The following is a 115,343-nucleotide window of genomic DNA, read 5'->3' on the forward strand; positions in this document are numbered from 1 at the left end:
CGATCAATACCAGCGGTTTGGCTTTTGTGGCGAGGGAGCTTGCTCCCTCACCACGGGGTCAGTGCGATACTTGACTCAGTTGTTGGCGTACCGCCAGTTCCACGCCGCGGATTTCGGCCAGGCCCTTGAGGCGGCCGATCAGTGAGTAGCCGGGATTGCTTTTGCGCTGTTGATCGTCCAGCAGTTGATGCCCGTGGTCGGGACGCAGCGGCAAGCGCGGGCCGCCTTCGCGCTCACGCCGGCACTCTTCAGCCACCAGGGCAGCGATGACCCCGACCATGTCGACATCACCGTCCAGGTGATGGGCTTCATGGAAGCTGCGTGGGTCGGTTTCCCGGCGGGTTGAGCGCAGGTGGGTGAAGTAGATGAACGGCGCAAAGTGCTTGGCCATCGCCACCAGGTCGTTGTCTTCACGCACGCCATAGGAGCCGGTGCAGAACGTCAGGCCATTGGCCGGGCTTGGAGCCGCGTCCAGCAGCCACTGGGCGTCTTCGGCAGTGGAGAGGATGCGTGGCAAGCCGAGCAACGCCCGGGGCGGGTCGTCCGGGTGGATCGCCATGCGCACACCCACCTCCTCTGCCACCGGGATCACCGCGCGCAAGAAATACCCCAGGTGTTCACGCAACCTGGCCTCGTCGATGTCGGCGTAGGTACGCAGCAAGTCACGCAGGTTGTCCAGACTGTAATGCTCCTCGGCACCGGGCAAGCCAGCAATCAGGGTATTGACCAAGGTTTCACGCCGGGCCGGCGTCAGTTGTTCGAAATAGGCCTTGGCCTGCTGGATGTCCTCGGCGCTGTATTCGCTCTGCGCGCCTGGGCGCTGAAGGATGAACAGGTCGAAGGCGGCAAACGCGGTTTGATCGAAACGCAAGGCCCAGCCGCCATCCGCCAGCTCAAAAGACAAATCGGTTCGGGTCCAGTCCAGCACCGGCATGAAGTTGTAGCAGACGATATCGATGCCGCAGCTCGCCAGGTTGCGCACGCTTTGCTGGTAGTTGGCGATGTACTCGTCACGCCGCCCGCAGCCGCGCTTGATGTCTTCGTGCACCGGAATGCTTTCCACCACTGACCAGCTCAGGCCGGCCGCTTCGATCATCTGCTTGCGCGCCGCAATGGCGTCTACCGGCCATACCTGGCCATTGGGAATCTCGTGCAGCGCGGTGACGATGCCGGTCGCACCGGTCTGGCGAATGTCCGCCAGGGAAATCGAATCTTTGGGGCCAAACCAACGCCATGTCTGTTCCATGTTCTTCTCCTTTTTATCAGTTGGATGCGGTAAGGGTATGCAACAGGCTATCCACGCCATCGCGCGTCAGGGCGCCGTAGGCGCGGTGCACCGCGTCGCGAAATACTGCGCGAGCCGAGAGCTGCGGTGGGAAGACTTCGTACAGGTCGAGAACGGCGTCTACCCGCGATGCGCCCTCGAATCGTCCCGCAAGATCGGCAAGGGTTGCGCTCAGTGGGTCGTCGACCACATGCGCCGGACGACCAGGCAACGGCTGCGTGCAGTAGTGGATCCATGCCGCGATCCCCAGCGCCGTACAGTCGATGCCGCGCCCCTGGTCGAGCAATTGCTGCGCGCCAAGCAACCAGCGTTGCGGCAGCTTCTGCGAGCCGTCCATGGCGATCTGACGCAAGCGATGTTGCAAGCTGTCGTTGGCAAAGCGCACCCGCAGGTCGTGGGCATACACCGAAAGATCGATACCGGCCGGCATGTCCAGGGTGGGTGCGGCTTCCTCGGCCATGTAACGCTCGATGAGGCGCGCCAGCTTCACGTCGCGGACAGCCTCGAAGACCGACTCATGGCCGGCCAGCAACCCCACGTAGGCCAGCAATGAATGGCTGCCATTGAGCATGCGCAGCTTCATGGTTTCAAAGGGGCGTACATCGTCGACCATCTGCACGCCCTCCACTTCCCAGTCCGGGCGGCCGAGGGGAAAGTGATCCTCGATCACCCACTGGCTGAAACGTTCACAGACCACTGCCGCACGGTCGTGGCAGTCCAGTTGTTGCTCCAGTCGACGGAAGGACTCGTCGTCCATGGCCGGCACGATGCGATCGACCATGCAACTGGGAAACGCCACCTGTTGCTCGACCCAATGCGCCAACGCCTCATCCTGCAACGCCGCCAAGGCACTGACCGCCTGGCGGGTGCGCTGGCCGTTGTCAGGCATGTTGTCGCAGCACAACACGGTGAAGGCCGGGATGCCTGCCGCGCGACGGCGACGCAAGGCCTCAAGGACAATGCCGGGGGCCGAGCGCGGCGTTTGTGGATGCGCGATGTCATGGGCAATCGTCGGATCTTCGCGGCGCAACTGCCCGGAGGAAGGGCTCAGGCAGTAGCCTTTTTCGGTGACGGTGAGCGTGACGATGCGCGTTTGCGGCGCGGCCATGCGCTGCAGCAACTGCTCCAGCTCATCACCACCCTCGCCCACATACAAGGCCTGGCGCAGCACCCCGATTTCACGCAGCGTCACTTGCTCGCGGTCGCGGTACTCGGCCACATGGTAGCGGCCGTCCTGCTCGCGCAATTGCTCGACCAAGGTGCGGTTGGAGCGCAGGTTGGCACTGCATAATCCCCAGTCACTTTCGCCATGGCGATTGAGGTGGCGTTGCAGGTAGACCGCCTGGTGCGCGCGATGAAACGCGCCCAGGCCCAGGTGCACGATACCGATCTGCGTCGCAGTGCCGGTGCAAGGTACACGTTTCACAACAGGCATCGACTCACTCCTTCTGTTCAGGAACGGCCCAGGGCCGAAACGGGCTGCGGGCTCTGTGCCGCCGCGTTGCCGGTATCCGCCACCGACAGCGGTTTAACGTAGCGCGCCACACACACGGCACCGATCACAGTCAGCAGCCCCGCCAGCAGGAATGCACTGGTGAACGAACCGGTGAACTGCACCAGGAACCCCGTCAGGGTCGGGCCGACAATGCCCGAGGTGTTCGCCAGGAAGTGCATGAAACCGCTGACGCCGCCCACCCGCGCCGCCGGAACGGTGTCCTGGATGATCGCCCAGTAGATGGCGCCAGTGAGGTACAGGAAGAACACCGCCAAGGCGACGAGGATGACCGCCGGATACAGGGTCTTGACCATCCCGGCACAGGCGATGCAAACGGCGCAGGCCAGCAGGCAGGTCACCAGCACCACTTTGCGGGAGAACATCATCTTTCCGGTTTTCTTGAACACGAAGTCGGAGATGAAACCGCCCAAGGCCAGGCCGAGGAAACCCAGCACCCAGGGAATGACCGTGGCGATGCTCATGTCCTTGACGTTCAAGCCGTGGGCCATGGTCAGGTAGCTGGGGAACCAGGTCAGGAAGAAGAACAAGGTGTAGTTATAGGAAAAAAACGCCAAGGAGGTGAACAGCACCGTCGGCTGCTTGAGGTAGAACCGCAAAGGGAACACCGGTTGTGCCGCCAGCTCGCTCTGCCCCTCGGCTCGGAGAATATCTTCGGCGCCCTCGCCTTCGGGCCGTTCCTTGACGAACTTGAACCACACCGCCGCCCAGATCAGGCCGATCAGCATGATGATAATGAACGAGATTTTCCAACCGTAGGTGACGGCGATAAAGCCCACCACCGGACCGGAAATCGCCCCGCCCAGCGGCGTGCCGGACATCGACGTACCAAGCGCCCGCGCCCTGTGCTTGGGGGCGTACCAGTTGTTCACCATTTTACTGGTGGTCACGCTCAGCGGTCCTTCGCCCATGCCGAACAGGATCCGGATGAGCACCAGCGAGGCGAAGCCCACCGTCAACACGGTGAGGCCGCTGAACAGCGACCACAGGACCATGGCCAGCAGCAACGTGGTCTTGGCGCCGTAACGGTCAGCGGCCCAGCCACCGATGAAGTTGAAGGCCGCATAGCCGACGAAAAAACTGCTGAAGATCATGCCCATCTCACCCGTACTCAGACCGTAGTCCTTCTGGATGAAAGGTGCCGCCACAGACAATGCTGATCGGTCGAGGTAATTGATGACCCCGGCCAGGAACAGCATGATGATGATTAAGCTACGTCCTTGACCAAACATGGTGGAACCTCCCGCTTGTTGTGTTTATTCGGTGAGGGTGCCCATGACAGGCACGATGAAGCCGGTGGTGCCGACAGCTCAGGGATGGGCGTTCGTCAGTTCCACCAGCACTTTTCGGGTTTGCTCGGGATGTTTTTCGATCAGGTCGATGGCGCCGGGCATTTCGTCGAAGCTGACGCGATGGCTGATCAGGTCCTGGACCCGCAACTTGCCACTGGCGATCAGTTCGATCACCCGCGGGAACTTGCGGTTATTGAGCCGCGAGCCCACCAACGTGAGTTCCTTCTTGATCATTTCCAACTGCACCAGATCACTGGGCGTGGCATTGAAGCCCAGCAACCCGATGCGTCCGGCCGGCGAAGCCAGGCGCACCATCTGCGGCATGAGTGCTGGAATGCAGGCGGCATCGACAATCAACGGCACGCCTTCACCCTGAGTCAATTCACGCATCGTGGTCTCGACGTCGACTTGCTGGCCGTTGAGGGTTCGGCTGGCGCCCAGGGCACGCGCCGTCTCCAGGCGGCTGTCGATGACATCGGTCACGGTGATGTCGGTCAATCCCAGCGCCCGGGCCATCTGCACCAGGGTCAGGCCGATCACCCCGGCGCCATAGATCAGCACGCTGTCGCCCGGATGGGGCTGCATCCGATCGAGCACGTTCAGGGCAATGGAATACGGCTCGACCAGGGCGCCGTGGCTGAGGGACATCGAATCGGGCAAGCGGTGGGCATTCTCGGCCGGTACGCAGACCTGCTCGCTGAAGCCACCGTCGCGGTGCACGCCGATCACTTGCAGCCGGGTGCAGACATTCGGTCGGCCAATCCGACAGGGGTAACAGGTGCCGCAACTGATCACCGGATCGACGCACACCCGGTCACCCACTTGCAGGTGTTCGACGCCCTCGCCGACTTGCCGGACTACGCCGGAAAACTCATGGCCGGTGACACGGGGGAAACGCACGAATGCGTTCTGCCCATGAATGATGTGCATGTCCGAGCCACAGATGCCGGCGTAAGCCACATCGACCTGGACCTCGCCATGGGCGAGCTGGGGCCGGTCGACCTGGGCCAGCCCGAACTCGAAGGGTGCTCTTACCTGGAACGCTTTCATCGGGTCACTCCTGACGGGACATTCGCCCCGTTTGCTCAAAGGGTTAAAACCGTTTCACCAATGCCACAACGTGCCATCTTCAAGACGGTTGACCGGCAGGCTGGCGCGCTTGTACGGGTATTGCCGGGCAAGGTCTTCATCAATGTCGACGCCATGCCCCGGGGTTTCGCCCGGCGTGAAGTGGCCGTCCTCGAAGCGATAGGCATGAGGGAAGACTTCATCAATGCGGTCTTCGTGAGGCATGTGTTCCTGAATGCCGAAGTTGGGCACCCAGGTATCGAAATGCAGGGCCGCGCCCATGCACACCGGCGACAGGTCGGTGGCGCCGTGAAAACCCGTGCGCACCTGGAACAGCGCGGCAAAATCGGCAATACGGCGCACATGGGTAATGCCGCCGGCATGCACCAGCGTCGTGCGGATGTAGTCGATCAATTGTTCCTGGATCAACTCGCGGCAGTCATGGATGGAGTTGAACACCTCGCCAACGGCCAACGGCGTGGTGGTGTGCTGGCGGATCAGGCGAAAGCTCTGCTGGTTTTCGGCCGGCGTGCAGTCTTCAAGCCAGAACAGGTTGTACGGCTCCACGGCCTTGCCCAGGCGCCCCGCTTCGATCGGCGTGAGGCGGTGGTGCACGTCGTGGAGAATATGCAGGTCGTCGCCAAAGCGTTCGCGCACGGCGGCGAACAGCTTGGGGACGTAGTTGAGGTATTTGGCGGTGTCCCAGACGTGTTCGGCGGGCAGGTCGCTGTCGGCCGGTTCATAACGCTCACCGCTGCGCTTGGCGACGCCGTAGGTGGTGGCAATGCCGGGCACGCCGCATTGCACCCGCACGGCTTTGTAGCCCAGCTCGACGTGACGGGCGACTTCGTCCAGGCACCCTTCGATGTCCTTGCCGGTGGCGTGCCCATAGACCATCACCCGCTCGCGGCTCCTGCCACCGAGCAACTGGTACAACGGCATGTTCGCAGCCTTGGCCTTGATATCCCAGAGCGCCACGTCGACGGCGGCAATGGCGGTCATGGTCACCGGCCCCCGGCGCCAGTACGCACCGCGATACAGGTACTGCCAGATATCCTCGATGCGGTGGGCATCCCGGCCGATCAACGCAGGCAGTACGTGTTCCTCCAGATAAGCGACCACCGCCAGTTCGCGGCCATTCAACGTCGCATCGCCAATGCCATAGAGGCCTTCATCGGTGACGATTTTCAAGGTGACCAGGTTACGACCCGGGCAGGTCACGATGACGCGCGCTTCAACAATTTTCATAAAGTCAGACCTGTGCAACAGAAGGGAGTGAGGACGTGCCCATGTTCGGCATCGCCGCTTGGGGAATCAGCGCCCCCCGGTACTGGACGACCTGGGCAGCCAGGCGATGGCCCCAGCGGGCGGCTTGCTCTGGATCGCCGCCGCGCAGGCGGCAGGCCAGGTAGGCGGCGTTGAACGAATCACCGGCAGCGGTGGTGTCGATGACATGGGTAACGATTTGCGCGGGTACTTCGAAACGCCCTGTCGGGCACTGGATCAAGCAACTGGCGGCACCGCGCTTGAGGGCCACTTCGCGTATTCCCGCCTGGGCGTAGGCATTGAACAAGGCCTCCGCGTCGCGATAGCCGAACAGGGTCGCGTCATCTTCCCAAGTGACCAGGGCCAGGTCGGTCAGCTGCAACAGATCGCGGTAGGCCTGCCGCGCGGTTTCAGGATCGGGCCAGAGGTGGGGTCGGTAGTTGTTGTCGAAAACGATGCGCGTGCCGGCTCGGCGCGCCAAGTGCAAGGCCTGGATCAGGCGTTGGCGCCCTTCTGGCGTGAGGATCGCCAGGCTAATGCCGCTCAGGTAGACGTAGTCGTAATCGGCCAGTGCAGCGAGCATGGCCTCTGCCTCGGGGCCCTCGAACATGCGCCGCGCCGCCGCTTCCCCGCGCCAATAAAGGAAACGCCGCTCGCCGTGGGGATCGGTCTGGATGAAATACAGCCCCGGCAGCGCGTCTTCGATCACGCGGACATGGGCATCACCAATCCCTTCGCCCAGCCAGGACCGGCGCATGGCAAGGCTGAACGCGTCGCTGCCCACGGCCGTCATGTAGTCCACGGCCACTGCGCCAGGCAAATTCAATCGGGCCAGGTAGACCGCAGTGTTGAGCGTATCGCCACCGAAGGTCTGCATGATCGCGGCGCCCGGTTCACCGCGCATCTCGATCATGCATTCCCCCACCAACGCCACCTTCAGCGGGCGGCGGAAGCGGGTTTGCGGGCCATGGTTAAGCATTACATCCATAATCAGCGCGCCTTTCTTGTTTTTAAAACGGCGTTTCATTTTTATCTCAAGGCCCGAGTCTAGTCAGATTTGCCGCCTCGTCAAGTAAAAATGAAACAGCGTTTTGTTCTGCTTGCGTATATCCTTGGGTTTTACTTTCACGTTGGAGCCTTCATGGACAACAGCGTTATTCCCAACAACGATCTGGTGTCGGCGGTGGGCCGGACCATGGCCGTACTCGAGGCCCTGGCCGAGCATCCGGAAGAAAGCGGCGTCTCGGAAATCGCCACCAAACTGGACATGTCCAAGGCCACGGTTTATCGCTTTTTGCAGTCGCTCAAGGCCCGTGGGTATGTGGTACAGGACGCCGAGGATCGCTATCGCCTCAGCGTCCGGCTGTTCGAACTGGGCGCCCAGGCCCTGCCCCACCTGGACATCGTCCGGGAAGCGGAGCCGGGCATGCGGCGGATCAACGAGCTGACCGGCGAGACCGTCCACCTGGGGATTCTCGACGAAGGCAGCATCGTCTACGTGCACAAGATCGACTCCAAGTACAACCTGCGCATGTACTCGCGGATCGGCCGGCGGGCGCCGTTGTACTGCACCGGTATCGGCAAGGTGCTGATGGCCTGGCTTGAAGAAGAGGAGTTGCTGGCGCACTTGGCACAGGAAAGCTTCGAGCGTCGCACGGCCAATACCTTGACCAGTGCCCAAGCGTATCTGCAGGAACTGGAGACCGTTCGCCAGCAAGGCTATGCCGAGGACCATGAAGAGTTCGAGGACAACATGCGTTGTCTCGCGGCACCGATCCGCGACCGTTTTGGCCATGTGATCGGCGGGATGAGCGTTTCATTTCCGTGCTTTCGCTTCAGGGAAGAGTTGAAGCAGGACTACGTCAAGCAACTGATGCAAGCCACCCAACAGATCTCAAGTCAGTTGGGCTGGCATGCGCGCTAATCGCAAAAGCGGTGGCGAGGGAGCTTGCTCCCGCTCGGCTGCGAAGCAGTCGTGAACCGGTGGGTGCGGTGTGTCTGATGCTCCGCACTTGGCAGGTTTTGGGGCCGCTTCGCGACCCAGCGGGAGCAAGCTCCCTCGCCACAGGTCCATCGTTTTTCCTGAGTGAACCGGATGACCTGTGGGAGCGGGCTTGCTCCACACGTTTCAACTGACTGGCATCAGAACCAGGTTTCCATCTGGATGCCGTACTGCCAGACACCGCCGGCGTTGAAGTCAGTCTTGCCGAAGGAGTCCGTGGTGCTGTACCTGTCCAGGTCCGACGACCAGTTCATGACGCTGGCGAACAGGCGCAGCTCAGGACGCGTGAGCAGATCGCCCAGGTCGGGCTTGAAGGTCGGGGCGACCGTGAATTTCCAGAAGTTGCCGTCAACCGCATTGCGTTGCAGGTAGCCCTTGGGGTCCAGCTTCATGGTTTGCCAGCTCATCTCGTAGGCCATCTCGAAATTGCTGTTGATTTCATTGGCCAACCGCACGTTCAGGGTCATCCAACGGTAATCGTCGCCCTTGACGTAGCGGTCCTTGCTTTGCTCAGCCAGCAGGCTCGGGCCAATGCGCCAGTCGGACGCCAAGGGCGTTTCGCCGTACAGCGCCAGGCGCACAGCGCGGGCGTCGTCGATCAGTTCGCCATCCGAGCCAACGTTCTTGACCTCGGCCCCCAACCCCTGCCCATAGAGCAGCGCCGTCTTGAAGAAGCCTTCGCGGCCGAAAAAGTTTTTCTGGTGATTGGCGATCATGCTGTGCAAGCCGGAATCGGCCGGCGTCAGCCCCGCTTCGTTGGTGCGGGTAGCAAAGTCGTTTTTCTTCGAGCCGATGGCGTTGAACATCCACTGCCACTGCCCACCGTCGAAAAACTGGTTGGACGTCAGGATGTAACTTTCCACATCGGCATTGACGCCGCCCTCACTGAAATCGCCGTAGTTGCGACCGATCAATGAGTAGTTCGAGCGCCAGTTCTTGCTCATCTGTATATCGTAGATACCGCCACCGGTGCCGGCCAGATAGATAACGTCGGAGTCCAGCCAGTGGATGTCGAAATTGTCCCTGTCGAAGCGCTTGCCGGCCCACAGGGTGGAGTTTTCGAACATCGAGTTGCCCTTGAATGCCGCGAGGTGATCGAGTTCAGTAAACACCTGGCGCACGTTCAGGTTGCTTTCATCGGCGGTCCAGTCGTTGGAGCTCTCCACACCATCGGCGATGGAAACCGTGAACTTGGAGTGGGTGCCGTTCTGCGCGTACTGCTCTTTCGACAGGTCGATGCGCATGTAGGTGTCGTCTTCGTTGCCGAGTCGCCCGACCGCGCCACCCACAGAACCGGCCGGAGTGGTGTACGGACCGCCACGACCACCGCCCAATCCATCATTGATCAGCAGCCCGGAGCGGGCGTAGCCCTTGAAGCTGAAGCCGTCGGTAAGGTGTGCGCCACTGCCCTGTTTCTGCGTGCTTTGCTGGCTGGCTTCGAGTTTTGCCAGGCGAGCGTCGAGCGTGGGGACCGTAGCGGCGGATGCCACCGGTTGCACGGCGGGCGTGGCGAGTTTGAGTTGCTGCAACTCCCTGGCGAGTGCCTGGGTTTGCTGTTCGGCGGCGGCTGCGCGTTTTTCCGCTGCGCTGGCACGGGCCTCGAAAGCGGCCATTCGCTCTTCCAGAGTCGCGGCCTGAGACGTGGTCGCCGCGGCGCCGAGCACGCCTGCGAGTAGCCAGCTTGATGCTTTCTGCATGTGGATTTTCCCTGTTTTGTTTTTATTGTTCTGTTGCCGCGACCGGCCTTTTTCGCCCAGGTTCTGAATTGTCAAACCAAAGGAAAAAAAGGATGCCTCATCGCAAATACACTGCTACATTTGGCGATGTTAACGTTAACTTTTCTAAAAACAAAAATAAAGAGGGCTTTATGAAACAGCTCAAATCGATCCTTCCAGCGGCACTGCTCGGCCTGTGCGTCGGGTTTCCATCCCTCTCCACAGCCGCCAGCCTGACGATTTCCTGCGGTGCCGTGGGTGCTGAATTGCAACTGTGCAAGGAGGCCGTCGAGGCGTGGTCGAAGCAGACCGGCAACAGCGTCGAAGTGGTTTCCACGCCTAACTCGGCGACCGAGCGGTTGTCGTTCTACCAACAGATCCTCAGTGCGCAATCCAGCGACATCGACATCATCCAGATCGACATGGTGTGGCCGGGAATGCTGGCCAAGCACTTGATGGACCTGCGCGAGGTGCTTCCCGCCAACGCAACCCAGGGTTACTTCCAGGCCCAGGTGGACAACGCTACGGTGAACGGGCGCCTGGTGACCATGCCGTGGTTCACGGACTCGGGGTTGCTGTATTACCGCAAGGACCTGCTCGAGAAGTACAACAAGCCCGTGCCCCAGACCTGGGAAGAAATGACCACGACTGCCAGGGCTGTCCAGCAGGCCGAACGCGCTGCCGGGAACGCCAATGCCTGGGGTTATGTATTCCAAGGGCGCGCCTACGAAGGCCTGACGTGTAACGCACTGGAATGGATCAGCAGCCAGCCGCAAGGCGGGCTGGTCAATCAGCAAGGCGACATCGTGGTCAACAGCCAGGCCTCAAGGGCCGCATTGACCCTGGCCAAAAGCTGGGTGGGAGACATCTCCCCGCGTGGCGTACTCAATTACACCGAGGAAGAAGGACGCGGCGTCTTCCAGTCGGGCAATGCGTTGTTCATGCGTAACTGGCCTTATGTCTGGGCCCTGGTGCAAAGCCAGGACAGCGTCGTGAAGGACAAGGTCGGCGTCGCTCCCCTGCCCCGCGGCGGCGAGACGGGCACCCATGCGTCCACCCTCGGCGGCTGGGGCCTGGCGGTGTCGCGCTACAGCGCCAACCCCAAGCTCGCCGCAGAACTGGTGAGCTACCTGAGCAGCGCCCAACAACAGAAACACCGCGCCCTGGTGGGTGCCTACAACCCGGTGATCGAGTCGCTATACCAGGATCCCGAGTTGCTCGCGGCCATGCCGTACTACAGCCAACTGCGCAGCATCCTCAATGATGGGGTCATGCGCCCTGCTTCAATCACCGCCGACCGCTATCCACGGGTCTCCAATGCTTTCTTCGATCAAGTGCACGGCGTGCTGGCAGACGAACGGCCGGTCGATCAGGCGTTGGCCGAACTGGAAAGCGAACTCACGCGCATCAAACGCCGGAACTGGTAAGCCACAAGGAAGGAAATCACCATGTCTGTCTCCACTACACTCGCCCCCGGCGACGACGAGTACCTGCTCAATCGGGAAACGCCGGTACAACGCCGTCGCGTTCGCGCCGCCTGGCTGTTCCTGAGCCCGATGTTGCTATGCCTGGCCCTGGTGGCGGCCTGGCCGCTGCTGCGCACATTCTGGTTCAGCCTGACCGACGCCAGCCTGGCCGACACGGGCGATGCAACCTTTGTCGGCTTGAGCAATTATCTGTTTCACAGCAGCGCGGGCTGGTCCGGCATCCTGGTCGATCCGCAGTGGTGGAACGCGGTGCGCAACACCCTGCATTTCACCGTGGTGTCAGTGGGATTGGAAATCGTACTGGGGCTGATGGTGGCGTTGCTGCTGAACGTCAAGTTCACTGGACGCGCGCTGGTGCGGGCGTTGATCCTGATCCCCTGGGCAATCCCGACCATCGTCTCGGCGAAAATCTGGTCATGGATGCTCAACGACCAGTTCGGCATCATCAATCACCTGATGCTCGGCCTCGGCCTGATCGATGCGCCACTGGCCTGGACAGCCGACGCGGACCTGTCGATGTGGGCAGTGATCATCGTCGACGTCTGGAAGACCGTGCCTTTCGTCACGCTGCTGATGTTGGCGGCCTTGCAGATGTTGCCCAGCGACTGCTACGAAGCCGCCAGGGTCGATGGCATTCACCCGGTGAAAGTGTTCTGGTGGGTCACCCTGCCACTGCTGATGCCGGCATTGCTGGTGGCGGCGATCTTTCGCATCCTCGATTCCTTGCGGGTGTTCGACGTCATCTATGTGCTGACCTCGAACTCATCGAGCACCATGAGCATGTCGGTCTATGCCCGTCAGCACCTGGTGGAATTCCAGGACGTCGGTTACGGCAGCGCCGCTTCGACCTTGCTGTTTCTGGTCGTGGCGGTAATCGCCATGGCGTACCTGTACCTCGGACGCCGTCAGCTGGAGGTTCGTTCATGAGCCCGCGCCTGCTGAAAAAGGCCCTGCTGCGCGCCGGGTTCTGGTGCCTGATCGGGATCTTGCTGCTGTACGCGGTCTTCCCGTTCTACTACGCCATCGTGACGTCGCTGAAGCCGTCCAGCGCCTTGTTCCAGGTGAGCTACTGGATCGACAACCCCGACTTCTCCAACTATGCCGCCGTGCTGGGCCAGGCCTCGTTCCTGCGGGCCATCGGCAACTCGCTGGTGGTTGCGCTGTGCGTGGTCGCGCTGGCGTTGCTCCTCAGCCTGACCGCCGCCTATGCCCTGGGCCGGGTGAAGTTTCGCGGACGCGGCGTGGTGTTGATGATGGTCCTGGGCGTCTCGATGTTTCCACAAGTCGCGGTGCTGTCGGGATTGTTCGAAGTGATACGTGCCCTGGGCCTGTACAACACGTCCTGGGCGTTGATCCTGAGCTACACGATCTTCACTTTGCCCTTCACCGTCTGGGTGCTGACCACCTTTATGGGACAGCTGCCTCATGAGCTGGAAGAGGCCGCGATCATGGACGGTGCGTCACCCTGGGTCACGCTGACCCGCGTGCTGTTGCCGTTGCTCTGGCCGGCACTGGTCACCACGGGGCTTCTGGCCTTCATTGCCGCCTGGAACGAATTCCTGTTTGCCCTGACCTTCACCCTGACCGACTCGCAACGCACGGTCCCGGTCGCCATCGCGCTGATTTCCGGCGGCAGCCCTCATGAATTGCCTTGGGGCTTGTTGATGGCGGCGTCGGTGCTGGTCACGGTCCCATTGGTGATTCTGGTGCTGATCTTCCAGCGCCGCATCGTTTCCGGCCTCACTGCCGGTGCGTTAAAGGGTTGAGGCCCAACACAGACAAGAAAGGAACAGCATCGTGATCAAGTTGAAGCTGGACAACGTGAACAAGCAATTGGGCGGCGCACGCATTCTTCGCGACGTCAGCCTGGAAATCTCGGCGGGTGAATTCGTGGTTTTCGTCGGCCCTTCGGGCTGCGGAAAGTCAACCTTGCTGCGGCTGATCGCCGGGCTGGATTCGATCTGTGACGGCGACCTGCTGATCGACGGACGCCGGGTCAATGACCTGGAACCGCGCGAGCGTGGCGTCGGCATGGTGTTCCAGTCCTATGCGCTGTACCCGCACATGAGCGTCTACGACAACATCAGCTTTGGCCTCAAACTGGCCAAGACCGAAAAAACCAGCCTGCGCGAGCGAGTACTGAAAACCGCGCAAATCCTGCAGTTGGACAAACTGCTGCAGCGCAAGCCACGGGAACTGTCGGGTGGACAGCGCCAGCGGGTGGCCATGGGTCGGGCCATGGCGCGGGAACCGGACATCCTGTTGTTCGACGAGCCATTGTCCAACCTCGACGCCTCCCTGCGCGTGCAGATGCGCAACGAAATCGCTCGGCTGCATGGGCGACTGGGCTCGACCATGATCTACGTGACCCACGACCAGGTTGAAGCGATGACCCTGGCCGACCAGATTGTCGTGCTCAATGGCGGCCGCATCGAGCAGGTCGGCTCGCCACGCGAACTCTATGAGCACCCGGCCAGCCGCTTTGTCGCCGGTTTCCTCGGTTCGCCCAAGATGAACTTTCTGCCGGCGCGCCTGCACTCCCCAGGTGAAACCAGCCAGATCGACAGCCCTTTATTGGGCATGACGCCCCTTCCCTTCGACAGCGCCCACCTAGCGGCGGGCAGTCCGCTGACCCTGGGGATTCGCCCGGAACACATGTCGCTCAAAGCGGCGCAAGGCAGCGCCGGGGTCGGCGTGGTCGGGGTCGAATACCTGGGCAGCGAAACCTACGTGCACCTGGAGTCAGGCGAGGATGAACCGTTGATCTGTCGCTGCGAAGTCAACGCCGGATGGCGAGTGGGCGATCGGGTTGACCTGCAACTGGCGTTCGGCAGCGTGCATCTGTTCGACGCGGATGGCACGGCCTTGAGACGCCATCCTGCTGTTATTGAAGTCCTCCCGGAGGACGTCCCGCAGCGCTCGCCAAAAGCAGGCGCCCTATGACTGTATCTGTGAATGCCATGAACGCCCCCATGCCCTCCCCCCTTGAACATGCGCAGCAGGCGCTGAGTGAAGGTCAGTCTCGTCTCATCGGCGATTATCGACCGGACTATCATCTGGCGCCTGTCGCAGGTTGGATGAACGACCCTAACGGGGTGGTGTTTTTCCGTGGCGAGTATCACGTGTTCTACCAACACCACCCTTTCGATGCCAAATGGGGTCCGATGTATTGGGGGCACGCCAAGAGCACCGACCTGGTCCATTGGCAGCATCTGCCCCTCGCCCTGGCGCCAGGCGATGACTTCGACCGCCACGGCTGTTTTTCCGGTAGCGCGGTGGTGTGTGGCGACACCTTGGCGCTGATCTACACCGGACACACCTGGCTGGGAGAAGTGGGCGACGAACGCTTTATCCGCCAGGTCCAGTGCCTGGCCACCAGTGACGACGGCATCCGGTTCGTCAAGCATGGCGCCATCATCGAAAACGCGCCGCAAGAAGCGATCATGCACTTTCGCGACCCCAAGGTCTGGCGGGAGGATGGCTATTGGTACCTGATTGCCGGCGCGCGCCTGGGCGACAAGCCGCTGCTGCCGCTGTACCGCTCCACCGACCTGCACACCTGGGACTTCCTCGACTACGTGTCCAGTGGCAATGAGGGCGATGGCTACATGTGGGAATGTCCGGACCTGTTTCGCCTCAACGGCTGTGACGTGCTGCTTTACTCCCCCCAGGGGATGAAACCCGAAGGTTACGAACGCCTCAACAAGTACCAGACCGGTTATCGCATTGGCCGGCTCGACAGCGAATGGCACTTCACCGGCGGGCCGTTCATCGAACTGGATAACGGTCACGATTTCTATGCCGCGCAAACCTTGGAGACCGCCGATGGTCGGCGCCTGGTGTGGGCTTGGCTGGACATGTGGGAAAGCCCGATGCCGAGCCAGGCCCATCACTGGTGCGGCATGCTCGGTTTACCCCGCGAGCTTGAACTGCAGGGCGATCGCCTTGGCGTGTTTCCGGCACGGGAACTGACCGCGCTGCGCCAGGCGCCGCTGCCGAGCGTCGCGCCGTGGGGCGAATCGGGCAGCCGTTGGGTGCCACAAGTGAAGGGCGATAGGCTCGAAATCCATGTGCACCTGGATCTGCTCGACTGCACCGAAGGCCGCCTGGGCATCGCCTTGCGCTGCAGTGCCGATGAGCAGGAACAAACCCTGCTTTATTACGACGCGTCACTGCAACGCCTGGTACTCGATCGCAGCCGCTCGGGTGCGCAAGTGAACGGTCAGCGCAGCGTGTCGATCGAGCCTTCGCAAACACAACTGCACCTGCGGGTATTCCTCGATCGCTCGTCCATCGAGGTGTTCGAGGAAAACGGCCGCTTCAGCTTCAGCAGCCGCCTCTATCCGCGGCCCGACAGCCTCGGGGTGAAACTATTGGCGAACGGGACTGGCGGGCGCGTCGCCATTCCCAAGGCGTGGCCGCTGGACTCGGGTTGGCTGTGAGTACCGTCATTCGAGTCGCGAGAAGCCCAGGGCCTGTGTCATGATTCTGCGTCAACCTGACTGGCCGCACTTCGCATGACTTCCGTGAAAGACGTTGCACAACTGGCCGGCGTATCCCTGATGACGGTTTCGCGCGCGCTCAACACGCCGGAAAAACTGAGCCCCGAAACCCTTCAGCGGGTACGTCGCGCCATTGATGAACTGCAATTCGTACCGAGCCTGTCGGCGCGCAGGATGCGCGGCGACAACCTGCAGGCGCGCACCATCGGTGTGTTCGCACTGGACACCGCGACCACGCCGTTTGCCGTCGAGTTGCTGCTGTCCATCGAACAGACCGCGCAGCAGGCAGGCTGGAACGTCTTCATCCTTAACCTGTTGAGCAACCCGCCCACCGACCAGAACATCGACCTGATGCTGTCGCACCGCCCCGACGGGTTGATCTTCAGTGCCATGGGATTGCGCCAGGTGAGCATTCCCGAACGACTCAAGAGCAAACCGCTGGTGCTCGCCAATTGCCTGGCCGATGACAGCCACTTGGTCAGTTATGTGCCGGATGATGAAGCCGGGCAGCATCGAGCCATGCAGCATGCGTTGAGCCAAGGCTATCGGCGCCCGCTGTGTATCAATTTGCCGAGGAAGAGTCTTGCCTGGGGCCTGCGTCAACAAGGCCTGAAACGCGCCTGTCAGGCCGTCGGGCTGGCACCTGAAGCACTCCTGCAGTACGACCTGTCCGATCACGACGCCTATGATGAAACCGCCGCCATTCTCGACCGGCATATCGTTGACGGCCGTCCGCAATTCGACATCCTGGTCTGCGGCAACGACCGCATTGCCTTTTGCGCCTATCAGTTGTTGCTGGGGCGCGGCCTGAAAATTCCCGACGATGTCGCAGTGCTCGGCTATGACAACATGATCGGCATCGCCGAACTGTTCATGCCGCCACTGACCACGGTACAACTGCCGTACTACGAGATCGGGCGCCAGGCGGCCCGGCACCTGATCGAGAACCTCGAGGTGTCGGGCGCCCAGCCGGTGGATTGCCCCCTGGTGGTCAGGGCGTCGCTATAAGACCGCCGACAAACCCGTGGCGAGGGAGCTTGCTCCCGCTTGAGTGCAAAGCACTCACAAAAAGGGCCGCTTCGCAGCCCAGCGGGAGCAAGCTCCCTCGCCACGGGTGCACCGTTTTTCTTAAGTGAACAGCATTTTGATCACTAAGGCTGCTTCGCGGGCGACGACGGCAGCGCCGCGATGATCCGGGTGCGGCACACCTCGAGGATTTCATCGGCCAGCGCGGAATCGTCCGGGCAGGCCCGTGACAACACGATCGCACCGACGGCATGCGCCAACATGTCGAGCATTTTTGCCCTGATCGCTTCCTGCGGCGCGTCTTGCCCGGCCTCGTACCGGCTTTCGAGCGCGGCCAGCATGTCTTCGATGCCGTTGGCAAAGGTAGCCTTCAGCTCGGGCGATTGACGGGCAGCATCGCCACACAGTGCCGCCATGGTGCAACCGCTACCCCGGCCGTCACGGTGGTCCCTGGACACGTAAAGATCGACGAAACCAGCTACGTCGATGCCTGCATTGTCGGTCAGCGACTGCGCAAGGCTATTCGCCGCCGCTTCGGCCATCAGGTCGGCCTTGGAGCCGAAATGCTTGTAGAACCCGCCATGGGTGAAGCCGGCGGCCGCCATCAGGTCCGCCACACCCACACCGTCAAAGCCTCGCTCGCGAAACAAGACAGACGCCGTCTCGACGATGTGCTCCCGATTTGCCTGGGCCTGGGCCTTGGTCACCCTCATTTTTCACTCCCTCGTGCTGCTCGAATTCATGCCCACATCATACATAGATGTCGAGCATAATCAAATTCGTTGACATCTTAGATTTCGATCATCATCCTAATGAAAAGCGCGCTCACCTCGCCAGGCTGCACGCGCTCCCTTTATCCAAACCTACGGAAACAAGACGTCATGACCGACCAGATCCTGTTCACACCCTACACGTTGGGTGATCTCACGCTTTCCAACCGAGTGGTCCTGGCGCCGCTGACACGTAACCGTGCGGGGCAAGGTTTTGTGCCCAGCGAGTTCGCTGCCACTTACTACAGCCAGAGAGCGTCGGCAGGCCTGTTGATCTCCGAGGCGTCGCAGATCTCCCAGCAAGGCCAGGGCTATCAGGACACCCCCGGGATCTACACCCAGGCCCAGATCGACGGCTGGCGCACGGTCACCGATGCCGTGCATGCCAAAGGCGGGCGGATTTTCCTGCAACTGTGGCATGTCGGCCGCGTTTCCCACGTCGACCTGCAAGCGAATGGTGCAGCGCCAGTGGCCCCCTCTGCTCTGCGTCCGGCGACCAAGGTATTCGTCAACAATCGTTTCGAAGACGTTTCCGAACCGCGAGCGCTGGACATCAGCGAGTTGCCCGGGATCGTCAACGATTTTCGCCAGGCGGCGGCGAACGCCATCGCCGCGGGATTTGACGGCGTAGAGATCCACGGTGCGAACGGCTACCTGTTGGACCAGTTCATCAAGGACGGCGCCAACATGCGCACCGATGCCTACGGCGGCTCGATTGAAAATCGTGCTCGCCTGCTGCTGGAAGTGACGGCGGCAGTGGTGGACGAAGTCGGCGCCAGCCGCACCGGCCTGCGTATTTCGCCGGTCTCGCCGGCCAATGGTGTGTCCAGCAGCGCGCCACAAGCCCAGTTCGACTACCTGATCGACCAGCTCAACACCCTCGACATCGTTTACCTGCATGTGGTCGAAGGCGCGACCGGTGGGCCGCGCGACGTTGCGCCCTTCGACTTTGGTGCCTTGCGCCAGCGCTTCAAAAACACCTACATCGCCAACAACGGCTACGACCTGGACCTGGCGACCTCACGACTCATCGAAGACAAGGCTGACCTGATCGCCTTCGGCCGGCCGTTCATCGGCAATCCGGACCTGGTGGAGCGGCTCAGGACCGGCTCGCCTTTGTCGGCGTTCAATCCCGCTACCCTCTACGGTGGTGGTGCGACGGGCTACATCGACTATCCAACGCTCGCTGAATCCAGCGCGCAGTAACACTGGCCAGACCCGACTGCGCGCCTGAATAACAGCGCGCGACTCGCTCATCGATACCTTGAAGAAGAGAATCTCCATGGACACTCGCACAACTGTTCTCATCACTGGCGCCTCCACCGGTATTGGCGCTGTCTATGCTCAACGCTTTGCGCAACGTGGACACGATCTCGTCCTGGTGGCCCGCGACAGCGCGCGCCTGGAAGCGCTGGCCGCCAAGCTGCGCAGCGAACACAACGTTACCGTCGATATTCTCCAGGCCGACCTGACCCAGCTCGGCGACCTGACAACCGTCGAAGCCCGGCTGCGCGACGACGCCAACATCGGCATCCTGGTCAATAACGCCGGCGCCGCCCAATCCGGGACCTTCATTGAACAGTCGACCGACAGTGTCGCGCACCTCGTGTCGCTCAATACCACCGCGCTGGTCCGGCTGGCCAGCGCCATCGCCCCACGCCTGGTCGAAGCGGGTGACGGCGCGATCATCAACATCGGCTCCGTCGTCGGCCTGGCACCGGAGTTCGGTATGTCGGTCTACGGCGCGACCAAGGCGTTCGTGCTGTTTCTCTCCCAGGGACTCAGCCTGGAACTCTCCCCGAAAGGCGTCTACGTACAAGCCGTCCTGCCAGCGGCCACCCGCACTGAGATCTGGGAACGCGCGGGTATCGATATCAACACCTTGAATGAAATCATGGAAGTCGGTGATCTGGTCGATGCCGCGCTGGTCGGTTTTGATCGTCGCGAGCCGGTGACCATCCCGCCCTTGCATGAAGAAGCACGCTGGGATGCCTTGCAGGCCGCACGTCAAGGCCTGCTCGGGCAAATCCGGCAGTCCCATGTCGCCGAACGCTATCAAGACCCGGCGTGATCATCGTTTAGCAGGTGCCGGCGCGAAGGACAGCGCCGGTATTTCCGGATGCCGGGCCAAGTGATCACTGCACTGCATCCCTTATGAGAGCAAAGCACCATGAAAGCATTTTTAATCGACCGCTACGGCAAGCACAGTGGTCGTATCGGCGAGCTACCGGCCCCTGACGTGGGTGACCACGACGTTCTGGTCCGCGTGCAGGCTGCCAGCGTCAACTTGCTGGATTCAAAGATCAGCAAAGGCGAATTCAAGCTGATCCTGCCCTACTCCTTTCCCTTGGCATTGGGTCATGACTTGGCCGGGGTCGTGGTCCGCGTGGGATCCCGTGTCGAGCAATTCAAGCCGGGCGATGAAGTCTATGCCCGCGCCCCGGACGGGCACATCGGCACCTTCGCCGAGCAGATTTCAGTGAACGAAAATGCCCTGGCCGTGAAACCGGCAAACATCAGCTTGGAAGAAGCCGCCGCCCTGCCCTTGGTCGCCCTGACCGCCTGGCAGGTACTGGTTGAAACCGCCCGGCTGAAGAAAGGCCAAAAGGTCTTCATCCAGGCCGGTTCAGGTGGCGTCGGCACCGTCGCCATCCAGCTTGCCAAGCACCTCGGCGCCTTCGTTGCGACCAGCACCAGCACCCCCAATGTACCGTGGGTCAAGGCCCTGGGCGCAGACGTTGTCATCGATTACAAGCAGCAGGATTTCGCCAGCGTCCTGCAGGACTATGACATCGTGTTGAACAGCCTGGGCGCCGATGAGCTGGAGAAATCGCTGAAGATCCTGAAACCAGGCGGCCAACTCATTTCCATCTCCGGCCCCCCCACCCCACAGTTCGCCCAGGCCCAGGGACTTTCCTGGGTGCTGAGACTGATCATGGGCCTGTTGAGCAGCGGTATACGCCGCAAGGCCCACCGAAAGGGAGTGAGCTACGCCTTCGTGTACATGCGTGCCAATGGTCCTCAGCTGCGGGAGATCACCACCCTCGTCGAGTCCGGCAGCATCAAGCCGGTGCTTGACCGATCCTTCCCCTTCGACGCGACAGCCGATGCCCTGAGCTATGTCGAACAAGGACGATCGAAGGGTAAGGTCGTCATCAAGATCCACTCGGGAATGGCCGATGAGTGAAAGCGTATCGGCGCCGCAGAGTCTGGCGCACATTGATGCTTGAGCAATGAGGAGCGTCAGGCCGGTACCACCTGAAGAAAAAGCGCTGATTTGACCTGTGGGAATCGGTTGACTACCTTGAAACTCACCCATCTCGTTCGACAAGGAGTGTCGACATGCGCGCAACTGCTCGTGCGTTTTTTAACCTGCCCCTGGCATTCCATACGGTAGCTGCCCAGTCGCCGCATGATCCGCTGAAGCCCCGCATCAACCCCAACTACAACATCCTCAAGGACGCGCACCAGGAACTCGATGCGGCGGCTGGTTGCCATTCGCTCTCGCGTTGAGTCGCCCTCGCCCATAACACTGCCAATGCCCGCGACAGGCTCAATGAAAGCCGCCGGCCGGCATCACGAACCCTGCTGTTTTCTCTTTCCCGGCATGGAATGCCGCGCCGGCTACCGGCTCCAACACAAGGAAGTCACGTCATGAAGACACGTTTGAAAAGAATCACGCCTTTGCTCGTCCTCCCGTTGTTCTGGCAAACGACAGCGGCCAATGCCGAGTCGTGCGAAGAGACGCTGAAACGGGTGGAAGGTTTGTATAACAACACCGTCGACAGTTGCCGGCAGGACCCGGCCTCGGATTGTTCGGGGTTGCTGATCAGGGGCACCCACCGCGCCAACCCGGCGAAGGGCGAGAAATGGGATGTCTGGAACCCGAGCCCGAAAGCGAAAGAACTGGGTACCTTTGCCGCCTCCTGGATGCGGGTCGATGGCATCAGCTATGAAGATCCTGGCATGAGCACCCAGAACGGCTACATCATCACACCGATCGACCAGGTACGCGAACCGGAAACCCCGGTGCACATCTACTGCGCATTTCCGAACGATGCCTGGACCGACTTTCGCGATGACCGAGGCTGCGGCAACAACAAAAACACCGCCCAGACAGAGGCTGTCTGCCAGGCCATGGCGCCGCCTATCCTCAACGCCAATGCCTGGGTCGCGCATTTCACCCGGTTCAACAACGACAGGAAGCAAGACCAGTTGCAATGTGGATTCAATATGCGCAACCCCATGAGCAGCCGGGAACGGGTCGACGCGTTTCGAAACTTCATGGGTGCCCGGAAAGTCATCAATACCCGCGAATTTCAAACCCAGACCGAACTGCGCCTGGGGAACCCGAAAGACGATGCATTGCCGATCCTGGCGTTTTTCTACAGCGATCAACGGGGCTTGAACGATGCCCTGGCCAACCAACGGGACTACAAGGACAAGACCGGCAAGGATCGCAACATCATCAAGATCGACTTCCCCAGGACGCCGGGCAGCAAGGCCACGTTCTCCTGCACCCGAACCACGCCGCCCACGCAACAATTCTGTGAACGCTACATCGAATCCAGCACTTGGGTCCGCCGCCCTGATCCCAAGCTTGGGCCCGATACCTGGTCGCTCCAGGTCGTGCCCACGGCCTGCGGCCGTGCGATCAAGGATGACCAGACCGACAGGATGTTTGCCGAGCTGTACAACAAGCACAAAGACGACGGGCAATGGCGGCAGTACAGCGTCTATGGCGGATCCATCCGCCGGCAACTAGTGTGTCATCTGGCGGCCACCTTCGATGGCAAACCCGTCAGGAACAAGCCCGAGTGGAACCTTGAGCCGGCACGTCCTTACGTCGACCAGGCCAGGGCTGTCGCACAGTACTGCAATCCTTACTGAGGCTTAGGCGGCAAACGAGATCTGCCGATACCCCAGGTAGCGGCGGATCATCGTGCCAGGGCGTTGGCCAGGTCTCGCTTAGAGACTTTCGACCGTCACTATTTCAAAGGGCAACAAGTGCACCTGAGTGCCACCGCCCGACCCGCCCTGAAGATGTTCGACCATCGCCTCGATCATGGCCAGTTCAAGCAGCAATTGGGCGACTTGATGAGGAGATTCGTGCTCCAGGAACAGAATCTCCGGCTCGCCTTTCAAACAGCTTGAATCCGTCGCCGCGAGACGGATGGCCTTGGCCATTTCTTGATAGAACGTTGATACCTGCAGCAAGACGAACGCCAGGCGCCATTGATGGATGCCATCGTCGCCAATAATGACGAAATGGCCATCGGTGCTGCCATGGCCCTGCTGCAATCAGGCAAGGCCAAGGGCGAAATTCCGGTGGTGGGTTTGGACGGGTGAGCCGCGCGCCTCGACAGTCCCCCTTACACAATTTCACACACCCCCTACAAAGCTTCACCCCTGCCATTGACCCCGGTCCGTAGCATTGACGGGTTCATTATTGGGGAAGCACCATGTCCAAGAATCCTTTCATCACACTGGGCCTGCTGGTCGGCGCGCTGCTGCTCAGTGGCTGTGATAGCGCCTCGCCCCCAGACGCCTCCTCCCCGCTGGCAAGCGTGCGTATCGAAACCGTTCAGGCCCGGCCACTGTCGATCAGCAACGAGCTGAGTGGCCGGATCGCCGCGCCGCGGGTAGCCGAAGTGCGGGCGCGGGTGGCCGGGGTCGTCTTGCAACAGGTGTTTCGTGAAGGCCACGACGTCAAACAGGGCGAGCTACTGTTTCGCATCGATCCGGCGCCATTCAAGGCCGACCTGGACAGTGCCGAGGCGGCGTTGCGCAAGGCCGAGGCCAATGCGTTCCAGGCCCGTTTGCAGGCACAACGTTACGCCCAGTTGATCGATGACAAAGCGATCAGTGGCCAGGATTACGACAACGCCCGGGCCAGCGTGCGCCAGACCGCCGCCGATGTCGCTGCCAGCAAGGCCGCGGTGGAACGGGCGAAACTGAACCTGGGGTACGCCACGGTGACCGCGCCGATTTCCGGACGTATCGGTCGCGCCCTGGTGACGGAAGGTGCCTTGGTCGGGCAGAACGAAAGCACGCCGTTGGCGCTGATCCAGCAACTGGACCCGATCCACGCCGACCTCACGCAATCGACCCGCGAACTCAACGACCTGCGCCGCGCCTTTCGCGCAGGGCTCTTGCAAGCGGTCGGCCAGGACCAGGCCAAGGCCACGTTGATTCAGGACGATGGCAGCCCCTATCCGCTGCCCGGCAAATTGCTGTTCACCGACCTCAGCGTCGACCCGAGCACCGGCCAGATCACCCTGCGCAGCGAATTCCCCAACCCCGACCTGGACCTGCTGCCCGGCAGCTTCATTCGCGTGCGCCTGGAACAGGCGGTCAACAGCCAGGGCATCACAGTGCCGCAACGGGCCGTCCTGCGAGACAGCGCCGGGGTTGCCCAGGTACTGCTGCTGGACGCCGAACAGAAGGTCAGCCAGCAACCAGTGCAACTAGGCGCCGCGCAAAACGATCGCTGGGTCGTCACGCAAGGTTTGAAACCCGGCGACCGCATCGTCATCGAAGGCCTGCAACACGCCCGTCCCGGTGAGCAGGTCCAGGTCGATGACACCCCACTTCCCCTCGCCCAGGTTCCCGGGCCACAGGCAGGACACTAAGCCATGCCGCAGTTCTTCATCGACCGTCCGGTGTTCGCCTGGGTGGTCGCGCTGTTCATCCTGTTGGCCGGTATCCTGGCCATCCCGCAACTGCCGGTGGCGCAATACCCGGTCGTGGCCCCGCCCCAAATCGAGATCTACACCGTCTACCCGGGTGCCTCGGCGCAAACCGTGGACGAAAGCGTGGTCAGCCTGATCGAGGAAGAACTCAACGGCGCCGACAACCTGCTGTATTTCGAGTCCCAGAGCAGCCTGGGTAGCGCCACCATCACCGCGACCTTCCAACCCGGCACCAACCCGGAACTGGCCCAGGTCGATGTGCAGAACCGCCTCAAGGCCGTGGAGTCGCGCCTGCCGCAAGCGGTGACCCAGCAAGGCTTGCAAGTGGACAAAGTCTCCGCTGGTTTCCTGCTGCTGATCACCCTCACCTCCAGCGACGGCAAGCTCGACGACGTGGCTCTGAGCGACTACCTGGCGCGCAACGTGATGAACGAGATCAAGCGCCTGGACGGTGTCGGCAAGGCCCAGTTGTACGGGGCCGAACGGGCCATGCGGATCTGGATCGACCCGCAGAAACTGGTGGGCTTCAACCTGACTCCGGCCGACGTAAACGCAGCCATCGTGGCGCAGAACGCCCAGGTATCGGCCGGTAGCCTGGGCGATTTGCCGAGCCGCCACACCCAGGAAATCACCGCGACCATCGTCGTCAAAGGCCAGCTCAACACACCGCAAGAGTTCGCCGACATAGTGCTCAAGGCCAACCCCGATGGCTCGACGGTGCGCATCGCCGACGTGGCACGGGTAGAAATCGGCAGCCAGGAATACCAGTTTTCCACGCGCCTGAACGGCAAGCCGTCCACTGCCGTGGCCGTGCAACTGTCTCCGGGCGCCAACGCCTTGAACACCGCGACCCTGGTGCGCAACAAGATGGACGAGCTGTCGCGCTACTTCCCGGCCGGCGTGGAATACAAGATCCCCTACGACACGTCGCCGTTCGTCAAGGTCTCGATCACCAAGGTGATCTACACCCTCGGCGAGGCGATGTTGCTGGTGTTCGCGGTGATGTTCCTGTTCCTGCAGAACATCCGCTACACCCTGATCCCGACATTGGTGGTGCCGGTGGCGCTGATGGGCACCTTCGCGACGATGCTCGCGCTGGGGTTCTCGATCAACGTGCTGACGATGTTCGGCATGGTGCTGGCCATCGGCATCCTGGTGGACGATGCCATCGTGGTGGTGGAGAACGTCGAGCGGATCATGGCCCGGGAAGGCTTGTCGCCCAAGGAGGCCACACGCAAGGCCATGGGGCAGATCACCGGGGCGATCATCGGCATCACCCTGGTGCTGGTGGCGGTGTTCATTCCGATGGCGTTCATGCAGGGCTCGGTGGGGGTGATCTACCAGCAGTTCTCGCTGTCGATGGCGACATCGATCCTGTTCTCGGCCTTTCTCGCCCTGACCTTGACCCCGGCGCTTTGCGCGACCTTGCTCAAACCGATCGCCAAAGGTGATCACCACGCCAAGACTGGATTCTTCGGCATGTTCAACCGTGGTTTCGACCGATTCGGCGAGCGCTATCAAGGTTGGGTGGCCTATGCGGTAAAACGCAGCGGCCGTTATCTGCTGATCTACGGCGTGTTGCTGGTGGGCATGGGCGTGCTGTTCAGCCGCCTGCCCTCCTCGTTCCTGCCGGTGGAAGACCAGGGCTACACCATCACCGACATCCAGCTGCCACCGGGTGCCAGCAAGAATCGTACGGTGCAGGTGGTCGAGCAGATCGAAGCCCACAATGCCGGCGAACCGGGGGTCGGTGACAGCACGATCATTCTCGGTTTCAGCTTTTCCGGCAGCGGCCAGAATGCGGCCCTGGCCTTCACCACCCTCAAGGACTGGTCGCAACGCGGCGCCGAGGATTCGGCGGCGTCCATCGCCGACCGCGCCAACCTGGCCCTGGGTCAAATCAAGGACGCCATGGCGTTCTCGGTGCTACCGCCGCCGGTGGATGGCCTGGGCACCTCCAGCGGTTTCGAGTTCCGTTTGCAGGACCGAGGAGGCCTCGGCCATGCCACCTTGATGCAGGCCCGCAGCGAATTGCTCGCCGCCGCCGACAAAAGCCCGATGCTGATGAATGTGCGTGAAAGCGCCCTGGCGGAGGCGCCGCAGGTGCAATTGGAAGTCGACCGCAAGCAGGCCAATGCCCTGGGCATTTCCTTTGCCGACGTCGGCAGTGTGTTGTCCACGGCAGTGGGTTCGACCTACATCAACGACTTCCCCAACCAGGGGCGCATGCAGCGGGTGGTGGTCCAGGCCGAGGGCGACCAGCGCAGCCAGGTCGAAGACTTGCTGAAAATCCACGTGCGCAACAACAGCGGAAAAATGGTCCCGTTGTCGGCATTCGTCCAGGCCCGCTGGACCCAGGGGCCGGCGCAATTGACCCGCTATAACGGTTATCCGGCGGTGAGCATTTCCGGCGAACCGGCACCGGGCTACAGCACCGGACAAGCCATGGCCGAAATCGAACGGCTGGTGGCCCTGGGGCCGACAGGCCTGGGCCAGGAATGGACGGGGTTGTCCTTGCAGGAACGCCTGTCCGGCAGCCAGGCACCGATCCTGTTGGGCCTGTCGCTGCTGGTAGTGTTCCTGTGCCTGGCGGCGCTGTACGAGAGCTGGTCGATCCCGACCTCGGTGTTGCTGGTGGTGCCGCTGGGTGTGCTTGGCGCGGTACTGGCCGTGTCGTTGCGCGGCATGCCTAACGATGTGTTTTTCAAGATCGGGCTGATCACCATCATCGGCCTGTCGGCGAAAAACGCGATCCTGATCATCGAGTTCGCCAAGAGCCTGTACGACGAAGGTCACGACCTGATCGACGCCACGCTACAGGCCGCACGCCTGCGCCTGCGGCCGATCATCATGACCTCGCTGGCCTTCATCCTTGGGGTGGTCCCGCTGGCGATTGCCACGGGCGCCAGCTCGGCGAGCCAGCAGGCCATCGGTACCGGCGTGATCGGCGGGATGATCACCGCCACGCTGGCGGTGGTGTTTGTGCCGGTGTTTTTTGTGGTGGTGATGAAGCGTGTCAGGCGTGTTGAACCGAAGTGAGGCCAGGCCGGGCCACCGCTATCGCGAGCAAGCTTGCTCCCACATTGGGTCTACAGCGGACACCATATCCGCGTGCATCCGGAATCGTTCTGTGGGAGCGAGCCCAGCCCTCAGTCCGCCTGCACCGTGACCTGGCGCTGTTCGCCCAAGCCCTGGATTCCCAGGCGCATGGTCTGGCCCGGCCGCAGGAACACCGGGTTGGGCTTGATGCCCAAGCCGACGCCGGGCGGCGTGCCGGTGGAGATCACATCCCCGGGTTGCAGGCTCATGCACCGGCTCAGGTAGGCAATCAGTTGCGGCACGCTGAAGATCAGCGTACGGGTATTGCCATTCTGATAGCGGTGTCCGTCGACCTCCAGCCACAGGTCCAGCGTATGCGGGTCGGCGATTTCGTCCCGCGTCACCAGCCACGGCCCAAGGGGGCCGAAGGTGTCAAAGCCTTTGCCCTTGTCCCAGGTGCCGCCGCGCTCCAGTTGCCACTCGCGCTCGGACACATCGTTGATGACGCAGTAGCCGGCGACATGCTCCATGGCATTGGCTTCGTCGATGTAGCGTCCGCCTTTACCAATGACCACGCCCAACTCGACTTCCCAATCGGTCTTGAGCGAGCCGCGCGGGATCTGGATGTCGTCGTTCGGCCCGCAGATGGCACTGGTCCATTTATTGAAGATGATCGGCTCTTTCGGCACCTCCATGTTCGACTCGGCCGCATGGTCGGCGTAGTTCAGGCCGACGCAGATGAATTTGCCGACCTGCCCGACACAGGCACCGATGCGCGGCTGGCCGGCCACGCGCGGCAGGCTGCGCGGGTCGAGGGTGGCGAGCACTGCCAGGCTGTCCGGGCCAAGGGCCTGCCCGGCGATGTCCGGCACATGGGCCGAGAGGTCGCGGATCTGATTGTCGGCATCCAACAGCCCGGGTTTTTCCGAACCTTTTTCGCCGTAGCGCAATAGTTTCATGTCGTGCTCCTGCTCAAGTGAAGACCGGGGTTCAGATGCTCATGCCACCGTCGATGATGTGGATGGCACCCGTGGTGTAGGCGGACGCATCGCTGCCCAGGTACAACGCCAACTGCGCGATCTCTTCAGTGTGGCCGATGCGGCCCATGGGCTGGCGGTCGAGAAATTGCCGGTAGACCTGCGCCTCATCCACGCCCTGCTGCGCGGCCTGGTCAGCGATGCGCTGACGCAACGAGGGTGAGTCCACGGTGCCTGGGCAGATCGCGTTGCAGCGGATGCCCTGACTGACGAAGTCGATGGCGACGGCCTTGGTCAGGCCCACGACTGCGGCCTTGCTGGTGGCATAGGCGAATCGATTGGGCACGCCCTTGACGCTGGAGGCCACCGACGACATGTTGATGATCGAACCGCCGCCACGGGCCAGCATGCCCGGCAGGAACGCATGGATCATCCGGTACATGGCCGTGACATTGAGGTCCATCGAACGTGCCCAGGCCGCTTCATCGCATTGCAGTATGTTGCCGCTGTGCACGTAGCCTGCGCAGTTGAACAACACGTCGAGCCCACCGATGCGTTCACAGGCGGCGCTGATGGCCGCAGGCGACGTGACGTCCAAAGGCATGGCGGTGATCCCTTCGATCCCCGCCAGCGCCTGGATATCGATGTCAGTGGCGAACACCTCCGCACCGGCCCGGGCGAAAGCAACGGCGCTGGCCAAGCCAATGCCCTGCCCCGCTGCCGTGACCAGTACGCGCTTGTTTTGTAGGTTCATGCGGTCTCCAGTTGCGCTGCCGTGGTGGCGTGCTTGGGCGTCCTGCCGAGCATCGAGGCGGGAATGGCCAGGATCAGTCCACCACTGACCAAAAGACACAAGGCCAGTACATAGGTGCCGTTATTGATGTTGCCCGTGAGGGTTTCCGCCACCGCGGTGATCATCGAACCGGTGAAGCCCGACAGGTTGCCGATGGCGTTGATCATGCCAATGCCGGCTGCGGCGGCGACGCCCGACAGCACGGTGCCCGGCAGGGTCCAGAAAATCGGCATCAGGCTGAGGATCCCGGAAGCGGAAACACTGAGAAAGAGCACGGACAACACCAGGTTGTCGGCGAAGAACGCACTGAGGATCAGGCCGGCTCCGCCAATGAACGCCGGGATCGCCGCGTGCAGGCGCCGCTCACCGGTGCGGTTGGAGTGCCGGGCGTTGAGCAGCATCGCCACCACTGCCACCGAGTAAGGAATGGCGGTCAGCAAACCGATGTGCAAGCTGTTGGTGATACCGGTGCTCTTGATGATCGACGGCATCCAGAACGCCAGGCCATAGAAGCCGGTGTTGAAGGTCAGCAGGATCAACACCAGCAACCACACCCGAGGATTGAAGAACACTTCACTCAAGCGCGTGGCCTTGCCCTGGTTGTCGGTTTGCAGGTTGGCCTTGAGCAGGGCTTTTTCCGCGACAGACAGCCATTTGGCTTTGTCGATGTTGTCGGCCAGGCAGACGATCACCACGAACGCCATGATGATCGAAGGAATGCCTTCGATCAGCAACATCCATTGCCAGCCAGACAGGCCATGCACCCCTTGCATGCTGTTCATCAGCCAACCGGAAAGTATCCCGCCCAGGGTCAGACTGACCGGCAACGCCAGCAGGAACCCGGACATCACCCGGCTCTGCCGATGGGTCGGGAACCAGTAGTTGAGGTACAGGATCACGCCGGGGAAAAAGCCCGCTTCACAGATGCCCAACAAGAAGCGCAACACATAGAACATGCTGCTCGATTCGATGTGGAAGAAGCCTGCCAGCGGCACGGTGTAGGCCACGGCCATGGAGATCACCGCCCAGGACAGCATGATCCGGGCAATCCAGAACCGCGCGCCAAAGCGATGCAGCAACAGGTTGCTGGGGACTTCGAAGAGGAAATAGCCCCAGAAAAACATACTGGCGCCCAAGGCATACACCGTGTTGCTGAATTGCAGCTCGTTAAGCATGTCGAGCTTGGCGAACCCGATGTTCACCCGATCGAGGTACGCCGCCATGTAGCACAACAGCAACACGGGCAGGATCCGCCAGATCACCTTGCGGTAGGTCCGGTCTTCGAAATCCAATTCGCAGGCGGGCGCCTGCGCGGGCAACTGCTCGGAGATGGTTTGCATGAGGTAACCCCTGATTGTTTTTATTGGGTCACGTCGAATGAGCGAATCATCCGGCGATTGAACGAGGACTCTACTGTCGGAGATCGATTCTTTCCCAATGGCATTTTTGGATTAGTCGATAACGTATTGTTATCGAAACTTGGGTTTGGCAAGCGGGCTACTGCGTAGCCCAGCGGGAGCAAGCTCCCTCGCCACAGGGTTCAGTGCAGGCCGATCCACCGCTCAGGCGGGCGTTGTCCTTGAGAATCTCGGCGAACTCCAGCGCCGCGCCTACCAACGGCTCATCCTTGCGCGTGAGAATGCCGTAGTCCTGCGGCACCAGGTGCAGCGGGGTGTCGAGGGTCTTGAGCTGGCCGCTTTCGAGCAGCGGATCGACCATCGCATGGGGCAGCATGCCGATCATGGGCCCGCGTTGCAGCACTTGGAGGAAGGTCTGCATGGAAATGGTGTCGATGGTGTTGCGCGGCATTCCCACCCCGGCCTCGGCGAACGCCAGCTCCATGCGTGCGCGAATCGGCGTGCCGACCGGGTAGAGAATCCATGGCAAGTCCACCAACTGCTGCAAGGAGACCGGGCCCGCGCCGGCCAACGGATGGCGATAGTTGACCACGATGCAGAACGGCTCTGGGGCCAACGGCTGGAAGTCATAGCGCTGCTGCTGGCTTTGATCGGTAAAACGGGCCACCGCCAGGTCGAGCGTCTTCTCTTCAAGCATCTCCATCAGGTGGTTACTGGTCTGCTCCACCACTTCAATCGACAGCAACGGCCAGCGCTGCTTGATCTGCAAGATCGCCTCGGGCAAAGCCACCGCAGTGGCGGCAAAGATTCCGCCGACCTTGAGAAAGCCGTGACCACCCTCGCGCAAGCTGCTGATTTGCTCGACGAACGAGCGCGCATCATTCAAGGCAATCTGCGCATACCGCAGTACGTGTTCGCCCAAAGCCGTAGGCGGCATGCTCCGTGGCAGCCGTTCGAACAGGGCAAAGCCGAGCAGGCTTTCGATTTCCTTGAGCATCTTGCTGATGGCCGGCTGGCTGAGGTTCATCTGCTGCGCCGCCAGGTGCATGTTGCGGGTGCGCCCCAAGGTGTCGATCAGCAGCAAGTGGCGGAATTTGAGCCAGCCACAGAAGCTGGAGAAGGACAGATCTGACATGGCTATTCCTCAGGCCGGCGATAACCCAACGTTATCAAATACTGAATATATCTCATTGGAGTTTATCGAGCGGCCACCCTAGCGTGAAGGCTTTACGAACAGGAAGACTTGCCATGTCGCTACTGCTTACTCCCGAGAATACCCTGCCCGTCGATGGTGTGGCCGGAACCCTGATTGGTCGTGCCTGGGTGCCAGGCCGAATCGCCGGGCCTTCGCCCATTGCGTTGCGCAGCGACGGTGTATTCGATCTCTCGGATCGTTTTGCGACATTGAGTGATCTGCTGGAAACAGAATCGCCGCTGGCCGCCGTGCGACAGACGCCCGGCACCTTCATCGCCAGTGTCGAAGCCCTGCTGGCCAACACCGGCCCTGATGCCGACCCGAGCAAACCGTCGCTGTTGCCGCCCCTGGACTTGCAAGTGATCAAGGCCGCCGGCGTGACCTTCGCCGCCAGCATGATCGAGCGTGTGATCGAGGAACAGGCCGGCGGCGATGCCGCGAAGGCCGAAGCCGTACGCGCCACCGTCCGCAGCGTGATCGGCGACAACCTGCGCACGATCGTGCCGGGCTCCGAGCAAGCCATGCGCCTCAAAGCCTTGCTTATCGAACAGGGCATGTGGTCGCAGTACCTGGAGGTCGGCATCGGTCCGGATGCGGAGATCTTCACCAAGGCGCCGGTCCTGGCCGCCGTGGGCAGCGGCAGCCGCATCGGCATTCACCCCGGCTCGCAATGGAACAACCCGGAGCCCGAAGTGGTGCTGGCCGTGAACAGCCGGGGCCAGATCCTCGGCGCCAGCCTGGGCAACGACGTCAACCTGCGGGATTTCGAAGGCCGCAGCGCACTGTTGCTGAGCAAGGCCAAGGACAACAACGCCTCCTGCGCCATCGGGCCGTTCATTCGCCTGTTTGACGAACACTTCAGCCTGGATGATGTCAGGGAGTGCGTGGTCGATCTTCAGGTACACGGCGAGGATGGCTACCGCCTGCACGGCTCCAGCTCCATGAACCAGATCAGCCGCGACCCGCAGGACCTGGCAGGCCAGACACTCAACGCCAATCACCAATACCCGGATGGTTTTGTGCTGTTTCTCGGTACCCTGTTCGCCCCCACCGAAGACCGTGATCAAGCCGGCAGTGGTTTCACCCACAAACGCGGTGATGTGGTCAGCATCAGCAGTCCGTTGCTCGGAAGCCTGCATAACCAGGTGACCCACAGCTGCGACGCCGCCCCCTGGACCTTTGGTGTCAGCGCCTTGCTGCGTAACCTTGCCGCCCGAGGACTGCTGGACCGCTAAAACGCCGTGACCGATTCATCCAATTACAAGAGAGAAATGAATCATGAGTGACACGCCAAAACACCGCCTGCGCAGCGAACAATGGTTCAATGACCCGGCTCACGCGGACATGACCGCCCTGTATGTCGAACGCTACATGAACTACGGGATGACCCGCGAAGAACTGCAGTCGGGACGCCCGATCATCGGCATCGCCCAGACCGGCAGCGACCTGACGCCCTGCAACCGTCATCACTTGGAACTGGCCCAACGGGTCAAGGCCGGTATCCGTGATGCCGGCGGCATTCCCATGGAATTCCCGGTGCACCCGATCGCCGAACAGTCGCGTCGCCCCACCGCCGCACTGGACCGCAACCTGGCGTACCTGGGGCTGGTGGAGATTCTTCACGGTTACCCATTGGACGGCGTGGTGCTCACCACCGGCTGCGACAAGACCACCCCGGCCTGCCTGATGGCCGCGGCGACCACCGACCTGCCGGCCATTGTCCTGTCCGGCGGGCCAATGCTCGACGGCCACCACAAGGGCGAACTGATCGGCTCCGGCACCGTACTCTGGCATGCACGCAACCTGATGGCCGCCGGCGAGATCGACTACGAAGGCTTCATGGAAATGACCACTGCGGCATCGCCGTCGGTGGGTCACTGCAATACCATGGGCACCGCCTTGTCGATGAACGCCCTGGCCGAAGCCCTGGGCATGTCGCTGCCCGGTTGCGCGAGCATTCCGGCGCCCTATCGCGAGCGCGGGCAAATGGCTTATGCCACCGGCAAGCGCATCTGCGACCTGGTGCGGCAAGACATTCGTCCGTCACAGATCATGACCCGCCAGGCCTTCGAGAACGCCATCGCCGTCGCCTCGGCACTCGGCGCTTCGAGCAACTGCCCGCCGCACTTGATCGCCATCGCCCGGCACATGGGCGTCGAGCTGAGCCTGGAGGACTGGCAACGGATTGGCGAGGACGTGCCGCTGCTGGTCAATTGCATGCCGGCGGGCAAGTACCTGGGCGAGGGTTTCCATCGGGCCGGAGGCGTGCCCTCGGTCATGCATGAACTGCAAAAAGCCGGGCGCCTGCATGAAGACTGCGCCACGGTCAGCGGCAAGACCATCGGCGAAATCGTCAGCAACAGCCTGACCAGCAACACCGATGTGATCCATCCCTTCGACACCCCGCTCAAGCACCGGGCCGGCTTCATCGTGCTCAGCGGCAACTTCTTCGACAGCGCGATCATGAAGATGTCGGTGGTGGGCGAGGCGTTTCGCAAGACCTACCTGTCCGAGCCCGGCGCCGAGAATAGCTTTGAAGCCCGGGCCATCGTATTCGAAGGACCGGAGGACTATCACGCGCGGATCGACGACCCGGCGCTGGACATCGACGAGCGCTGCATCCTGGTGGTCCGTGGCGTTGGCACCGTGGGCTACCCCGGTAGCGCCGAAGTGGTGAACATGGCCCCGCCAGCGGCGCTGATCAAGCAAGGCATCGACTCCCTGCCCTGCCTCGGCGATGGACGTCAGAGCGGCACTTCGGCGAGCCCGTCGATCCTCAACATGTCCCCGGAAGCGGCCGTGGGCGGCGGCCTGGCGTTGCTGAAAACCAACGACCGGCTGAAAGTGGACCTGAACACACGCACCGTGAACCTGCTGATCGACGACGCCGAGATGGCCCAGCGCCGCCGCGAATGGACGCCGAATATCCCACCCTCGCAAACACCTTGGCAGGAACTGTACCGGCAACTGGTGGGACAGCTTTCCACTGGGGGCTGCCTGGAGCCGGCGACGTTGCATCTGCGCGTGATTGCCCGCAGTGGTGAACCGCGTCACTCGCACTGAGCCGAGCGGCCGATTGTTCACGCACGTTGAATGCTGATGACAATCCAGAGGGATTTATTCCATGGACCTGAAGGGGAAAGATGCGCTTGGGTTGTTGACCCTACCGAATCTTTCCTACACCACGGAGTCGATCCATGCCATTTGCCAACTACAAATTCCCCGAAGGAATCCTGGACCACGCCCGCAAAGAAGAGATCATCCATCGCACCACAGAGATGTTTGTCGAGTACTTCGGTGAGGGCGTTCGTCCGTTCACCATGGTCCTTGTCGAAGAGGTTGCAGACGGCGGATGGGGGCGTGCCGATGAAACGCTGACACTGGCGAAGATGGGCCTGCCCGCCAAAGGGCAATAGCGCCTAGGGAGTATTCGCAGAGGTATCGCCCCTTGCACAGTGCAGGGGTCGCTATCGAATTCATGCGTCAGCGCTTCAAGCAACCCTGCCAGGGATTCCCCCATGACCATTCAAGTCTTATCGTCGCTGCGCTGCGTGTTAGCCGCTGCGACTGAACGAGTCGCCCGCGTCGAAGCGCCCCTGTACACCTTGCTGCGGATCATCTTCGCCGGGGTCCTGCTGACCCACGGTTTGCCAAAGGTTCTGCGCATTCCCCACGGTTCGATGGCGGATCCAATGGCCGCCTCGATCAACCTCATCCAGAACGTGATGGGGCTGCCTTTCGCGGCACAGCTTGCCTTCCTGGTCATGCTGCTGGAGACGGTCGGCGCGCTCATGTTGGCGATAGGGCTCGGCACACGACTCGTCGCCCTGCTGATCGCCATTGAGATGGTTGCGATCAGCTATGCACTGGGGCCGACATGGCCCTGGATAGATCGAGGCATCGAGTTTCCAGTGCTGATGGGGTTTCTTGCCCTCTACATCGTCGCGCGCGGCGGCGGTGCCTACTCATTGGACTCGCGCCAACGGTAGCCCTCATAACCATGGACCCTCGCGTCAGTTTGCAGCGTCGTGCGCAGTCGCGGCCACTGCCTGGAGCCCACCAAGGGCATAGCTCATCATGTGCTCGATCAAACCCTGCGGCTCGAGACTCAACCCTTGCAGCACATGCTGCTTTAACGGCTGATGGGCTATAAGCAAGAAAAGACAGGGGGCAAAGACACTGATGGCGCTGCGCAACGTTGTCGGGTGATCCGCTGGCAAGTTCATGATTTGCCCAAGCAAGCCACGCAGAATGTGCGCCTTGGGAAACGACTGCTCCTTGAGTACCACCTCAAACTCGGGAGAAGGCGAAAGCACTTCGCGCGTGAGCACTTTCAGCGCCCAGCCATCCGGATGGTCGTACAGGCGCTCGACCAGCACGGTGATGAGGGCACGTAATTTGTCTTGCGCCGAGCCGGGCCGCTCGTTAAGCGAAACCAGAGTTTCCATCCGCACCAACCGAGCGTGGGCTTCGAGCAATACCGCGCGGTACAGGCCCTCTTTGTTGACGAAGTGATAATTCACCGCCGCACTGTTGGCTTGCGAACGTTCGCAAATCTGCTTGCTGGTGGTGTTGGCCAATCCCTGTTCGGCAAACAATTCACCCGCTTTTTCCAGAATCTGCAGCCGCGTTGCCTGCCCATCGAGCCGCGAAGCACGAGGCAGGGAAGGCTTGCCAATGGCATTGTCCATGAGCTCATCTCTTTATAGTTCTAATTCAAATTTGACTTTTTATTTCCGCCTACCTATTTTGGTCCCGTCATTGTCCCTTTACAACACCGCGCGAGGACTTCGCAGCCGATGCTCCGGGCTTTTCGCGCACTATCAAGGAAATACCGTCATGGAAGCGCGCGTAATGACACCTTTCACCTACTTCTCATTGCCAATGCAGAAGCAGTTCCTGGCCAATCAGCAGGCCATCCAAGGCAAACCCTACGCCGACTTTTTCCGCTCGAAGATCAGCGTGCCGCTCAGTGCCGTCGAAAAAATACAGCAAGGCCCCATGCCCTTGGCTGACGCCTTGACGCCCAGCGTTGAAGACCTTAACCGCATGCTCGCCGCTGATTTCATCAGCGAAGAGGCCGGATACGCCCTGCTGCCAGGGCCGATGGCCTATGTGCAAAGTCGCAAGTTTTTTCCCAACTGCACCGCGCAGATGCTCAAGTGGTGGTTCATGTGGCATCCACTGGAGGCTGAACGCTACACCCTGTGGTTTCCTTATGCCCACGTGGAAAACCCCTGCGTTCATCACGAGCGCCTCCTGGACGATACCCTGACCTTCGAGGAGCGCTTGTATGGCAATACCTTTTGCGCCTCCGAGTACGTCGGTGACCGCCTCATGCACCTGCACATTGATTTCAGGGACCCCTGCGAACTGGGCTTCTGTCCGGATCTTTACCGCGAATCCAAAATAGACGGCAGTGTCAGCGCCTTGATGAGCCTGGCCCACGAACCGCAAGTACCGGTGTCGCTGATGGCGCACTTGTTCAAGGAATGCCCGGAGGGTTTGTACCTGACGAGCCGTTACTGGGTCGGCAGCCACCCCGCCATGCAGCGTTTTCCAGGCGCCGAGCGCGCCGCCCAGCTACTGGAAGAAAACGGCCTGGGAGAAGTGGAGCTGGAAACCCTGGCTTATGAATTTGCGGTGCATGACTTGTGTGAGTTCAACCACCTGGCCAGCATCCTGCCGAGCCTTCATGCACGATTCAGCGGCGCGAAATAAGCCCAACCCCTCCCGATAATCAGGCTTCGGCGGCGTCTTGAACCGCCGCCGAAGTCGGGCGCAGTACCCCGTTCATCAGCAGCGTCGTGAACTCATTGATATCTGCCTCCACCTCCAACTGCTCGGTCAACAGCCGGTACCAGCAAAACCCAAAGATCATGTCCAAGAGCAATTCACGCGATGTATCCTTGGGCAACTCGCCCTGCTGAATAGCTTTTTCCACCAGCTTGCGAGGCAACTCCCTACGCCGCTCCATGAATTCGTCTTTCAGCTTGGGCAGCGTGCTGGGATCGAGCTGGGCCTCAGCAATGACGCATCGAAAAGCTTCCCCGCAAATCGTCTCTCGCCAGACCTTCCAGAGATTGAGCAGCAAGAAATTGAGGTTCTCCTTGAAAGTGCCTTTATCAGGCTCTTTGCGAATCTGCTCGCTTTCACTCTCGTAGACCTCGGCGATCAAGGCTGCCTTGTTACCCCACCACCGGTAGATTGTCGGTTTGCTCGCGCCAGCGCGGCGGGCCACCGCCTCGATGCTCAACCCCGAGTAACCGCACTCTTTAAGTGTTTCTATGGCAGAAATGATGATCGCTTTGTGCGTGTGAGGGCTCCTCAATGAGCCAATGGAGCTCCGAGATGGTTTACGGGCCATAAATCAAAATCTCCAATATGGCGCTTGACAAAAGAGACTCAGGGTATAGGATTCTCTCGAAAAGCAATGAAACGGATCGTTTCGTTTTGTATATTTATGTGATCTCAGCCTCGGCTTAGCAGGGGGTCTCTTGAGCGCTTATTACCTCTAAATAGGGAGATATGAGAAGGAACGTCATAAATTTTTAACGCCACCTTAACGATACGGTACGTTTCGTATCATACATAATGATTGCACGAAAACAAACCTATTGTTCATAGGTTGACCGGTAGGTTCTGCTGCTTGGACCTGCCGATTTATGGGGCATGGGACCGCCATTTATCACTTTGCGAGCACCAATAGATAGTTTCTAAATATTTCATGCGCCTGTCACGGCTTTCTGCCAGCAGGTGAAAGAACGGAATCTGGAGGAAGTACACATGAATAAAGTAGGAATTGTGAGCTATGGCGCGGGCATCCCGGTCTGCCGGCTCAAGGTGGACGACGTGATCCAGGTGTGGAAAAACACCGATTTGAGCTTGGTAAAGGGTCAATTGGGCGTCCTTGAAAGGGCTGTGCTGCAACCTGATGAAGACGTCATTACCTTGGGCGTCCTCGCCGCCCAACGCGCACTGGACAAAGCGCCGCCTTGTTCCCTTGAAGCGCTTTATCTTGGCACCTGCACCAATCCATATGACTCCCGGGCCTCGGCCGCGATCATCCTGGAAATGCTTGGCTGCGGCTATGACGCCTTTTGCGCAGACGTGCAGTTTGCCGGCAAATCCGGCACCAGCGCCCTTCAGATTGCATACGCCTTGGTAGCATCGGGCATGGTGGGCAACGCGTTGGCAGTGGGCGCCGATACGATCAACCGCAACACCGCCCCCGGTGATTTGACAGAGTCCTACGCCGGAGCGGGCGCCGCTGCCCTGCTGTTGGGTACCGAAAATGTGATCGCGCATTTTGACGCAAGTTTTTCTTGCGCGGCGGATGTCGCTGACAACATCAGGCCTCAAGGGGACCGCTATATCCGGTCGGGAATGGGATTGGGCTCGGACAAGAACAGCATCGGCCTGGAAGACCAGACTCGCCGTGCTGCCTCGGGATTGATGGCCAAGATCCATGCGCAGGCCGGTGATTTCGATTATGTCGTCTTCCAACAGAACCTGGTTTCAACCCCCTACTCTCTCGGCAAGCACCTGGGATTCACGACGGCGCAAATCGAACCTGGCATCTATGCCCAGAGTGTCGGCGATGCTGGGGCAGCAAGCCCTTTGCTGGGCTTGGTCAACGTCCTCGATCAAGCGCGTCCCGGTGAAAGAATCCTGGTGGTTTCCTATGGGTTTGGTGCGGGCAGCGACGCCATTGCCTTGACCGTCACCGATGCCATCGAAGCCTATCAAAAGACCAACGTTCCGCTGCGCACGCTGCTGGAGGATAAGTACTACGTGGATTACGGGACGTCGATCAAGTACGAGTTCAAATACTTGCGGCCCGACTACGCCCTGACGGCCTATCTCTGATTCCAATTCATCCAGCAAGGAGCACTTTTTATGAGCGCACGACGCGTTGCTATCGTTTCGGCTGCCTATACCCCTAAGCCCGGCAGTTCCAGAGTTCGCCAGACGTTCAAGGAGATGATCGTCGAGTCCGCCTACCAAGCGCTCAACGCCATCAAGATGCATCCCCGCGAACTCCAGGCTGTTGCCTATGGCTACCACGGTGAAGGCATTTCTGAATACGGAGGCCTGGGCCCGACCATTTCCGATGCCTTGGGTATCAGCCCTGCCCCCACGTTCATGAGTACTGCCAACTGCACGAGTAGTTCGGTGTCTTTCCAGATGGCTCACCAAATGGTCGCCTCAGGTGAATACGACATCGTCCTGTGTGGCGGTTTCGAAAAAATGACCGACCACATCAACTACGCCGAGTACATTGGCTCCAGCACCGAATGTGAATACGATTATTTTCTAGGCATCTCACACACAGACGCCTTCGCCCTGGCGACCGCCGAGTATTTTGAAAAGTTCGGTTATGCAGGACGTGAAGCGGATGTATTGGCAACCTTTGGGCGGCAGATGCGTATCTATGCCCATAACACCCCCACCGCCACCCGCTACGGCGTGCCGATTCCGTCCCTTGAAGCGCTCAAGAGTAGCGAAGCGTGTGGCTCGATGTTGGCCTGGGGCGAAGCCAGTGGTTGCGCCATCCTGGTTGCCGAACACCTTGCGCACCGTTACACGACCCAACCGGTATTTATCCGCGGCTGTGCCTACACCGGTGTATCGCACTATTTCGGCACGCGTTATCACAACCCGACGTTGCAATTTCCGGGGCTGCCAAAAGATGTAGGCATGGCAGTTTCCGCCAACTCGATGGCCTGCGCAGAAATCGCCTACAAAAAAGCCGGCATCACTGCAAAGGATATCGATGTGGCGCAAGTCTACGACTTGCTGGGCGCCGGGTTGATTCAAATGGAGTCCATGGGTGTATGTGGTCCAGGCCAGGCAGGCGACTTCGTATTGGAAGGCGGCATAGCTCTTGATGGACAACTTCCCCTGAACACTGACGGCGGCAACATCGGACGCGGCCACGCCTCCGGTTGCGATGGGATTTTGCACATTACTGAATTGTTCCGACAGCTTCGCGGCGAGTCCAACAACCAAGTCAAAGGCGCCCGTATTGGTGTCTCGCAAAACCTGGGCGGTTACGCCGCGCACAACAGTGTCATTGTGCTTTCCAACGATTAAGGAGCCGACCATGTCCCTTTACCCTGAACAGATTCACCGCATGACCACCGCCAGCATGTTGCGCGAATGGCGCGAGCATGGCGGCAAATACCGCCTCGAAGGCAGCCGTTGCCAGGATTGCGAAGAAATTTTCTTCCCTCGGCGCACCGTCTGCGGCGCATGCAATTCGTTGAATGTGGAACCGTATCGCTGCGCACGCACCGGCACGATCCAAGTCAGCGCCCATGCCGAGAATCCGATACTGGCGGCCATGGGCTATGGCGAAACCGTGCCCCGCTTCATGGCGATGGTGCGTCTGGATGATGGCTTGGTGATTGCCTCGGAAATCGTAGATGTCATCGATCCCCGGCAAGTTGTCAGCGGTGCGCCCGTGCGCATGGTTATTCGCAAACATGTCCGGGAAAGCAACTTGGCCTGGCAATATGCCTATAAGTTTGTATTGGTGAAATAACAAACAAGGCCTCCGCCACCTCGCTCTTTCGATAACAACAGTCAAGTTTTTTGGCTCCCCAGCCCGCTGCTTTGATTCTGTCTTTCAGAGTCCTGCTTTGCAGTCATTGCCTTAAATGTGCTTCTAACTTTATTGGCTTCTAGCCGAGGACTTGTCATGTCTACTCTTTGCAAACCCAGTCTGCTGTTTCCGCAATACAAGATCACCCAGCAACAAATGATCGAGCATCTAGAGCAGTTGCATGATGATCATCCACGAATGGCACTTGCCAAACGAATGATTCAAAACACACAGGTGAACGAACGGCACTTGGTCCTGCCTATCGATGAACTGGCGGTGCACACTGGCTTCACCCACCGCAGCATCGTTTATGAGCGCGAAGCCCGCCGCATGTCATCCATCGCGGCGCGCCAAGCCATTGAAAATGCCGGGCTGACCATCGACGACATTCGCATGGTCGCGGTGACATCGTGCACCGGTTTCATGATGCCCTCGCTCACGGCCCACTTGATCAATGACCTGGGCCTGCGAACGTCGACCGTACAACTGCCCATCGCTCAATTGGGCTGCGTGGCAGGCGCTGCGGCGATCAATCGCGCCAATGATTTTGCCAGCCTGGCGCCGGACAACCATGTCCTCATCGTCTCCCTGGAGTTCTCGTCGCTCTGCTATCAACCCCAGGACACCAAGTTGCACGCGTTCATATCGGCGGCGTTATTCGGCGATGCCGTATCGGCCTGCGTCATGCGCGCCGATGACAAGGCGCCTGGTTTCAAGATCGCCAAGACCGGGTCTTACTTCCTGCCTGATAGCGAGCACTACATCAAATATGACGTCAAGGACAGTGGCTTTCACTTTACCCTGGACAAGGCCGTCATGAACTCCATTAAAGATGTCGCACCAATGATGGAGGAATTGAACTACGAGACCTTCAATCAACATTGCGCTCAAAATGACTTTTTCATCTTCCATACCGGCGGACGGAAAATTCTTGATGAACTGGTCCTGCAACTGGACCTGGAACCCGGCCGGGTCGCGCAGTCTCGCGACAGTTTGAGCGAAGCCGGGAACATCGCCAGCGTGGTGGTCTTCGATGTGCTCAAGCGCCAGTTTGACAGCGGGCTTGTCGATGGCGCGACTGGCATGCTGGCGGCCTTCGGCCCCGGTTTCACCGCTGAAATGGCCGTGGGCAAGTGGGTCGCCTGACAGATCCGATAAAACACCGGCAGCCAGGGGCACACCTGCCCCTGGCTGCCGGAGTATGGATCGCAGGCGTTCACCTCGCTCAAGAGGGCTTCGAAAGCGCTAGGGAAAGAAGGAAAAGAACATGGAGATGAAGTATCTGGTCGCTCGACCTTGGGGCGGCTATGAAAGACGCATGATCACGCTTCTGTCACTGAGCTTCGGGCTGGTAGGACTGGACAGGTTCATTATCATGCCGCTGTTCCCGGTGATCATGCGTGACTTGGCCCTGGACTATCAGGACTTGAGCATGTTGTCGGCCATCCTGGCATTTGCATGGGGAGGCTCTGCCCTGTTCATGGGCGCCGCCATCAGGCTACTGGGCCCCAAGAAGTTGCTGGTGCTGTCGATCACCTTGCTATCGATTCTGGCCGGTGCGTCTGCATTGATCACCGGCCTGGTGGGCCTGGTGCTCTTGCGCGCCTTGATGGGCGTCTGCGAAGGGGCCTTCACTCCGGTCAGTATCATTGTCACCGATGAAGTCTCGCAGCCTTCCCGGCGCGGACTCAATCTAGGGATTCAACAGGCCTTGTTCCCCATCATCGGCCTGTGCCTCGGACCGCTGCTGGCGGGTGTATTGCTGGAAATGTGCGGATCCTGGCGCGCCGTATTCGCCATCATTTCGTTACCCGGCCTGTTAATGGCCTGGTACCTCTATAGAACCTACCAACCGACCCAGGCGCCCTGCACGGAGTCGATGGCACATACCTCCAAAAGCCAGTGGAGGACGGCCCTGTCCTGCGGGAATGTGCGGCTCAATATTGCCTTGATGCTCTGCATACTGACGTGCCAGTTCGTTCTGTGCGCCCTGCTCCCTAGCTACCTGACAGACATTCTGCACCTGAGCAATTTCTCCATGGCCATGATCATTTCTGCAATTGGCCTGGGTGGTTTTTTTGGCCAACTGGTCATTCCCGGCTTGTCCGACCAACTGGGTCGCAAGCCCGTGGTCTCCATCTGCTTCATGATCAGCGCCCTGTTGGTGGGTTTGTTGATCATCAGCCCACCGTTGCCCTGGCTACTGTTCCTTCAATTATTTTTCTTGTCCTTTATCAACTTCAGCCTGATCTGCATGACGGTCGGTCCACTGACCAGCGAATCAGTGCCACCCAGTTTATTGGCCACCGCGACGGGCCTGGTGGTGGGCTGCGGAGAGATTCTTGGAGGGGGCGTCGCCCCTGTCGTCGCCGGCTACATCGCCATGACGTGGGGACTTACCGCGATTCTGTTCCTGGCACTGGCCGGAAGCATCACGGGGGGCTTGCTGTCCTTACGGCTCAAAGAGGCAAACCCGGCGTTCAACGGACTCAAGGACTACGCCCCCCTGTCCGCACGCTTGACCCTGGAGGATAAGTAATGACCCACTATGTAATGTTGCTGGACTCTCCAGTGCCGCGAGGAGGCCTTGGCGTATTTGACTTCAAGTCCGGGCAAAGCCGGGAGGTGCGTCCCCCCCAGGGAAATCTTTATGAAGCCCTGGCCCATTGCGCGGATCGGAATATGGACTGGGAGTCTTATCTCAAGGACCTGCCGTCCACGCCCTACCCGCTTACGCCTGCGGCGGTGAAATACCGACCGCCGCTCAAGCCCGATAACAACTTGTTGGTCCAGATCAGCGAAATCACGCTCTGTACCGCCAAGACAGAACAAGCCTGGTATTACAAAGGTAACGGCCGACTGCTCAAGACCGACGGCGACCCTTTGCAGGTGCCCTATCATTCACAAAGCATCAGTAGCGAGCCGTGCATTGTCTGCCTCTATTGGGTCGACCCGTTTGGTGCGCTGCGCTTCATTGGTTTTACCCTGGGTAACGATATTCACGATCATGTATTGCACAGTCGTGACGCCATTTCTTCAACGCATGCGCACTTGCGCACCTGTGCGATTGCCCCGGCATTGATCGTGGGGGAGTTGCAGGCTGACTTGGCCATCAATGTCCAAATAGAACGCGACGGCCAACCCTTGACGGCAAGTCACCACCGGATGAGTTTGCATCGCTGGCAGAGTCTGCGCCGATACTCGGAAGAGTTCTTGGAGAAACACGAGCAGTTTCTCGAGCCCGGGCTGGTTCATTACGTGTTTCACAGCTTGAGCCATCGCACCGCGAATGTGCCGCTCCAGCACGGTGACTGGCTCAGCATTGACTGCCCCGAACTGGAATTGGCCATGAGCAATCAAATCGTCGAAGAAGAATTGGTGTCGCTGGTGCCCTTGCCTGCGCGGCGCGCTCCTGACCATGACTGTATCGACCGGCCCCTGCCCGTGCCGAAAAAGTTCTGATCGACCGCTATAAACGAGGAGGTGGCCCTTGGTTTGAGCCACCCTTGCCCGCTTCTTAGAAATCGACCGTGGCCGAGAGTTGCAATGTGCGCGGAGAGCCTGGAGAGAACGCCCCATACGAGGCGACACCCGACCAGTATTCGCGGTCAAAGACATTTTGGACCGTGGCTCGGAAAGTCGTCGGTCGACCTTCGATCTTGGTGGCGTAGCGAGCGCCCGCATCGAAACGGGTCCAGGCATCCAGCTCCTGGGTGTTGGCCTGGTTCACGTATTGGCTGCTGGTGTAGATCGCGCCACTGGTGAGGGTAAAGCCTTCCACCCACGGGGTGTCCCATTCGGCCCACAGGTTGGCTTGCACGTCTGGCACGCCCACCGGCTTATTGCCACGGTTGGCCGCTGTGGCGGAATCCGTCAGCTCACCATCGAGCAATGTCACGCCACCCATCAAGCGGGTGCCGGGGGCCACTTCGCCGAACACGCTCAGTTCCACGCCACGGTTGCGCTGTTCGGCCTGCACCGAGAAAACATTGTTCGCACCGAGTTCGCCACTGGGCTTCTCGATCTGGAACAGCGCCAAGGTGGTCATGAACGTGCCGTGCTCGTACTTGACGCCCATCTCGTGCTGCTTGGATTCATAAGGTGCGAATGTTTCTAGAGGATTGTTCGCGTTGGCTGGCGCAACGTCACCTTTACTCAACCCCTCGACATAGTTGTAGTACAGCGACACGTCCTCCCAGGGCTTGACCACCACGCCGACCATCGGGGTCGTGGCACTGTCGTCATAACGGGAACTGACCGAACCCGTCTCGCTGTAATTGCGTGACTCGACCTTCTGCCGGCGCACCCCCAGGGACAGTTGCAGACGGTCATCCAGTACCGACAAGGTGTCGGTCAAGGCGAAACCGGACAATTGCGACTCGGAAACCCGTGACACCTTGGGTGCATTGATGGCTGGCTTGGGCACGTCCACCGGGTGATAAATGTTCGAGGGGATATCTGCCCCCCGGTTGATGCCCCGGGACAGCTCATCCTGATAAGTGCTCGCCATCAGCGTGGTCGTGTGGCTGACAGGGCCGGTATCGAATATCCCGCGGATCCCCACGTCGGCTGTCGAACGGTCCACGTTGAATTTGTAGTACCCCGGCCTGTTGCTGATATCGCCTGCACTATTGATGATATCTGGCACCTGGTCGGACATTCGCTTGACGTCCGAACGACCGCCACCGGCGTGGGCAAACACCGTGACCGCGTCCGTCAAGTCGTATTCGCCCCCCAGCAACGCCGATTGCTCCTTGGTGTCCGACCAACCCCATTTCTGTGATGCATTGGTACGACCGTTGGGGGCGGATGGAATTTCAACGCCACGCGCGACGGTGAAGGGCCGCGAGGCACCGTCAAAGTTTTCTTTCTGGCTGATGAAGTCGAGGTTCAAGCGCAAACGCTCGCCCCGATAATCCAGGGCGATAGCTCCGATGCCGAGTTCGCGTTCCTGGTCGTCGATGGCCGTGTCGCCACCCTGGAGGCTGCCGTTGAAGCGCACGCCAAACTGGTTTTCCGAGCCGAATCGACGGCTGACATCCAGGTGCCCGCCCACTTGGGAGTCGGACGCGTAGCTGCCGGTAAAGCGCGTCAGGTCTTCGTCCAACGGACGCTTGGGAACGATATTGATCACCCCGCCCACCCCGCTGTTCGGAGACATGCCGTACATCAGCGCCCCCGGCCCCTTGAGCACTTCGACCCGTTCGGCGTAGTCGGTGAACACCCGGTAGTTGGGTGCCACGCCGTATACGCCGTCGTAGGCCAACTCGCCGAGGTTACCCTCGCCGATGGGAAAACCACGGATGAAAAACGAATCGACGATGCCGCCCACCTGGCCTGTCGAGCGCACCGAAGGGTCTCGTTGCAGGGCGTCGGCCACGGTCACGGTTTGCAGGTCGGCCAGGGTCTTGGCGGTGTAGCTGGTCACGCTGAACGGCGTGTCCATCACGTCCTTGTTGCCCATCATCCCCAAGCGTGCGCCGCGCGCCACTTGACCACCGGCCAACACGGGCGGCAGTGCGCCTGGGTCGTTGTGGGTGCCGCTGATGGTGGTGGCGTCAAGGGTCAAGCCTTGGCCGTTGTCCTTGGAGGCGTCCAGGGTCTTATCGGCGCCAGGCGCCTGTTCGGGGGTTGCCGCCCAGGCGGTGGCGCTTCCTGCGACCAGAATGAAACTCAGCGTGGCGCTACGAATCGCGACGGATAACGCAGACTCACCACAAGGTCGACGTGCAACAGACATGGCTTAAGGATCCTTTTCAACGAGAGAAAATGGTAATCACTCCTATTGCCAGTCGACCTGCGGAAAAGTATCACCTCCCGGGGATTATTTTTTCAGACTGCGCCAAAGCACTCACGCATACCGACGCTGCTGCGGTATCGACACCTTGCAACCTCTCGCGCAGCCGGGCATCTTGCCGACCCTGTCATCGCCAGCAGCACACGCTGCGCTACCCGCTTGCTGGCGTTTAACCACCGAGGCTGATCATGTCCCACACAGGTGTCGTCCAGGGTTCGAGCGTCAGAGTCCTGATTTATCTTCTGTTCGCGATCCAGCTCATCTCGATGGGCGCGATGGAAATGAGCGGGCCATTTTGGCCGGTTCACCTGCGCGGGCTGACGTCCTCGGCGTCGGTTTTCAGCTTCGCCAGCATTGCCGTGTATGTCGGGCCGATGCTGGGCATCATGCTGACCAGCACCTTTTGGGGCCGTATCGGTGATCGCTACGGCCATAAGTGGATGATGATCCGCGCCCTGGCAGGCTTGTCGCTGACCCAGCTCGGGCTGGCGCTGTGCAGCGATATCTGGATCATTCTGGTCCTGCGCTTCTTGCAGGGCGCCTTTGCCGGATACATCGCCCCGGCGCAGGCCTACGGCGTCAGTATCGAAGCCCCATCGCGGCGAGCGCGACTGTTCGCGATTCTGCAAATATCCACCAATGTCGGCTCATTGCTCGGCGCCATAGTCGGGGGGGTGATCCTCGACTACGCCACGTTCTTCTGGATCAACCTCACCGCCTCGGTGTTGTGCGCAGTGTGCACGGTGGTGGCCGCCGTGGCCTTGCCGGATGTGCCGCCAGTGAAGAGGTCCTCGGCGAGCCAGGCCCCGGCAGCGAAGAGCCGTACCGACAGTATCTGGCAAGGATCGTCGTTGCTGTCGTTGTTATGCGTCATGGGCATTCTGCTGTTGGCGCGGATGCTGCCGCAAACATCATTCTCCTTGTATGTGAGCGCGGTATTCGTCGTCAGCAACTCGCTCGTCGGCCTGTGCTACGGCTTGCTGGCGCTGGGTTTCATTCTGTCGGCCACGGCCTGGTCGCGCTATTTCGAGCACCATACCCAACAGCAAACCTTGCAGCGCATCCTCTACATCGTGCTGGGTTGTGTCGCCTTGACCGCCCTGGCGGGGATCACGCGCAACGTCATCGTATTTGTCATTGCCTACTTCATCTGGGGCGTGCTGCTGGGTGCCACCACGCCAGTGCTGATGGCCCTCATCTCGAAATCCGCCGACAGCTCACGACAAGGCCACGTGCTGGGCATTGCCCAGGGCACCACGCAATTCGCTTCGATCGCGGGCATTTCGATCGGTGGATTGCTCAGCCAGGTCTACGGGTTGCAATACACCTACCTGTTCGTTTGCCTGGCCTATGTGCTGGCGCTGATCCCCATCATTGCATTGCTTTATAGGCCCGCGGGCCTTGCGCGTGGCTGAAACAGGGTTGCTGAATGCCGCTTGCGTCGCGGGCAAGTTGTCCTTTAGCATTGGGAATACTTCTCAATTGCAAAAAAACGCAGCCATGAGCGAAACCCTGCCCGCGAACAACGACAATCATCTGCGCGTGATCGAAGCGCTATACGCAGGTCATCACGGCTGGCTGTACGCCACGCTGAAGAAGAAACTGGGCAATGCCATGGATGCGGCGGACCTGGCGCAAGACACCTTCGCGCGCATTCTCGCCTCCCAAGTCACGGCCATTGACCAGCCCCGGGCCTACCTGAGCTGCGTGGCCAAGGGCATTCTCATCAACTGGTATCAGCGCAAGGCCCTGGAACGTGCCTACCTGGAGGCGCTCGCGCATCTGCCGGCCCAGGAAGTGCCGTCCCCTGAGTTGCGCTTTCTGGTGCTGGAAACCCTGCACGAAATCGACGCCATGCTCGACACCCTCCCGGCGCCGGTCAAACGGGCATTCCTGCTGTCGCAGATCGGCGGCCTGAAATACGACGACATCGCCCAACAGCTGAACGTCTCGCTGATCACGGTCAAACGCTACATGAAGCAGGCATTCGTGCAGTGCTTGATGCTGGTGGAATGAATGCTCACCCGTCGCCGTGAGCCGCCGCTCGACCCCAAGGTCCTCGAAGAAGCCGCCGAATGGCTGATGCGCTTGAGCGAAAGCGACCTCAGTGACACCGAGCGCGCCGAATGGGAATGCTGGAGGGCCAGCAGCCCCGAGCGCGGTCGGGCCTGGTCTCGTGCGCAATTGCTGCAAAGCAAGCTCGGCGGCTTGCCACGAGCGTTAGCGATGTCGGCGCTGGATCGCCCAAGCAGCCCCGAACGACGCGCGGCCCTTGGCAAACTGGCGTTGCTGCTGGCAGCGGTGCCTGTCGGTTGGGGCAGCTGGAAACTGGCGCAATCGCAGCAATGGTCCGCCGATTACCGCACCGCCATCGGCGAGCGCCGCGAGTTGACCTTGGCCGACGGCTCTCACCTCACCCTCAATACCGGCACGGCCATCGACGTGCTGTTCGACACCCGACAGCGGCTCCTCCATGTGCGCGAAGGGGAAGTCCTGGTGCAGACCGCGCCGGATGCCTCACCACAGGCCCGACCGTTCCTGGTCAGCACCCGCGAGGGCCGGATGCAGGCCCTGGGTACGCGGTTCATCGTGCGCCAACTGCCATCGCGCACCCATCTGGCGGTACTCGAAGGCGCGGTGCGGATTGAATTGGCCGAGGCTCGCCAGGCCGCGCCGCTCATCGTCAACGCCGGACAGCGCACCGACTTCTCGTCCCAGGCCTTCGGCCCGTTGACCCCGACCGATCGCAACGCCAGCGCCTGGACCCAAGGCATGCTGATGGCCGACAGGATGCGCCTGGCGGATTTTGTCGTCGAATTGGCGCGCTATCGCCGGGGCTTCGTGCGGTGCGACCCGGCCATTGCCGAGCTGCGGGTGTCCGGCGCTTTTCCCATCAGCGATACCCAGCGCACGCTCAACATGCTGGTGCAAACCTACCCGGTCCTGGTCACCGGTCATTTGAGCGGTTACTGGGTGACGCTCTCCCCGGCCTGACCCCACAAAAAATATTTGCTGCTCGGGTGATACTTTTTTTGATCTCAACTGGCAAAGAAAGGAATAACCATTTCATCTCGTCCATAGGGTCATCCATCCATGCTCGTTGCACGGCCCCTGCGTCCGGATCGTCCGTCCAAACCCGTCATGCGCAGTGTGCTGTTGGGCCTTGCGTTGAGCACGGTCACCGGGTCGTTCGCCTTCGCCACCGTGCCCGCGCAACTGGAAGCCGTCGCCCCCCGCGCCTATGAGATCGCCCCGGGGCCGCTCGGCCCTGCCCTGTCTAGCTTTGCGATAACCGCCGGCATTGCCTTGTCGTTCCAGCCTTCGATCACTGAGGGCCTGGTCAGCCCGGGACTTTCCGGCACTTATCCGGCAGCGCAAGCACTCACCCAGCTACTGGCCGACAGCGGCGTGGAGATGGTTGCCCGCGACGATGGCAGCTACACACTGGTGCTGCGCCGGGTGTCCCTGCCGCAGATCAGCGTCGACGCCACGGGCAGAAGCAGCACCGACCTGCCACCTACCGACGCCAACGGCCAGGTCGCCCGCGGCGCACGCCTCGGCCTGCTGGGCAACACCGATGTGATGGAGGCGCCGTTCAGCATCAGCAGCTACACCTCGACGATGATCAGGGATCAACAGGCGACCACGGTGGGCGACTTGCTGGAACGCGATGCTTCGGTGCGCTCCACGGGCCAGGCGGGCGGCATCGTCGACTCGTTCTTTATCCGCGGTTTTCCGCTGGGGGAAGGCAACCTCGGTGAGTTGGCTTTCGACGGTGTGTATGGCGTGGCGTCCAATTACCGGGTGTTCACCGATTACGCCGAGCGCATCGAACTGGTCAAGGGCCCCGCCGCGCTGCTGTATGGCATGTCGCCCAACAGCGCCGTGGGCGGTGTGATCAACGTGGTCCCCAAGCGCGCCCTCGACGAGGACCTGACCCGATTCACCAGCCGCTACGCCACCGACTCGCAACTGGGCGGCCACCTCGACGTCAGTCGGCGCTTTGGTGAAGAACGCCGGTTCGGGATCAGGCTCAACGGTAGCCTGCAGCAGGGTGATACGGCCATCGACAAGCAGTCCCGGGACGTCGGTACCGGCGCCATGTCCCTGGACTACCAAGGGGATCGCCTGCGCATGACCCTGGACCTGATCAGCCAGGATGAAAAATTCGACGCCGCCTCCCGCCCTTTCCTGATCGACCCTGGCGTGCAAATCCCCTCCGCCGCCAACGGCCGCACCAGTGTCAGCCAGGACTGGGGGCGCTCCCGGGCCCGGGACAAATCGGCGTTACTGAGTGGCGCGTACGACCTCAGCGACCATCTGACCCTGTTTGCCCACGCCGGCGGCGGAAAATCCGAGGTCGAGCGCATGTCCGACCAGACCCCGACCATCATCAACGCCGCCGGCGACACGTCATCGGTTCCCGGTTATTACAAATTCAACGTCCAGCGCTACACCGTCGACGCCGGCGCGCGCCTGGGCTTCGACACCGGGCCGGTCAACCACCGCGCGGTGCTGCAAGTCAGCCGTTATCGCGATGAGTTGTCCCGGGGCATTATTTCCGGCCCCACCATCCTCTCGAACATCTATCACCCGGTCGACCGGCCCAGGCCCAACATCGCCGAACCTCACACGCCAAAAATCTCCGAAAGCGAGCTGTCGGGCGTCGCCCTGGCCGACACCTTGTCGGTACTCGATGAGCGCCTGCAGGTCACCCTCGGGTTGCGCCGGCAAAACATCCAGTCGGACAACTACAACACCATCGTTGCCACCCCGTCCTACGACAAAAGCAAGACCACCCCACTGCTCGGTATCGTCGCCAAGCCCTGGGACCATGTCGCGCTGTACTACAACTACATCGAAGGCCTGAGCAAGGGCGACATCGCACCGGCTGCCGCCACGAACGCCGACGAAGTTTTTTCCCCCTACATTTCCCGCCAGCAGGAGATCGGGCTCAAACTCGACTACGAGCGTTTCATGGCCACGCTGGCGCTGTTCCAGATCAAGAAACCCAGCGGCGAATTGTCGTCCAGGGTGTTTTCGGTCCAGGCCCAGCAACTCAACCGTGGCGTGGAACTGAACCTGTCCGGCGAGATTGCCAAGGGCACGCGCCTGCTCGGTGGTGTGACGCTACTCGATGGGGAACTGACCCGCACCAGCGTGGCCGCCAACCGCGGCAATACACCGGTGGGCGTGCCCAAGGTCCAGGCCAACCTCTGGGCCGAGTGGGACACCCCGGGCATCGACGGGCTGACACTGACCAGCGGCGCGATCTACACCGCCAGCCAGTACGTCGACCAGGCCAACACCCAGGAACTGGATGCCTGGACCCGCTTCGACGTCGGTGCCCGCTATGCCACGCGCATTGCCGAACGGCCCACGACATTTCGCGCCACGGTGCAGAACGTCTTTGACCGCGCCTATTGGTCGGGGGTCGCGTCCTATGGCGCGTTTTCCCAAGGCGCACCGCGCACGCTGTTGTTATCCGCCACCGTTGATTTCTGAAACCTGCGGGCCGGGGCGGCGACTTGCGCCATTGTCCGGTCCGGCTTTTGTAAAGGCCTGAACCATGGTTACCGTTTTTCGCCGCCCTCACACCCTTGCCGCCCTGCTGTTCGCCGGGCTGCTCGGTGTGTCGTTTCTTTCGCTGACGCCCCGCAGTGCCCTGGCCGCCGAGGCGGACCCTGCCCTGGGCAGCGTGACCGACCTGCTCGGGCGCCAGGTCAAGGTCCATCTCCCGGTCAGGCGGGTGATCCTCGGCGAAGGCCGCCAGTTGTATCTGGTGGCGGCGCTGGACACGCAAAACCCCATCGAACGCATCGTCGGTTGGCGCAAGGACCTGATCCAGTCAGACCCGGACACCTACGGCGCCTACCGGCGCAAATTTCCCGAGATTGCCAAGATCCCGACCTTCGGCGGGTTCGAGGACGGCACCTTTGACATCGAACAAGCCATCTCCCAGCGTCCGGATGTGATCATCCTCAATATCGAAGCCCAGCACGCCACCGAGGATGCGCGCTACATCGAGAAGCTCGACGCCTTGGGCATCCCGGTGGTCTACGTGGACTTTCGCAACAACCCGATGCAGAACACCGAGCCGACCATGCGCCTGTTCGGCCAACTGTTCGGCAAGCAAGCCCGTGCCGAAGCCTTCATCGATTTTCGCAACCAACAGATTCGACGGGTCACCGACGTCATTGAAGCGCGTCACCCTGCCCGGCCAAAGGTCTTCATCGAACGCATCGGCGGATACACCGATGATTGTTGCCTGAGCTTCGGCAACGAGAACTTCGGCCTGTTCGTCGAAATGGCCGGTGGTGACAACATCGCCAAAGGCATCATCCCAACCACGTTCGGCCAGTTGAACGCCGAACAAGTGGTGGTCGCCAACCCGGCGCAGGTGGTGGTCACCAGTGCCAACTGGGAAGCCTTTGCACCCGGTGGCCATTGGGTCGGCGTCGGCCCCGGGGCGGACATGGCCCAAGCCAGGAAAAAATTGGCGTGGTACACCCAGCGGCCGGCCTACGCCGGCATCAAGGCCCAGGACGACCAGGCGTTCCACGCCATTTGGCATCAGTTCTACAACAGCCCCTATCAGTTCGTGGCCATCCAGCAATTGGCCAAGTGGTTCCACCCGACGTTATTCGCCGACCTGGACCCGGACGCCTCGTTCCGTCAACTGCACGAGCAGTTCCTGCCAGTTCCTTATGAGCCGGGTTACGCCGTCAGCCTGGACCAGACCGAGGACAAACCATGACGTCGTTGAACGAAACCCTGGTGATGCAACGTGACACCTACCGGCGCCTGGTGCTGCGCAAGCGGCTGATCCTCGGCGGGCTCACGCTGTTGCTGATCTGCAGCGTCCTGCTCGACCTGGCCCTCGGGCCGGCACGCTACAGCCTCGACGAAGTGCTGGGCGCGCTGTTTTCACCGGACAGCGCATCGCCCCAGGTCCGCGTGGTGATGTGGGACATCCGCCTGCCCGTGGCGCTGATGGCCGTTGCGGTCGGCGCCGCGTTGTCACTGGCCGGCGCGCAGATGCAGACGATCCTCAACAACCCGCTGGCCAGCCCGTTCACCTTGGGCATTTCCGCCGCCGCCAGTTTCGGTGCGGCCATGGGGCTGGCGTTTGGCGTGGCCTTGTTCCCGTTGGCGGCGCAGTACATGGTGCCGGTGAACGCGTTCATCATGGCCATGCTGTCGGCGTTGCTGATCCACTTCCTGAGCCTGCGCCGCGGTGTCACCGCCGAGACCATCGTGCTGCTCGGCATCGCCCTGGTGTTCACCTTCAACGCGTTGCTGGCACTGGTGCAATTCTTCGCCACCGAACAAGCCGTGGCCGCCGTGGTGTTCTGGACGATGGGCAGCCTGACCAAAGCCACCTGGCCCAAGCTGGGGGTGATCTGCCTGGTGATCCTCGTCACTCTGCCGATTTTCGCCCGGCGCGCCTGGGCCTTGACCGCGCTGCGGCTGGGGGACGACAAGGCCGCGAGTTTCGGCATCAATGTGCGCAGCCTGCGCTTTCAGACGCTGATCATGGTCAGCCTGCTCGCCTCGTTCCCGGTGGCGTTTGTCGGCACGATCGGCTTCATCGGCCTGGTCGGCCCGCACATCGCGCGGATGCTGATCGGTGAAGACCAACGGTTCTTCCTGCCGGCGTCCTTGTTGACCGGCGCATTGATTCTGTCCGCCAGTTCGGTGATCAGCAAAACCCTGATCCCTGGGGCCATTTTCCCCATCGGCGTGGTCACGTCGCTGATCGGCGTGCCCTTCTTCATTTCCTTGATTCTCGGCGGGAAGAAAAACTCATGGTAACGATCCGGCTGGAGAACCTCGGAGCTCGCTATGGCCAGCGCACGGTCATTCACGGCGTGACCACGGCAGCTTTTGTCGGCGGCCAGGTGGTGGCGGTGGTCGGCCCCAACGCGGCGGGCAAGTCCACCTTGTTCAAGCGCATGGCCGGGTTGATCGACGGCCCCGGACAGGTGGTCCTGGAGGGCTCGAAAAAAGGACCGCAGGGTATCAGCTACATGCCCCAGGGCTTGAACGCCAGCGCCCGGTTGACGGTGTACGAGTCGGTGCTGCTGGCGCGCAAGCAGCTCACGCCGGGCTGGGTCGTCCATGATGATGAACTGAAGCGGGTGGACGACATTCTCGCCGCACTGGGCATCACTGAGTTGTCGTTCCGTAACCTCGGAGAGCTCAGCGGCGGACAGCAGCAACTGGTGTCGATCGCCCAGACCCTGGTGCGCGAACCGGAAATCCTGTTGATGGATGAACCGACCAGCGCCCTGGACATGCACCGGCAGGTCCAGGTGCTGGGCTTCATGCGTGCCCTGGCGCGCAAGCGCGAAGTCATTGTATTCATCGCCATCCACGACCTGAACCAAGCGCTGCGCTTTGCCGATCAGGTGCTGGTGGTTGCCGACGGCACCGCCCAGGGCAGCGGCCCGAGCGCTGAGGTAATTACCGAGTCGATGCTTCGCAAGGTCTACAAGGTCGCGGCGCGGATCGAACGATGCAGCCGCGGACAGCACCACATCCTGATCGACGATATCGTTTGAGCGCACACCCGGGCCTTGCGCCAAAGGCCCGGGACCTAGGCGACCCCGCCGTCAGGCACTGCAAGGGTGTCGGCCTGGGTCACGCGGCTTGGCCTGAAGGTCTCAGGCATCGCCAGCAACAGGCCGAATGCCAGCGCGGCAATCGCCGCCAGGGTCAGGAATGCCGCGCTGTAGCCAGCCCCTTGCACCACAAAGCCGGCCAGGCTGTTACTCAACGCCGCGCCGAACCCGAACACCGTCGACAACACCCCGAGGCTGACGTTGAAACGCCCGGTGCCCTGGGTAAGGTCCTTGACCACCAAGGGAAACAACGCGCCAAACAGCCCGGCACCGATCCCATCGAGCAACTGCACCGCCACCAACCAATAGGGGTCATTCGAGAGCACGTACAACACACCTCGTATGGGCAGGATCAGGAAGCCGGCCAGCAACAACGGCTTGCGTCCCCAGGCATCGGCCTTGACGCCGACCAGCCACGCCATGGGCACCATGACCAGTTGCGCCGCGACGATACAGGCCGACGTCAACGGCGTGGCCAGGTGCACATTGGCCTGGGCGAGCTTCTGGCTGACCAGCGGGAGCATCGCCGCGTTCGCCAGATGGAACAGCCCGCAGCAAATGGCGAACAACAACAGCGTACGGTTATCCAGCAGGACCCGCAGCGTCGAGGGTACAGGGCCGTGGGCCAACTGCCCCGCCTCCAGGCCTCGGGCCACGTCATGGTCGATGGCCTCGGCGGACACGCAACTGACCGCTACGATGCTGGCCAATGCCATGGCGGCCATCAGGTAGAACACCGCGATGGGACCGAACAACCAGGCAAACCCACCCGCCAGCAGCGCGGCGCAGGCATTGCCCGTGTGATTGAACGTTTCGTTGCGCCCGGTGCGCCGTGTAAAGGCCTTGGCGCCGGTAATGCCCAGGGAAATCGCCGCGATAGCCGGCGCAAAGACTGACGCTGCCACGGCGCCGATGGCCTGGGTCAACGCCACCAGGCCAAAGGACGAGGTGAACGGCAGCACCAGGCATCCCAGCGTCACTGCCAAGGCCGCCACAGCCACCACGGCACGCTTGCTGCGCACCCGGTCGATCAACGCACCTGCGGGCGCCTGGGCGACGAGCCCGGCCATCGCCGCCACCGTCATCACCACGCCAATGCTCGCCGGGTCCCAGCGATGCACCGCCAGCAGGTAGATCGCCAGGTAAGGACCCAACCCATCACGCACATCCGCGAGGAAGAAATTCAGGCCATCCAGGGAAAGGTTGTTACGTCGGTCTCGGTTGCGATCCATAGCGGCCTCGACGGGCATTGCCCCAAAGAAAATTGACGCAATGATGTCGCAAAGAATCGAACCGGGCCACTGTGATGAGCGCGGGGCCACTGAGAAAACCGTGGCGAGGGAGCTTGCTCCCGCTGGGTCGCGAAGCGACCCCAAAACCTGCCGAACGCGTAACACAGACACACCGCACCCGCCGGTTCACGACTGTCGCAACCGAGCGGGAGCAAGCTCCCTCGCCACAGGTCCATCGTTGTTTCTTAGGTGAACTGCATGACCTACCAAAGCGCGATGTCGTAGCTGAAGTAGATACGATTGCTGTCACGGCCACGGGAAAAGTCCGAGCGATAGACGTAGTTGCGCAACTTCACCCCCAGCCCCTTGAACGTACCCTGCTGCACCACGTAGGCGATCTCTGCGTCACGTTCCCACTCTTTGACCGTGGTGTTGGACTTGCCGTCGTTACCGCTCAGGTAGCGGGTGGAAAATGTCAGGCCAGGCACACCGAGGCGAGCGAAGTCGTAGCCGTAACCGAGCATCCAGGTCTTCTCGTCTTCCTCGATGAACTTGCCGATCCCGACGTTGCTGAAGGAGTACACCGTGGCGCCGCTGACATAAGGCAGGCCCGCCTCGCCGCTGAGGGTTTGATAGCCGGCGCTCAGGGTGTGGCCGACAACGGCGTAGGACAGCAGCCCGCTGAGCATGTCGTTGTCGATCTTGCCGCCGTAGGCCGAACCCGAATCGACGCTGTTGAAGTAACGCAGGTCGCTGGTCAATACCCCGGCGCCCAGGGGCAGATCATGCTGGATGCCAACAAAGTTCTGTCGATAGAAATTCTCCAGCTCGCCATAGAAATAGCTCAGGCGGATGTTTTTGCCCAACTTGTAGTCGGCACCGGCATAACTGAAATCACCGGACTTATCGCCGCCGTAGCCATCGGGCACGATGGGCATGCTGTCGCTCGAATCGCGCAGCTTGAAACGCTCCAGATACCCGCCAGTGACGGTGAGGTTGTCGATGTCAGTGCTACTGATCTGAGCGCCCTGGTAAGTCTGGGGCAACAGCCGCGCATCGTTGTAGACCAGCACCGGAGTCTTGGGCAGCAAGGTGCCATATTTGAGTGTGGTCTTGGCTATCCTGGCCTTGGCGGTCATGCCCGCGCTGGCGAACTCATCGGCGGCGCGACCGTCGTCATGCACCGGCAGCAGGCCGGTGCCGCTGCGGCCACGCCCGGAATCGAGCTTGACCCCGAGCAGGCCCAGGGCATCGACCCCAAAACCGAAGGTGCCCGGTGTAAAGCCTGACTGGTAATCCAGCAGGAAGCCCTGGGCCCATTCGGTGCGCTCACTCTTGGCAGTCCTCGCCGCCCGCGTGCTCATTCCGTGCTCATCGCGGAAATTTTCGTTGAAGTAGACGTTGCGCAATTGCAGCTTCAGCTTGCTGTCGTCGATGAAACCTTCGGCGCTGGCCGAGGCCAGGGGCAACAGGCCAAGGATTGGAAACAAAGCCCCGCGGGTCAGCAAAATAGTCATGTCTGGCTACTCGTTGTTGTTATTGGGCATGCACGCCTGCGCACTCCCCCCTCGCGGGGGGCGTGTCAGGCAGGAAAACAAGGTTGTCGGGGGAATCAGGAAAACAGCGTCAGTGCCCCGGTCAGCAGGGCCAGCGCGGTAATCACCAGGGACGTGAGCACCGCCCATTTGACGGTGGCTTTCTGGAAGTCGCCCAAGTCGCGGTCGACCATGCCCACCAGCAACAGCGTCGAGGCCACCAGCGGGCTCATCAGGTGCACCGGCTGGCCGAGAATGGAGGCCCGGGCAATTTCCACCGGATCGATCCCGTAGGCAGCCGCGGCGTTGGCCAGGATCGGCACGACCCCGAAGTAGTAGGCATCGTTGGACAATACGAAGGTCAACGGCATGCTGGTAATCGCCACCACCAGCGGGAACAGATGGCCCCAGGAAGGCGGAATCCAGTCGACCAGGGTTTGCGCCAACGCATCGACCATTTTCGTCCCGGAGAAAATCCCGGCGAAGATGCCCGCGGCAAATACCAGCAGGACCACGGTCATGGCGTTGCCCGAATGGGCGAGAATGCGCTCCTTCTGAATATCCAGTTGCGGATAGTTGATCATCAGCGCCAGGACGAAACCGATCAGGAACAGGATCGCCGAGTGCATCAGCCCCATCACCAGCGCAACCATCACCGCAATTACCAGCAGCAGGTTGACGTAGGCCAGCTTCGGACGCTTGTGCGGCGTGTCCTCGATGATCGCGTTGATGTAGCAGTCACCGCCACCGCTTTGCAGCTGGACGTTGCCGATGCGCTTGCGCTCGGCACGGCCCAGCAGGAAGGCCGTGAACACCACCCACATCGCACCGCCGATCATGGTCGGCAGCAACGGCACGAAATACTCACCGGCATCCAGGCCCAACGCTGCGATCGCGCGGGTCGCCGGGCCGCCCCAAGGGGTCATGCCGCTCATGATGCTCAAGGAGAGCATGGAAACAGTCGCCAGGATCATCGGATTCATGCCGATGCGTTTGTACAGCGGCAACATCGCGGCACAGGTGATCATGTAAGTCGTCGTGCCGTCACCGTCCAGCGCCACCAACAGCGACAGCAGCGCAGTGCCCACGGCGATCTTCATCGGGTCGCCATTGACCCGCTTGAGGATCTTGCGGATCAACGGGTCGAACAGACCGGCGTCGATCATCAGGCCGAAAAACAGGATCGCGAACAACAACAGTGCCGCCGACGGCGCGACCATCTTCAGGCCGTCCAACATCATCTTGCCGGTGGTCCCGCCAAAGCCGCCGAGCACGGCAAAGACGATGGGGACCACCGTCAGGGCGACGATCGGTGACAACCGTTTGGTCATTATCAGGAAGGTGAAGACCACCACCATGGCCAAGCCAAGTAAAGCGAGCATATGTCAGTTCTCTTGTTGTTATGAGTAGCTTGGCTGACATTCAGGCGCACGCCCCCCAACCCGCCAGGCAACACACAAAAGTGCCTGGCGCAGGTAGTGAGTGAGCGGATGTGGTGCCGTCGAGTCAGCCGCGAGCGGCTAGAGGTGTTTGGCGACCTTCGTGTCGTCCCAGGTAGAGTCCGTTGCCGAGGTCTGCGTCAGGGCCGGTTTGCCATCCAGGGTCCGCAACAGGACTTCGCGGTCGCAGGCATTCTCCGAAAGGGAGATCACCACGGTCGCAACGGCGTTGCTCGCCAGGCTGGTCAACGCCCGCGTTTCGGACATGAACCGGTCGATCCCGATCAACAGGGCCAGGCCCGCCAGGGGAATATCGTGGATGACCGTCAAGGTCGAGGCCAGGGCGACAAACCCACTGCCGGTCACACCCGCGGCCCCCTTTGACGACAGCAGCATGATCGCCAGCATGGTGATGACCTGGGTCAGCGTCAGGTCGATGTTGCAGGCCTGGGCAATGAAGATCGCCGCCAGCGACAGATAGATCGCCGTGCCGTCGAGGTTGAACGAGTAGCCCGTCGGCAGCACCAGCCCCACGACCCCTTTCTTGCAACCCAGGGCCTGGAGTTTTTCCAACATCCGCGGCATTACCGGTTCGGTCGAAGACGTCCCCAGCACCACCAGGAACTCTTCACGCAGATAACGCAGCAGCTTCCACAGGCTGAAACCGTGGGCGCGGCAAAGGCTGCCCAACACCACGAAGACGAAGAAGGCGCAGGCGATATACAAGGTCATGATCAGCTTGGCCAGCGAGCCCAGCGACGTGATGCCGTACTGCCCCACCGTGAAGGCCAAGGCCCCGAAAGCGCCAATCGGAGCGAAACGCATCAGGTAGGAGAAAATCTTGAACACCATGTGCGAAGCTGACTCCAGTACCTCCAGCACAGGCTTGCCGCGCTCGCCCAGGGACGACAGGGCAAAACCGCAGAGCACCGCGATAAACAGCACCGGCAGCACCTCGCCTTTATTGAAAGCGCCGATGAAGGTATCGGGAATGATGTGCATGAAGAAGTCCACCACACTCAGTTTCGCGGCGGATTCGGTGTACTGCGACAATCCTTGGGTGCTCAACTGGGTCGGGTCGATGTTCATGCCCGCGCCGGGCTTGAACAGGTAGACCGACACCAGGCCGATGATCAGGCTGATCACCGTCAGCGCCAGGAACAACAGCATGGTCTTGCTCAACAAACGTCCCAGCGAGCGCTTGTCGCTCATGCCGGCGATACCGGTGACAATGGTGCAGAACACCACCGGCGCGATCATCATCTTGATCAACTTGATGAAGGCATCACCCAGCGGCTTCAAGGCAATCGCCTGTTGCGACCAGAAATGCCCGACGACCACGCCCAGCAGCACAGCGCAGATGATCTGGAAGTAGAGCGATTTAACAACTTTCATGGCATCACCCATTTTTAGAATTGTTCTGATGCAAAAGACCCTGGCTGCCTAGGCTATCCGGCCAACCGTTGGGACGCAGTGGCGTAGACGTAACCTGAGAAAAGCCGGCGCGCGGTACGCACCACCGAGGCCCGGATGGTCTCACCCTTTTCACCGGTGTAGGACAGTACGACATCGATACCGCCGCTTGGGTGCTCAATCCGAACCTGTTGCAAGCGCGGCTCGCTGACGGTGCGAAGCAACTGTGCGACGACGCTGCCTTCGGTCACACAGGCGGTGGCCAAGCCTATGGAGCCGGTGATTGCCAGGGCGCGGTGACAGTTATGCGGCATGAAATAACGCACCTGGACCGTCCCGCCAGACTTGGCCGGAGACACCAGCACCGGTTTGGGAATGACCTTGTCACTGACATCACCCAAGCCCATGGCCAGGCCGGCTTTCAGACGCAGGGACTCCAGCCGCTGCAGGAAGGCTTTATCGGCGTCCAGCTCAGCGGGGCTTTCATCGCCGCGCTTGCCGAGCTGACTGGCTTGAACGATCACCATCGGCATCGCCATGTCGATGCAGGTCACCGGGATACCGTCGATCAGGTCCTGGGTCTGCCCGGTCGGGAAGAGTTTCCCCGTCTTGCTGCCCGCCGCATCGAGAAACGTCAACTGTACCGGAGCGGCTGTGCCAGGCACGCCGTCGATGGCGGTGTCGCCTTCATAGCTGACCTTGCCTTCCGGGGTTTGCACGTGGGCATTCACGAAAGTCCCGGTGTTGAGGTTGCGAATACGCACCCGGGTCAGATCGCCGGAAGGCTTGACCAGCCCCTGCTCGATGGCAAAGGGGCCGACGGCGCAGAGCATGTTGCCGCAGTTGGGGGCGGTATCGACCCGACGCTGGGAAACCATGACCTGGACGAACAAATAATCGACATCCGCGTCAGGGTGCAGCGATGGGCTGACGATCGCCACTTTGCTGGTTTGTGGGCTGCCGCCACCGATACCGTCGATTTCCAGCTCGTGGCCGGAGCCCATCAGGTTGAGCAGCAACTCGTCACGTTCGGCAATGGCGACCGGCAGATCCCAGGCGAGAAACACCGGGCCTTTGGACGTACCGCCGCGCATTAGCACACAAGGAATTCGCTGCATGATCACTAACTCTTGTTGATCAATCTGGATAATTGATGCTCTGGACACAAGAGTGGCAAAGTTTGAAAAGTGTTTCCAATGCAAAGATCAGAGAGATTATTGCGTTTCGCAAATGAATTATTTTACGATGATTCGCACTGCGCATCCCCTCCCCGGTGAGGTAGAACATGGAATATGAGCTCCAGGACATACGATCTTTCGTGAAAATTGCCGAATTGGGCAGTTTCCACGAAGCCGCCGATGCACTGCACCTGTCACAACCGGCCCTGAGTCGACGGATGAAAAAACTCGAAGAGGGTCTGGGCACCGCTTTGCTCGATCGCACGACACGAAAGGTCAGCCTGACGAGTGTCGGCCGTGATTTCCTGCCCAAGGCGCGGCGGCTGCTGGATGATTTCGATGACTCGATTCTCAACATCCGCGAGCTGGCGGAGCGGCAGATCGGCCGGGTGACCTTGGCGTGCATCCCCACGGCGGCGTTCTATTTCCTGCCTTCGGTGATTCGCCTCTATAACGAGCGCTACCCGAAAATCCGCATCCGCCTGCTCGACCTCAGCGCCAACGAAGGACTCGAAGCGGTACTGCGTGGTGAAGCCGACTTCGGCATCAACATGATGAGCGGCCAGCACCCGGACATCGAGTTCGTACCCCTGGTCAACGAACCCTTTGTGCTGGCCTGCCGGCGCGATCATGAACTGGCTGAACGCAGTGCGGTTACCTGGTCGGAACTCAGTGATTATCGGCTGATCGGCGTCGGTCGCCTGAGCGGCAACCGCATGCTGCTGGACCATGCACTGTCGGGCCTGAGCTGGCGCCCGCAGTGGTTTTACGAAGTGCAGCACTTGTCGACGTCGCTGGGACTGGTCGAGGCTGGCCTCGGCGTGTCGGCGATGCCCAGCCTGGCGATGCCGGCCGGGGATCATCCAACGCTGGTCAGCGTGCCGCTGATCGAGCCGGTGGTAAACCGCTCGCTGGGCCTGGTCTACCGCCGGGGCGCATCGCTTTCCCCGGCTGCGGAGAAGTTTGTCTCGATCCTGCTTGAGCAGTGGCCGCAATGAAGCGAGAGCCTCCACACCGCCAGCGCGGCGAAGCTGATCAAGGCGCCTAGCAGGCTGACCGCCATCCAGCCCCACAGCGCATAAACCTGGGTCGCGGCCGCCGCGCCCAGTGCGCTGCCCACCGAGTAGAAGCACATATAAGCACCGACCATGCGACTTTGGGCGTCGGGCCGTGCAGCGAAGATCAAGCTCTGATTAGTGACATGCACGGCTTGTACCGCGAAGTCGAGCAATACCACGCCGCACACCAGTGCGATCAGGGAGGTCTCGGTAAACGTGATGGGCAGCCAGGAGAGCATCAGCAGCCCCAGCGACCAGCCGGTAACGCGTTGTCCGAAGCCTTGATCCGCCCACCGGCCGGCCCTTCTGGCTGCCAGGGCCCCGGCGACGCCGGCCAGGCCAAACAGGCCGATGGCCGTGTGTGAAAGCGCCAGCGGCGCGGCGCTCAGCGGCAGCACCATGGCGGTCCATAACACCGAAAACGCGGCAAAGATCAGCAAGGCCAGCAGCCCCCTGATCCGTAGCACCGGCTCGGTCATGAACAGTTTGAACAGCGACCGGATAAGCGCCAGGTAAGGCTGCCGGTCTGGTGACGACACGGCGGCAGGCACCACCGCCCAAAACACCGCCGCGATGGTCAGCATCAATCCCGCGGAAACGAAATAAACCCCGCGCCAGCCCGCCAGATCGGCGATCACTCCAGAGGTAAACCGCGCCAGCAGAATACCCAGGACAACGCCGCTGGTGACGGTTCCCACGGCCTGCCCCCGCTGGGAGGGCGTGGACAGCACGGCGGCATAGGCCACCAGCACTTGGACAACCACCGCCAGCAAGCCCATCACGATCATCGCCCCCAGCAAAGCCAACCAATGCTGGGCTGCACCGACGGCCGCCAGCACAAGCGCGGACAACACCAATTGCGCGCAAACCAGTCGTTTACGGTTGCCCCTGTCCCCCAGCGGGACGATGAACAGTAACCCCAGCGCGTAACCCACCTGAGTGGCCGTCACCACCACCCCGATCAATCCTGGCGCGACGCCCAGGCTCTCGGCCATTGAAGCGAGCAAAGGCTGGGCGAAGTAGACATTGGCGACGGCCAGTGCGCAGGTCACGGAAAACAATAACGTGAGCGCCGGCGAAAGCCCCGGGCACTGCTGCTCATTCAAAGAACCTGTGGCGAGGGAGCTTGCTCCCGCTGGGCTGCGAAGCGGCCCCTTCCGTGAGCGCTTCGCACTCAAGCGGGAGCAAGCTCCCTCGCCCCCCTGTTTGTCCGAAGGCTGCTGGGTGAAACAGTCGACATCGGCTGTCATGCGCTTCTCCTTGGCGCTAAACTGGTTTCAATTAAAAACCTGAGTGGATTGTTGCTCGATCAGGTTTCAATTTGCAACCACAGACATCGACCGGACTTGCGATCCTTTTTTCAGAAGGTCAATAAAATGGAAAACGCTTCACAAAACAGCGAATGCCCGGTAGCCAGGACACTGAACGTGATTGGCGATCGCTGGTCGCTCATGATCATCCGTGACGCATTCGATGACATTCGCCGCTTCAGCGAATTTCAGAAGAGCCTGGGCGTGGCCAAGAACATTCTGGCTTCGCGACTCAAAGCGTTGGTCGAGGCCGGTGTGTTAGACATTCGACCCGCATCCGATGGAAGCGCCTACAAGGAGTACGTCCTGACGGACAAAGGCCGGGAAATCTTTCCGGTCGTGGTCAGCCTGCGACAGTGGGGCGAACGCTTCCTGTTCGAGCCAGGAGAAACGCGTTCCGTGCTGCTGGACAATACGTCCGGGCAGGCGCTCATGCCGATGGATGTTCGTTCCTCAAACGGTCAGAAACTCGAACCGGCCGATTGCCACAGGGTGAGGCTCATTGCCGACAACCCGACGTGATATTGATCGTCCCTATCCCTTCAGCACCAGAGGCATATCCGCGTACCTGGCGCACATGAAATCGACAAATGCGCGAACCTTCGGTGCAGCAAGACGTAGGAATGCAACCGGTGACGCTCTGCGTCACATCCAGAAGCGGAACGCGGAGCGTCCCTGGCGACATTCCCACGCAGGAGCGTGGGAACGATCAACCGCTAGTGCGGTACAGTCACTTCGTCCAGCGCCAGGTCGGTCAGCGGAAGACCAACCTGGCGTATAACGACGAAGGCTTGCTCCAGCAACGGCTACTCGCTAAACCAGCTGGCGAACCCCCAGAGACAAGATCAAACCACCACACAGTCGATCAATTGCTTTTTTCCTACCTTGATAGGCACAAGCAATCCTGGGCTGCGAAAGCATAATTGCGACCATTCCATACCAAGCCATTGAAACCACCACGACAACTGCCAGCATCGACAAAAACGTGCCTGGCGAAACGTGGGCGGGAGCCGCGGCTGAAAAAACAGCGGCATTGAAAGCCATGGACTTGGGGTTGCCAATGTTGGTGACCCGGCCAGGCGCATTCAACCGGTCGAGGCACTCCCCCTACTCCTCGGCAGGCCTCATATGAAAAATCGTATAAGGCAGGATCAGCGTATCGGCGACGATGCTAAACGGAAGGTCGACGACTGCAAACGGTGCCAGCGCGCGTGAATACACGTCGTTGTCATTCGTCGAGGCCTTGATGATCTCGATGTCGGTCGCCGCACCGCAGTAAGGATGGCGACCGCAGAGCTGTCCCATGCCAAAGGTCTCGTTGGCCGTGGCGCATCCGCCCAGCAGCGCCATCGTCAAAGCCATTAATACGATCCGCATGACGCGCCCCTCCCCAGGAAAGGCCGGACTGTAGCATTAAAGCCGCCCCAACGGCTCAGTGCCCAAGGCAAGGCCCCAGCAGGGTCGCGAACCACTCGATGGACACCCCGAGGGCGGCTGCATCGATAGAAACGTTATGGCGGCTGTATTCAGACAACCCCAGGTTCTCCTGTAGGATGCACATCCTCTCAATCAGTCGCGAATGTGAACAATGGAACTGCACTCAATTCTCGCCTTTACCCTGGTCGCGGCCATCGCCATCGCCAGTCCTGGACCGGCCACCTTGATGGCGATCAATAACAGCCTGGCCTACGGGCCGCGTTACGCGGTGTGGTCGTCGGTGGGCAACGCCAGCGGGCTGTTCTGCTTGTCGGCCGCCGCGATGCTGGGTCTCGGCGCGTTGCTCGCCAGCTCCGAATGGCTGTTCAACGCCGTGAAAGTCCTGGGGGCGGGTTATCTGTTCTACCTGGGCGCCAGGCAGTTGTTCAAAAAGAGCCCGATACTCGCGCAGGATGTGCAAGCCGATGGCAAGACCAGCAAGCCATCGCGTTCAAAGCTATACAAGTCGGCCTTTCTGACAGCCATCACCAACCCCAAGGCGACGATGTTCTTCACCGCCCTGTTCCCGCAATTCATCGACCAGAGCGCCGCACTGCTGCCGCAGTTTCTGCTCCTTACCTCGATATTCGCCGGTTTGTCGCTGGTTTCCTTGAGCCTGTATGCCGCCATTGCGGCCCAGGCCAAAGGCGTACTGAAACGGCCAGCGTTTTCCGTGTGGATCAGCAGGCTGGTCGGCTCGACGTTCATCGGCTTCGGCGCGGCCATTCTGGCGATGCGTCGACCGGCCGTTTGAGACATCTTTCGATCCGGACCTACCAAATACCGAGGTCACGACGCTTGAAAAGCGTCGACCTCACACCCTCCCCATCCGCTCTCCCTCGTTCCTACTTATAGGCAACAGTGAAATCCTGCCTGCGCACTCCAGATATTTAACTTGACGCAAGAGATTACGATCATCATATTCATGAAAATATTATGAGCGTCATGTGTAAGTCTCCATCACTGCACCGAGCTCGCGAACCACAGTCTTGGCGTTTGGCATCAATGCCTTTGCCCGCCAACCAAGCCTAGGAGAGGATGTATGGAAGCCAGAACTTCATTGGCGATTACCGCTACGCAACCGCACGCTTCCACACAACCATTGACCGGCAAAGTCGTGGCGCTGCTTGCAGGCCTGGCGGCGATCAGCATGCTGTCCACCAACATCATCCTCCCGGCGTTCGCGGAGATCGGCAAAGACCTGGGCGTAACCGCTCGCGAGCTCGGCCTGACGCTGTCCAGCTTCTTCATCACGTTCGCCTTGGGCCAGCTGGTGGTCGGGCCGCTGGCCGACCGCTACGGGCGCCAGAAACTGGTGCTCGGCGGCCTTTCAGTGTTCGTGGTCGGCACCGTCATCGCCGGCCTTGCCACCACCCTTGATGTGCTGATCGCCGGACGCGTCGTCCAGGCGTTGGGCGTGTGCGCAGCCTCGGTGCTGTCGCGCGCCATCGCACGGGATCTGTTCGAAGGCGAGACCCTGGCCCGCGCCCTGTCGCTGACGATGATCGCCACTGCCGCGGCGCCGGGTTTTTCGCCGCTGGCCGGCAGCGTCCTGTCCGTCACGCTCGGCTGGCGCGCCATCTTCATCCTGGTGGGACTGGCCGCCGTGGTGCTGGCCTTTTTCTACGTACGCGACCTCGGAGAAACCCATCCCGCCGATCGCCGGGCGCCGCACTCGGCCAAGAGCGTGGTGCTCGCCTATGGCAGATTGGCGCTGGACAAGCGCTTCATCCTCCCTGCCCTTTCAATGAGCCTGCTGATGAGCGGCCTGTTCGCCTCCTTCGCGGCGGCGCCCGCCATCCTGATGCAAGGTATTGGCCTGACCTCGTTGCAAACCGGCCTGTATTTCGCCGCTACGGTATTCGTCGTGTTCGCAGCCGGCATGGCGGCCCCGCGCCTGGCGCATCGTCATGGCGCCCGAATCGCCACACTCGTGGGCATTGCCTGTGCCATGGCCGGCGGCGGCCTGCTGCTCGTCGGCCCAGCCGCGCCTGGTCTTGGGTGGTATGCCCTCTCGATGATCACCTTCCTGTGGGGCATGGGCCTGGCCAATCCGCTGGGCACGGCAATCACCATGGGGCCTTTCGGCAAGGAAGCCGGGATGGCCTCCGCATTGCTGGGTTTTCTCTCCATGGGTGCGGCTGCCCTGACCACCTGGCTGGCCTCGGTCTTGAGCTTCGCGCCGGTCACGACGCTGGGTGGGATTCAGACGATGGCCTGCCTGGTGGCGCTGGTGCTGTTTCTGTTGCGGGGGCGTCTTTGAGGACGCTTTCTCGGCCAAGCCAAAAGCTCGCCTCCCTGCGCCAATCAGTACACCGCCCAGGTTTCAACAATCTTCCCACCGCGCACGGCCAGCAAATCACCAAATTGCAGCAGCACGGATTCAGTCTGGGTCGGCCGTAAAAACACCTGGTCCTCCACGTTCAACCCTACGGCCAGGGAGCCGTTGACCATTTCCTGATTGGAGCTGCGACCATAGAGCTCATTGCTTTGCAGCCCCTTGGGTGACTCGAACTCGGCCATCCAGTTACCGCCGTAGAGAAAGAATGTTGCACGCTGGTTAGGGTCCCACCAGGAGAACAATCGGGACTTGTCATCCAGGGCTGGGAAATTGACGGGGCCAGTGCTCTTTAGCACCGGCGTTGCGATAAAGGCCGCCGGCACATGCTCGACCAGCGATGGCAGGTCGTAATGGGTCGGCTTGAGAAACGCCGTTCCCACCGAAACCTCGCTGCTCAAGCGTTCCTGCTCATGTATACCGTAGCTGGGGCTACCGGCGGTATTGAGCGTGAGCCCTTCGTGCCAAAGCGCAGGGAAGTGTTCACGCAGGTAATTCACATGGCCGTTGTAAATGACCATCACCTTGTCGAACAACGCCTGGGACGAAGCGAGGACCCTGGGCACGCCCATGCCGACAAACGGGTCATACCCCATGAAGCCTGAAAATTCGAGCTGCTGCGGATGCGCACTGATCAGCGTCAGCATCTCGCCGAGCACCGCGTGGTCAGCGACTCCGCCACGGTGCAGGCCGACATCCAGCTCGATATTGACCCGCATCCGGATGCCCAGGCCTTGCGCCAATGCCAGGTAATCCATCAGCCGCCGGGGGGTATCGAGCAGCCATTGCAGTTGCCTGGAAGGGTCGAAGGCGCCCTTGTGGGTTTGGTAAAACACCTCGGCCGAGCGTACCGGCAAAGGCTTGCCGAGCAAGATGTCAGCATCGGGAAAGGTCACCGCGTCGTGATTGAGAAACGGTTGATGAAACGACATCAGTCGCCGGGTATCGGTACGTTTGGCGATGTACGCCAACAGTCCCGGTGATGGCAGGGATTTCTCCACCAGACGCAAATGTTTACCGGCGCGTGTAACGGATTGCGTGACCACATCGATATTGTGATCGAGCAGGTCCAGGTCAATCAGCATCACGGGGCGCATCGGCCCATGGCGCTTGAGCTCCTGGTTCAACGCGCGGAAGTACTCGTTGTAGGGGCTGCCCCGATCGCTCGGACGCAACAGCGCCCCCGCCCCGACCATCAATGCGCCCACTCCGGCGGTGCCGAGCATAAAGGTTCTACGATTCATCAGGACGCTCCCTCTGCGTGCGCAGTCAGGTGCACGTTACGGCAGCGCTACCCGACTGTTGAGGCTATGGGAGGTCAGAAAGGGGACTTTGGCGGCCAGGCTTTGATCGAATCCGGCTAGACCCTGGACGTTGCAATGAACCCTGTGATGGCCGCCACCACCTCGGCGCCCCGTTCAAGATAGGGCACATGGCCGGCGTCCTCGATGAACTCGCCGCGTGCATCGGGCAGTTGCTGGAGCAGGTTGTCCAGGGTCGCCGGCAAGAATACCTGGTCATGCCGGCCCCAGATCACCAGCGTCTTGGCAGCGATCTGTGGCAACCGTTCGAGCAGCACGTCCAGGCCTTCGCGACGGAAATCCTCGACGACCCGCTGCACCGCGGCAAACCTCGACTTGCCGCTGGCCGCCATGGCCTGGGCCAAGCGCCCTCCTACCTCGGGCGGCGCCTGGAACACCAGGCTCCAGAAGCGCTTCATCTCTTCGATCGTACGATAGCCAAACACCGTGCCCGCCCCTTGCAGGCTGGCTTTCAACGTGGGGCCTAGCGCTTGCTCGCCCAGACCGGCAGGCGCCAGCAAGACCAAGTGACTGACACGCTGCGGGTGTTTGGCGGCATACAGGCCGGCCACGCACCCGCCCAAAGAGCTGCCGACCAGCACGAAGGGACCCTCGACGAGTGTATCCAGCAAGCCTTCGAGTTCCGCCAGCATTGCCAGGGGACCAAAGCCGGCACCCGCCTCGTACACGGATTGGCCATGCCCCGGCAAGTCGACGAAAACGCAGTGGTGATGGCGCGCCATGCCCAGCATCGCAGGCCCCCACTGATCCTTGCTGGCACCCAAGCCATGGAGCATGACCAGCGTCGTCCGCTGTTGCCGTGCAGGGCTTTGCAGATAGGCCAGGCGTCCATGCTTACCGGTGTGCCAGCGCAGTTTCAAACCGAACTGCCAGCGGTGGACCAGGCGCAAAGTGCCGAGCAGCAATCGATCAACGCGGTTCATCCGCCACTCCTTGCCCTTTGCTACCGGCCTTGAGAAAGAATCTTGCCGGCAGGCGCAGTTGGCATAGCGCCACGCCTGACAGCGTCAACACGGCGCCGATCACCAGGCGCTGGCTGAAACCTTCGGCGAGCATGACCTGGCTGACAGCGATCGCGAACACCGGCACCAGAAGCAGGTACGGGCTCAGTTGCTGCATCGAGTTGCGACCGAGTAACCAGAACCACAGACCGAACCCCAGCAGACCACCACTGAGTGCGGTGTAGAGCACCGCCCACCACGCCTGGGCGCTGGCCGTGTAGACGCGCGTCCATTGCTCGCCTTCCTGGACGAACGACCATAGCAACAGTTGCGGTGCGGCGATGACCGCGGTCCAGGCACTCAAGGCCAGCGGATCCAGTGGCCCGAGACGCTTGGTCAACACTGACCCGGCAGCGAATGCCAAGGCCGCCAGCGCCACCAGCAACATGCCGATGAACGTCCCGCCCGCCGATGGCGTAGCCAATAGCACCAGGACACCGGCGAACGCCAGCACGATGCCCGCCAGGAGCCGCAGTTTCAGGACTTCCCCCAATAACGCGAATGCCAGGACGAGGGTAAACGGTGCCGCCAATTGATAAATGATCGCCGAGGTAGAGGCGTCTACCCGAGCGATACCGCAATACAGCAAACCGAAATGCAAGGTCCCGGTAATCGTGGCGATCAGGGCCACGGACGCAAACTGCTCACGCTTGACGCGTTTGAGCAGCGGCAGGAGAAACAGCGCCATGATCGCGTAGCGCATGGCGACCATGAGGATAGGCGGCAACTCGGCGCCGCCGATTTTCACTGCAGTGACCTGCGCGCCCCAGAGAAACGCGACCAGTAACGCGAGCAATGAGTCTTTCAATGGCATGACAGTTATCCCTTCTGAAATTGAATGGGCCGCAGGATTCTTTCCGGCTTGCCTGTCGCAAGTACTGGGGGGTTAAGTCGACAGTGATGCTCGCAGAGCCGGTCCAATGTCTCGCGCAGGGCCTGTTCCGCTTCAGGATCGTGGGCCAGTTGAGTCTGGAAGCACGGCGGAAATCCCGAGCCGACCAGAATCATTTTGTTGAGCAGCACATTCAGCGCGACCTGGGAGAAAACCGCCGTGTGTCCATAGCGTCGGCCGACGACCGCAATTGCCGCGAGTTTGTCGCGCAGCGGACGCTCCCGAGGCCGCAGGAAACCATAGCCGACTCGCTCCAGAAACGCCTGGAAGCGACTGTTGGTGCCGTAGGCATGCATGACGGGGAGATAGAGCACCGCATCGGCGCGGTCCAGCCGCGCCACCAACTGCCCGACGTCGTCCTGCACTTGGCAGTCCTGGTCGGAACAGGCGTTGTCGGCGTCGCAGTAGTCGATCCGGTAATCCTTGAGCCAGATATCATCGACCGCGACCTCCTCGCCCAAGTGGCGGCGCACCAGCGCCACCACCCGTGCACTGACACCACAAGGTCGGCTTGACCCGACAATGATGATCAGATTCATGACTCAGGACGCCTCCCGCAACCCTTCTTCGCCAGCCAGGTAGGCGCGCAAAGCCTCTTCCATCAACTGTCCGGTCAGCCAGAGCGTGACGCGTGCCACTTCCTTGATCTGACGACGATCTGCTTCGGTCTTCACCGCACGCTGCATCGCCATACGCACTTCCTCGGCGTGCTTCTCGTCGATGGTCGAATGGGCGACGAAGAAGGTCATCTGCTCATCCTTCAAGCCCAGGTCGGCACGGAACCGTTCCAGGATCGGTTGGATGTGCTCGTAGACGTCTTCGGCCCAGTAGCTGTAGCCCAGGCGAGCGATCGGCCCCTTGCGGATGGCCACATCGTTGAGAAAGGCGATCAGTGCCTGGGTCGGCGCCAGGGGCGCCGGCATGGCTTGCGGCAACAGCCCGACCGACTCTAGGTCACGCAACACCATGCGCTCGTGGCCCAGCTCTTCCAAGGCGTGCTTGTAGACGAAGCGCAACAGCGTCGTTTCCTCTGGATCGGCACTGAAGGCGCAGGCGGCCTGGTTCACCGAGTTGTAGCGGGTGTAGTGGTAGACCTGCAGCATGAGCTGTTGGTAGAGGGCTGGCGGCGTTGGGTTGTCCAGGCTGAATTTCCAGTAGGCGCCCTGCTTGATCTGGGCCCAGCCCGCGTCGACGATAGCGTCGAGTTCCTTGAAGAATGCTTGCATTTCAATTGGCTCCTTTAACATTGAGGTAAACACTTTCGAGTTCCAGGTAGACGAGGCTGTAGCGCCGCTCGACCTGTTCCCCGGTCCAGGTAACGTCATCCACCAGCACGCGCCCACCCAGGCCGACATAGAGCGCAGCCAATTGGCCGCGGCACAGTGCCGAGATGAATCGCAGGTGAGTGTTGGCTTTCAGCCAAATGGCCGCTTGCAGGAGAAACATGCGCAGGTGCCGACCACCGCGGTATCGCTCGTCCAGCACCAGGCGATTGGCATCGAAGGCATCCGTCGATTGTTCGAAATAGGCCTGCACGTCGACCGCTCGCTCGACGAAGCTCAGGCCATGACCCAGCGGCGTGACGCGCAACGTCCCGACCACTTCGTCCTTGTCCAGGTAGACCAGGTGATAGGACAAGGCGTCGCGCACCTGCTCCCTTCGCTCGAAGTCGTCCTCCCGTGCCGGGTTGGTCCCCAGGTAGCGACTCCTGAGTTGCCTGACGGACTCGAATAGTTCATTGGCGTTGTCAATCACGCGAACAGACAGGCTCATCGCTGACCTCACTGGCCTTGACGCTGATCGACGATGCGCGCTTCTTTCCAACTGAACCAACTGCCAAGGTTCACATGCTCGGCCAGATCGCCCACCACCATGACCGTGGCATCGACCCCCAGCCGTTCGCGCAGGCGCTCCTTGATCAGCAGCACCAGACGTCCACGATCGCCTTCGAAGAAGCGCGACATTTCCAACTTGGCGATGACGGTGTCGCGATCATTGGCGCGACTGAGGATGATCTGGTAACCAAGGCATTGTTCGACGCCTTCAAGCAGCGCCTGCTCGATCTGTGCGGCCGAAAAGGCGCGATCGTTCAGTTGCACGGCATCCTTCACCCGGCCGACGACCTTGACGGTCTGGCGCATCGATTGCGCATAGCCGGGGCGCGACTGGATCGAAACCAGATCACCCGTGCGGTAGCGAATCAACGGCTTGCTGCCGGGAATCAGCATGGTCACGCACAACTCACCGTCGCCGGTGCAGCCCAGGCTTTCCCCGGACTTGGGATCGAGCACCTCGATGATGTAGTTGAGGCGATGCGGCACCAACTGGTCGTTGGCGTTGCAGGCCGCGATGATCATCGCTTCCTGGGAGCCATACAGGCTGTTGTAGGCCTGCGCGCCCCACAGGCTGTAGAGGTTGTTCTTCAACGCAGGGGTGCACAGCTCGCCGCTCATCATGAACGCGCGCAGGGCGAAGTCCTCGCGTGGGTTCAAGCCTTGGCGCTCGGCTTCCTTGGCCATGGCCAGCAAGAGCCCCGGCGCCGATGCGAGCACGCCGATCCGCAGGTCCTTGAGCAGTTGCAGTGCCTTGGGCCAACCGATCACCGGTGAGTGCGGCCAGATCTTGGCATTGCACAGGTCGAGCTGGGTGCAGACATCGCCCAGGGTGTCACCGAAGGAATGGACCTCGGTAGGTCCCATGATGCCGACCACGGTCTTTTCGCCCGGGAAATGCTTTTCGATCACGGCCTGGTAGGCCATGGCCAGTTGGCGATTGCTCGCGTAGCTCTCCTTGCGGTCCCGCGGGCATGGCGTGGCGGGCCCGGTGGTCCCCGTGGTCTCGTAATAGAAGATGCTGTCTTCCAGCGGGCCGGACAAGATGTCGAAGCCTGCTTCGCGCAGATCATCCTTGGTCGTGAATGGCAAGGTGGCGAGGTCATCCAAGGTCAGCGAACGCTCGTCGACCTGGGCAAGGTGCCTGGAATAGAACGGCGAGGACCGCTTCACGTGGCCGACCACTTCCCGCAACTGTGCCTGGTGCCAGGCCGCCAGCTCGGTGTCGCTGAGGACGTCGGTCCAATAGGCATGATGAATCGGATCGTACCGCTTCTTGAATGTCTCTAAATGCTCTTTCATTTCAGCCGCTCAGGTTTGATGGGTTACTGGAACTCAACGGCCGCTACGTTAGTAACAGAACTTATAAATACCCAGCTGAGCTATCTCGCAGTTGTGCGCGCACGAGTTTCTTGTTAAAAGCACGCGCGGCTACATACGCGCAGGGATAGCTCTGTCGACATTCAGAAATGAATGAAAGATTAATATGCCCTCAGCAGTTGACACGCCCCAGGGCACGCTGGTAATTTCGCCGCACTGCCAATTATTCCCGCAGTGCTTAGCCAAGACTGGGATGTCTAAAAATGTACTATCACCTTTCTGCTATCAGTTCCTCCCACAGCTATCCCGACAGCTGTTCCCGGGCCATTCTGGCCATCTTCAAAAGCAATATCTGGCGTCGCTAATCTAGCGAAGACCGGAGCCTGTCTGCTGCCTGCCAGCAACGTCCTGATCTTTCCCCTCTGAAATCGAAGGCGCTCGCGTCTTGTGTCCTGCGCAACAATTGGCTGCAATCCATTGCAAGCTTTTTAGTGCGCGCGACATGAACAGCGTCCGTCCCGTCTATTCAGAATATCCGTCAACACGTATTTAAAGTGCCTGCGCGCTTTATATTCCCGTGGCGCTCTCTTAATCGAGCGCCTGAATCGTTACACCTTGAATATGGTATTAACCGTGAATAAAAATTTAATTGGCGTGAATGTTCTTCGCCGTGAAGAACGTCGACCTACGGATGCACTTGGCATATATGCAAATGCACTGGAACAACTCGGTCGCGAGTCTGTTTTCATTCTTGAATCACTGTCCGGCCCAAGCCGTGATCGCCGGGCGACGATCATCGGGCTCGAACCGCTTTTCGAAGTGTGCATCGATGAGGGCCAGGCCCAACTGCGAGGCTGCGCCGCCCTGTGTGAACATTTGTCCGCCAGCCTGCGGCAAGCGGGCATGCAGGTCGATCCGGAACACAAGATCCATCTACCCGACAGCGAGGCTGCGTGGAACCTGCTCCGGGCGATCCAGGCAACGTTCCAACCGGCATCCAATGCCCCTTCCAGCCTGGCCTTCTTCGGCTATTTCTCCTACGACTGCGTTCGCCTGATCGAGCGACTTCCCGATCTGGCCAAACAGACCTACGACTACCCGCTCATTGCCCTGTCGGTCTATCAGACCCTGGTTTATTTCCACAGCAATGGCATCGTCGAAACCCTGATCAATAACCACGATCTCTGGTCGCCCCGCACGTTGGAGGACTACCCCTTCCTGAACACAACCCCGGCATCCGAGGCGCTGGCCCCGCTACCGTACCCCGAGGGCTTCGAGGAAGAGCGCACGGTGACCCCGGAGCAATTCGTCGAGCGTGTCGAAGTGGCGATGGAGCACATCCGCGCCGGCGACGTCTACCAGATCCAGCTCGGTCATGAGATTCGCATCCGCTCGCAGGTTTCGCCGTTCGATGTGTACCAGAACCTGCGCCTGCGCAACCCTTCCCCCTACATGTACCTGGCCCACGTAGGCGGCATCGACTTGATCGGCGCCAGCCCCGAGCTGTTCGTCAGGATCAAGGACGACTTGATCGAGATGCGCCCGATCGCCGGCACCGTGGGCAAGAAGCCTGGCGTCGATCCGACTCAGTTGGTCCTGGAGCTGACCCGCTCCGAGAAGGAGCGCGCCGAACACCTGATGCTCATCGACCTGTGTCGCAACGATATCGGTCGCGTGTGCCAGGCCGGCTCGCTGGAGGTCGATGAGTTCATGCTGGTGGAAGAGTACTCGCACCTCTACCACATGGTGTCGAACGTTCGCGGCCTGCTGCGCCCGGGCCTGGATGCCTACGACGTGATCAAGGCCTCGTTCCCTGCGGGCACCATGTCCGGCGCGCCCAAGGTCAGGGCGATGGAGCTGATCGAAGGGATGGAAAGCAACCGCCGGGGCATTTATGCCGGGGCCCTGGGCCTGGTCGGTTTCGATGGCAGCGTCAACACCGCATTGTGCATTCGCTCGACGGTCTTCGATGAGGGTACGTACCACTTGCGTGCATCCGCCGGAGTGGTGGCCGATTCGGTGCCAGAGCTTGAGTGGAAAGAGACGCTGTACAAGATGGGTTCCGTCTATCGGGCAGTGACCGGCCAGGAGATCGCACTGTGAAAGTATTCTTGATCGACGCCTATGACAGCTTCGTCTTCATCATCAGCCAATACCTGGAACAACTGGGGCTGGAAACCCACGTCGAGCGTCACGACGTACCGGACCTCATCCAGCGCATTGAAGCGTTCTCGCCGGATTTCTGCGTGCTGGGCCCTGGGCCTGGTCATCCGGCCGATGTGGGCTACATCGAAGTGATCAGGCACTTTCAGGGACGCCTGCCGCTGCTGGGTGTGTGCCTGGGTCACCAGGCCATCGGCCTGGCCTTCGGTGCCCAGGTTTGCCGGGCTCCACACGTGATGCACGGCAAGGTGAGCACGATCGAGAACGACGGCAAGGGCGTCTATGACCACACCCAGGCACAGGCGATTCGGGCGACCCGCTACCACTCGTTGATGATCAGCGAGCAGCCATTACCCGACTGCCTGGAGATCACGTCCAGATCCACGGACGACGGCTATGTCATGGGCGTGCGCCATCGCCACCTGCCGGTAGAAGGCGTGCAGTTCCACCCTGAAAGCATCCTCACCGAAAACGGCCTGGACCTGTTCCGCAGCTTCATCCGGTGTCACGTGCACAAGTGATCCATCCGGAAGGGGCATGCGCCCCTTCCTTCCCCGTACTGCGACTGCGTCATTCCTGCTACAACGAGAGCGATCCGTTTATGGACAAACACCACTCCCCCGCCTGCGGCCGGACCCAGGCCGAGCGTGCCGCTACGCTGGCCGCCTTCACGAGCCTCGCCAAGGATGCCAACCGTTGCGATTGGGAGCGCCTGCTGAACAAAGTGCTGCGCCAACTCGGCTTCGGCAGCTACCTCATCAGCCTCGGGCCGGCAACGCCGAGGGATACCGACCCTCTCGCTGGCCTGATTACCACCTTTCCCAAACGCTGGTTGGAACACTACCGCTGTGACGGATTGATCGAGATCGACCCGATACTCAGGCACTGTCGACGCGAGCTGGTGCCGCTTTTCTGGGACAGCGAACGACGGCGCGCCCGGGGACGCTCCCGGCATTTCTGGGAGCAACGCGAGCTACACGGCCTGCGCAGCGGCGTGAGCATCCCACTGCGCTACGAAATGCTCAGGGGAACCTTGAGCGTGGCCTTCGACGACACACAGATCACCGAACAGAAAGGGTTTTCCAACCCTGCCGTCTACCAACTGTTCATGCTCATCCCCTACCTGCTCGCCGGGATACGACATCAATTGCAACGGCCTGCCCAACCGCGCCAGGACCTGACGCCCAAGGAAATGGACTGCCTGTACTGGGCCAGCGAAGGCAAGACCACCTGGGAAATCAGCCACATCCTGACCTGCTCCGAACGCACCATCGACTTCCACCTGCTCAATGCGCGACGCAAGCTGGGCTCGGTAAGCCGCCAACAGGCCGTCAGTGCTGCGGTGGCTTGTGGGTTGGTCATGCCGACCGTTATCTCGCCGACTTACCGGTGCCAGAAATGAGCACAAAAGAGCGCGCTACGACAGTCCATCCTCAGGGATAACCTGATGGCATCTTCGAGTCAGCGATGGCAATCATCCGACCGGCAGCGCAGGCCCGTGTGCAGCCGGGCAGCCAGTTCATACCCGATGCCTGCAGCATTCGCCTCGGGTATCCATCGCCTCTTATGTCAGGTCGGGCCATGCCCGGATCAATGTGGGAGCTTTCTCGCGATGAGGCCATCCCAGCCGACGCCTCATCGCCTGACCCGCCGCCATTGCGAGCAAGCTCGCTCCCATTGGGATGCACTCAATCGTCGTTAAATGGCGCTTCTGCATCCCTTTCACCCGGCGGACCGGGCCGTTGCAAAGCCGAGCAATTCGCGCCATGGCCCGGCCCCTCGAGCTGGGCCCCGACGAAGGCAAATGCATCGTCCAATGAACCAAGCAGCACCCCGTCATGGCCCAGGCCTTCATAAGTCCGCCAGGTGACTTGATTACCAGCGGCACACAACGCCGCCGCGACCGCATACTGCCGCACGGGCGTGATCGTTTGATCGGCCTGGCCGGTGGCAATGAATAACGGGAAGGCAATCGACGCCTGTGGCATGTCGGTCGTTGGGATGCGCGCAGCATCCAACGCCTCGGGGGCAATGGTCAAAAGCTCGGCAAGCGAACCTACCTGCAACGCTTTGGATTTGAGCGCAATGTCACGGGTACAGCCCTGCCGGGCGACACTCAGCAGTTCAAGACCTTTGGCCGTCAGGATCTCCTCTATCCGTGGCCCCTCCTCGCGCAAGCCACCGGACGCCAATGCCAGGAACACCGTATTGGAATGCCGAGGCGGCAGCGCAATGGGGCCATGGGGAAATGTGCTGTTCGGGGCCGTAAGTACTGCGCCCCGGATAGAAAGCTCCGGTGCGTAGCGACCGGCAAGAATCGCCGCGCCCAACGCCGCCCCTCCCCCCTGGGATTGCCCGGCCAGGATCGTGTAAGGGGCAATCAGGCCCGGCCTGATCGAACGGGCAGCGCGAATCGAGTCCAGAACAGAGCGTCCCTCGGCCTGCCAGAACGTATAGGGATGCGGCCCTGGCCCTCCCAAACCTTGATAATCGGTGGCGACAACCGCGAAGCCGTGCGCCAGCCAACGATTGATGTACGCCGCATCACGGTCGCGCCATCCAGTCCAGGACGGCGCGCAGGCATCGGCAATCCCCAGCGTACCGTGGGCCCAGGCCAACAGCGGCCAGCCTTGCGCCGGTGGACTTCCCCTTGGCAGGTACAACGCCCCGCTGACCGGAACGAGCCCGGAGTGCCAGCGCTCGTCGGTTGAGCTGTAGAGCAGGCGCAAAGCCTGCGCGGCCGCGGGCAGCTGCGGTTGCACCGCCAGCGTCTCGCTTCGCAGCAAGGCACCGGGCAACGCGGGCATTGCCTCAGGCCAGCGGTAAAACGCCGACAGCGTTCCGTCTCCCGCGTCTGGGCCAACGGGAAGCGTGCCGGTCGCCAGGGCATTGGCCGCCATAACGACGAATGAGCCGATGCAAATTCGTGCAAAGCCCGCGATTCGAAACAGGTTCATGGGCAGTTCACCTGAGCGAAAAGTGCCTTGCGCAAAGCGCTGCCCTGCGCAGCAATGACATTGCCCACGACAGGGGCCACCTCATTGAATCGGATAAATCCGTGGGTCATGTTCGCGAGCACTTGCAGGCTCGTCGCCACACCCGCGCTTCCCAGTCGGCTCGCCAGTTCACGGTTTTCATCCAGTAACGGGTCCAGTTCGCCAACCACCAATCGCACGGGTGGCAGGCCGGCCAAGTCAGCGATGATCGGCTGCACCCGCCAGTCATCCTCGTCATTGAGCAGGTAATTCGCCCAGTAGGCGCCCATGGTCTCGACCGACAGATTCTGCCCCCCGTACCCACCCAACCTTTGCCACGAATCAGAGCTCATGTCGCGCGAGTAGCTGCCGTAGAACAGCAACAACTGCTGCAGCACATCAAATCCCGCATCGCGTAAGGCAATCGCAGCCCCCAAGGCCAGGTTGGCACCCGCCGAATCCCCGCCCAGGGCATAACCGCGTACAGGACAATCGGTGATCGCGCCCAGCTTGATGACCCGGCTGACAATCGACACCACCTCGTTGAACGCCACCGGAAAATGATGTTCCGGCGACAGCGCATAGTCGATGGACAGCACCGCCAGGCCACTGTCGCGCACCAGCTGGCGCAGCGGCGCGTCCCAGCCGGCGAGCGAACCGTGGCGAAATCCACCGCCATGGCAATAGAACATCAAGCAAGGCGTCTCATCGCCCTCCGGCCAATAGAGCTTGCAGGGCACCGTTCGGCCATCGACGGCAAACCCCAAGGTGCGCTCATAGGACAGCGACACGCTGCGGTGTGCCGCCCAGGCATTGATCCGTTCCAGTTGCACCCGGACACTTTGCACATCCCCATGAACAATCGGCAGCAGCCCCTGTTCGCGCAGCATCGTAGCCACGGCCACCAGATCAGGGTGAACCGGCGGAGGTGAATCCGCCGACAGGCATTCAATGCGACTCATGGCCGATCGTCCTCACCGGTTCCTAGCGCGTCGAGCAGGATGAATGCCCATTGAGCCCCATGCATGTCGCGGTCCTGCAAGGCGCCCTGTACCACAGGACGCGGCAGGCTGATCTTGATCACGCTCAGCGCCTCGATGGGGAAAACGCTGATCGACTGCGCAGGCCTGCGGAACAGCTCGGCAATCGCTGGTGCTTGCAACTTTGGCTCCGCTGCCAGTTGCGCGAAGGTGTCCGAGTCCTTGCAGAACACATCAATGGTCAGGGAAAACGGCCCGGCGTTCTTGGAGCGGATCTCATAACCCAATGTTTGCAGAGTGTTCATCTCACACGCCCTCGACTGTCTTGATAACAAACCGGAAAGGTGCCAACGGATCCGCCACGACCATCACATGACTGAGCACGAACTCATGCACCACGCCCCGGTCCATCGAGGCCGGCGAGAAAGGAAACGCGTGGGTGGGCAGGTCTTTGTCGCCGGGCAACGGAAAGTGCAGCAGGTAAGGATTGAGCAACGCGACCATGTCCTGGGTGCGCTCGGCGGTCGCCGACGTCGCGATTGCCATGACGCCGATTTCCACGGGGGTGCCCACCCGTGATTCAAGCGCTCCCAAGGCTGAATTCTTGCCGATGGCGCGGAACTGCAAGTCATAGTCATCGGCACCGATGCCCAGGTGTTTTTCGATTCGCTGACGCATGACCGAATCCAGATAGGCAAGCCACTCATCGAAGCGCTCCACGTACTCCGGATCACGGACAATACTCATGACCACCGATTGAAAGCCGCACGGCGCCGCCCCCTCCAACTTGACGGTGTAGTCTTCGCTTGGCGTCCAGACCGAACCTTCGACCCGCACGGTCTGTTCGTCCAACGCGGTGTAGACCGCCCCCTCCACGTGCAGTACGCCACCGGGCTCGACGAGTACGTAGGGGTTGCTGTTTTCATACAGCATGTGGGCCATGACCGAACTTGGGGTAAGCCGGGCGTCCTCGCCGATGGCCTTGATGGTGAATCCCGTGTCGTCAATCGCGGCCATTACCACCGCGTTGGCGGGCGTCGTCGTGCAGGACGCGCCGCACTCCAGGATCTTTCCGGCATGCCACGCGGCGCCCTGATGGGCCCCGCGCAAGATCGGCAGCGAAGCCATCACCGCCGTGTCGGTGGAACGACCCGCCAGGATGATATCAGCGCCCTCTTCAAGCGCATGAATGAAAGGCTCCACACCCATCAGCGCGACAATTCGCGAGCAGCGTTCGACCAGGGCCTCGTCGATGTGATCCAGTTGCAAAGGCCTGATGCGCCCCTGCGCCAACGCTTGTTTCACGACGCTTGCCGGTTGTTCGCTGTAAAGGCTTGCGATGCGCACGGCCTGACCGAGTTCGACGGCGATTTCCTCGCACAGGCTGCGCATCAAGTCGACGCCTGCGTCGGAGCCACAGGTGCCGCAACTGCCGATGATCAGCGGGATGCCCAATTGCGCCCGCGCCTGCATGAACACGCGCAACTCGGCCCGCAGTATCGAGGCCGAAGCCTTGGTCGTGCCGGTGCCCAGGTAATGAGGACCGGAGTCGGTAGACCCCGCGTCCATTGCAATCACGTCCGGTCGTTCCAGCAGCGCCTGGTCAAACGCCGCCCGTGGGAAACCGGTGCCAATGGCGCCCGTTGGCGTCAGCACCTTAATCGGGGTATTCATGGATTCTCCTTCAAGCCTGTAGAGCGACGTCCGTCAGCGATGACGCAATGGCCAGGCGGGCTACGCCCCTCCAGAACGGCCACCGCACATTGAGCGGCAATCAGATTGGTACGATTGAGCCCCTCGACCGTGGAGGCGCCGACATGGGGCGTCACGATCACGTTGGGGAGGTGGATGAGTTGTTCGGTCACGACCGAAAGCACTGGATCCGACTCGCTTTCGAATACGTCGAGCCCTGCCCCGGCCAACTGATTTTCCCGCAGGGCCCACAGCAGATCCGCCTCACGCACCAGCCCACCCCTCGCGGTATTGATCAGCACCGCGGAGGGTTTCATCCGCTTCAACGCACGGCTATCGATCAGCCCGTGAGTGTGGGGGTTGAGCGGTGCATGAAGGGTGATGAAATCGCTTTCCTCGAGCAGCGTTTCCAGATCGACAAAGCAACTTCGAGGGAGGCCGTCAACCTGTGCGCTGTCTGGATGAGGGGTGTAGATCAGCGGCTTCACTTCGAACCCGGACAAGCGCTGCAGCACGCCCCGGCCAATCCGGCCCAAGCCGACCACGCCAACGGTCTTGCGGTACAGATCGCCTCCCAAGGGAATCGACCAGTCATTGGCCGACAACCCCGACTGGCAGCGTTTGAGCTGGCGGCACACGGCGAGCATCAACGCAACGGTGTGGTCAGCGACGCTTGCATCGTTGCCGCCGATAGCGATGGTCGCCACCTTCCCCGCTGCAGCCACTGCTGCAGTATCGACCCGCTCGTAACCCACGCCACGACGGGCAATGACTTGCAGACGCGGGAGCGCGCTTAACAGGCTCGATGTGACATTCGCGTGCCCAACGATCCAGCCGTCGGCGTCTGCCAGGAGATCGATCAACTGGCGTTCGCTCAGGTCTCCATCCGCTTGCCCCTGGGCCAGTTGCGCAATGACAACGTCGCAGCCATGGTTCTCTAGGAAGTGTACGGTTTCTGGATCGAAGAACCGCTGCGTAACCACTATGGTGTGGCGGGATTTAAACATCACTGGCCTCTCGATATATATCCGGCAATCAAAATGCGTAATCCAGGTACACCCGCGCTTCCGAGCCAGTCACGACGTTGTCGGGTTGAGCGGACACCAGGGCGACAAAGTCCTGGTCGATTCGGTAATCGATATAAATCAAACCCACGGAAAGGCCGGAATACTCCTTTTCGTCGAAACGATAATAGAGACGGTATTCGTTTTGCCGTTCGCGCACGTCAGTGCGTCGGCCACTAAAAGGGTCGGTAGCGTCAAACTCGCCTTGTTTGTAAATGGTCATGACTTTAAAACCGTCCAGCGAAGCCCCTAATAACGAATGCCCGCTCAAGTCATACTCGGCCCCTAGTTGCCAGGTTCGCTCGCCGTCGTTATTAAAATCGTTTCCAGAACGAGTCCAGGCATCCATCTTGCCATCGACGTTATCGCCATGATCGAAATAGGCGTATCCCAATTGCCCGTTGGTCAACTCGGCTTTTGTCTCGGAAAATGAAACGCCCAAGCGAAGTTTATCGAACAACAAACCCACATTGATGTTCAGCCACTTCGCGTCATCGTCATAAGCGGCTTGGCCGGCCTGCCAATCGCGCGTCCAGATTCGCCCGGCCTTTTCAAACTCATAATATTGAGCGTCCAATACAATGCCGGCTTTATCGCCGAGAGGTGCTTTCAGCGTCAGTCCATAACGGGTGTTCTCATTGAAGTCCCGCGATACACCATGGTCGTAACTCAGCTCGATGGCCTTCAAATCGTATTTGACGCCATAGGTGTACAGGTCCTTTATTTCCTCGCCAGACTGGCTCTGCAGGTGTTCGAAGTCTTCCCGGTCCCGAGGCGATGTGCGGTTGATGTAAGCGGTTTCAAACCCCAGCGTACCGGGAAGCGGGCCGATGCCCATCTCGGTAAAATTCAGGTGAGCCCGGCCTCCTTGATAGGATCCCGGAACGATCCGAGTGTCGAGGGTGACCAATGTCCCCGCATCGAACCGGCCCCGGCCTATTTGCGAGTCGGCGTTCCAGCCGTCGCCCTCGTAACGCAACTTGAAGTAACTCTGACCGACTTTTGCGAAGCCGCCGTTGCTACCGTCGGTGTCGTCAAACAGGTCCCGACCATTGTCTTTGGAGTCGATCATCGCCACGCCATACAACGAGGCATCGAACCCTGCGACACCGGCCCAATAACTGGAGTTATAGTCCAGGATCGCCCCCACCCCTGTCCCGCCCAACTCGGAGCCGTCCGGAAAACCACCGAAACGATCTTCGATCAAATCGTTGGATATCCGCGTATTGATATACATCGATCGAAGATAAGCATTCAACTTACCTTCATGCTGAAACCTGTCCGGATTGCTGATGGTTGCCGAAAGACAAAGATCAGATACAAACAATGTCGACAGCAACGTCACCGCGACGGCGTTAATCGATTTCATCGACCACCTCATCTATTATTTTTATTTTGACGTGAGCAGACGCAACTTGGCGCCCGTGTAACTTCGGTGCAGTAAACTAATTGATCAGATAATTGCCCGTGTAATAACAGCCGTTACAATCAGGACAAGGCTGCTACCTATGGCCCAGAGCAGGCAGTATCGTTGCATATCACCCATATCGCGCTTGATGATCCCGCTAATGAGATAAACCGCGGCAACCAATGGGCTGAGTGCATGGACTGGCTGGCCCAGTACCGCCGCGCGGGCGATGTGCATGGGATCAATACCGTACTCGGCACCCGCCGCACCCAGCACCGGCAAGATGCCGAAGAAGAACGCGTCATTGGACAACAGGAAGTTCAGCGGCAAGGCCACCAGTGCGGTAATGATGCTGAAGTATTGTCCGCCACCGTCGGGAATCAGCTGGACAATTTTCCCTGACATGCCATCGATCATTCCGGTGCCTGACAAAATCCCTGTGAACGCACCTGACGCAAATATCAGAGCGATGACCATCAGCACACTTTCAGAGTGAGCCGCCACCCGAGCCTTCTGTTCCGACAAGCGCGGATAGTTGATCAGCAGGGCGAGGGAAAAACCCACCATCATCAGCATCGGCAAAGGTGCCAGCCCTGTCGCCATGGCGTACATAAGCCCAGCGGTGAGCGCCAGGTTGACCCAAAAAAGCTTCGGCCGCTGTGTTTCGGATTGTACGGTCGGCAAGGCGACCTCCTCCGGTGCAACGTCCCGGGTACCGGGCGTCCAGCCCAAGCGGCGCCGTTCCTTGCGGCCGATCCAGAACGCCACGACGAACGCATAGGCAAGCCCCGCGAACATGGCCGGTACCAGGCCCAGGAACATATCCGCCACATCAAGGTGAAGGGCACTGGCAGCGCGAGCGACCGGCCCTCCCCAGGGGATCAGGTTCACCACGGTATTGGTCAGCAGGAGCATCAACGCCAGAATGAGCGGGTTCATCCCGAGGCGCAGATAGAGCGGCAGGAACGCTGTCGTGACGATCAAGACCGTCGTCGCACCATCTCCGTCGAATGAGATAACAGTGGCCAACAGTGCGGTGCCCAGCACGACTCGAAGAGGATCATTGCCGACAAACCGCAGAATCCGCCGTACCGCAGGCTCAAAGAGCCCGGCGTCAAACATGATCGCGAAATACAGGATTGCAAACATCAACATCAGTGCGGTGGGCGCTACTTGCTTGACGCCGTCCATCACCATCCCACCCAGTTCCGGTCCCGCCCCACTGGCCAGCCCGAAAGCAACCGGAATGAGGATGAGTGCCGTCACAGCAGAAAGTCGTTTGCTTATGATCAGTGCCATAAACGTGACGACCATTGCGAAACCTAACCAAGCCATGCGTTTCACCTTTTCGTTTTTATTTTTATCGATGCCATCGAAAATCAATGTGAACAACTTTTGCGCCATCAAAATCTACATAGGGGGTGAAAGCCTGTAAATCTTGATTTTTTTTGTCAATATTCCCCCTCGACTGCGTCGGCCTGAACGAACAACTCAAAGCATAACTGGATGAAAATTTAATCCTTGTAGAGGTTGACGAAATTTCGGTATATCTAATAAACATGTACACATTCAAATCAACTTGACCGGAATTGTCATGCCAGAACAAGAAGACCTCTACCTTTCGGCAGAAGAGGCGGCAGCCCTACTCGGAATCAGCCTGCCGACGCTGTACGCCTACGTCAGCCGCAAAAATATACGCTCCCTCAAGATCCCGGGTACGCCCAAGCGCCGCTATTGGGCCGAAGACATCCAGCGATTGGTCAAGAGACCGACAGGTGAGAAACACGCGCCCAAGCGCTCGTCACCGTCGGACAGCGCGATTACGCTGATCACCGATGATGGCCTGTTTTATCGGGGCCATGACGTCGTCGAGCTTGCTGACCGCGCAACGGTCGAAGAAGTCGCCGAATTGATCTGGCAAGTGCCTGCGGCATTCGGCCCGTCACTGCCTCGTGCTCCGAAGGACAGCGTCAAGCTGCTGAAGATCTACGAGCACATGTCCGCCCAGGAAAAAGCCATCGCGCTTTTCCCCTTGGTGCAAAGAGAAAATCCCAAGGCCTTCGACCTTTCCACGACCAGCTACGCGCGCACCGGCGCCGATGTCGTGAGGTGGTTTGCCGCCTTGGTGGTGGGAGCGACCGAACCGAGTGCGCAACCCTTGCACGAGTTCATCACCCAGGCCTGCGACGTCCGGCCTGAGCATGCGGACCTGATCCGCCGCCTGTTGATCCTCAGTATCGACCATGAGCTGGATCACACCACCCACAGCGTGCGCGTCGCCGCCACGACTGGCGCTACCCCCTATTACGCGGTCATCGCCGGACTTGCCGCGGCGCGGGGTCACAAAATTGCCTATGGAAGAAATGAAGCCGCCAGCAGGATGATCGAGGAAATCTGTACGGCCGCGGACCCTGCGCGACCTATTCTGCAGCGCTACAGCCAGGACGGACACATTGTCGGGTTCGGTCCCAATGTCCATTCCATCAACGATCCACGAGCCACTAATCTCATGGCGGCGTTGACCGCCGCGTTCGATGGCGATGCCGAATTTGCAAAACTGCAGAAAGCTTTTGCGGTGGCCTCGGAACTCGTTGCGTATCCGCCGGAATTCATCCTGCTGGTGAGTTTCATCGGTCAGAAGTTTGGGCTGCATGGACAGGAAATTTCATTGGCGGGCGTCGGTCGCCTGATTGGCTGGATAGCCCATGCCAGCGAGCAATACAACCAGCACCATGAAGCCCGCCCTCGCGCCCGTTACGTAGGGACCCTGCCTGCGGCAACCACGACCGGCCGCCGCTAAGCCCCGCTCACTCCTTTGGCGAAAACGCATTGGAGCGACAGACCTGCTATGGGATAGCCATCGCCGCAAACAGCGACTGGAACTCGGTTTGCTTCTCAAGGCCAGCAACGAACCCAAGCACTTTGGCCTGTGCCGATGCGTCGATATGCGGCATGGCCATGCGTCGGAATTTACGTTCAAAATCGTGATCGGTCATCGGCGTTTCGACTGACCCGGGCCCGGTGATCATCTCACTCACGACTTGCTCGCCGGACATCAGAGTCACGCTGACACGATTGGCAAGATGCCGTGGGAACAGTGCGGTCAGCGCCGGGTCCTCGACTACGTTGACCTTTTCCATCAAGGCAATCGCCGCAGGATCGGCAATCTTCTCAGGGCAATAGGAGCCCACCGTGATGTCGCCATCGAGCAAGGCCCGAGCCACGTTATAGGGCAGACTGTGGTCTGCCGTCTCCCTGGTTTTCGGCAACCATTTCTCGGGCGTATCCGCCAATACCCGACGGTTGAATTCAGACGTTTCGATCGTAATGGCGGCAATGTCTTCTACACCATCGATGCGTTTGCGAATATCAAGCGCGGCCCAGACAGCGCTATGCAGCTCACCATTGGTGGGGAATGTCTTGGTCAGGGAGCGCTGTATGGCGTAATCACCATTGTCGGGCGTACCAAAACGCTCCGTATCCAGATCGAACGGCCCGGAAACCAGCTTGAAGAACCCCATGTCACCTTCAAATACCGGCGACGGCCCCGTCATGCCATGGCGCGCCAACTGGGCGGCGAAAATGGCGTTGCGCGCGGCGTTGGCCGCAGAGCAGCCCTTCCAGTCGGACAACGTTCCACTGCGCACCTGGCGCATGGCCAAGTGACCACTCACGGCAATGTTGATCGCCTGCTCCGTCTGCGCAATGTCCAGCTTCATCAGGTTGGAAGCCGCTGCAGCCATCGCGACGTTGACGTAATTGACGTGATCCCAGCCACGCTTGTTCAAGCATGCCGCATCCTGCAAGCGCATCTGGATTTCATAGGCCAGGACAATGGCCGAAATCAGTTCAGCCCCAGTTGCATTTTCGGCTTGCGCCACGGCGAGACAGGCTGGAATGTTGTCACTCGGATGGCCCGGCTCCAGGCCCATATATCCGTCGTTATAGTCCAGGAAACGAACCATCAGGCCATTGGTGAAGGCGGCAATTTCAGGCGTCGTTTGCAGGTGTGTACCAAATACGCTGGATGATTTCGCGGTGTTGGCGGCAGCGTAACACACCGCTGCCTTTACCGGATCAGCCCCATAGGCGCCCAGCACGCACGCCAGGCTGTCGATAAAGCGCTGGCGTACAAGGTGGATGATCGCTTCGGGCAGGTGCTGTTTTCTGAATGCGTGGGCATAGCGTGCAAGCCGCACCGCAACGGTCGAGTCCGTCATAACTACCTCGGATTGAATAGGTGGGTCAGTCCTCGTCCATGAGGCGAACAGATCAAGGCGCGACTTGGCGCCCGTCGTCTCAGTCGATGACCACGTCAAGCAAGCGGACGTATTGCTGGCCGGCATGCATGTCACGCTCGACCATGCCGCCTTGTGGCGTTGCACGGGGATAAGAAATCTTGACCATCTCCAGGTCCGGCACCGCAATGCGCTTGACCCGTTCGGGATCGGTGCCGTAGAGCCTGGCGAATTGCGCCGGAGACAGAGCGGCACAATCGCAATAGCGCTCGAAGCTCTCGCGTCCGTTGAAAAAAATATCAAACGTAATCCAGAACGGCCCCGCTTGTTTCGATCGGACATGCCGACAAACATCACGCAACTTAATCATTGTGCAAGCTCCTTCATCGCCATCGACGTATCCGACAAATCAATCCATTTAAGACGTACCAACTCCATGGGGTTCTCAAGTTGCACCACATGATTCAACTTGAACTCATAAATTTGGCCTCGGGGTATATCCGCAGGTGTAAAGGCGAATCCGTACGAAGGTAATTCCTTGCCCATGACACTGGGATAATGAAAGAAGTAGGGATTACAAGCATGGGCAATTGTATTGGCCATGTCCTGAGTGGCGGCAGTGGCCACAAACAACATGCCTATTTCAGTGGGTGGCGATGTTCCGACAGGCGGCTTTACCCCGGTGACACCATTCCACCCATACATCCGCAGGGAAATATGAAACTCGCCCAATTCTTCGGCTGGAATGGACTGGCGTGTTCTGGTGTAAAGCGCTTCAAGCAAACGATCGTGAAACCCATCGACATCATTGAGCACATCCGGGTCCTGAATCCCCACCAACATGATTGTTTGATATAAACCGGCGGCGGCCCCCTCCAACTTCATCGTGTAGGGCATCGTCTCCCAGCGCGAGCCTTCTACCCGAACAGCACGTCCATTCAAATCGGCATAACGCGCCTGGGCAACATTCAAGATGCCGCCAGGCTCCACCAACCGGAACGGGTCGCTGTTTTCATACAGCATATGGGCCGAGACGCTATGGGGCGTGCACTGGTTGTCCTGGCTCAAAGGCTCGACTTCGAAGCCGTTCGCATCAACACTCAGCAAAATGCCCGATCCAAGCGTAGGGTTGACGGCACACTGCACGCCGCATTCGCCCGTCTTGCCGGCATGCCAGGACGGCCCCCACGGCGCGCCTTTCCAGATGGGATAGCAGGCGATGACGGCGGTATCGGTCGCGCGGCCGGCCAATATGATATCGGCACCGCCGTCCAGGGCAGCGATAAAAGGTTCCACCCCCAGTGCCGCGACAATGTGCTCGCAACTCTCCACCGTCGCGTCTTCCAACTCGCCATGAGGCGGGAGCGGCTTGATACGACCTTCTGCATTCAGCTTCTTGATGGTGTCCTTGTCTTGCTCGCAATAGATGAGCGCAATCTTCGGCGACACGCCCAACTCCTTGGCGATTTCCAGGGCAATATCGCGCGTCCACTCCAGATTGAGATCGCCACCCGCCTGCCCTGCTGTGCCAACAATTATCGGCACACCGGATCGCGCCTGCGCTTTCATCAATATCGTCAGGTCACGCTTTACCGCGCCTCGGTTGTTCTTGGACTTGCCAAGTGCAAGATACGCCGCACCACTGTCCGTTGAACCTGCGTCCGTGGCGATTACTTGCGCCCCTGCTGCCAGTCCATAAGCAATTTCTTCTTCTCGAACACCCGCCCCCAAAGAACCACAGGGCACGATCACTTTTACGCAACCGTCAAATAACTGCGCCATAACAACCTCTTCTAGACCACTCAGTACACCAATAATAATGACTGCAACTGCGCTTACAAGTGGACAGAATTTATCCATATATCATTAACAAACAAACGACGAGTCGGGCATTACAGGAATAACCCGATTAATATCGCACCAGGGCTTCTGAGCTATTTTTTATTTTCAGACAGGCGTGTTAAAAGCAGATATCAGGGGCGTGATCGATGGGCGCTTGCATTGCAATGCATGGACTTTTAGCGCATCCATTGCAAACTGACGCCGATAACATCATTGGAATAATCCGAGCCATGAGACGCAAGCCTGCACATCGAGAACAATCCTTGCTGCCGGAGGACCTGCGTGTGTTCCTCACCGTCATCCGGAAAAACGGCTTTGGCAATGCTGCCGAGGCGCTGGGATTTTCGCCGGCGTATGTCAGCAAGCGCATCTCCGTCCTTGAGGCAACGTTGGGCGCCAAGCTATTGCACCGGACAACCCGGCGTGTCGCATTGACCGATGACGGCGAACGTGTCCGCGTTTTCGCCACTCGACTCCTGGGGGATATGGATGACTTCATCAGCGAGTTGACCGACTCCCGCCAGCAATTGCAGGGGAGCCTGCAGATCTGCAGCTCTTTCGGCTTCGGCCGTAACCATGTCGCGCCCGCGGTCGCCGCGCTTTCGCAACTGTACCCTCGATTGGAGATTCGCCTGGACGTGTTTGATCGCATGATCGATATCGTCAATGAAGGCTTCGATCTCGAAATCAGGGTGGGCTACGACCTCCCTCAACAACTTCTGGGAAAAAAACTCGTGAGTAACCGCAGGGTGCTCTGTGCAACCCCTGGGTACCTGGAGAAGCGCGGCTTGCCGACATCCCTGGATGATCTGGCCCGGCATGATTGCCTGGTGCTCAAGGAACGGAACAACGCCTTTGGCATCTGGAACCTGACGAAGAACAGCGTTGAAGAGTCCATTCGCGTCAACGGCCCGTTGTCATCGAACAATGGCGAGATTGTGTTGCGCTGGGCCTTGAGTGGCGCAGGCATCATCCTGCGTTCCTTATGGGACGTGAAGCCCTTGCTTGAAAGCGGACAACTGGTCCACGTGCTTCCTGACTACGCCCAGAGTGCCGATGTCTGGGCCATCTACCCGACACGTGCCAGCCAGTCTGCCAAGCTTAGGGCTTGTATCGAGTTCTTCGAGGAACATTTCAAGGCGCTCGCCCTCGTTTGAGCGTTTGGCGAGCGCGCCAGGGGGGCTCAGTTCAGCCACGGATTTTCTGCGTAGTGACGCGCTTCGAAATCACGAATCTGCGCCGCCCGCTGCAAGGTAGCGCCGATAGTGTCCAACCCCGACAACAACAATTGCTTGCGCAACGCATCGATTGTGAACTCGATGACCGACCCCTCGCTTAGCCAAATCTTCTGGTTCGGCAGATCGACGCTGATCGTCGCGGTAGCCCCAGTGTTCACGACGCGAACCAATCTCTGTAGCTGCGCTTCGCAAAGCTGTATCGCAAGCACGCCGTTACGCTGACAATTGTCATAGAAGATGCCGGCAAAGCTGGTCCCGATCAGTGCACGAATCCCCAGCTGCTTGAGCCCCCATACCGCATGCTCGCGACTGGAACCACAGCCAAAGTTGGGCCCGGTCACCAGGAAACTGGCCCCGCTCCAGGCCGGTTGATTGAGGATGAAGTCTGGATTTGTCTCACCGGATTCAAGGAAACGCAGGTCGAAGAACACCCCTTTATCCAAACCGCTTCGGTCGATCCCCTTCAAGAACTGCTTGGGCATGATGACGTCGGTATCGATGTTGGACGCGAGCAAAGGTGCGGCTTTCCCGGTCACGATCTCAAAAGGTTGCATGGCTCAAGCCTCCTCGGCCAACAGGCGAACATCCGTCAGGCGACCACGGATGGCCGCGGCGGCAACCATCGCCGGGCTCATGAGGTGGGTCCGTGCGCCCGCCCCCTGGCGACCTTCAAAATTTCGGTTGGTGCTGGACGCACAACGATCGCCCGGAGCAAGCACGTCATCATTCATGGCCAGGCACATCGAACATCCAGACTGGCGCCATTCAAAACCCGCATCGAGGAAGATCCTGGCCAAGCCCTCCTCCTCCGCCTGGGCACGCACCTGCGTCGATCCAGGAACGATCATGGCCCGCACTGTTGGAGAAACTTTCCTACCGTTCACCACACGGGCAACATCACGCAAGTCTTCGATACGCGCATTGGTACACGAGCCGATGAACGCATGGCTGATCTGCACATCGCGCAACAACATGCCCGCCTCCAGGCCCATGTAGGTCAAGGCGCGCTGCATGCCTTGGCGCAAGATCGGATCGGCGACGGTCGCCGGGTCAGGAACACTGCCACCAACAGGCAATGCCTGGTCCGGGCTGGTTCCCCAGGTCACCATCGGCTCCAGAGCTTCCACGTCCAACAGGATTTCCCGGTCGAACACCGCGCCTTCGTCGGTGAACAGTTCGCGCCAGTTTTCTTCGGCGACACGCCAATGTTCGCCTTGAGGGGCTCGGGGCTTGGATTTGACGTAGGCAAACACCTTTTCATCAGGCGCCATGAATGCTCCCCGTGCGCCGGCCTCCACAGCCATGTTGCAAATGGTCATCCGCGCCTCAACGCTCAATGCGTTGATGACAGGACCGGCGAACTCAATGGCGTAACCGGTCGCTCCCGACGCACCGATCTTTTCGATCAAGGCCATGATGATGTCCTTTGAGGTCACGCCCATGCCCAGCTTGCCAGTGACCATGACACGCATGGTTTTCAGGCGCTTGTAGACCAACGTCTGCGTCGCCAGCAGATGCTCGATTTCTGAGGTGCCAATACCAAAACCAAACGCCCCCAGCGCCCCGTAGGTCGTGGTATGGCTGTCGCCAGCTGCCACCACCATACCGGGCAAGATAAACCCCTGCTCCGGCGCAACCACGTGCTCTATCCCCTGACGCTTGTCCAGCACATCGAAAAGCTCGATGCCGAAGTCCCGACAGTTCTCTTCGAAATACGCGACCTGCAAGGCGCCACCAGCATCGGGCATGGCCGCGATACGGCTTGGACTGGTCGGGTTGACATGGTCGACAACCGCCAGCGTTGCGCGAGGACGCCATACGCCACGCTTGGCCTCGCGAAGCCCGCTGAAGGCCTGGGGGCTGGTGTATTCGTTGGCCACCTGGCGGTCGATGTAGAGCAACACGTGCCCTTGATCGTCCAGGGTAGCGACAGTGTGGCTGTCGATGTGCTTCTGATAGAGGGTACGAGGGTTGTTCATTGCGATACGCTCTGTTGTGCCGGGTCACGGATGACCAAGAATATTCGCAATGAAAAACCCATCAATAGCCTTCAGGTGATGGTGTGGAACACAATTCGTGAACAATCCAGGCATCAGCGATGGAAGTGAGTCATCAATGCCCAGACACTGGACCGCTCGGGCGTTTTACATCACGTTTGTTTTGCCTGGGCGTACCAGGGCTCGCAATACGGCTCGCGTGAGGCAGGCGGGGCATACGCAACAACAGACCGATCTCCTGCGCGCTGACCGCCTTGCTGAAAAAATACCCCTGGATTTCATCGCAGCCGTTATCACGCAAGAAGGTTTGCTGCTCCTCGGTTTCGACCCCTTCGGCAATGACCTTGAGATTCAGCTTGTGCCCCAACGAAATCACGGCGGTGGCGATGGCTTTGTCGTTCTCGTTGTCGGGCAGATCACGCACGAAAGACTGATCGATCTTGAGCCTCGCGATCGGGAAGCTTTTCAATGCGGCGAGGCTGGAGTAGCCGGTGCCGAAGTCGTCGATCGAGAGGCTGATCCCCATGGCTTGCAGGGCCTTCATTTTGCTGATGGCTTGCTGAAGGTCTTGCATGATCAGGCTTTCGGTCAGCTCCAGCTCAAGGTACATCGGGTCCAGTCCGGATTCCTGCAAGGCATGCATCACCCGGTCGATCAGGTCCCTTTCGATGAACTGGCGAGCCGAGATGTTCACCGACATGGTGATCGGCGGCCAGCCGGCATCCTGCCACGCCTTGTTCTGTCTGCAGGCGCTATGAATCACCCAGTCGCCGATGGGCACGATCAGCCCGGTCTCTTCGGCCTGGGGAATGAATTTGATGGGAGAGACCATGCCGAGCTCGGGATGCTGCCAGCGGATCAATGCCTCCACGCCGATGATCTGGCCTGACTGCAAATCCACTTGTGGCTGGTACAACAGCAGGAACTCGTCATTGTTGAGTGCGCTTCGCAGCCCGTCTTGCATGGCGAGCTTGCCCTGGACCTTGTTATTCATCTCGCTCGTATAGAACTGGAAGCTGTTGCGCCCCAGCTCCTTGGCACGGTACATGGCGGCGTCCGCATTGCTGAGCAACGTGTCGGTGTCAGTGCCATCGGTAGGGTACGTGGCCAACCCCATGCTGCAGGTGACGTGGAGCGTATGGCCGCTGAGTTGAATCGGCCGCAGGATGGCTTCCTGGATCTTATGCAGGACGGGCGTCACGCCGTCCAGGTCCGAGGGCTGGTCGAACAGGATGATCACAAACTCGTCGCCACCCAGTCGCACCACGGTGTCGGTACGCCGTACACATCCCAGCATGCGCTGGGCGACGGTTTTCAGCAGTTCGTCCCCGGCACTGTGCCCAAGACTGTCATTCACCAGTTTGAATTTGTCCAGGTCGAGAAACACCACTGTCACCAGCCGGTTGTAGCGCTGGGCATATAGCATCGCCTGCTTGAGGCGGTCTTCGAGCAGCGTGCGATTCGGCAGCCCGGTCAGGGCGTCATGGTCGCCCATAAAGCGAATGCGCTTTTCGGTCAGTTGGCGTTCTATCGCAATGCCGGCAAGCGGTGTGGCCATGTCGATCAGTTGCGTCTCGGCGGCGCTGGGGCTGCGCACGGTGTTGGCATACAAGGCAAACGTACCCAAGACCTTTCGCTCATGGGACAGGATCGGCGTCGACCAGCAGGCGCGAAACCCATAGGGCGCCACCAGTGAACGGTACGCTTCCCACAGTGGATCCTGCTCGATGTCCGTGACAATGACCGGCTCTCGTCGATACGCCGAGGTACCACATGAACCGACGTTCGGACCGATTTCAATTCCGTCGATGAGCTGGCTATAGGCTTTCGGCAAACTGGGTGCAGTCCCGTGCAGCAAGTGTTTGCCCTCCTCATCCAGCAGCAGGATGGAGACCTTCATGCCCTCCAGTTGGGACTCGACCAGGTGCGCCAGGCTATCGAGCACTTCTGTAAGCTCGGTGCTCCTGGCGATCAGTTCCAGGACATGACCTTGTCCGGCACGAACGATGGCCTCCTGCTCCAATCGATCGTTTTGCACGGCGAGCCGTTCTGTGGCGATACTCAGTTGGGCCGTTCTTTTCTCCAGTTGAAGTCGGTCTTCGAGAAATTGATTCACCGCCCGCGCCATGTTGCCGATCTCGTCCTTCCCATGGTCGGCCATCATCAAATGCGTTTTGTCCGTGTGTTCCTGACGCAATTGCCGGCTTATTTCATTCAGGCGCACGAGCACATGACGCCCCATGAAAACCCGGGTCACGAACCAGGCGAACACCAGACTGGCGCCCAACATGATCAGCACCCATCGCTGGCTGCGATTCGAGGCCTCAACCAGACGCTGTACCGCTTCGCGATAGTCTTGGGTGTAGGCATTCGATTGCGTACGGGCCACCGCGACCAGGACCCCGGCCTCATTCTTGAGTTGCTCGTTGAAACGCTGCAGGACGTTGTGTTGATTGATGAGCGTCTGGCGCAGGGAGAAGAGATCCGGAATCTGCACCTCAGCGTCGGATAACGCGCCGGCGGTGCGTGGCAGGCGCTCATATCGGGCCCGCAGCCGTTGCACGGCCTCACTGTCAACGGCCTGCGGCAGATCGAAAAGCAGCACCGCCAATTCCAGGCTGGCCCGGGTCTGGGCCGCCGTTAATCGAGCAGTGTGATCCGCCAGGGCCTGCTCGAAGGTGACCTCGGTTTGCAGCAGGCTTTCTCGCAGTTGCGCCACGATGTTGGCGGTATTGCGGAACATCTGACTCGACTGATGCATGTCGAGTATCGCCACGCCACTGTTTGCGGCAGTCAGTTGCTGCACCAGTTGATCGAGGGCTTCAAGCTGTTCGACGGTCGCTGCATAGCTTGAACGCAGGATGTCGGAGGAACGGGTTGTCAGAAGCTGGTCAGTCTGGCGTTCGATCAGCAAGGTGCGCTGCACCATGTCTTGCCCATTTTGCATGCGGACCAGTCGTTCATCCGTCAGTTGTCGAGTCGCGCTGTTCGAGGTGCGCAGCGCGTAGACCGCTGTAGCACCACCTGCCAGGATCAGCAGCGCCAGCGTCAGGAACGCCAGGGTGAATTGTGCGCGCAGCGATTGGGGCAATAGCTGGCGTCCAAGCCGGGAAGTCACGTCCAACATCAGGGATTCCATTGGTGGCGATAGATGTCTCGATAGCCATTGTCAGGATCGTACTGGAATTTTTTCCCGCCATCGAAGGCGATATTGTCGTTATTGACCAAGTGAATCGGCGCGACGAAGCCGCTCACTGGCTGACCTGCAAACAGCCGGTTCAACTCATCCATCACTTGCCAGCCATGCTGGTTGAGCGGCTCGGCCACCGTCACGGTCTGGTAGGTTTTTGCCTGTATGCGCAGGAAAGCCGAAGCGCTGCCGTCACCGGCAGACAACAGACTGATGCCGTCACTGGGTATGGCGGCGGCGGTCAGCGAGGCAATCGAATAGTCAAAATAGATGTCGTTGATAGCCAACGCATGGGTCCAGCGTTTGCCATAGTGCTGAAGCAATTCCTTGGTCACCGCCGGCATCCTCTCGCCACTTTCGGAGATCGCCACATCGCGCACCTCCAGCAACGTACATTCACGACAGGCCCGAATGACGTCTTCCATGGCCTTGGCTTTCGCCATGGCAATGCTGTACTTGGAGTCGGTCAGGATGACCACGCCGGCGCGTCCATTTGATTGCGCCACTGCCGCCATGGCCGTGAGACGCGCCACGTCAAGCGGGTCAGTCGTGACATTCATGGCCACCGGCGTGCCGTCAATCGGCCCCGGGCGTGCCCCGGCGTGCCAGCCAACCACCGGTATCTCCTTGTTGGCGAAGAGCAGCAGCGCGGCCTTGTTCTCAAGAGCGTCGGAGCCGCACAGGATAAGGCCGTCAGGCTTCGCGGCCAGGGCATCGGCAAAGGCTTTTGCGCGCCCGGCCGATGAGCCGGCACCATCGAATATCTTCAGCGTCCAGCCCAACGCATTGGCGGCCTCCCGGGCACCCTGCGCGACACCGACAATGCCTCCGTTACGCAAATCTTCTGCGACAAGCACGATGCTCTTGCCCCGCTGGGCTTGCGGGCCGGATACAGGGCCGCTCCAGCGCGCGGCGCCAAGGGTGGCCCTGGCAACGACCTCCTGCGCTTGCATCACCGTGACCGTGGTGTTTTCGAGCCCCGCTACGGTTGACAGGTCCTGGCTGTATGCGGAAGTTGCCGTAAAAAGGCAGGACACCGTCATTAAAGCCATCCGGAGTAACGAGGATCCTGGAAACCTGGGCCCAATCGAACAGGTTCGATCAGCGCATGTGATGCCGTGTGTGGGGCCGGTGGTGCGATCGATGTCTGGCATGACGTCCCTTTTTGCCAAGAAGGCAGTGTTCCGAAAGAATAGTCGGTTCTGCTGCCACCAAGTCCTTTGTGGGTAAAAGTGCGATGCAGGTGATAAAAAATTACAGGAATCCAAGCAAAGACAGGGTCAGCCCAACCACGGATTCGAGCAAGCGGATTGCTGCATAAGGTGCAGCTATGCCATGCATATCCAAGGTATTGTCCATACACAGATCTGCAATCATCCTCCAGTGACATCTATTTCAAACCCTGAGGAGTCGCTGAAATGGTCACTGTCGTTGGTTTTTCATCCACAGGTGGACCGGACGTTCTAGAGGTCCGACAAAACGATCATGCTGCGCCCGGCCTCGGTGAAGTGTGGGTCGAGCAGCATGCCATTGGTATCAACTACCTCGACGTCAGCCAGCGCAACGGCGCGGTTCCCGTCGCCCTGCCGTCGGGGTTGGGTCTGGAGGGGGCCGGGGTGGTCGCTGCCGTGGGGCCGGATGTCACTCAAGTCAAAGTGGGTGATCGCGTGGCTTATGCCACCGGCCCGTTGGGTGCCTACGCAAGTGGTCGATTGGTTCCGGCCGGGAAACTGGTGCCCCTTCCCGACTCGATCAGTTTCCAGGATGCCGCCGCCGTTCTGTTCAAGGGCATCACGGCCCAGTACCTGCTCAAGAGCACTTATCCGGTGGGGCCGGGAACGGTCATGGTGTTGTATGGCGTCGCCGGCGGTGTGGGCGCCATCATGGCCAAGTGGGCCAAGCACCTGGGCGCTTTCGTGATCGGTGTCGTCTCTCGTGCGCAAAGCGTCGAGAAGGCACGTGCACTGGGCTGCGATGATGTCCTGGTTTTCGATGCACAGACACTGGCGCAGGAGGTGGCTCGAATCACCGACGGCAGGAAGGCCGATGTGGTTTACGACCCGATTGGACGTCTCTCGTTCGCGGCATCGCTCGATTGCCTGCGCCCGCGCGGGCTGATGGTGTCTTTCGGCGCGTCGTCAGGCGCGCCACAAGCGGTCGAAGTGGGCCTGCTGAATGCCAAGGGTTCGCTGTTCCTCACCCGCCCTTCGATTGTCGCCCACACCAGCAGCGTCGAGGAATATCAGGCGCGCGCCAATGACGTCCTGGCTGCACTCCAGGCCGGGATCATCGAACCCGCCGTCTGGAAAACCTACCCGCTGGAGAACGCCGCACAAGCCCACGCGGACCTGGAAAGCGGCCGCGCTTCAGGTACTCTCCTGCTCACTCCCTGAGATGTCCTTGAGAAGCCTGGAGGCCGTGGACACGTGATCACACTGGATAGCCGCCACACAGACGAATTTGCCGCGTTGCTCGCACTCGAATCGCAAGGTTCATTTGTGGCGGCCGCTCGGCTTTTGCAGCGCCACCCCACGATCATTTCCAAGCGCCTCGCGGCGCTGGAAGCCCGGCTGGGGGTCAGGCTGCTCGAACGCAGCACCCGCCATATCCGCCTGACAGAGGCAGGAACCCTTCTGGTCAAGCGCCTGCGGTTGGCAACCGAGTTGATGGCTGAAGCAGAACAAGAGGCAGCGTCAGGGGCTGCCGAGGTGCGCGGCAATCTGCGGCTGGCGGTGCCGGCCGCCCTGGGCAGGCTCTGGTTGGCGCCGATACTGCCAGAGTTCCTGGCTGCCCATCCGCATTTGACGCTCACCGTGAACTACAGCGAGCGCCTGGTTGATGTGATCGCCGAAGGCTTCGATGTGGCGATACGCCTGGGGGAACTCAACGATAGCCGCCTGATTGCCAAGCGCCTCGGCGATCATCGGCGCATTCTTTGCGCGTCTCCTGGTTATATCGAACGATATGGCTGGCCAGCGTCTCCCACGGAGCTGACCCATCATAACTGCCTGGGGTTCACGGGGCTGGCGTCTTATCCTGAATGGAAGCTGATCAGTGCCAGTGAACAAGTGACCGTACGCCCTCAAGGCTCCCTGGTGTCCAACGACAGTGAAGCGCTTTTGAGCGCGGCCATTGCGGGTACTGGCATCCTGGGTGCGGGGGAGTGGCTGTTCAGCCGTGCGTTGGCAAACAAAGAACTGGTCAGGGTATTACCGGACTGGGAGTTGGGGGCAAAAGGAGGGATCTACCTTATCCGGCCCTCGGCGAAATTCGCCTCCTCCGCCACGCTGGCGCTGAAAGAATGGCTCGAGGCCAAGCTTGTCCAAACGGGCACAGCCAGGTCCTCATAAAACAGGCCGACGGCACAATACCAGCCAACCAAGAGAAAACCTGTGGGAGCTCGCTCCCACAGGTTTTCGTTTCTCTGCGCCATTTCACCGCCCGGTGACGGCCATCCCAAGCCACCTCGAGCACGTCCACTTCACCCCGGATGACGCCAACTTATTGGCACAAAAACCAACGAAATAAAAATAAATTAATACAGTGACAGTTTCCCGACGCACGGTACCCCTGTGCCATTGCTGGGGGTTCAGATCGAAGCTCATCATCCGCAGGCAACCCCCCGTAAAACGTTTAGGCCACCGACCTGGACTACAGGAAGTAATTAATCGCATCTCTCAATGGAGCGACACCGAGATGATGACTGTTTATTTTGTTGTGATGACGATCTGCAGTGGCTTCGAAGGCTGTGTCGAGGAACGACAACCAGGGCCAACCTTTGCTTCCAAGGCAATGTGCATGGAGACGGCCAAAGTCATGGCGCCGCGCAAAGGGGTAAAGTTCAAGTGTCGCAAAGGACGTATGTTGGTCGTCGAGACGCCGCCAGCAGAAAACTACGGCAAAATTGTCTCCACCAAGACCGCAGGCCAGCCTTAGCCGTTGAAGTAGGCACGCCGCACCTACGAGCCGTTGGTAAGCATCTGCCACAACGACGCCCCCACCCCGGTAATGCTCTCCCCGGCAATCAACCCCGCCGCCGCGGTGATGGCGAAGCGTTCCGTGAGGCTCGGCCAGCGACAGCTCACCAGCCACGTCAGCACCGCACCAAGGGCCATCATCAGCGACACCGAGGCCGGCAAGACAAAGGCCAGGCCCAAGGCCGCCGTGCTGGGCAAGTAGCGAGCCCGATGCGCCGGCAGCAGGCTGTCGAGGATCCCCAACAACAAGCCGATCAGGCCGCCGATGAAAATCGCCCAGCGAATACTCGCTGACAACGAATCCAGACCCAGGGTCAGGGTTTGCGCCACGGCCTTCCAGGTGGCGACCGCCGGGGCCGGCCACTCTTCGGTGAGCAGCATGGTTGGCGGGTCCGGGATCAGGGCCAGGTAGGCCAACACCCCGACGATGCTACCGACGAAAATGCCGAGGGTCTGGGCGATCAGTTGTTTGCGCGGCGTGGCCCCGATCGCCCGGCCGACCTTGAAGTCGTTCATCAGGTCGGTGCACTGCCCGGCCGAACCACCGGCGGTGTTGGCGCTCATCAGATTGATCGGCACCTGCCCCGGGGCGACGATGCCGAAACTCAACTGGGACAATTGGCCGATGGCCCCGATCGGCGGAATGCCTGTGGCGCCCACCACCCGGGCGGCCACCGCCGCCAAGCAGATCGCCAAGGGGATGGTCAACAAGGCCATCCACGGATTGATGCCGAACAACAGCACTTGCAGGCTCACCACCAGGATGATCGACAGTATGAAACCGACGGCAGGCCCTGGCTTGGGTATCGTCCAGATCGCCCCGCCGCCCGCCTTGGTGGACCGGTGCAATGCCCACAAGCGAATCGCCAACGAGGCCAGGGTCGAGCAGACCATCAGGCTCACCCCCGGCCAGAGCAACCACTCCACCAGCGCCGCGAACTGCGGGCCACTGCTGCCATGCGGCAACCGCACCAGGCCCTGCCCCAGCAGCCACGGCGCCAACCCGCCCCACGCCAGCAAGGCACCGAGCAGCAGGGTCAGACCCACGCGAATACCGATGATCCCGCCGAACCCCACTAACAACAGCGAAGGGTCGGCGGTAAACGTCAGGCGCTCCAGTTGGGCGCTCGGAGACCAGCGCGGGATGGCCCACATGAAGGTGTCGACCGCCTTGACCAACCCGGACAACAACGCGGCGCTGAGCAGCACCTTCAAGCGCGTCGCGGCTTCGTGGCCGTGGTTATAGATATGCAGCAGGGTTTCCAGGGTCGCCATGCCCTCGGGAAATTTCAGTGCCTTGTCATTGAGCAGTGACGGGCGCAAGTACCAGGCAATCCAGATCCCCAGGAAGCTCACCGAAAAGACCCAGGCCACCATGGGAATGGCGTCCAACTGCTGGCCAGTCAGCAAGGTATAGGCCGGGATAGGAGCGACCAACCCACCGGAAATGATCGACGCAGCGGCAGAGGCCACGGTCTGGTTGATATTGCTTTCGTGCAGCGTCCAGGGCAGTCGCCCCACCGATCGACTCGCCAAGCCTTGCCAGATGCCATAGCCAACCAGCAAGGCGATGATCGACATATTGAACGACCAGCCGATCTTCAACCCGGCATAGACATTGGAAGGCGTCAGCAGGATACCGAGGACGATTCCCGTACTGACCGCACGCGGACTGAGTTCGCGTTCGACGGCGGTGGTCAAGGGGAATGTGGATGAGGTTGGATGCATGCGAAGTCCTTATCGGCACTGGAGTGCGGCCGCCTGATTCAGACTGGCCCCCTGTGAGAGCGAGCTTGCTCGCTCCCACAGGACCACTTAAAACGGCACCTCAATAAGTGAACGCAGTATTGGCGCAAGGTTCACCCGGGTCGTCCATCCATGGGCTGCGCTCGACTTATTTTTCCCCCTCGCAATTGACCATCCAGGCAATCCCGAAACGGTCTTCGAACATGGCAAAGCGTTCCGCCCAAAAGGTCTTCTCCAAGGGCATGTACACGCTGCCACCTGCACTCAAGCCTTTAAACAGCCGCTCGGCCTCCTCCACACTGTCGACATTGAGGGAGACCGACACGCCTTGCGGCTTGCGAAACGGCTGGCCTGGCGGGCAATCGGAGGCCATCAGGCTGAAGGCGCCGACGGTCAGGCAAGCGTGCATGATCAGGTTGGGGTCCTTGGGCATCCCGGTTTCCTCGGGGGCCTCGGCAAAAGACATGGAAAACAAATCGCCGCCCAGTACCTCTTTATACAAAGCGAAGGCTTGCTTGCAGTTACCGTTGAAGGTCAGGTAAGGAATGATTCTCATGGTAGGGTCTCCTGTAGTCGGTTTCAGGATTGGCCAGACATCTGCACCCGCAAGCGTTCTTCCTGCTCGCGCAACTCAGGGGTTAAGGACTCGCCGAACTCCTCGAGCTCGAAGATCTGGCGGATCTCGATTTCACTGTCGCTGACCATCGGGTTGGGGCAGCGCTTGACCCAGTCGATGGCCTCCTGCAATGACTGGACCTTGAAGATCCAGAAACCGGCGATCAACTCCTTGGTTTCAGCAAAGGGCCCATCGATCACCGTCCGGTCCTTGCCGGAAAACTGCACGCGCACGCCCTCGGCACTGGGGTGCAGGCCTTCACCAGCGAGCATCACCCCGGCCTTGACCAGTTCTTCGTTGTAGGCACCCATGGCGGCCAGCAGTTCCTCGCTGGGCATTTCTCCGGCTTCCGATTCCGGACTGGCTTTGACGATCACCATAAATCGCATGCTCTGATCTCCTGAGAGTGAATGGATTAGGCCGTCCGTGTGGCGGCTCTACGGACTAATCGAACGACATTGGCCGAAATCGACAGGCTGATGGGATTATTTTTTGACAGGTGTGGTGTTCGGCATTTTTCAGGCACAACAAAGCCACTCAATGAGTGGCTTTGTTGTGCATCTTGGAGCGGGCAAAGGGACTCGCCTGCCGAGTGATCAGCTATCAACCACTGCGCGCATGACCCTAAACAACAGCCTTCATACGGAAATAGACTGTAGCGGCCATCACTGCCACTGCAATCACAGCCAAGAGGCCTTCGCGTTTCAACATGTGCCAGGGCAGCCGCCCTATTCCCAATTTAAGTCCCCGTAATGCCCGAGCCCAAATGGAAACCTTACCGCCGCTCAATGCTTCATTCGTAAAGTAAATTGTACCGAGGAACACCGCTAACGGGCTTACCCATCGCAGCCACGGGACATGACTGGACCATGCGTATGCCAGGGCTGCGGGCACTGCACTGGGGAGTATGTGGCGGAGCAACAAAAGCCCGGCGCCTTGTCGATACCAACGGTGCGGGAGTAACAACCGGCTGAGCAGCACATCCAACCGCCCCGCTGCCACAGCCACCATAGCCCAGACCTGGTACGCCTTCATGCCAATCCAGTTCAGCACCAACATCATCAGTGGCATTAGAACTGACGTGCCCAGCCAATCCTTCCTCATCAGCCCGGTAAACACCGAAATGACAAGAACAGCAGACAGCGCCAGCCACAGGAAAAGATAGACCCCTCGATAGCTTGTGGGCGGTAACCAGTCTCGCCAGTTGTCGAGTGGTTGCAACCCAAGACGCTGAGGCACTTCAGGATATTGATACTCGATGGCCTGGGCGAGCTCCGCAAAGCGTTGCCAGTCGACGCTGCTAAAGCCGTCGGCCATTTCACGACGGCGCTGGTCAGTCATGGGCTTGAACAGCATAGCGGCGGCTTGCCCGTGGATTTTATCGTCGTCGAACCTAGCCAAATCGGCGAGTATGGTCTCTGCCAAGGCCTGCGCCTCGCACCGCCGGATCAGGCGGTCCCAGCGCCAGTACTCGCACGGCAGGTTGCCCTGGGCTTCGTCCCACCCCATGGACTGGCACACCCCATCGAAGAAGGCTGGCGACCACCCCTCTGCGGATTCGAGCCAATCCAATACGTCCTGCTCGAACTGCTGGCGACGCTCGAACGGCAACAGCCAGTCACTCACCAACCAAAGGCGCAGCGCGTCCATGACTTGACGGTCTTTGCCCTTGGCCAACCACTGCTTCATCCTGCCCAGGGACGGTTCCGGAGGGCTGATGGCGGTTGGAATCTCGCCGTGTTGGGGGATGACCAGCGTGGGCCCTGCCTCGGGCCGGTAGCGCTCGACGGTTGGCGCGCTTTCGGCTAACGGGGCGTAAACGACTTCTTCATCAGCTTGAGCGCGCCAACGGGCCTCGGCCAGCGAAGCTTCATAGGCCTCACGAAGACGCTGGAACTCATTGGGGTTTTCGTCTGGGCGGTAGATTTTGAGCAGTCGTGCATAGGCGCGCTTGATGCTGCGTTCGTCCGCATCCGGGGTAAGACCCAGCACTTGCCAATGGCTCATGGTGGCTTAACCCTCTTGCTCGAAATGGGCAAGGCGCTGGGTAATATCGCTACGCGCTTCCCGAATCCGGCGTTCATCCTGGGTGTCGAGCATTTGCTGGAAGTGGTTCGCCAGCCCGGCAATATACTGCCGGCCATCGCCGAGGCTTTCCTGATACAGCCGGTCCAACCGAGCCAGCAGCAGCGTATTGATCTGCTGGTCGCGCGGATGCACCTTCAACGCTTCGAGGGCAGCCAACCGTTCTGCGATTTCTTCGGGAGCCAGTACCCCAGGGTTGTTCTCGATGACCAGCCGGCGGGTTTCGCCATTGATTGGCAAATGTACCTGGGCTTCGAGCAAGCCGTTATTGTCGTAGGTGAAGCGTACGTCCAGGGTTACCTCGCCAGCCTTGCGCGGTGGCACAGGGATTTCCAGTTCGCCGAGGAAAATATTGTTGGCCACCAACCGGCTTTCGCCCTGGTAGATCCCCAGCCTCACCACCTTCTGGTTATCGCTGAGGGTGGACACATTACGAGAGCGGCTCACGGGCACCACAGTGTTGCGCTCGATGATTGGCAGATAGTGGCCGCTTTGGTAATCGGTGCCCACCTGCACCGCGGTCTCGATCCCCAAGGTATAGGGGCATACATCGGTCAGAACCACTTCTTCGAGGGAGGCATGGCGCGCTTGAAGCGCTGCCTGAATGGCTGCTCCCTGCGCAACGACCTCATCCGGATTTAGCTGCATCGCCGGGATTCGCCCGAACAACGTCGCGACCAACTTGCGCACCAGCGGCATGCGCGTAGTGCCGCCCACCAACAATATTTCGTCCAGGTCCGCGACCTTGATCCGGGCGTCGCGCAGCGCGCGCTCGATCGGGGCACGCAAGCGCTCCAACAAAGGCTGGACGATGTCCGCCAGGTCGCTCTGGGTCAACTCCAGACTCCACTCACGCGCTTGCTCGCGAAGGATAAAGCGCGCGACCTGCGCCTGCCCCAAGGCATGACGGACCCGCTGTGCCTCACGCCGCAACCGCTGTGCCATGGCTGGCTGGGTTGTGTCGGGGAGGTCCGCGGCACCGATTCTGGCGATGAAATGCTCCACGAGCCGGTCATCGAAATCTTCACCACCAAGAAAGTTGTCACCCGCACTGGCGCGCACTTCCATGACGCCTTCGAACAGCTCCAAGATCGACACGTCAAAGGTGCCACCACCGAGGTCGAACACCAGGAACGTCGTTTCGTTTCGCTCTTGCAGGCCATAGGCCAAGGCTGCGGCGGTGGGTTCGTTGATCAGTTTTTCGATCTTCAGTCCGGCCAACTCGCCAGCAATACGCGTGGCCTTGCGCTGGGCATCGCTGAAATACGCAGGCACGCTGATCACCGCTTCGTGAACAGGCTCGCCCAAGGCACGCTCGGCATCGGCCTTGAGGCTGCGCAGCAGCATTGCCGAGAGTTCTTCCGCGCGGTAGACGCGTCCGCCCAGCAGCGTTTCACGGGCGCTGCCCATATAGCGCTTGAACAGGGATGCGGTGAGCTGTGGGTGGGTGTGCAAACGCTCGCGGGCAATATCCCCGGCGATCAGTTGGCCATGGTCGTCCAGGCCCACGATGCTGGGTGTAAGAAGATTGCCCAAGGCATTGGGAAGCAGCCGGGCGTGTTCGCCATCCCAAGCAGCCACGAGGCTGTTGGTGGTGCCCAGGTCGATACCTATGATCACAGTCACTTTTCCTTAAATGACGCGGCCGGCCAGCAGAGCACCTTTGTCGCAAGGTCAGTCAATACTGATATAGACGCGGTTTGCGGACTCATGGTTGAGGCTATCGGCAGCGCTGGCGGCGGTTTTAACCGATCCGCACTGCCACTGCATTAACCCTGCACGTGATGCAGAAACAAGACTCGCGTCTGGCCTCCGACCATTGAAATCCAAGGTTTTTTTAGTTCATGAAGCAAGAAAGGCCCCAATTCTAGACTTGTTTTTGAGGCGTATTGAGAGCCAAGAACGAATGATTCCAAACCAGGCTATTGGATTCCATCCTCAACGCAGGAAATGCTCAGGAACAACTTGGTGCGGCCGCTCTGCTGGTTGTCTAGGAAGTCGTTCGGCGCGGCCTGCTCGACGATTTCGCCCTTGTTCATGAAGATCACCCGCTCTACATCCATTCTTCGACGCACCTCGAAGTGAAGAACCGGTCGATCCCATAGTCTATGCGCCAACAGGGAGGAGATGGCGATGACACACACCCGCTTTTTTGGCAAAACCGTACTGGCCTGCACGTTCATCCTGGCGATGATCGGTTGGGGGATCGGCTTCTATGGCCCGCCGATTTATATGCAAGCGGTCATGGAGCGCACGGGTTGGCCGATCGCCCAGGTCTCGGCTGCCGTGACCGTGCACTTTCTCAGCGGCACGCTTGTCATCGCCAACCTGCCACGCCTTTACGCACGTTTCGGGATACCCGCCATCACCCTGCTGGGCAGTGCCCTCCTGGGCATCGGCGTGAACATCTGGGCTCACGCCAACCAGTTATGGGTGCTGTATAGCGGCGCCCTCTGCTCGGGTATTGGCTGGGTGACATTGGGTGCCGCGGCCGTCAACACCCTGATCGCGCCGTGGTACGTCAAGGAAAGACCCAAGGCCCTGGGCAAGGCCTACAACGGCGCCAGCCTGGGTGGCGTGATCTTTTCGCCGCTGTGGGTGTTGCTGATCGAGCGTTTCGGCTTTGCCATGGCGGCGCTGGTGATCAGCATTGTCGCGGTGCTGCTCATAGGCGCCTTCGCTTTCCTGGTCTTCAACAAAAGCCCACAAAGCCTGGGGCAACATCCCGACAATGCAAACCAACCGGAACCCGTGCCGATCAGCGCCAGCGCCACGCCGTGGACCGCCAAGCAGACCCTCAGCTCGGCAAGTTTCCGCACCCTGGCAGCCGGCATGTCCTTGGGGCTGTTCGCCCAGATCGGCTTGATCGCGCACCTGTACTCGATCCTGGTGGGTCGCATGGGGGCGCATGAGGCCTCATTCGCCATGGGCCTGGCCACTGCCAGTGCGATGGGCGGGCGATACGTCGCCGCACGCTTGATGATCCAAGGCATGAACCGCCGACAACTGGCCTGCCTCGGTTATGCCATCCAGATGCTGGGCACGCTGATGCTTCTCGGCCTGGACCTTCACCCGACAGTGGCCTGGATAGCCGTGGTGTTGATCGGTTCGGGCATTGGCAATGCCACCTCCTTGCCGCCACTGATAGCCCAGACCGAGTTCAGCCGTGAACAAACCGCCAGGGTGATCGCCCTGATGGTCGCGATCAGTCAGGCCACCTACGCCTTCGCCCCGGCCTTTTTCGGCCTGGTACGCTCCGCCTTCACCGATCCGAATCACGCGATCCTCGCCGTCGTGACAGGCGCGGTCGTCGTGCAGGTGCTGGCCATTTTGTTGTTCTATCGGGGCGCATCCGCTCGCCCCTTCAAGAAAACCGTTTTCTGACTGCGGTTCTGACTCAATAAAGGGGAACGCACAACGTTCGCGTATTGCTCCAACAGCCAAGCCAAGTCTCGGTAACGGATCGCTAAATGATATGCCCCGAGCCTGGCCGGCGCTGATCGCCGGATGATGAGCATATCGAGCAATCCGCCGGACCCCGCGCTATCTGCGCAATACCACGCTACGGCAATGAGCCGACAGTTTGTAACCGCTCATACCCGAACAGCGACTTGATCTCCAGGTACTCGTCAAACCCCAGCTCACCCCATTCACGTCCATTACCCGACTGCTTATAGCCACCAAACGGCGCGGCCTGGTCAGCCCGTGCGCCGTTGAGGTGGACCATGCCCGTGCGCAGTTGGCGGGCAACCGTGCGGCTGCGCTCCAGGCTTGCCGAGGTGACGTAACCCGACAAGCCGTAAGGGCTGTCGTTTGCGATGGCTATCGCCTCGGCCTCACTGTCATAGGGCATGATCACCAGGACCGGGCCGAAGATTTCTTCGCGTGCCACCCACTTATCCGGCGTGATGTCGGCAAATATCGTCGGTTGCACATAGTAGCCGCGTTCAATCCCTTGTGGCCGTCCCAGCCCTCCGGCGATCAACCGCGAACCCTCGGCAATGGCCCGCGCGATCATGGCCTGTACCCGCTCGAACTGCTGGGCGTTCGCCACCGGACCGATCGCCGAGGTCGGGTTACTGTCGTCGAAGCACACCTGTGCCAGCACTTCTCTGGCGATATCGATCACCGCCTGTTGTTGCGCACGGGGCACCAGCAGGCGCGTCGGTGCATTACATGATTGGCCACTGTTGCGGATACAGCCCAACACGCCGTGCCGCACCGCGTCAGGCAGGTAGGCGTCATCGAGCAGGATATTCGCGGATTTTCCGCCCAGTTCCTGGGACACACGCTTGACCGTATCGGCCGCTGCCTTGGCCACCGCGATACCGGCGCGAGTCGAGCCGGTGAAAGAAACCATATCCACATCAGCGTGACGTGCCAGTGCGGCGCCCACGCCAGGGCCGTCGCCGTTGACCAGGTTGAACACGCCTTTGGGTACTCCGGCCTCATGGAGTACCTGGGCGAGGATATGGGCTGACAACGGCGCGCGCTCGCTCGGCTTGAGTACCACGGTGCAGCCCACCGCCAAGGCGGGCGCCAGCTTGCAGGTGAGTTGATTGAGCGGCCAGTTCCAAGGCGTGATCAGGGCACTCACGCCGATGGGCTCACGCACCACCAGCGAATTGCCCAAGCGACGTTCGAAGCGGTACTCGCGCAGCACTTGCAGCGCCTGTACCAGATGGCCCAGGCCCGCCGGCACATGAGCATTGCGAGCCAGGGAAAGTGGTGCGCCCATCTCCAGGTGGACCGCTTCGATTAAAGCCTCGCTGTGGCGTTCGTAGGCCTCGATAATGCTGTGCAGCAGGTCGATACGCGACTCAAGCGAACTCGCGGCGAACGCGGGGAAAGCCTGGCGTGCCGCGCAGACGGCGCGGTCCACATCATGGGCGTCACCCAGGATGATGCGCGCAACCACCTGCTCGGTAGACGGGTCGACCACCGTTTCGACGGTGTCGCCGTGCGGCTTGACCCAGTCGCCATCAATGTAGAACTCAAACAAATCAGACATGCGATCTACTCCCCTCAGGCAACCTGACTCAACGCACGCGCCAAGGTGTCGAACACCTGGGCGATCTCTTGCGGGCTGATGACCAACGGCGGCGAGATCACGATGGTGTCACCCGAGCCGCGCACCAGTACGCCATGCTCAAAGCACCACTGTGCGACTTCGCTGCCGCGCGCGCCGATGGCACCGGGACGCGGCTCCAGCTCCACGGCACAGAGCAAGCCGATGGCGCGAACGTCCAGCACCGGACCAACGCCCTGCAGCGTCAGCGCGGCAGACTGCCAGAGGCCGCTGACTGCATTGACGTGTTGGTTGATGCCCAATTCACGATGCACCTCGATGGTCGCCAACCCAGCCGCACACGCCAGCGGGTGCGCCGAATAGGTGTAGCCGTGCATCAGCTCGATGGTGTTCGCCGGCCCGGCCATGAACGCGTCATACACCGCACCACTGACCAACACACCCCCCATGGGCACGGCGCCGTTGGTCAGGCCTTTGGCGGTGGTGATCAGGTCCGGCGTAACGCCGAACGCTTGGGCGGCAAAGCTGGCGCCGACGCGACCAAAGCCGGTAATCACTTCGTCGAATATCAGCAGCACGCCGTGCCGGGTGCAGATCTCGCGCAATCGTTGCAAATACCCCTGAGGCGGTGGATACACGCCGCCGGAGCCGGTTACCGGCTCGACGATGACCGCGGCCACGGTGCCCGGGTCCTGGATGTCCAGCAGTTGCGACAGTGCCTCGGCGTAAGCCACGCCCTGCTGCGGCTGCCCCACGCTGAAACGCATTCCCGCGTCGTACGGCAGCGGCAGGTGTGACACCTCTCCCAGCAACGGGCCAAAGTCACGTTTCTGCCGACCGATACCCGACACCGAAAGGCCCCCGAACCCCATGCCGTGGTACCCCTTGGCCCGCCCGATAAACTTGGTGCGACGGCTGTCGCCCCGGGCCTGGTGATACGCCCGGGCGATCTTCAGCGCAGTGTCCACCGCCTCGGAACCCGAGTTGGTAAAGAACACCTGCTCCATGCCCGCCGGGCTGATGCCGATCAGGCGCTCGGCCATCTCCAGGGCCTGGGGGTGACTCATCTTGAACGACGAGACGAAATCCAGGCGCCCCGCCGCTTCGCGAATGGCCTCGACGATTCTGGGCTGGCCATGCCCGGCGTTGACGCACCACAACCCTGCCATTGCATCGAGTACACGCCGGCCATCGGTGGTGGTGTAGTACATACCGTCGGCGCTGGTGAACATCATCGGTTGCTGCAAGAACTGGCGCATCGGGGTAAACGGCGCCCAGAACGCGCCACGCGCGGAACCTGTCGGATGGGTAATATCGTTCATAGTGACTCCTGCAGAGCTTTACTCGGATGGCCGGTCAGCGTCGGGCGCTGCAACGGGCCTGCGTTGACATTGACGCTGCGGTCTACAGACAAGGTGCCGTGCTCAAGCCGGCAGGTGACGCGATCACAAAACGCCGTTTCGACAAATTGCCAGGCCATGATCAACGCCCCATCGATCCAGGCCGCCTGCGCCACGACTGGAGTGATGGGCGCCTGGTACTGGTGATGCAGGTAGTGGCCGGTCATGCTGGTGCGGCTTTCGATGGCGTCGGCGAATCCGGCGCGAATGCAGTGGGTCCCACGCGGATCAGTGAGGTAGAACTCACAGTAGCCGGCGCCGAACACCAGGCGCACCTGGCTGACCTGGTCTTCATTGGCCTCTATCTCGAACGTGCCGCTGAACTCGGCTTGGCGCGGCGAGGTCGACGCGCCAGCCAGGGGTGGCAGTTGCTGGCGCGCCAACAGTGCGGCAAGCCCTTCATCGGCCCCGCTGTCGGCCAACACGTCCAGCGCAGGAAACAGATGCTCCCACAGCAGGCCGTGCAAACGCCGCTCGCCCAAAGGCAGCCCAGCCGTAAACGCAATCACCGCCTTCTGCTTCGGCAGCACAATGCACTGCTGACCAAACACCCCGGAGGCGTAGTAGCCACCGTGCAGGGTCATCCACCATTGATAACCGTAACCCTCGCGGCGCGTGATGCCGGCGTCGCTTGATTCATCGCGCCCGAGGTAGCGCTTGCCGTCGAAGGTCCCCATCCATACATCCTCGACATGCCCGCGCGTGGCTTCGGCCACCCACTCGCTGGACAGCAATTGCTGCCCTTCCCAGCGGCCTTGCTGCAAGTGCAGCACACCGAGCTTGAGCAAATCCTCGGTGCAGCAACTCAAGCCATTACCGCCGGTGTTATAGCCCCCGGGCGCGAGGTCCCACTCGATGCGGCCCATGCCCATGGGTTGAAAGATACGTGCGTTGCACAGTTCAAAGGCTGTCTGGCCACTGACCGCCGTGACAATCGCCGAGAGCATGAAACTCGACGCGCTGCTGTAGATGAAACGTTGTCCTGGCGGGTCTTCGACCGGCTCATCAAGGAACAATTTGACCCAGCTTTCACTGCGGCCGCGCCAGGCTCCCCCGGAGATGCCCTGCCGGTGACCGGTACGCATGGTCAGCAAATCGCGCACGGTCATGGCCGCCAGGTGTTCGCTGATGTGAGCCGGGCAATCGGCGGCAAAAAAACCGACGACCTTGGCATCCAGCGACAGCACGCCATCGTCGACCAACAACCCGATGGCCATGGACACCCAGCTCTTGGTCGCCGAGTGCTGGACGTGGAGCCGGTCGGCACGGTAAGGCGCCCAGAATGCTTCGGCCACCACCGCGCCTTCGCGATACAGCATGAAACTGTGCAGCTCCAGGCCCGCGGCATTCACCGCATCGATGAAATCACTCACGCCACGCGCCGATACGCGTTGTTGACTGGGCGCTGCCCGCCGCAACGGCAAACTCGTCATCTGATCTATCCCCTCATTACACTGCTTGGACGCGCAACAGGCTCACCCTGCTGCGCGTCGTTACCGCTACCAGAGCGCCAGGGTGTAGCCCAGGATCACTCGGTTTTCATTGGTGTCGCGGGCGAAGTTGCTGGTGGCGTTGGCGTTCTGCCAACGCAGCGACACGTTCTTGAAAGTGCCGTTCTGCACCACATAGCCCAAGCTGAAATCACGCTCCCACTCACGCCCTTCCCCGTTGAAGCCGATGACCCTGGCGTTGTCCCCCCGGGCATAACGCGTCGAAAACAACAGCCCCGGCATGCCCAGCGTGGCGAAGTCATAGTCATAGCGGGCATGCCATACCCGTTCGCCGGTCTGGGAGAAGTTGGCCAGTTGGTATTCGGTGAACAGGTAAGTGTTGGTGCCGTCGACATAAGTGAACGGTGTCGAACCGTACTGCGCCTGGTACCCACCACTCAGGCTGTGGCCATAGAGGCCGTAGCCCACACGGGTACTCAATGCACGGTTATCGACTTTGCCGGCCAGCGCCGCGGCGTCTTCGTTGGCGTTGAAGTAACGGATGTCGGTCTTGAACGTACCAGGGCCCCACTTGAAGCTGTTTTTGAGACCCAGGTAGTGCTGCTGGTACAGGCTCTCCAGCTGCGCGAACTGGTAGGTGACCACGGTGCTGGGCGTCAGTTTGTACTCGCCGCCGGCGTAGCGGAACTCATCGCTTTTGGCGCTGCTTTTGTAGGCACCGTACTGGCTGGTAAGTCCCATGTCCTCGTAGTGAGTCGAGTCACGTTGCTTGACTTGATCCAGTTGGCCCACGTTCAGCGTCAGGTTGTCGATGTCTTTGGAGACCAGCGCCGTACCACTGAAGCTCTGTGGAAAAAGACGGCTGAGGTTCGGTTGCAGGGTTGGCAAGTCCGGCACC

The 115,343-nt window shown here is 60.5% G+C and carries 99 protein-coding genes and 2 pseudogenes (1 of these 101 running past the window's edge); 46 read left to right on the forward strand and 55 right to left on the reverse strand.

All coding sequences use genetic code 11. The annotated features are described in order from the left end of the window. Positions 1-58: 58 nt before the first annotated feature. From uxuA to V7773_RS10965, 6 genes are all read right to left on the reverse strand, one after another. Positions 59-1,246: a mannonate dehydratase gene (gene uxuA / locus V7773_RS10940; protein ID WP_336073368.1), complete on the reverse strand. Its 1,188-nt coding sequence runs from the start codon at positions 1,244-1,246 to the stop codon at positions 59-61. 16 nt (positions 1,247-1,262) lie between these two features. Further along, positions 1,263-2,720, reverse strand: a complete 1,458-nt coding sequence (locus V7773_RS10945) for a mannitol dehydrogenase family protein (protein ID WP_336073369.1) — start codon at positions 2,718-2,720, stop codon at positions 1,263-1,265. Positions 2,721-2,737: 17 nt separating this feature from the next. Beyond that, on the reverse strand, positions 2,738-4,030 hold the full coding sequence (locus V7773_RS10950) for an MFS transporter (RefSeq protein WP_336073370.1): 1,293 nt from the start codon (positions 4,028-4,030) through the stop codon (positions 2,738-2,740). A 78-nt stretch (positions 4,031-4,108) separates the two neighbouring features. Then, the gene (locus tag V7773_RS10955) at positions 4,109-5,140 is read right to left on the reverse strand and encodes a Zn-dependent oxidoreductase (protein ID WP_336073371.1); all 1,032 of its coding nucleotides are present in this window, start codon (positions 5,138-5,140) and stop codon (positions 4,109-4,111) included. 54 nt (positions 5,141-5,194) lie between these two features. Further along, positions 5,195-6,406 carry a D-mannonate dehydratase ManD gene (manD, locus tag V7773_RS10960; protein ID WP_181286460.1) on the reverse strand — a complete coding sequence of 404 codons (1,212 nt, stop codon included), beginning with the start codon at positions 6,404-6,406 and terminating at the stop codon, positions 5,195-5,197. Positions 6,407-6,410: 4 nt separating this feature from the next. Continuing rightward, complete coding sequence (locus V7773_RS10965; RefSeq protein ID WP_336073491.1) at positions 6,411-7,412, reverse strand: sugar kinase; 1,002 nt, start codon at positions 7,410-7,412, stop codon at positions 6,411-6,413. A gap of 153 nt (positions 7,413-7,565) precedes the next feature. On the opposite strand from V7773_RS10965, the gene kdgR reads away from it, so the two are divergent. Further along, positions 7,566-8,348 carry a DNA-binding transcriptional regulator KdgR gene (gene kdgR, locus V7773_RS10970; protein ID WP_336073372.1) on the forward strand — a complete coding sequence of 261 codons (783 nt, stop codon included), beginning with the start codon at positions 7,566-7,568 and terminating at the stop codon, positions 8,346-8,348. A 218-nt stretch (positions 8,349-8,566) separates the two neighbouring features. Here the strand turns inward: kdgR and V7773_RS10975 are convergent, their stop codons facing one another. Beyond that, a complete protein-coding gene (locus tag V7773_RS10975; protein WP_336073373.1) occupies positions 8,567-10,123 on the reverse strand; it encodes a carbohydrate porin in 1,557 nt (518 codons plus the stop codon). A 170-nt stretch (positions 10,124-10,293) separates the two neighbouring features. On the opposite strand from V7773_RS10975, the gene V7773_RS10980 reads away from it, so the two are divergent. From V7773_RS10980 to V7773_RS11005, 6 genes are all read left to right on the forward strand, one after another. Then, the gene (locus tag V7773_RS10980) at positions 10,294-11,568 is read left to right on the forward strand and encodes an ABC transporter substrate-binding protein (RefSeq protein ID WP_336073375.1); all 1,275 of its coding nucleotides are present in this window, start codon (positions 10,294-10,296) and stop codon (positions 11,566-11,568) included. 21 nt (positions 11,569-11,589) lie between these two features. Continuing rightward, a complete protein-coding gene (locus V7773_RS10985; RefSeq protein WP_063321669.1) occupies positions 11,590-12,555 on the forward strand; it encodes a carbohydrate ABC transporter permease in 966 nt (321 codons plus the stop codon). Then, a complete protein-coding gene (locus V7773_RS10990) occupies positions 12,552-13,394 on the forward strand; it encodes a carbohydrate ABC transporter permease (RefSeq protein ID WP_063321670.1) in 843 nt (280 codons plus the stop codon). Before V7773_RS10985 ends, V7773_RS10990 begins: the two co-directional genes overlap by 4 nt. A 31-nt stretch (positions 13,395-13,425) precedes the next feature. After that, positions 13,426-14,571: an ABC transporter ATP-binding protein gene (locus V7773_RS10995; protein ID WP_336073378.1), complete on the forward strand. Its 1,146-nt coding sequence runs from the start codon at positions 13,426-13,428 to the stop codon at positions 14,569-14,571. Continuing rightward, positions 14,568-16,070 (forward strand): glycoside hydrolase family 32 protein, encoded by a 1,503-nt coding sequence (locus tag V7773_RS11000; RefSeq protein WP_336073379.1) that lies wholly within the window; start codon positions 14,568-14,570, stop codon positions 16,068-16,070. Before V7773_RS10995 ends, V7773_RS11000 begins: the two co-directional genes overlap by 4 nt. 75 nt (positions 16,071-16,145) lie before the next feature. Continuing rightward, the gene (locus V7773_RS11005) at positions 16,146-17,138 is read left to right on the forward strand and encodes a LacI family DNA-binding transcriptional regulator (protein ID WP_092221797.1); all 993 of its coding nucleotides are present in this window, start codon (positions 16,146-16,148) and stop codon (positions 17,136-17,138) included. Between the two features lie 143 nt (positions 17,139-17,281). Here V7773_RS11005 and V7773_RS11010 read toward each other — a convergent pair whose 3' ends face one another. Then, on the reverse strand, positions 17,282-17,869 hold the full coding sequence (locus tag V7773_RS11010) for a TetR/AcrR family transcriptional regulator (protein WP_336073380.1): 588 nt from the start codon (positions 17,867-17,869) through the stop codon (positions 17,282-17,284). 168 nt (positions 17,870-18,037) lie between these two features. Between V7773_RS11010 and V7773_RS11015 the strand changes: the two genes are divergently transcribed. From V7773_RS11015 to V7773_RS11035, 5 genes are all read left to right on the forward strand, one after another. Next, on the forward strand, positions 18,038-19,132 hold the full coding sequence (locus V7773_RS11015) for an alkene reductase (RefSeq protein ID WP_092461715.1): 1,095 nt from the start codon (positions 18,038-18,040) through the stop codon (positions 19,130-19,132). A gap of 76 nt (positions 19,133-19,208) precedes the next feature. Further along, positions 19,209-19,997, forward strand: coding sequence for an SDR family NAD(P)-dependent oxidoreductase (locus V7773_RS11020; protein WP_092142068.1), 789 nt, complete (start codon positions 19,209-19,211; stop codon positions 19,995-19,997). Between the two features lie 99 nt (positions 19,998-20,096). Further along, the gene (locus V7773_RS11025) at positions 20,097-21,113 is read left to right on the forward strand and encodes an NADP-dependent oxidoreductase (protein WP_336073381.1); all 1,017 of its coding nucleotides are present in this window, start codon (positions 20,097-20,099) and stop codon (positions 21,111-21,113) included. A 155-nt stretch (positions 21,114-21,268) separates the two neighbouring features. Then, complete coding sequence (locus tag V7773_RS11030; protein WP_170861994.1) at positions 21,269-21,439, forward strand: hypothetical protein; 171 nt, start codon at positions 21,269-21,271, stop codon at positions 21,437-21,439. Positions 21,440-21,580: 141 nt separating this feature from the next. Then, positions 21,581-22,816: a DUF2599 domain-containing protein gene (locus V7773_RS11035; RefSeq protein WP_092142074.1), complete on the forward strand. Its 1,236-nt coding sequence runs from the start codon at positions 21,581-21,583 to the stop codon at positions 22,814-22,816. Between the two features lie 78 nt (positions 22,817-22,894). Here V7773_RS11035 and V7773_RS11040 read toward each other — a convergent pair whose 3' ends face one another. After that, entirely contained in the window at positions 22,895-23,143 is a 249-nt protein-coding gene (locus tag V7773_RS11040; protein WP_063321679.1) for a hypothetical protein, read from the reverse strand. 18 nt (positions 23,144-23,161) lie between these two features. Here V7773_RS11040 and V7773_RS11045 point away from each other — a divergent pair. The 3 genes and pseudogenes from V7773_RS11045 to V7773_RS11055 all read left to right on the forward strand — a co-directional run. Continuing rightward, positions 23,162-23,272, forward strand: a pseudogene (locus V7773_RS11045) (rhizopine-binding protein); the annotation flags it as partial. 116 nt (positions 23,273-23,388) lie between these two features. After that, the gene (locus V7773_RS11050) at positions 23,389-24,558 is read left to right on the forward strand and encodes an efflux RND transporter periplasmic adaptor subunit (protein ID WP_336073382.1); all 1,170 of its coding nucleotides are present in this window, start codon (positions 23,389-23,391) and stop codon (positions 24,556-24,558) included. 3 nt (positions 24,559-24,561) lie between these two features. Further along, positions 24,562-27,657, forward strand: a complete 3,096-nt coding sequence (locus V7773_RS11055; RefSeq protein ID WP_336073383.1) for an efflux RND transporter permease subunit — start codon at positions 24,562-24,564, stop codon at positions 27,655-27,657. 110 nt (positions 27,658-27,767) lie between these two features. Here the strand turns inward: V7773_RS11055 and V7773_RS11060 are convergent, their stop codons facing one another. The 4 genes from V7773_RS11060 to V7773_RS11075 form a co-directional block, all read right to left on the reverse strand. Beyond that, on the reverse strand, positions 27,768-28,616 hold the full coding sequence (locus tag V7773_RS11060) for an ureidoglycolate lyase (RefSeq protein ID WP_336073385.1): 849 nt from the start codon (positions 28,614-28,616) through the stop codon (positions 27,768-27,770). Positions 28,617-28,647: 31 nt separating this feature from the next. Continuing rightward, complete coding sequence (locus tag V7773_RS11065) at positions 28,648-29,388, reverse strand: SDR family oxidoreductase (RefSeq protein ID WP_063321683.1); 741 nt, start codon at positions 29,386-29,388, stop codon at positions 28,648-28,650. Further along, positions 29,385-30,767, reverse strand: coding sequence for an MFS transporter (locus tag V7773_RS11070; RefSeq protein WP_063321684.1), 1,383 nt, complete (start codon positions 30,765-30,767; stop codon positions 29,385-29,387). Before V7773_RS11070 ends, V7773_RS11065 begins: the two co-directional genes overlap by 4 nt. 157 nt (positions 30,768-30,924) lie before the next feature. Then, complete coding sequence (locus tag V7773_RS11075) at positions 30,925-31,920, reverse strand: LysR family transcriptional regulator (protein WP_336073387.1); 996 nt, start codon at positions 31,918-31,920, stop codon at positions 30,925-30,927. A gap of 113 nt (positions 31,921-32,033) precedes the next feature. Between V7773_RS11075 and V7773_RS11080 the strand changes: the two genes are divergently transcribed. From V7773_RS11080 to V7773_RS11095, 4 genes are all read left to right on the forward strand, one after another. Continuing rightward, on the forward strand, positions 32,034-33,215 hold the full coding sequence (locus V7773_RS11080; protein ID WP_336073388.1) for a fumarylacetoacetate hydrolase family protein: 1,182 nt from the start codon (positions 32,034-32,036) through the stop codon (positions 33,213-33,215). 43 nt (positions 33,216-33,258) lie between these two features. Beyond that, positions 33,259-35,043, forward strand: coding sequence for an IlvD/Edd family dehydratase (locus V7773_RS11085; RefSeq protein WP_092461755.1), 1,785 nt, complete (start codon positions 33,259-33,261; stop codon positions 35,041-35,043). 134 nt (positions 35,044-35,177) lie between these two features. Then, a complete protein-coding gene (locus tag V7773_RS11090; protein ID WP_003200762.1) occupies positions 35,178-35,396 on the forward strand; it encodes a tautomerase family protein in 219 nt (72 codons plus the stop codon). A gap of 102 nt (positions 35,397-35,498) precedes the next feature. Continuing rightward, a complete protein-coding gene (locus tag V7773_RS11095; RefSeq protein ID WP_336073393.1) occupies positions 35,499-35,969 on the forward strand; it encodes a DoxX family protein in 471 nt (156 codons plus the stop codon). A gap of 24 nt (positions 35,970-35,993) precedes the next feature. On the opposite strand, the gene V7773_RS11100 is transcribed toward V7773_RS11095, so the two are convergent. Continuing rightward, positions 35,994-36,671: a TetR/AcrR family transcriptional regulator gene (locus V7773_RS11100; RefSeq protein ID WP_336073394.1), complete on the reverse strand. Its 678-nt coding sequence runs from the start codon at positions 36,669-36,671 to the stop codon at positions 35,994-35,996. 148 nt (positions 36,672-36,819) lie between these two features. Between V7773_RS11100 and phlG the strand changes: the two genes are divergently transcribed. Beyond that, positions 36,820-37,701 carry a 2,4-diacetylphloroglucinol hydrolase gene (phlG, locus tag V7773_RS11105; RefSeq protein ID WP_092142112.1) on the forward strand — a complete coding sequence of 294 codons (882 nt, stop codon included), beginning with the start codon at positions 36,820-36,822 and terminating at the stop codon, positions 37,699-37,701. A gap of 19 nt (positions 37,702-37,720) precedes the next feature. Here the strand turns inward: phlG and V7773_RS11110 are convergent, their stop codons facing one another. After that, positions 37,721-38,347: a TetR/AcrR family transcriptional regulator gene (locus V7773_RS11110; RefSeq protein ID WP_063321691.1), complete on the reverse strand. Its 627-nt coding sequence runs from the start codon at positions 38,345-38,347 to the stop codon at positions 37,721-37,723. Between the two features lie 419 nt (positions 38,348-38,766). Between V7773_RS11110 and V7773_RS11115 the strand changes: the two genes are divergently transcribed. From V7773_RS11115 to V7773_RS11140, 6 genes are all read left to right on the forward strand, one after another. After that, positions 38,767-39,849: a hydroxymethylglutaryl-CoA synthase gene (locus V7773_RS11115; RefSeq protein WP_003200752.1), complete on the forward strand. Its 1,083-nt coding sequence runs from the start codon at positions 38,767-38,769 to the stop codon at positions 39,847-39,849. Between the two features lie 30 nt (positions 39,850-39,879). Further along, the gene (locus V7773_RS11120; protein WP_057447984.1) at positions 39,880-41,076 is read left to right on the forward strand and encodes a thiolase family protein; all 1,197 of its coding nucleotides are present in this window, start codon (positions 39,880-39,882) and stop codon (positions 41,074-41,076) included. A gap of 10 nt (positions 41,077-41,086) precedes the next feature. Continuing rightward, positions 41,087-41,527 carry a Zn-ribbon domain-containing OB-fold protein gene (locus V7773_RS11125; RefSeq protein WP_014337947.1) on the forward strand — a complete coding sequence of 147 codons (441 nt, stop codon included), beginning with the start codon at positions 41,087-41,089 and terminating at the stop codon, positions 41,525-41,527. Between the two features lie 156 nt (positions 41,528-41,683). Next, complete coding sequence (locus tag V7773_RS11130; RefSeq protein WP_063321692.1) at positions 41,684-42,733, forward strand: type III polyketide synthase; 1,050 nt, start codon at positions 41,684-41,686, stop codon at positions 42,731-42,733. Between the two features lie 127 nt (positions 42,734-42,860). Next, a complete protein-coding gene (locus V7773_RS11135; protein ID WP_336073493.1) occupies positions 42,861-44,126 on the forward strand; it encodes an MFS transporter in 1,266 nt (421 codons plus the stop codon). Beyond that, a complete protein-coding gene (locus tag V7773_RS11140; protein ID WP_063321693.1) occupies positions 44,126-45,049 on the forward strand; it encodes a hypothetical protein in 924 nt (307 codons plus the stop codon). Before V7773_RS11135 ends, V7773_RS11140 begins: the two co-directional genes overlap by 1 nt. Before the next feature lie 55 nt (positions 45,050-45,104). Here V7773_RS11140 and V7773_RS11145 read toward each other — a convergent pair whose 3' ends face one another. Further along, the gene (locus tag V7773_RS11145; RefSeq protein ID WP_336073397.1) at positions 45,105-47,327 is read right to left on the reverse strand and encodes a TonB-dependent receptor; all 2,223 of its coding nucleotides are present in this window, start codon (positions 47,325-47,327) and stop codon (positions 45,105-45,107) included. 245 nt (positions 47,328-47,572) lie between these two features. Between V7773_RS11145 and V7773_RS11150 the strand changes: the two genes are divergently transcribed. The 7 genes from V7773_RS11150 to V7773_RS11180 all read left to right on the forward strand — a co-directional run bounded on the left by V7773_RS11150 (position 47,573) and on the right by V7773_RS11180 (position 55,948). After that, positions 47,573-48,799, forward strand: coding sequence for an MFS transporter (locus V7773_RS11150; RefSeq protein WP_336073398.1), 1,227 nt, complete (start codon positions 47,573-47,575; stop codon positions 48,797-48,799). An 85-nt stretch (positions 48,800-48,884) separates the two neighbouring features. Beyond that, positions 48,885-49,400: a sigma-70 family RNA polymerase sigma factor gene (locus V7773_RS11155; protein WP_336073399.1), complete on the forward strand. Its 516-nt coding sequence runs from the start codon at positions 48,885-48,887 to the stop codon at positions 49,398-49,400. After that, positions 49,401-50,378, forward strand: coding sequence for a FecR domain-containing protein (locus V7773_RS11160; RefSeq protein WP_092344677.1), 978 nt, complete (start codon positions 49,401-49,403; stop codon positions 50,376-50,378). It begins immediately after the preceding gene. Between the two features lie 99 nt (positions 50,379-50,477). Next, on the forward strand, positions 50,478-52,889 hold the full coding sequence (locus tag V7773_RS11165; protein ID WP_336073401.1) for a TonB-dependent receptor: 2,412 nt from the start codon (positions 50,478-50,480) through the stop codon (positions 52,887-52,889). A 64-nt stretch (positions 52,890-52,953) separates the two neighbouring features. Then, positions 52,954-54,141 (forward strand): ABC transporter substrate-binding protein, encoded by a 1,188-nt coding sequence (locus tag V7773_RS11170; RefSeq protein ID WP_336073402.1) that lies wholly within the window; start codon positions 52,954-52,956, stop codon positions 54,139-54,141. After that, positions 54,138-55,199 carry a FecCD family ABC transporter permease gene (locus V7773_RS11175; RefSeq protein WP_063321700.1) on the forward strand — a complete coding sequence of 354 codons (1,062 nt, stop codon included), beginning with the start codon at positions 54,138-54,140 and terminating at the stop codon, positions 55,197-55,199. Before V7773_RS11170 ends, V7773_RS11175 begins: the two co-directional genes overlap by 4 nt. Then, a complete protein-coding gene (locus V7773_RS11180) occupies positions 55,193-55,948 on the forward strand; it encodes an ABC transporter ATP-binding protein (RefSeq protein WP_336073403.1) in 756 nt (251 codons plus the stop codon). Before V7773_RS11175 ends, V7773_RS11180 begins: the two co-directional genes overlap by 7 nt. Before the next feature lie 35 nt (positions 55,949-55,983). On the opposite strand, the gene V7773_RS11185 is transcribed toward V7773_RS11180, so the two are convergent. The 5 genes from V7773_RS11185 to V7773_RS11205 all read right to left on the reverse strand — a co-directional run bounded on the left by V7773_RS11185 (position 55,984) and on the right by V7773_RS11205 (position 62,745). Beyond that, positions 55,984-57,240 (reverse strand): MFS transporter, encoded by a 1,257-nt coding sequence (locus V7773_RS11185; RefSeq protein WP_336073405.1) that lies wholly within the window; start codon positions 57,238-57,240, stop codon positions 55,984-55,986. Between the two features lie 263 nt (positions 57,241-57,503). Further along, positions 57,504-58,757 (reverse strand): OprD family porin, encoded by a 1,254-nt coding sequence (locus V7773_RS11190; RefSeq protein ID WP_336073406.1) that lies wholly within the window; start codon positions 58,755-58,757, stop codon positions 57,504-57,506. A gap of 95 nt (positions 58,758-58,852) precedes the next feature. Further along, complete coding sequence (locus V7773_RS11195; protein WP_092142151.1) at positions 58,853-60,157, reverse strand: CitMHS family transporter; 1,305 nt, start codon at positions 60,155-60,157, stop codon at positions 58,853-58,855. Between the two features lie 138 nt (positions 60,158-60,295). Continuing rightward, complete coding sequence (locus tag V7773_RS11200) at positions 60,296-61,621, reverse strand: dicarboxylate/amino acid:cation symporter (RefSeq protein ID WP_336073407.1); 1,326 nt, start codon at positions 61,619-61,621, stop codon at positions 60,296-60,298. A gap of 41 nt (positions 61,622-61,662) precedes the next feature. Continuing rightward, positions 61,663-62,745: a 4-oxalomesaconate tautomerase gene (locus V7773_RS11205; RefSeq protein ID WP_092344667.1), complete on the reverse strand. Its 1,083-nt coding sequence runs from the start codon at positions 62,743-62,745 to the stop codon at positions 61,663-61,665. Between the two features lie 167 nt (positions 62,746-62,912). Between V7773_RS11205 and V7773_RS11210 the strand changes: the two genes are divergently transcribed. Next, positions 62,913-63,803, forward strand: coding sequence for a LysR family transcriptional regulator (locus V7773_RS11210; protein ID WP_003200706.1), 891 nt, complete (start codon positions 62,913-62,915; stop codon positions 63,801-63,803). Here V7773_RS11210 and V7773_RS11215 read toward each other — a convergent pair. After that, positions 63,728-65,113 (reverse strand): MFS transporter, encoded by a 1,386-nt coding sequence (locus tag V7773_RS11215; RefSeq protein WP_442963476.1) that lies wholly within the window; start codon positions 65,111-65,113, stop codon positions 63,728-63,730. The genes V7773_RS11210 and V7773_RS11215 overlap by 76 nt on opposite strands. Before the next feature lie 126 nt (positions 65,114-65,239). Here V7773_RS11215 and V7773_RS11220 point away from each other — a divergent pair, with 126 nt between their 5' ends. Next, positions 65,240-65,695 (forward strand): winged helix-turn-helix transcriptional regulator, encoded by a 456-nt coding sequence (locus V7773_RS11220; RefSeq protein ID WP_336073409.1) that lies wholly within the window; start codon positions 65,240-65,242, stop codon positions 65,693-65,695. 291 nt (positions 65,696-65,986) lie between these two features. On the opposite strand, the pseudogene V7773_RS11225 reads toward V7773_RS11220, so the two are convergent. Further along, positions 65,987-66,250, reverse strand: a pseudogene (locus V7773_RS11225) (LysE family transporter); the annotation flags it as partial. A gap of 30 nt (positions 66,251-66,280) precedes the next feature. Continuing rightward, complete coding sequence (locus tag V7773_RS11230) at positions 66,281-66,550, reverse strand: YceK/YidQ family lipoprotein (RefSeq protein WP_028236548.1); 270 nt, start codon at positions 66,548-66,550, stop codon at positions 66,281-66,283. Positions 66,551-66,761: 211 nt separating this feature from the next. Here V7773_RS11230 and V7773_RS11235 point away from each other — a divergent pair, with 211 nt between their 5' ends. Both V7773_RS11235 and V7773_RS11240 read left to right on the forward strand, forming a co-directional pair. Continuing rightward, entirely contained in the window at positions 66,762-67,403 is a 642-nt protein-coding gene (locus tag V7773_RS11235) for a LysE family translocator (RefSeq protein ID WP_003200689.1), read from the forward strand. A gap of 288 nt (positions 67,404-67,691) precedes the next feature. Next, positions 67,692-68,912 carry a multidrug effflux MFS transporter gene (locus V7773_RS11240; RefSeq protein ID WP_336073410.1) on the forward strand — a complete coding sequence of 407 codons (1,221 nt, stop codon included), beginning with the start codon at positions 67,692-67,694 and terminating at the stop codon, positions 68,910-68,912. 44 nt (positions 68,913-68,956) lie between these two features. Here the strand turns inward: V7773_RS11240 and V7773_RS11245 are convergent, their stop codons facing one another. From V7773_RS11245 to V7773_RS11275, 7 genes are all read right to left on the reverse strand, one after another. Next, positions 68,957-70,162, reverse strand: a complete 1,206-nt coding sequence (locus V7773_RS11245) for a DSD1 family PLP-dependent enzyme (RefSeq protein WP_336073494.1) — start codon at positions 70,160-70,162, stop codon at positions 68,957-68,959. Between the two features lie 185 nt (positions 70,163-70,347). After that, positions 70,348-71,232, reverse strand: coding sequence for an alpha/beta fold hydrolase (locus V7773_RS11250; protein ID WP_336073411.1), 885 nt, complete (start codon positions 71,230-71,232; stop codon positions 70,348-70,350). Continuing rightward, a complete protein-coding gene (locus V7773_RS11255) occupies positions 71,219-72,124 on the reverse strand; it encodes a DMT family transporter (protein ID WP_092142176.1) in 906 nt (301 codons plus the stop codon). The genes V7773_RS11250 and V7773_RS11255 overlap by 14 nt, the downstream gene beginning before the upstream one ends. Before the next feature lie 5 nt (positions 72,125-72,129). After that, positions 72,130-72,741, reverse strand: coding sequence for a flavodoxin family protein (locus V7773_RS11260; protein ID WP_336073412.1), 612 nt, complete (start codon positions 72,739-72,741; stop codon positions 72,130-72,132). A 3-nt stretch (positions 72,742-72,744) separates the two neighbouring features. After that, positions 72,745-73,428: an iron-containing redox enzyme family protein gene (locus tag V7773_RS11265; protein WP_063321722.1), complete on the reverse strand. Its 684-nt coding sequence runs from the start codon at positions 73,426-73,428 to the stop codon at positions 72,745-72,747. 1 nt (position 73,429) lies between these two features. Next, on the reverse strand, positions 73,430-73,975 hold the full coding sequence (locus tag V7773_RS11270) for a hypothetical protein (RefSeq protein ID WP_003200646.1): 546 nt from the start codon (positions 73,973-73,975) through the stop codon (positions 73,430-73,432). Positions 73,976-73,983: 8 nt separating this feature from the next. Continuing rightward, complete coding sequence (locus tag V7773_RS11275) at positions 73,984-75,336, reverse strand: phenylacetate--CoA ligase family protein (protein WP_092142179.1); 1,353 nt, start codon at positions 75,334-75,336, stop codon at positions 73,984-73,986. A 639-nt stretch (positions 75,337-75,975) separates the two neighbouring features. Here V7773_RS11275 and V7773_RS11280 point away from each other — a divergent pair. From V7773_RS11280 to V7773_RS11290, 3 genes are all read left to right on the forward strand, one after another. Beyond that, a complete protein-coding gene (locus tag V7773_RS11280) occupies positions 75,976-77,457 on the forward strand; it encodes an anthranilate synthase component I family protein (RefSeq protein ID WP_336073495.1) in 1,482 nt (493 codons plus the stop codon). Beyond that, the gene (locus V7773_RS11285; RefSeq protein WP_063321726.1) at positions 77,454-78,038 is read left to right on the forward strand and encodes an anthranilate synthase component II; all 585 of its coding nucleotides are present in this window, start codon (positions 77,454-77,456) and stop codon (positions 78,036-78,038) included. The genes V7773_RS11280 and V7773_RS11285 overlap by 4 nt, the downstream gene beginning before the upstream one ends. A gap of 80 nt (positions 78,039-78,118) precedes the next feature. Continuing rightward, positions 78,119-78,919, forward strand: coding sequence for an autoinducer binding domain-containing protein (locus tag V7773_RS11290; protein WP_072339179.1), 801 nt, complete (start codon positions 78,119-78,121; stop codon positions 78,917-78,919). Positions 78,920-79,205: 286 nt separating this feature from the next. Here the strand turns inward: V7773_RS11290 and V7773_RS11295 are convergent, their stop codons facing one another. The 7 genes from V7773_RS11295 to V7773_RS11325 form a co-directional block, all read right to left on the reverse strand. Next, the gene (locus tag V7773_RS11295) at positions 79,206-80,474 is read right to left on the reverse strand and encodes an alpha/beta fold hydrolase (RefSeq protein ID WP_336073414.1); all 1,269 of its coding nucleotides are present in this window, start codon (positions 80,472-80,474) and stop codon (positions 79,206-79,208) included. Continuing rightward, positions 80,471-81,454: an alpha/beta hydrolase fold domain-containing protein gene (locus V7773_RS11300; protein ID WP_336073415.1), complete on the reverse strand. Its 984-nt coding sequence runs from the start codon at positions 81,452-81,454 to the stop codon at positions 80,471-80,473. The genes V7773_RS11295 and V7773_RS11300 overlap by 4 nt, the downstream gene beginning before the upstream one ends. Further along, positions 81,451-81,777 carry a DUF4387 family protein gene (locus V7773_RS11305; protein WP_092344649.1) on the reverse strand — a complete coding sequence of 109 codons (327 nt, stop codon included), beginning with the start codon at positions 81,775-81,777 and terminating at the stop codon, positions 81,451-81,453. The genes V7773_RS11300 and V7773_RS11305 overlap by 4 nt, the downstream gene beginning before the upstream one ends. A gap of 1 nt (position 81,778) precedes the next feature. Continuing rightward, complete coding sequence (locus V7773_RS11310; protein ID WP_336073416.1) at positions 81,779-83,146, reverse strand: acyclic terpene utilization AtuA family protein; 1,368 nt, start codon at positions 83,144-83,146, stop codon at positions 81,779-81,781. Further along, positions 83,143-84,171, reverse strand: a complete 1,029-nt coding sequence (locus V7773_RS11315; protein ID WP_336073417.1) for a phosphoglycerate dehydrogenase — start codon at positions 84,169-84,171, stop codon at positions 83,143-83,145. The genes V7773_RS11310 and V7773_RS11315 overlap by 4 nt, the downstream gene beginning before the upstream one ends. Before the next feature lie 28 nt (positions 84,172-84,199). Continuing rightward, positions 84,200-85,597, reverse strand: a complete 1,398-nt coding sequence (locus V7773_RS11320) for an OprD family outer membrane porin (protein WP_336073419.1) — start codon at positions 85,595-85,597, stop codon at positions 84,200-84,202. Positions 85,598-85,681: 84 nt separating this feature from the next. After that, complete coding sequence (locus V7773_RS11325) at positions 85,682-86,971, reverse strand: CitMHS family transporter (RefSeq protein ID WP_336073498.1); 1,290 nt, start codon at positions 86,969-86,971, stop codon at positions 85,682-85,684. Between the two features lie 259 nt (positions 86,972-87,230). Between V7773_RS11325 and V7773_RS11330 the strand changes: the two genes are divergently transcribed. Further along, the gene (locus V7773_RS11330) at positions 87,231-88,436 is read left to right on the forward strand and encodes a citrate synthase (RefSeq protein WP_336073420.1); all 1,206 of its coding nucleotides are present in this window, start codon (positions 87,231-87,233) and stop codon (positions 88,434-88,436) included. A gap of 46 nt (positions 88,437-88,482) precedes the next feature. Here the strand turns inward: V7773_RS11330 and V7773_RS11335 are convergent, their stop codons facing one another. The 3 genes from V7773_RS11335 to V7773_RS11345 form a co-directional block, all read right to left on the reverse strand. Next, entirely contained in the window at positions 88,483-89,856 is a 1,374-nt protein-coding gene (locus tag V7773_RS11335; RefSeq protein ID WP_336073421.1) for an MmgE/PrpD family protein, read from the reverse strand. Between the two features lie 79 nt (positions 89,857-89,935). Next, positions 89,936-90,244: a DUF4387 domain-containing protein gene (locus V7773_RS11340; RefSeq protein ID WP_092461789.1), complete on the reverse strand. Its 309-nt coding sequence runs from the start codon at positions 90,242-90,244 to the stop codon at positions 89,936-89,938. Continuing rightward, entirely contained in the window at positions 90,241-91,734 is a 1,494-nt protein-coding gene (locus tag V7773_RS11345; RefSeq protein ID WP_336073424.1) for an acyclic terpene utilization AtuA family protein, read from the reverse strand. Before V7773_RS11345 ends, V7773_RS11340 begins: the two co-directional genes overlap by 4 nt. 212 nt (positions 91,735-91,946) lie before the next feature. Here V7773_RS11345 and V7773_RS11350 point away from each other — a divergent pair, with 212 nt between their 5' ends. Beyond that, entirely contained in the window at positions 91,947-92,873 is a 927-nt protein-coding gene (locus tag V7773_RS11350; RefSeq protein WP_336073499.1) for a LysR substrate-binding domain-containing protein, read from the forward strand. 26 nt (positions 92,874-92,899) lie between these two features. On the opposite strand, the gene leuD is transcribed toward V7773_RS11350, so the two are convergent. The 4 genes from leuD to V7773_RS11370 all read right to left on the reverse strand — a co-directional run bounded on the left by leuD (position 92,900) and on the right by V7773_RS11370 (position 99,097). Next, the gene (gene leuD, locus V7773_RS11355) at positions 92,900-93,508 is read right to left on the reverse strand and encodes a 3-isopropylmalate dehydratase small subunit (RefSeq protein WP_336073425.1); all 609 of its coding nucleotides are present in this window, start codon (positions 93,506-93,508) and stop codon (positions 92,900-92,902) included. 3 nt (positions 93,509-93,511) lie between these two features. Further along, on the reverse strand, positions 93,512-94,933 hold the full coding sequence (gene leuC / locus V7773_RS11360; protein WP_336073426.1) for a 3-isopropylmalate dehydratase large subunit: 1,422 nt from the start codon (positions 94,931-94,933) through the stop codon (positions 93,512-93,514). Positions 94,934-95,066: 133 nt separating this feature from the next. Next, positions 95,067-98,090: an EAL domain-containing protein gene (locus V7773_RS11365; RefSeq protein ID WP_336073427.1), complete on the reverse strand. Its 3,024-nt coding sequence runs from the start codon at positions 98,088-98,090 to the stop codon at positions 95,067-95,069. Continuing rightward, positions 98,078-99,097, reverse strand: a complete 1,020-nt coding sequence (locus V7773_RS11370) for a substrate-binding domain-containing protein (RefSeq protein WP_092142734.1) — start codon at positions 99,095-99,097, stop codon at positions 98,078-98,080. Before V7773_RS11370 ends, V7773_RS11365 begins: the two co-directional genes overlap by 13 nt. 462 nt (positions 99,098-99,559) lie before the next feature. On the opposite strand from V7773_RS11370, the gene V7773_RS11375 reads away from it, so the two are divergent. The 3 genes from V7773_RS11375 (at position 99,560) to V7773_RS11385 (ending at position 102,077) form a co-directional block, all read left to right on the forward strand. Then, positions 99,560-100,534: a quinone oxidoreductase family protein gene (locus V7773_RS11375; RefSeq protein ID WP_336073428.1), complete on the forward strand. Its 975-nt coding sequence runs from the start codon at positions 99,560-99,562 to the stop codon at positions 100,532-100,534. Positions 100,535-100,567: 33 nt separating this feature from the next. Continuing rightward, positions 100,568-101,491, forward strand: a complete 924-nt coding sequence (locus tag V7773_RS11380; RefSeq protein WP_336073429.1) for a LysR family transcriptional regulator — start codon at positions 100,568-100,570, stop codon at positions 101,489-101,491. A 346-nt stretch (positions 101,492-101,837) separates the two neighbouring features. Further along, positions 101,838-102,077 carry a hypothetical protein gene (locus tag V7773_RS11385; protein ID WP_063321738.1) on the forward strand — a complete coding sequence of 80 codons (240 nt, stop codon included), beginning with the start codon at positions 101,838-101,840 and terminating at the stop codon, positions 102,075-102,077. A gap of 23 nt (positions 102,078-102,100) precedes the next feature. Here V7773_RS11385 and V7773_RS11390 read toward each other — a convergent pair whose 3' ends face one another. The 6 genes from V7773_RS11390 to V7773_RS11415 form a co-directional block, all read right to left on the reverse strand. Further along, positions 102,101-103,846 (reverse strand): OPT family oligopeptide transporter, encoded by a 1,746-nt coding sequence (locus V7773_RS11390; RefSeq protein ID WP_092142205.1) that lies wholly within the window; start codon positions 103,844-103,846, stop codon positions 102,101-102,103. 166 nt (positions 103,847-104,012) lie between these two features. Continuing rightward, complete coding sequence (locus V7773_RS11395; protein ID WP_063321740.1) at positions 104,013-104,420, reverse strand: VOC family protein; 408 nt, start codon at positions 104,418-104,420, stop codon at positions 104,013-104,015. Between the two features lie 23 nt (positions 104,421-104,443). Then, positions 104,444-104,869: a YciI family protein gene (locus V7773_RS11400; protein ID WP_063321741.1), complete on the reverse strand. Its 426-nt coding sequence runs from the start codon at positions 104,867-104,869 to the stop codon at positions 104,444-104,446. Between the two features lie 235 nt (positions 104,870-105,104). After that, a complete protein-coding gene (locus V7773_RS11405; protein ID WP_336073431.1) occupies positions 105,105-106,487 on the reverse strand; it encodes a J domain-containing protein in 1,383 nt (460 codons plus the stop codon). Positions 106,488-106,493: 6 nt separating this feature from the next. After that, positions 106,494-108,185 carry an Hsp70 family protein gene (locus tag V7773_RS11410; protein ID WP_336073432.1) on the reverse strand — a complete coding sequence of 564 codons (1,692 nt, stop codon included), beginning with the start codon at positions 108,183-108,185 and terminating at the stop codon, positions 106,494-106,496. Positions 108,186-108,487: 302 nt separating this feature from the next. After that, entirely contained in the window at positions 108,488-108,628 is a 141-nt protein-coding gene (locus V7773_RS11415) for a hypothetical protein (protein WP_336073508.1), read from the reverse strand. A gap of 70 nt (positions 108,629-108,698) precedes the next feature. Between V7773_RS11415 and V7773_RS11420 the strand changes: the two genes are divergently transcribed. Beyond that, positions 108,699-109,949: an MFS transporter gene (locus V7773_RS11420; RefSeq protein ID WP_336073433.1), complete on the forward strand. Its 1,251-nt coding sequence runs from the start codon at positions 108,699-108,701 to the stop codon at positions 109,947-109,949. Between the two features lie 178 nt (positions 109,950-110,127). Here the strand turns inward: V7773_RS11420 and V7773_RS11425 are convergent, their stop codons facing one another. The 4 genes from V7773_RS11425 to V7773_RS11440 form a co-directional block, all read right to left on the reverse strand. Then, complete coding sequence (locus tag V7773_RS11425) at positions 110,128-111,576, reverse strand: aldehyde dehydrogenase family protein (protein WP_092344622.1); 1,449 nt, start codon at positions 111,574-111,576, stop codon at positions 110,128-110,130. 14 nt (positions 111,577-111,590) lie between these two features. Next, entirely contained in the window at positions 111,591-112,916 is a 1,326-nt protein-coding gene (locus V7773_RS11430; RefSeq protein WP_092221728.1) for an aminotransferase class III-fold pyridoxal phosphate-dependent enzyme, read from the reverse strand. Next, positions 112,913-114,427 carry a serine hydrolase domain-containing protein gene (locus V7773_RS11435; RefSeq protein WP_336073434.1) on the reverse strand — a complete coding sequence of 505 codons (1,515 nt, stop codon included), beginning with the start codon at positions 114,425-114,427 and terminating at the stop codon, positions 112,913-112,915. The genes V7773_RS11430 and V7773_RS11435 overlap by 4 nt, the downstream gene beginning before the upstream one ends. Positions 114,428-114,493: 66 nt before the next feature. Beyond that, on the reverse strand, positions 114,494-115,343 hold the 3' portion of the coding sequence (locus V7773_RS11440; RefSeq protein ID WP_336073435.1) for an OprD family porin. 431 nt of this gene lie beyond the right edge of the window; 850 of the gene's 1,281 nt are visible here — the last part of the coding sequence; the start codon falls outside the window, past its right edge — the gene reads right to left on this strand; its stop codon occupies positions 114,494-114,496.

Source organism: Pseudomonas sp. 3JA, from assembly GCF_036961705.1.
In the GTDB taxonomy this organism is placed as follows: domain Bacteria; phylum Pseudomonadota; class Gammaproteobacteria; order Pseudomonadales; family Pseudomonadaceae; genus Aquipseudomonas; species Aquipseudomonas fluorescens_Q.

Bases quoted from the DNA above. Each gene is read 5' to 3' on its own strand.
- V7773_RS10965 (WP_336073491.1), bottom strand. From the start codon at position 7,412: ATGGATGTAATGCTTAACCATGGCCCGCAAACCCGCTTCCGCCGCCCG.
- V7773_RS11015 (WP_092461715.1), top strand. From the start codon at position 18,038: ATGACCGACCAGATCCTGTTCACACCCTACACGTTGGGTGATCTCACG.
- uxuA (WP_336073368.1), bottom strand. From the start codon at position 1,246: ATGGAACAGACATGGCGTTGGTTTGGCCCCAAAGATTCGATTTCCCTG.
- V7773_RS11025 (WP_336073381.1), top strand. From the start codon at position 20,097: ATGAAAGCATTTTTAATCGACCGCTACGGCAAGCACAGTGGTCGTATC.
- V7773_RS11185 (WP_336073405.1), bottom strand. From the start codon at position 57,240: ATGGATCGCAACCGAGACCGACGTAACAACCTTTCCCTGGATGGCCTG.
- V7773_RS11335 (WP_336073421.1), bottom strand. From the start codon at position 89,856: ATGACGGACTCGACCGTTGCGGTGCGGCTTGCACGCTATGCCCACGCA.
- V7773_RS11080 (WP_336073388.1), top strand. From the start codon at position 32,034: ATGTCGCTACTGCTTACTCCCGAGAATACCCTGCCCGTCGATGGTGTG.
- V7773_RS10950 (WP_336073370.1), bottom strand. From the start codon at position 4,030: ATGTTTGGTCAAGGACGTAGCTTAATCATCATCATGCTGTTCCTGGCC.
- V7773_RS11255 (WP_092142176.1), bottom strand. From the start codon at position 72,124: ATGCCATTGAAAGACTCATTGCTCGCGTTACTGGTCGCGTTTCTCTGG.
- V7773_RS11165 (WP_336073401.1), top strand. From the start codon at position 50,478: ATGCTCGTTGCACGGCCCCTGCGTCCGGATCGTCCGTCCAAACCCGTC.
- V7773_RS11390 (WP_092142205.1), bottom strand. From the start codon at position 103,846: ATGCATCCAACCTCATCCACATTCCCCTTGACCACCGCCGTCGAACGC.
- V7773_RS11190 (WP_336073406.1), bottom strand. From the start codon at position 58,757: ATGACTATTTTGCTGACCCGCGGGGCTTTGTTTCCAATCCTTGGCCTG.
- V7773_RS11295 (WP_336073414.1), bottom strand. From the start codon at position 80,474: ATGAACCTGTTTCGAATCGCGGGCTTTGCACGAATTTGCATCGGCTCA.
- V7773_RS11180 (WP_336073403.1), top strand. From the start codon at position 55,193: ATGGTAACGATCCGGCTGGAGAACCTCGGAGCTCGCTATGGCCAGCGC.
- kdgR (WP_336073372.1), top strand. From the start codon at position 7,566: ATGGACAACAGCGTTATTCCCAACAACGATCTGGTGTCGGCGGTGGGC.
- V7773_RS11300 (WP_336073415.1), bottom strand. From the start codon at position 81,454: ATGAGTCGCATTGAATGCCTGTCGGCGGATTCACCTCCGCCGGTTCAC.
- V7773_RS11150 (WP_336073398.1), top strand. From the start codon at position 47,573: ATGTCCCACACAGGTGTCGTCCAGGGTTCGAGCGTCAGAGTCCTGATT.
- V7773_RS11195 (WP_092142151.1), bottom strand. From the start codon at position 60,157: ATGCTCGCTTTACTTGGCTTGGCCATGGTGGTGGTCTTCACCTTCCTG.
- V7773_RS11090 (WP_003200762.1), top strand. From the start codon at position 35,178: ATGCCATTTGCCAACTACAAATTCCCCGAAGGAATCCTGGACCACGCC.
- V7773_RS11340 (WP_092461789.1), bottom strand. From the start codon at position 90,244: ATGATTAAGTTGCGTGATGTTTGTCGGCATGTCCGATCGAAACAAGCG.
- V7773_RS11215 (WP_442963476.1), bottom strand. From the start codon at position 65,113: ATGACAGCCGATGTCGACTGTTTCACCCAGCAGCCTTCGGACAAACAG.
- V7773_RS11210 (WP_003200706.1), top strand. From the start codon at position 62,913: ATGGAATATGAGCTCCAGGACATACGATCTTTCGTGAAAATTGCCGAA.
- V7773_RS11415 (WP_336073508.1), bottom strand. From the start codon at position 108,628: ATGGATGTAGAGCGGGTGATCTTCATGAACAAGGGCGAAATCGTCGAG.
- V7773_RS11060 (WP_336073385.1), bottom strand. From the start codon at position 28,616: ATGAAACTATTGCGCTACGGCGAAAAAGGTTCGGAAAAACCCGGGCTG.
- V7773_RS11305 (WP_092344649.1), bottom strand. From the start codon at position 81,777: ATGAACACTCTGCAAACATTGGGTTATGAGATCCGCTCCAAGAACGCC.
- V7773_RS11235 (WP_003200689.1), top strand. From the start codon at position 66,762: ATGGAACTGCACTCAATTCTCGCCTTTACCCTGGTCGCGGCCATCGCC.
- V7773_RS11290 (WP_072339179.1), top strand. From the start codon at position 78,119: ATGGACAAACACCACTCCCCCGCCTGCGGCCGGACCCAGGCCGAGCGT.
- V7773_RS11005 (WP_092221797.1), top strand. From the start codon at position 16,146: ATGACTTCCGTGAAAGACGTTGCACAACTGGCCGGCGTATCCCTGATG.
- V7773_RS11350 (WP_336073499.1), top strand. From the start codon at position 91,947: ATGAGACGCAAGCCTGCACATCGAGAACAATCCTTGCTGCCGGAGGAC.
- V7773_RS11395 (WP_063321740.1), bottom strand. From the start codon at position 104,420: ATGAGAATCATTCCTTACCTGACCTTCAACGGTAACTGCAAGCAAGCC.
- V7773_RS11010 (WP_336073380.1), bottom strand. From the start codon at position 17,869: ATGAGGGTGACCAAGGCCCAGGCCCAGGCAAATCGGGAGCACATCGTC.
- V7773_RS11435 (WP_336073434.1), bottom strand. From the start codon at position 114,427: ATGACGAGTTTGCCGTTGCGGCGGGCAGCGCCCAGTCAACAACGCGTA.
- V7773_RS11270 (WP_003200646.1), bottom strand. From the start codon at position 73,975: ATGAGCCTGTCTGTTCGCGTGATTGACAACGCCAATGAACTATTCGAG.
- V7773_RS11315 (WP_336073417.1), bottom strand. From the start codon at position 84,171: ATGTTTAAATCCCGCCACACCATAGTGGTTACGCAGCGGTTCTTCGAT.
- V7773_RS11375 (WP_336073428.1), top strand. From the start codon at position 99,560: ATGGTCACTGTCGTTGGTTTTTCATCCACAGGTGGACCGGACGTTCTA.
- V7773_RS11000 (WP_336073379.1), top strand. From the start codon at position 14,568: ATGACTGTATCTGTGAATGCCATGAACGCCCCCATGCCCTCCCCCCTT.
- V7773_RS11120 (WP_057447984.1), top strand. From the start codon at position 39,880: ATGAGCGCACGACGCGTTGCTATCGTTTCGGCTGCCTATACCCCTAAG.
- V7773_RS10980 (WP_336073375.1), top strand. From the start codon at position 10,294: ATGAAACAGCTCAAATCGATCCTTCCAGCGGCACTGCTCGGCCTGTGC.
- V7773_RS10955 (WP_336073371.1), bottom strand. From the start codon at position 5,140: ATGAAAGCGTTCCAGGTAAGAGCACCCTTCGAGTTCGGGCTGGCCCAG.
- V7773_RS11365 (WP_336073427.1), bottom strand. From the start codon at position 98,090: ATGGAATCCCTGATGTTGGACGTGACTTCCCGGCTTGGACGCCAGCTA.
- V7773_RS11160 (WP_092344677.1), top strand. From the start codon at position 49,401: ATGCTCACCCGTCGCCGTGAGCCGCCGCTCGACCCCAAGGTCCTCGAA.
- V7773_RS11345 (WP_336073424.1), bottom strand. From the start codon at position 91,734: ATGGATAAATTCTGTCCACTTGTAAGCGCAGTTGCAGTCATTATTATT.
- V7773_RS11155 (WP_336073399.1), top strand. From the start codon at position 48,885: ATGAGCGAAACCCTGCCCGCGAACAACGACAATCATCTGCGCGTGATC.
- V7773_RS11265 (WP_063321722.1), bottom strand. From the start codon at position 73,428: ATGCAAGCATTCTTCAAGGAACTCGACGCTATCGTCGACGCGGGCTGG.
- V7773_RS11230 (WP_028236548.1), bottom strand. From the start codon at position 66,550: ATGCGGATCGTATTAATGGCTTTGACGATGGCGCTGCTGGGCGGATGC.
- V7773_RS11250 (WP_336073411.1), bottom strand. From the start codon at position 71,232: ATGAACCGCGTTGATCGATTGCTGCTCGGCACTTTGCGCCTGGTCCAC.
- V7773_RS11140 (WP_063321693.1), top strand. From the start codon at position 44,126: ATGACCCACTATGTAATGTTGCTGGACTCTCCAGTGCCGCGAGGAGGC.
- V7773_RS11260 (WP_336073412.1), bottom strand. From the start codon at position 72,741: ATGAATCTGATCATCATTGTCGGGTCAAGCCGACCTTGTGGTGTCAGT.
- V7773_RS11405 (WP_336073431.1), bottom strand. From the start codon at position 106,487: ATGAGCCATTGGCAAGTGCTGGGTCTTACCCCGGATGCGGACGAACGC.
- V7773_RS11205 (WP_092344667.1), bottom strand. From the start codon at position 62,745: ATGCAGCGAATTCCTTGTGTGCTAATGCGCGGCGGTACGTCCAAAGGC.
- V7773_RS11310 (WP_336073416.1), bottom strand. From the start codon at position 83,146: ATGAATACCCCGATTAAGGTGCTGACGCCAACGGGCGCCATTGGCACC.
- V7773_RS11135 (WP_336073493.1), top strand. From the start codon at position 42,861: ATGAAGTATCTGGTCGCTCGACCTTGGGGCGGCTATGAAAGACGCATG.
- V7773_RS11075 (WP_336073387.1), bottom strand. From the start codon at position 31,920: ATGTCAGATCTGTCCTTCTCCAGCTTCTGTGGCTGGCTCAAATTCCGC.
- V7773_RS11200 (WP_336073407.1), bottom strand. From the start codon at position 61,621: ATGGGTGATGCCATGAAAGTTGTTAAATCGCTCTACTTCCAGATCATC.
- V7773_RS11420 (WP_336073433.1), top strand. From the start codon at position 108,699: ATGACACACACCCGCTTTTTTGGCAAAACCGTACTGGCCTGCACGTTC.
- V7773_RS11125 (WP_014337947.1), top strand. From the start codon at position 41,087: ATGTCCCTTTACCCTGAACAGATTCACCGCATGACCACCGCCAGCATG.
- V7773_RS11325 (WP_336073498.1), bottom strand. From the start codon at position 86,971: ATGGCTTGGTTAGGTTTCGCAATGGTCGTCACGTTTATGGCACTGATC.
- V7773_RS11095 (WP_336073393.1), top strand. From the start codon at position 35,499: ATGACCATTCAAGTCTTATCGTCGCTGCGCTGCGTGTTAGCCGCTGCG.
- V7773_RS11070 (WP_063321684.1), bottom strand. From the start codon at position 30,767: ATGCAAACCATCTCCGAGCAGTTGCCCGCGCAGGCGCCCGCCTGCGAA.
- V7773_RS11330 (WP_336073420.1), top strand. From the start codon at position 87,231: ATGCCAGAACAAGAAGACCTCTACCTTTCGGCAGAAGAGGCGGCAGCC.
- V7773_RS11320 (WP_336073419.1), bottom strand. From the start codon at position 85,597: ATGAAATCGATTAACGCCGTCGCGGTGACGTTGCTGTCGACATTGTTT.
- V7773_RS10990 (WP_063321670.1), top strand. From the start codon at position 12,552: ATGAGCCCGCGCCTGCTGAAAAAGGCCCTGCTGCGCGCCGGGTTCTGG.
- V7773_RS11055 (WP_336073383.1), top strand. From the start codon at position 24,562: ATGCCGCAGTTCTTCATCGACCGTCCGGTGTTCGCCTGGGTGGTCGCG.
- leuC (WP_336073426.1), bottom strand. From the start codon at position 94,933: ATGAACAACCCTCGTACCCTCTATCAGAAGCACATCGACAGCCACACT.
- V7773_RS10985 (WP_063321669.1), top strand. From the start codon at position 11,590: ATGTCTGTCTCCACTACACTCGCCCCCGGCGACGACGAGTACCTGCTC.
- phlG (WP_092142112.1), top strand. From the start codon at position 36,820: ATGGAAGCGCGCGTAATGACACCTTTCACCTACTTCTCATTGCCAATG.
- V7773_RS11030 (WP_170861994.1), top strand. From the start codon at position 21,269: ATGCGCGCAACTGCTCGTGCGTTTTTTAACCTGCCCCTGGCATTCCAT.
- V7773_RS10975 (WP_336073373.1), bottom strand. From the start codon at position 10,123: ATGCAGAAAGCATCAAGCTGGCTACTCGCAGGCGTGCTCGGCGCCGCG.
- V7773_RS11035 (WP_092142074.1), top strand. From the start codon at position 21,581: ATGAAGACACGTTTGAAAAGAATCACGCCTTTGCTCGTCCTCCCGTTG.
- V7773_RS11425 (WP_092344622.1), bottom strand. From the start codon at position 111,576: ATGTCTGATTTGTTTGAGTTCTACATTGATGGCGACTGGGTCAAGCCG.
- V7773_RS11020 (WP_092142068.1), top strand. From the start codon at position 19,209: ATGGACACTCGCACAACTGTTCTCATCACTGGCGCCTCCACCGGTATT.
- manD (WP_181286460.1), bottom strand. From the start codon at position 6,406: ATGAAAATTGTTGAAGCGCGCGTCATCGTGACCTGCCCGGGTCGTAAC.
- V7773_RS11085 (WP_092461755.1), top strand. From the start codon at position 33,259: ATGAGTGACACGCCAAAACACCGCCTGCGCAGCGAACAATGGTTCAAT.
- V7773_RS11110 (WP_063321691.1), bottom strand. From the start codon at position 38,347: ATGGCCCGTAAACCATCTCGGAGCTCCATTGGCTCATTGAGGAGCCCT.
- V7773_RS11175 (WP_063321700.1), top strand. From the start codon at position 54,138: ATGACGTCGTTGAACGAAACCCTGGTGATGCAACGTGACACCTACCGG.
- V7773_RS11130 (WP_063321692.1), top strand. From the start codon at position 41,684: ATGTCTACTCTTTGCAAACCCAGTCTGCTGTTTCCGCAATACAAGATC.
- V7773_RS11170 (WP_336073402.1), top strand. From the start codon at position 52,954: ATGGTTACCGTTTTTCGCCGCCCTCACACCCTTGCCGCCCTGCTGTTC.
- V7773_RS11065 (WP_063321683.1), bottom strand. From the start codon at position 29,388: ATGAACCTACAAAACAAGCGCGTACTGGTCACGGCAGCGGGGCAGGGC.
- V7773_RS11275 (WP_092142179.1), bottom strand. From the start codon at position 75,336: ATGAAAGAGCATTTAGAGACATTCAAGAAGCGGTACGATCCGATTCAT.
- V7773_RS11145 (WP_336073397.1), bottom strand. From the start codon at position 47,327: ATGTCTGTTGCACGTCGACCTTGTGGTGAGTCTGCGTTATCCGTCGCG.
- V7773_RS11115 (WP_003200752.1), top strand. From the start codon at position 38,767: ATGAATAAAGTAGGAATTGTGAGCTATGGCGCGGGCATCCCGGTCTGC.
- V7773_RS11220 (WP_336073409.1), top strand. From the start codon at position 65,240: ATGGAAAACGCTTCACAAAACAGCGAATGCCCGGTAGCCAGGACACTG.
- V7773_RS11400 (WP_063321741.1), bottom strand. From the start codon at position 104,869: ATGCGATTTATGGTGATCGTCAAAGCCAGTCCGGAATCGGAAGCCGGA.
- V7773_RS11280 (WP_336073495.1), top strand. From the start codon at position 75,976: ATGGTATTAACCGTGAATAAAAATTTAATTGGCGTGAATGTTCTTCGC.
- V7773_RS11385 (WP_063321738.1), top strand. From the start codon at position 101,838: ATGATGACTGTTTATTTTGTTGTGATGACGATCTGCAGTGGCTTCGAA.
- V7773_RS11100 (WP_336073394.1), bottom strand. From the start codon at position 36,671: ATGGACAATGCCATTGGCAAGCCTTCCCTGCCTCGTGCTTCGCGGCTC.
- V7773_RS11050 (WP_336073382.1), top strand. From the start codon at position 23,389: ATGTCCAAGAATCCTTTCATCACACTGGGCCTGCTGGTCGGCGCGCTG.
- V7773_RS11430 (WP_092221728.1), bottom strand. From the start codon at position 112,916: ATGAACGATATTACCCATCCGACAGGTTCCGCGCGTGGCGCGTTCTGG.
- leuD (WP_336073425.1), bottom strand. From the start codon at position 93,508: ATGCAACCTTTTGAGATCGTGACCGGGAAAGCCGCACCTTTGCTCGCG.
- V7773_RS10945 (WP_336073369.1), bottom strand. From the start codon at position 2,720: ATGCCTGTTGTGAAACGTGTACCTTGCACCGGCACTGCGACGCAGATC.
- V7773_RS11240 (WP_336073410.1), top strand. From the start codon at position 67,692: ATGGAAGCCAGAACTTCATTGGCGATTACCGCTACGCAACCGCACGCT.